A 111,611-nucleotide genomic window follows, 5' to 3' on the forward strand; every position below is an offset into this window, starting at 1 on the left:
TTGGGTGTCCTCGGCCCGACGTACATGGACTACCCCGGTACGATTCAAAAGGTTGCGGCGGTGGCAAACTACATCAGCCTGATTCTCGCCGGCGAAGAAAGGACTTAACTCAACTGTGGCACGCGATTACTACGGCATCTTGGGTGTGGATAAGAACGCCACGGATACGGAGATTAAGAAGGCATACCGGCGTTTGGCACGCAAGTATCACCCGGATGTGAACGACACGGATGAGGCGGCGGAGAAGTTCCGCGAAATCTCCTTGGCGCAGGAAGTACTGCTCGACCCGGATAAACGGCACATCGTGGATCGTGGGGGCGACCCGATGGAGCAGGCTGCCGGCGGTGCCGGCGGCGGTGGATTCGGGTTCGGCGATATCTTCGAGGCTTTCTTCGGTGACAGCGCCGGTGGCGGAGGCCGTGGGCCACGTTCCCGCGTGCAGCCAGGTAGTGACGCGTTGTTGCGCACCACGATCACGTTGGCGGAGGCCTACACCGGCACTCGCCAGGAAGTGACCGTGGATACCGCTGTGCTGTGTGAGCACTGCCATGGCACGGGCTCAGAATCTGAGTCCAAGCCTGTGATGTGTGATGGTTGTGATGGTCACGGCCAGGTGCAGCAGGTGCAGCAGTCTTTCTTGGGCAACATCATGACCACGACGACGTGCCCGAAGTGTTCCGGTTTCGGTGAGATCATCACCGATCCGTGCCAGAAGTGCGGTAGTCAGGGTCGTGTGCGTTCGCGTCGGGACATCACGGTGAATATCCCTGCCGGTATTTCCTCCGGTATGCGCATCCGTATGGCTGGTCAGGGTGAGGTCGGCCACGGTGGTGGCGCAGCGGGTGACCTGTACGTGGAGGTCACCACGGATAACCACCCGGTGTTTGTCCGCGATGGGGACAACCTGCACCTGAAGGTCTCCGTTCCCATGTTCGATGCAGCGCTGGGCACAGACGTGACGGTGGAGAACCTGGCGGGGGAGACCACCACGATTGAGATCCCGGCTGGTACGCAGCCGAATGAGGAGATCGTGCTGGAAGGCGAAGGCATGCCACGCCTGCGCGCGGAAGGAGCTGGCAACATGGTGGCCCACGTCCAGGTTGTTGTGCCGACGGAGCTGACCAAGGACCAGCGTGCAGCCCTCGAGGACCTGCGTGCCGGCCATGACGCTGAGGCCTTCGTGGAGGAAGAACATCCGGAAGGTGGCAGCTTCTTCGGTCGCATGCGCAACCGTTTCCGCCGCTAGAACCATGAGTCTGCCGTATTTCATCACCGAAGATCCCTTATCTGGTCGCCTTAGCGGACCGGAGGGCCGCCACGCCGTCACGGTCAAAAGGATTCAGCCCGGAGAGCACGTCATGCTTATCGACGGCACCGGTACCACCGCCGAAGTCCGCGTCACCGCGGTGGAGGGGAAGGATGGGCTGGTGGGGGAGGTCGTCGATAAGCAAAAAGTGCCTTTACCTACGCCGAGGGTGACGATTGTGCAGGCCATCCCGAAATCTGAGCGTGCGGAGTTGGCCGTGGACCTGGCAACGCAAGGTGGCGCGGATGCGATCGTGCCATGGATTTCGCACCGCACGATCGCGCGATGGCAGGGCCCGAAGGTGGCCAAGAATGTGGAGAAATGGCAGGCCACCGCGCGTGAAGCGGCGAAACAATCGCGCCGGGCGTGGATCCCGCAGGTGCATGATCCGGTGACCACGAACCAGCTGGCGGAGATGCTGCGCGGCAAGGTGGCGTACGTACTGCATGAGGATGCGACCGTGAGCATCAAGGATGTGGATTTGAGTGCGGATGAGATCTTCCTCATCATCGGCCCGGAAGGTGGCATCGGTGAAGACGAACTGGAGCTGCTCGGCGCGCAGGCGATCACGCTGGGTCCGGAGGTTCTGCGCACGGCGAGTGCCGGGCTGGCTGCTCTTTCCGCCGTCGGCGCGCTGACGGGCCGCTGGTAGGGTGAGCCGCATGGCAGAACTGGTCACACGCTCCCATGAGCTCGACCCCGAATACGCCCAAGCTGTGCTGGGCATCAATGACTCGACGCTGCATACGCTCAATCAGCTGCTCGGCGCCGATCTTTTCGCTCGCGGCACCACCGTAACCATGCGTGGTCCGGTTGACGCCGTGGCGTACGCCGCGCGGGTGGTGGATGAGATTCAGGCGATGGCCCGCCGCGGCATCGTGATCACCTCGGATGCGGTGAAGCACGCGGTGGACATCATGGCTACGGACATGCCGGAATCCGCTGCGGAGATTCTCGGACGCGAGATCATCGCGCGCCGCGGTAAGGTCATCCGCCCGAAGACGGCGGGGCAGCGGGAATATGTCGATGCGATTGATGAGAACACGATTGTCTTCGGCATTGGCCCCGCCGGCTCCGGTAAGACTTACCTGGCAGTGGCCAAGGCGGTGCAGGCGCTGCAGGCCAAAGAGGTCAAGCGCATCATTCTCACCCGCCCCGCAGTGGAAGCAGGGGAGAAGCTGGGCTTTCTGCCCGGCACGCTGAATGACAAAATTGACCCCTATTTGCGCCCGCTTTACGACGCATTGCGGGACATGCTCGACCCCGACATGATCCCCAAACTCATGGAGGCCGGCATCATCGAAGTGGCGCCGTTGGCCTACATGCGTGGCCGTACGCTTAACGACGCGTTTGTCATTCTAGATGAGGCGCAGAACACCACCCCTTCGCAGATGAAGATGTTCCTCACCCGCCTTGGTTTTGGTTCCAAGATGGTGGTCACTGGCGATATTTCTCAGGTGGACCTGCCACGCGGTGTGGTCTCTGGCCTGCGAATCGTGCGCAAGATCCTGCGCGACGTCCCCGGGATTCACTTCCAGGAGTTCGGAGCCAATGATGTGGTGCGCCACCAATTGGTCAGCCGTATTGTGGCCGCATATGACAAGTATGACGCCGACCGCGCCGCACGGTGGGATGCGGAGGCGGAACACCAGGCGCATCCGGAGGACACTCCAGCGGACACTAAGGAGCAAGCATGAGCATCGAAGTCCTGAACGAGTCAGGGGAGACGGACGTCAACGAAGAAATGCTCGTTGACGTTGCTTCCTTTGCGTTGCGCGCCATGGACGTTCACCCGGATACAGATCTGACCATCACGTGCGTGGACACACCCACTATGGCGGACCTGCACATGCGGTGGATGGACCTGCCGGGCCCGACGGATGTGATGAGCTTCCCCATGGATGAACTCACCCCTGGTTCCGGCCGCCCGGATGCGCCGGCACCAGGCCCGGCCATGCTGGGCGACATCATCTTGTGCCCGGAGTATGACCGAAAGCAGGCAGACGCTGCCGGCCACCCGCTCGGCCATGAAATGGCGCTGTTGACCGTCCACGGGTGCCTGCACCTGCTGGGTTATGACCATGCCACCCCGGCCGATGAGCGTGAGATGTTCGCACTCCAGAACGAGATCCTGGCGGATTGGTACGACGACTTGGCAGCCCGCGGCGTCACCTACCAGCCCAAACCGGAAGGCAAGCACGCGTTCCCGTCGGCGGCGGATCGGGTGGAGCTTGACGGGATCGTCGAGAAGCGAGGCGAGTAACCACCGTGACTTTGTGGGCAACCTACCTGCTCGTAGCACTCGTCTCCTTGGCGGCGGCGGGCGTGATCAAGATGATCGAGTCCGCGCTCATCCCCATTTCCAAAGCGCGCGTGGAAGCCATGGCCAAAGACGAGGTCAGCGGCGCGCGCGCCTTGCTGCGCGTGGTGGATTCCAAAACCAACCACCTCAGCATGCTGGCGCTCGTGCAAATGGTGCTGGACACCCTCGCGGCAGTCTTCGCGCTGCTCACGGCGCTGGAGCTCATTGAATCCCGCGTGTGGGCGATCACGGCCGCGATTCTGGCTGTGGCGTTGCTGCGTTTTGGCCTCATCGGCATAAATGCGCGCCGGGCCGGCAAGCTGAACCCGTACACGATCTCCCTGCGTGCGGCGCAGATCCTCACCGTCGTGTACACGGTGCTGGGACCGCTGTCCAAGCTGCTCATTCGGGCCAGCAACCTGGTGACCCCTGGTGAAGAGGACCTGGAAAACCCCTACGCCACGGACGTGGAACTACGCGAAGCGGTGGACATCGCGCAAGAGCAGGGCGTGGTGGAAACCACCGAACGCCGCATGATCCAAAACATTTTTGACCTGGCAGACACACAGGCGCGTCAGGTGATGGTGCCCCGCCCGGAAATGGTGTGGATTGAACACGAAAAATCCGCCGGCCAGGCAGCCAATCTGATGATCCGCTCCGGACACTCCCGCGTCCCCGTTATCGGGGAAAGCGTTGATGACGTGCTGGGCATCGCGTACCTCAAAGACGTGGTGGCCAAAACCTACAACCGCACTGACGGCGGCACCGGTGTGCGCATCACGGAACTTATGCGCGAACCGATGTACGTCCCCGACTCCAAGTCGCTGGATGATCTACTGCAGGAAATGCAGCGGGACCAAACCCACATTGCCATCCTGGTGGATGAATACGGTGGCATCGCCGGGCTCATGACCATGGAGGACATCCTCGAAGAGATCGTCGGTGAGATCGCCGATGAGTATGACGCGGACGAGGAAGCCCCGATCGAACCGGTGGACAGTGAGGATTCCGCCCCGGACACCCGCCTTTTCCGCGCCCAGGCACGCTTGCCATTGGATGATCTGGTGGATTACTTCTCCGACGAGCAGGGCTTCACCTTCGAATTCGACGAGGAAATCACGGACAACGTTGAAACCGTCGCGGGCCTACTGTCCTACGGCCTGGGCCGCGTGCCCTTGCCAGGCTCCGATGTGGAAGTAGGCGGCATCCGCTTCACCGCCGAAGGTGGCCGCGATCGCCGCGGACGCATCAAAGTGCGCACCGTACTCATTGAAGTTCCGGAGTCGCTTATCGACGCCCCCACCTCCGACACCCCCGAACCCAGCACCTCCGGATCCTCCCGCACCTACCGCCCCGCCCCCAGCGAGTAACGGGTTGAAGGACACCGTGTGTGTCCGAACGTTTTTCGCGGTCCTTAACTTTTTAGGTTTCGAGGGAACCGGGGTGTTTATGCTGGCAGCCGCCATGTTCTGCAGTCTCCTATGCGCGCGGTAGCGCGCACCCCCTGTGGATAACTTTCAACTATTCACATACCCTGTTCGCGCGTTTTTGGTTTTCGGTTTAGTGTGCGTGGCATGAACACTTTTGCAGCACTAGTCGCGGGTTTAACCAACCCGATCGAGACCCTGGCATCCTTTGATGCCCAGGTCCTCCTCGACGCTGGCTGCAAACCAGCCCTTGTGCGCGAATGGACCAAAGTCCACAAGGTCTACCACGGGCCCACCAAGTTCACCCGCAAACAAGCCAACGCGATCAAGATAGCTCGCTCGACGAAGAAGTCCTTGGATCAGCTTGCCTACATCGAATCATGTCTTGCCGGGATCACAGACCCCGGCAAGACATGGGAGTTACGCCTGGCGTTGCTGTCGGTTCCAGGCAATTATGAGACGTTGCAGCGTCGGGCGAAAGACATCATCCCCGAAGTGGACACGCCTGCCCCGGAGCCAACAATCCGGTTTGGTCGCTCACGTAAACAGTCCCGCCCCATGAACATTATGGGACCAGAACACGACATGGCAGCCATCGAGTACGCACTACGCCAAAAAATCACCAGCGATGGGCCTGCCGGCCCACAGATGTACGAAGCATTCATGACCATCCTGGGTCTTCGCCCCGACACTGTGGGCGAGACTCCAGCTCGGATTGCTCCTGCTGTGCCCCGCCCACTGATCCTCATCCCACTAGAAGAACACATCAAGATCATCAGTGGTGTAGGCGATGACATCATCCTGGGGCTTACCGATGGCACCACCATGACCGGTGCGGAATACTTGGCCCAGAATTTTGGGGACGTTCTAGAAGTAGCGATGTTCCACCCACAACAAGGTGCGGTCAACCTGTATGACACGCAACGGTTTGCTAACCAGAAACAACGCGACCTAGCCAGGGCATTATCACCAATCTGTCCAGTACCGGATTGCCGGCATGCGGCGGATAACTGTCAGGTCCACCACATCAAAGCCTGGTCGAAGGGTGGGTTAACCAACATGGATAACCTGGCGATGTTGTGCCGGTATCACAACCGCACCAACGACGACGACCCAGAACGCAGCTACCACGGCCGGGTGGACAACATCCGGGGCGCACCAATGTGGAGATCACCCCGCGGACACCTCATCCCCAACACCATCCACCCCTACGGCGCGATGACACTGCTCTACGGTAGATAACCCCACCAACACATGCCGAAAGCCAGCAACAGCTGGTCTTTCGGCATGCCCAAATTCGGTTGGTTTGACTATCGCAAATCACGCACTGCAAAAACGCAGGTCGCGAAGCGCTGCGCCGCGCGATAGTCAAACCGGGTAGTCGTGGCGCCCCATCACCACCAAACCCAACGAAGCGGGTTACTAAAACTAGACACACGTTGTGCCGGTTAGCTCCGAGTAGCCGGGGGTGAATGCGTACCGCCTAAGGGGAGGGAGCACAATGGGGCGCATGAAGAACATCCTCTCCATCCAGTCCGCGGTGGCGTATGGCCACGTGGGCAACTCCGCTGCTGTGTTCCCGCTCCAGCGCATCGGCCATGAGGTGTGGCCGGTGTACACCGTGAACTTTTCCAACCACACCGGCTACGGTGCGTGGGAAGGGCCGCTGATTCCCGCGGAACAGGTACGCAAGATCATTCAGGGGATTGAGGACCGCGGTGCGTTGGCACGGGTGGATGCGGTGCTGTCGGGCTACCAGGGTGGAGATGATATTGCGGATGTCATCGTGGATACCGTGGCCCGCGTCAAAGAGCTCAACCCGAATGCGGTGTATGCCTGCGACCCGGTGATGGGCAACGCCAAGTCGGGCTGCTTCGTGTCGGACAATATTCCGCCACTGCTGCGGGACAAGGTGGTGCCGGTGGCGGACATCATCACCCCTAACCAGTTTGAGTTGGGCTATCTCACCGGCAAGGAAGCAACGGATTTGGATTCCACGCTGGAAGCCGTAGAAGCTGCACGCGCGATGGGCCCGGACACGGTGTTGGTAACCTCCGTCACACGCCCGGACCAGCCGGAGGACACGGTGGAAATGCTCGTGGTGGACTCCCACGGGCGTTGGTTGGTGCAAACACCACGCTTGGCCTTCAAGCGCAACGGTTCCGGTGACGTGGCGTGTGCACTGTTCACCGGCCACTACATTGAGGCCATCGGCGGGACCGATGCTGCCACCGCTGCTAAGGATGCACTGGCCAAGACTGCATCGAGTGTGTTCGACCTCATTGAGAATACCCACAACGCGAACGCGCCGGAGCTGCTCCTGGTGGAATCCCAGGAGGCATACGCCCACCCGCGGATGCAGTTTGAGGTCACTGAAATCTAACTCCAGCCCCACGCCAGACGCGCCTGACACCAATATCTGGCGGTTGGGGCCGTAGCATGGGACAGCATGAGCGATACTTCTCGTGAGCCAGATTTTCCTGACTTCCCGGATGACGTGCCCGTGGACGCTTTCGCGGGATCGTCGATAAGCGGGTCTGGCTTTGGCGATGTTCCGGAAGGTTTCCGTTCCGGCTTTGTCAGCTTTGTGGGCCGCCCGAATACGGGTAAGTCGACGCTGACGAATGCGCTGGTGGGGGAGAAGATCGCGATCATGGCGGATCAGCCGGAGACGACGCGCCATCCGATCCGTGGGATTGTGAATAGGGAGGATGTGCAGATTGTGCTCGTCGATACGCCTGGTCTGCACCGCCCGCGCACGCTGCTGGGTGAGCGCCTCAATGAGGTGGTTAAGGACACCTTCGCTGACGTGGACGTGATCGGCTTGACCGTGCCCGCGAATGAGAAGATCGGCCCGGGCGACCGGTGGATTCTGGATGCGGTGCGCACAACCAAGCCGAATGCGCCGATCGTGGGCATTGTGACCAAGCTGGACCGGGCCAGCAAAGATCAGGTGGGTGAGCAGTTGATGCGCTTGCACGAGCTGCTGGTGGAGGCCACCGGGCGAGAAGACGTAGATGTTGTGCCGGTGTCCGCCACGGAGGGCGTGCAGCTGGACGTGCTTGTGGATGTACTGAAGAAGCACCTGCCGGAGGGCCCCCGTTTCTACCCCGAGGATCATGTCACGGACGAGGACACGGAGACACGTATCAGCGAACTCATCCGCGAGGAAGCGCTCAAGGGCCTGCGTGAGGAGTTGCCACACTCCGTTGCGGTACAGGTGGACGAGATCATCAACGAAGGTGACCGTGCCAAGATCTACGCCGTGATCTACTTGGAGCGCCCGGGCCAGAAGACGATCCTGGAGGGCCGCGATGGGCGCCGCCTCAACGGGATTGTTCAGCGCGCACGCAAGCAGATCATCGATCTGCTCGGACGCAATGTCTACCTTGACCTGCGCATCAAGGTGTTGAAGAACTGGCAGTCGGACCCCAAGCACTTGGGTAGGTTGGGCTTCTAAGATCATGGCAACCCGGCCTAGTTTCCGCGATCGTGCCTTCGTCGTGCGCACGTACGACTTCGGTGAGGCTGATCGCGTCGTTGTGCTGCTCACCCGCAATCACGGGCTGGTGCGCGCGGTGGCCAAGGGCGTGCGCAAGGCAAAAAGTCGTTTTGGTTCGCGGGTGCAGATGTTCGTGGAGCTCGACGTGCAGCTGTATCCTGCCCGCAATCAGGGGCGCGGCCTGGCTACCATCACGCAGGCTGACACGGTTGCGTATTACGGTCGCGGGATCATCGATAACTTTGATCGTTACACCGCCGGGTGCGCGATCTTGGAGTCGGCGGAAAGGTTGAGCTATGCGGATGGAACGCTTTTCGACGACATCTCCCACTCCCTCCGCCTCCTCCAAGACGCCACCAATCCCACTTTGGTGCTGGATGCCTTCATTCTGCAGGCCACCGCCCATGCTGGCTGGGGTTTGAGCCTGTTCAACTGTGCCCAATGCGGCCGTCCGGGACCACACCATGCTTTTCACCCACAGATCGGTGGTGCTGCGTGCCTGCACTGCCGCCCACCAGGAACGCGGGAAGTGGAGGAAGCTACCTTGCACATCATGTGGTTGCTGGCCGGTGGGCACTATGCCGCCGCGCAGGAACGTTTGACGGAAACAACCGCAGCGCAAGTGCATCGTTTGACCACGCAGCACCTCCAATATCACCTTGAGTCGGCGGTGAGCTCACTCAAAATCATGGAGCAGGCATAATGAAGCGGTGACTACTACCCCGCAGGATATCCCCAAAGATCTCATCCCACGCCACATCGCGTTGGTGATGGACGGCAATGGACGCTGGGCACAGGAACGCGGCATGCCACGTACTGAGGGCCACCGTGTGGGCAAGTCAGTGCTCATGGACATGGTGGATGCCTGTATTGAACTCGGTGGGGTGGAGTGGCTGTCCGCCTATACCTTTTCCACGGAGAATTGGCGGCGCAGCCCGGAGGAAGTGCGCTTCCTCATGGGCTTTTCCCGCGAAGTGATGCGTGAGGAGCGTGACCAGCTGCACGCCAAAAACGTGCGCATCGTGTGGGTGGGGCGCCGTCCTCGCCTATGGCGTTCGGTGATCAAGGAACTGGAAATCGCCGAGGAGATGACCAAGGACAACACGGGACTCACCTTGGCCATGTGCATTAACTATGGTGGCCGTGCGGAATTGGTGGATGCTACCCGCGCGATCGCGGAGGCTGCCCGCCGTGGTGAGCTGAAGCCAGGGGAGCTGACAGAAGAAACCCTGAGTAAGTGGCTGTACCGCCCCGATATGCCGGATGTGGACTTGTTCCTGCGCCCCTCGGGCGAACAGCGTACGTCTAACTTCTTGTTGTGGCAGTCGGCCTATGCAGAGATGGTGTACAGGGATATACTTTTCCCCGATTTCACAGCGGAAGACCTTTACAGTGCGGTGTATGAGTATGCGCAGAGAGACCGCAGATTCGGAGGCACTAAATGACGGACGCGGACAAGGGCACGGAGCGACAAGCCCCGTCGCGTGAGCAGATCCGCAGATGGCGCCAGTACCTTGCCAATGAGCGTGCGGAGGCAGCCACCTACCGTGAGCTGGCCAAGAAGCGTGAGGGGGATGAGCGCGAGATCCTCGAGAAGATCGCGGAGGCTGAGTCCCGCCATGAGAAGTACTGGCACGACAAACTCGGCCCGGAAGTGGGCATGCCTCTCAAACCAGATCTGCGCACACGCTTCATGTCTTTCATGGCGCGCAATTTCTCACCGGTGTTTGCGCTTGCTTTGATGCAAACCGCGGAACAGGGGTCACCGTATCTGAAGGACACTGACGCATCCGATGAGATCACCGCGGATGAAGCGATGCACGCGGAGGTTGTCCGCGCGCTAGCCACCCAGGGGCGGGAGAAACTCTCCGGCTCTTTCCGCGCCGCAGTCTTCGGTGCGAATGATGGCCTCGTGTCCAACGTTGCGCTGGTCCTCGGCGTCATGGGTTCGGGTGTGTCGTCCAATTACATCCTGCTCACAGGCATCTCGGGGTTGCTCGCAGGTGCGTTATCTATGGCGGCAGGGGAGTACATCAGCGTGAAAAGCCAGGCCGAGCTTCTTGACGCCTCCACTCCCGACCCCGAAGCCCGCGAACTCTTGCCCAAGCTGGATGTGAACGAAAATGAGCTGGCCTTGGTCTACCGCGCACGCGGTATGAGCGCTGAGGAAGCCGAAACACATGCGAATAACGTGTTCTGGGCAATGATGACGGGCCACCAGCACCACCACTATGACGGGCTGGACGTCAGCAAAGAGGATGCTGACGAGGGTGATAGCTCCGGCGCATGGGCAGCAGCAAGCGCGTCCTTCGTGTGCTTCGCTGCCGGCGCATTCATCCCCATCATCCCGTTTATCTTCGGCCTCGACCCACGCCCGGGCGCTATCGCCGCCCTGGTTCTGGTGTCCTTTGCACTGCTGATCACCGGCGGTATTACCGGCTTGTTGTCCGGCAAGAAGCCAGCGGCACGTGCATTCCGTCAGCTCGCCATCGGGCTTGGTGCCGCCGTGGTCACCTACGCGCTCGGTGTGCTCTTCGGCACGATCATCGGCTAGTGAGTCCAAGGACCCACTAGGAGGTCTGAAAGGCCTCCTAGGCCTCCTAGGATTTCTGTTGGCAGGTGGCGCAGGTGCCGAAGATCTCTGCGTCATGGCCTGACAAGGTATAGCCGTGGCTGGCTGCCATATCTTTGGCCCACTGTTCCACGGGCCCGCCTTCGATCTCCTCACTACGGCCGCAAGAGGTGCACACGAGGTGATGGTGGTGCCGGTCGCTCAAACAGTGGCGGTACAGCGTCTCACCAGTATCAGAATTCAGTGCATCCACTGCACCGATTTCCGTCAAGGTTTGTAGGGTGCGGTACACGGTGGTCAAACCCACCCTCTGGCCACGCTGCGTCAGCTCCTGGTGGATGGATTGGGCAGAGGCAAAACGATCAATCTCCTGCAGAACCTCAACAACAGCGGCGCGCTGCCGAGTATTACGCGCACCAATCTTCGGGGCAGCTGCCTGCCTGTGGGAGTGGGCGTTCCGGGACATGAAATCGACCTACTGTGTTCGTGGGGTGCAGGGGAGACGTCGATAAGCTCCCCGCGAATCTGACCGAGAGTTTAGTCTAGCCACCTGCGAACTTGAAAAAGCTACCTCCACGACATGTGTGCGGGGGTTGGCGAAGAAATGCTACAGGCTAGACTTGGGGGCGTTAATTTGCGCAAACCCCGCGAATGAATCTGAAACCAACGAGGAGAGTTGAACTGCCCATGGCCACGAGTGCTATTGATACCGTCGTTAACCTCTGCAAACGCCGCGGACTTGTGTACCCGGCCGGAGAAATTTACGGCGGCACGCGCTCCGCGTGGGACTACGGCCCGCTCGGCGTGGAGCTGAAGGAAAACATCAAGCGCCAATGGTGGAAGACCATGGTGCAGTCCCGCGCTGACGTGGTGGGTGTGGATACCTCCATCATCCTCCCGCCGCAGGTGTGGGTGGCTTCCGGCCACGTTGAGGTGTTCACCGACCCGCTGGTGGAATCCCTGTACACCCACAAGCGCTACCGTGCAGACCACCTGCTGGAGGCCTACGAAGAGAAGCACGGCCACCCGCCGGCAAACGGCCTGGCAGACATCAACGATCCGGAGACCGGTCAGCCGGGCAACTGGACTGAGCCGCGTGAGTTCTCCGGTTTGATGAAGACATACCTGGGCCCTGTCGATGACAAGGAAGGCCTGCACTACATGCGCCCGGAAACGGCGCAGGGCATCTTTGTGAACTTCAAGAATGTGATGACCTCGGCGCGCATGAAGCCACCGTTTGGTATTGCCAACGTGGGTAAGTCTTTCCGCAACGAGATCACGCCGGGCAACTTCATCTTCCGCACTCGCGAGTTTGAGCAGATGGAGATGGAATTCTTTGTCAAGCCTGGTGAGGACGAGCAGTGGCACCAGTACTGGATTGATGCCCGCCACCAGTGGTACCTCGACCTGGGCATCAACCCGGACAACCTGCGCCTCTACGAGCACCCGCAGGAGAAGCTGTCCCACTACTCCAAGCGCACCGTGGACCTGGAGTACGCCTACAACTTCCAGGGCTCCAAGTGGGGCGAGCTTGAAGGTGTGGCTAACCGCACCGACTACGACCTGAAGACGCACTCCGAGAAGTCCGGTGAGGACCTGAGCTTCTTCGACCAGGAAACCGGCGAGCGTTGGATCCCGTACTGCATCGAGCCGGCCGCCGGCCTGGGCCGCGCGATGATGGCCTTCCTCATCGACGCCTACCACGAGGATGAGGCACCGAACGCCAAGGGTGGCGTGGACACCCGCGTAGTGCTCAAGCTGGACCGCCGTCTGGCACCGGTCAAGGTTGCTGTTTTGCCGCTGTCCAAGAAGCCGGAGCTCGCTGGTCCGGCACAGGAGTTGGCACAGACCCTGCGCCAGCACTGGAACGTTGACTACGACACCTCTGGTGCCATCGGCCGCCGTTACCGCCGCCAGGATGAGATTGGTACCCCGTTCTGCGTCACCTATGACTTTGACTCCCTCGAGGATGGTGCCGTCACCGTGCGTGAGCGCGACACGATGGAGCAGGAGCGCGTGCCTCTCACTGAGCTGGAGTCCTACCTGGCTGCACGCCTTATTGGTTGCTAAGAGAGGTCTCGCACAATGCACTACGTGAGCTGGGATCGCACCAACCGGGATGAGCCGAAGCTGCTCGCCGAGAAGGGGCCGGAGGTGCTGGCCTCCTTCACCCATGACTCAGCGCAGGTGGAAGGGGATACGTGGGCGCTCATCACTACCCCCGAATCCGGCGCTGTGGCCAAGGACGGCTCCGGCCGTGAAATTGTGCGCGCCGACGGTTCCCTGAAGCGGGACAAGCAGCTCACCGTGCACGTGGACGGCGCGCAGTACGTCATCGTGGGTGAAACGTCGAAGAATTTCATCATCGATGACGCCGCCGGGCAGAAAGTTGCCCAGTTCACCAGCGATCACAATGGTGTGCGCAAAGCCATCCTCGAATTCGAGGGCGAAACCACTCTGCCGTACACCCATATCGTGGCCCTGGCCTGGGTCTCGCGCCTGATGCTGGAAGCCCGCAAGATGCTCAACAGCGCCGCGTTGATTGGTTTCTTGGTGTTCTTGAGTGTCTTCATCATCCTCGTCTGGATGATCGGCCCCTAATGCTCGCCGCAACATGGCGCGGGCCTCAGCTTATCGACGCCGACGGCGTCTCCCTCGCCACCTTCTCCCTCCCCGATTCCGCCTTGAAGATCGCCGGTGGCCCGCCGATCACCGTTGAACACACCGCCGGCGCCATGCGCTGGGAAGTCACCGGCACCACCGCGGAGGGGGAAACGTGGACTGTGCGCACCCACGGTTTTGGCGTACGCGTCCTCACCGCCCGCTGTGGTTCGCGCTCCTACCGGTTGGAACGCTCGGGTCGGATGTCGAAGAAACGGAAAGTGACCAACGCCGCCGGGGCTGTCATTGCTGAAACGTCCCCGCGGGGATTGCAGGATCTCGCCGTCACGCCAACGGCAGCAGCATCCGCTGTGCCGCTGGCGGACATCGCGTTTATGTCGTGGGCGCTTACGCTCATCGATACGCCTGCACGGCGCACGATGATCTAGTCAGGCTTTAGAAGCTTCCGCCGCGGCCGTAGCCTCCGCCCCCGCCCCCGCCGCCGCCGAAGCCTCCGCCTCCACCGCGACTGCTTCCGCCTCCGCCGCCGAAGCCACCGCCGCCACCACTGAGGATTGAGCCCCACAGGATCGCATTCGCCATGGATTCGAAGGTCTGTGAAGTACGCTCGCGACGGTACTGGTTCACATCATCCTCGGCAGCGCGGATAGCGCGCCGGGCGGTGTCCGCAGCAGTACGAGCGAACTCGATGGCGCCCTTCGTGTCCGAGATGCGGCGATTGCGTGCTTCCGCATCCTGGCGCTGCGCCTCCGCGAGGAGGGTGCGGGCGTGGGAGCCGATGATGCGACCACGGGACTGGATGAGGTCCTGGGCGCTTTGAATCTGCGCGGCCGTGGCCCGCAGCTGCTGGTCAAGGAGCTGCAGCTGGCGCTGCTGGTTGGTGGCGGCACCGCGGGCACGGTCAATCTGTTCATCAATATCCGCATCCAGCTCAGTGAGTTCGGTGTACAGCGCCAGCGGATCGTTCTCGGGGCGGTTGCCCATCGCGTTGAGTTCCTCGTGAGCACGGGTAGAAATCGCATCGAGGGCTGAAACATCAATGCGGGCGCCTTGCTGCGTCTGCTGCTTCAGCTGTTCAATCTCACGGAGTTCATCGCGGATCTCCTGGATCAGCGCGGGTAGGTTCGTGCGGGCAGTGGTGATGTTGGTATCAGCGTGCTCGATGGAGCTCAGGTTGGTGTCGGCGACTTCGACGGCGTGTTGGGCGGACCGGAGGACGTCGATAAGCGCACCCTGCTGACCAGCTGGCTGAGCGGCGATGCCACGGGCTTGCTCGAGCTGCCGCTCCGCCTCATTGATGGAGCCCACAGCGATATCCACGTTGTGAGCGATGGACTCAAGCAGGGTGTCCGCATACCGCTCCTGGAGGCCCTGCAAGGTGCTGCGAGCAGGCTCGATGCGTGCGCGCAGGTCCACGGTGCGCTGGAAAATCGTGTTGATTTCATCGCCGGCTTTCATCAACACACCACGCAGCTCCTGGAATTCTTCAGAGCGATCCTTCAGAGCCTGGTCTGCCGTGCCGCAGGAAGAAATGATGTCAATGAGCATGGCGCGCTTCTCCGGCTCGGTTTCCGGGATCGCGTCATAGAGCCGTTGGTGGATCCCAAACGCACGCTGCAAAGCAGAGGTGGCCTGGTTCATAGCGGCCGTGAACGGGCGCACACGGTCGGCGCCGAATTCTGCAGAGGCCACCGTGAGTTCTTCCTTGCCCAGACGAATTGATTCATCCGTGTGCACGAGTGCATCCCGTGCGAGTTCCTCCAACGTCGGGGTGGGCAGACTACCAAGTGAATCAGTATCGCCCGGGTTGAGCTCGCGGGCAGCGTCAAGCTGCTTCTTCGAGGTCTTCTTGTTCTTGTTGCGGCCGTACAACCAGAAACCGCCACCGGCAGCAGCGGCAGCACCCACACCACCGGCAACAAGGCCAAGGTCAGAACCATCACTGGCCCCGTTCACTGCGGTGATGGCATCCACACCTGCCTGGCCGAAATTGTCCTGAGTGAGCTGGTTGAAGGCGCTGTCATACATCTTGTCAATGTCGCCGGTGGGCCAATCCGAGCCGCCGTAGACGTAGAAATCACGGTGCTCAGGGGAGATAGCGATCACTGCGGTGTTTGGGCCCTTGGCGTCCACCGCTTCCACAGCCCAGCCTTCCGCACCCTCTGGGCCGAAGTTGTCGGAGTACACAACATAGGCGTTGCGGCCCTTGCTCTGCTGCAGTTCCTGGATAGCGTTCTCGATGGCAGTGACCTCGTCGCTGGACAGCACTCCGGCTTCATCGAGGACCTTGTCGCGCAGATCGCTCGGTGACAGCACCGTCGCGGCTGGTGCTTGTGCCTGAACGGAGTCCATGACCGCCAGGGCCAGGGGAGCAGCAGATAAAGCAATCCCGCCAGCCAGAACTGGGGTGGCGAGGGCAATACGGATATAGCGCGAAGTCATGGCCACGAGACTACCAGCGTGAGCCTAGGGCGAGACCTGAAAACCGGCGTGCGTGGACTCGCCACGATGCCTTCGTGCGTTTAGTGCGAAATCCGGTCTAGGCTCGATAGTGCTATGACTTACCAGTATGATTCGGCGGATTTCGCCCGCCGCGCGCCTGAGGGGGAGAAGGGGTCGCAGCTCGCCGGCGTTGATGAGCTCCGCGATGCGTTCGCGCGTGATCGTGCGCGGGTGTTGCACTCAGCTGCTTTACGACGCCTCGCCGACAAAACCCAGGTCGTCGGCCCCCGCGATGGCGATACCCCACGCACCCGTCTGACGCATTCGCTGGAGGTCGCCCAAATTTCACGCAGCATCGGCGCTGGTCTGGGCCTCAATCCCGACCTATGTGAGATGGCGGGACTCACGCACGACATCGGTCACCCGCCGTATGGCCATAACGGGGAGGTTGCGCTCAACGAGCTCGCCGCGGGGTGCGGAGGCTTCGAAGGCAATGCGCAAACACTGCGCATTCTCACCCGCCTTGAGCCGAAAGTGCTTGTACGCGGATCATCCTTCGGCCTCAATCTCACCCGCGCCGCCCTTGACGCGGCCTGTAAGTACCCGCGCACCCGCACGAACGCGGACGGTACAGTCAACCGCAAGTACGGGGCCTACGACGAGGATGCGACGATTCTCGCCTGGCTGCGCGAAGGCCACACCGATGACAAGCCGCCAATGGAAGCGCAGGTCATGGACTGTTCCGATGACATTGCGTACAGCGTTCATGATGTCGAGGACGGCATCGTTTCCGGCCGCGTTGATCTGAAGGTGCTGTGGGATCTCGTGGAACTCGCCGCCCTCGCGGAGAAAGGGGCAGCCGCATTCGGTGGCACCACCGATGAGCTTATCGACGCCGCAGCCCGCCTCCGTGCCCTCCCCATCGTCTCAGCCGCCGCCGACTTCGACTTCTCCCTCACCGGATACGTGACCTTGAAGAAGATGACGTCCGAGCTGGTTGGCCGCTATGTTGGTGCCGTTGTCGCTGCGACGTTGGAAGCCAACGATGGTCCCATCGGCCGCATGCACGGCGACCTTGTCATCCCGCCGGAAGCTGATGCGGAGGTCCGCCTCCTCAAAACCGTGGCCGTCCTCTACGTCATGGACATGCCAGCCCACATCGCACGCCAAGACCGGCAGCGTGACCGGATCCGCCACGTCTACTACTACTTGACTGCCGGCGCGCCGGGCACCCTGGACACCATGTTTGCCGCCTGGTGGAACGAGGCTGAAACTGATGCCGAGCGTCAGCGCGTGATCATCGACCAAATCGCCTCCATGACCGAGTCACGCCTGGAACGCACGGCGAAGAAGATCGCTTCCTTTGAGGGGTACTTCTAGGGCTTGTTCACGAACATGCCCTAGAAGAGAGACATGACCTAGGAGAGGGAGAGGAAAAGCTTCTCCAGCTTCTCCGCGTCCACTGCCTCGGGTCCCTCATCACGGTAACACTGCTTCAAGCCAGTGGCGATGAGGGAATACCCCGCACGGTCAAGCGCCTTCGATGCAGCAGCGAGCTGCGTCACCGCGTCCTCGCATTCCTCGCCGGCCTCGAGCATGCGGATCACCGCATCGATCTGCCCACGCGCACGCTTCAACCGCGTGATGGACGGTTTGATGTCTGCGGGGTCGAGCTTCATGCGCTTGCCTTTCCGTGCTTCCAAGTGAGGTAACCGCCATCTAGGTTAGCCACGCTGTATCCCAGATTCGTGAGCAAGCAGGCCGCATTGTGCCCACGCAAACCAACCTGGCAGTGAACAATGACATCCTCATGGCCAGCGATTTCCGTGTGGCGCTCACGCAACTCATCGAGTGGGATGTTCACCGAACCCGGAATGCCGCCGGAAGCGAATTCGCCAGGGGAGCGCACATCAACTAACAGTGTGCCCGCCGCCATCCGCTCATCCAGCTCGTGCCACTGCACGCTGTGTTCCCCGCGGCGCAGGTTGTCATTAATGAAGCCCGCGAAGTTCACCGGATCCTTGGCTGAGCCGAATTGCGGTGCGTAGGCCAGCTCCAGATCAGCAAGATCCGTTGCGGTCAAGCCGGCGCGCATGGCGGTGGCAATGACGTCGATGCGCTTATCTGCGCCTTCCTCGCCCACGGCCTGGGCGCCGAGAATCGCATCGGTCTTTGCATCCACCACGAGCTTCATATGCAACTGCGACGCACCCGGGTAGTACCCGGCGTGATTCAGCGGGTGCAGGTGGATGACGCGCACCTGCTTGCCGGCGGCGCGTGCGCGACGTTCGTTCCAACCTGTCGACGCAGCCGCCAACCCAAAGACACCCACGATCGCGGTACCCAACACCGGCACCGAAGCGGAATCCCGGCCCGTGATGACATCCGCAACGATGCGCCCGTGACGGTTCGCGGTCTGCGCGAGCGGGACCAATGTTGCATCCCCGGTGTGGAAGTCTTCCTTCGTAGCGGCATCACCGAGTGCGAAGATGTGCGGATCAGAAGTACGCAGCTGGTTATCCACCAGGATGCCGCCGTTTTCCGCCACCTCCAGCCCGGCGTCTCGGGCCAGCTCACTCGCCGGACGAACACCCACAGCGGCGACGACAACCTCGGCCGCGATCTCTTCACCCGAAGACAGAACGACGCCCGCCTCCGTCACCTTCTGCGCCTGCGCATTCGTGCGGACTTCCACACCGTTCGCTTCCATGCGTTCGCGCACAAGCTGCGCCATCTCGAGATCCAGTGGACCCAAGATCTGTGGGCCGGCCTCCACCACGGTGGTGTTCATACCGCGGTGGCGGAGGTTTTCCGCCAGTTCAAGGCCAATGAAACCACCGCCGATGATCGCGGCGGACTTCTTGCCCGCGATCACCTCAACGATGCGGTCCACATCTTCCACAGTGCGCAGCGTTAACGCCCGATCAATGCCTTCAATCGGCGGCACGAACGGAGTCGCGCCGGGGGAGAGCACCAGCTCGTCATATTCAATGACGTCCCCAGCATCGGTGGTCACTGTCTTCGCCTCGCGATCAATGGCCACCGCCCGTGTTTTCGCCCGGACATCAATGTTGAAGCGCTGCTTCAGTGCCTCCGGCGTTTGTAACAGAAGCGCGTCCCGCTCCTTGATCACGCCGCCGGCGTAATAGGGCAGGCCACAGTTGGCAAAGGACACGTACTCGGAGGCTTCCAGCACGATGATGTAGCGGTTCTCATCGTTGCGGCGTAGACGAGTCGCCGTGGACATGCCACCGGCAACGCCACCGATGATCACGGTCGTGGGGGTGTTCATGTTTATCGAGTCTCCTGTGATGAAACGGCGGATGGGTTAGCCAAAGAGTCGGCTGAGAAAGCCCTGCTTCTTCGGGGCGGAAGCATTGCGGGGGCAGGTGCACCACTGGCCCGGCGCCACGCCAGCCTTCACCTCATCGACGTGGTTTCCACAACCAGCCCACGTGGTCTTACCGCAAGATTTGCAGGGAACGGGACGGCACATTGCTTCTCCTTGTTGTTCAATTGGACTCGGATACCCCTCCGGGTATGTTCAAACAATATACCCCTAGGGGTATGTAGCGCAATGGGGAGCTTGGAGCGCTAAGCAAGATTTCGGCGGCGTAGATGTCGTGCGGCCTTCACTTCATGTACGAAAGCGTCAGGGTTCGCCTCTATCTCCTCGGTGGTGAAGTAGAGCTTGCGATATCCGCGGGAGGCCATCCATCGTTCCCGCTTCCGAAGCCTCGCGGCCATTGACTGCAGTTTCGGCTCCGATTCCATCGCGAGCCACAAAGGATCCTTGTCAATTTCAATGATCACGTCATTGCCAACGAGAAGCGTCGCCCGCCCCATCCCCTCAATTTCATGCTGCACCCGCACATCCACTCCAGCCTCAACGAGCAGCGAGTACGCGAGCAAGTATGAAAATGACCCCAGCTCCTCCGTGTGCTGAGGTAAACGAACCGCCAAGGTCTTCCAATGTGGATGAATCGGGCCATCAAAATTCTCGGCGTACGAAGAAATCGTGTCCGCGCTGAGCCCGTGCTCGCGCAACCAGCCCACGGCAAGCCGCGCATTCGTGGCATCCCCCAATCGGCACAGATCAAGATAGGTCCGCAGCGGATGCGTGACACGCACCCCATCAAGCTCCACGATCTCATCCACCCGGAGCTTCACAGACTTGAATCGGGTCTTTTCGGGAAGCCTGCTTTTCGACGGCTGATGCCCCGACGGCAACGCCATCACCACAAACCCGTCATCGGGCCGAAGAAACCACATTCCCCATTGCGCCGCAGCCCATATGCCGATGAGCACAGCTTTCCTTGTGTCCCCCACCGCAGCAGCTCCGCGCACGACGATTTTCTGCTTCGAAGAAAGACTGAGCCACCACTCCGCCTGAAGAGCGCTCGTTCGTGCCACGTAGCGGAGCTGGGGTGAAGGGTGTGCGGGATCCTCTGGTGAAACCTGAATTCGCTCCCGCATGAAGCGTTGGCGTAACTCTCGCGCTGTCTGGATCTCTTCAACGTCCTGACCAGCGAACTCTAACCATTCTTGCGCATCTTTCATGTCCCCGATGTCCCCCTGATTTACGTGATCTCCCCTGAATTCACGGCGATGAATTCAGGTTTCAGCATAGGCTCCCGCGGAGGAAGTATGGGAGGGAGGTGAGGGGGAGCGGGGAGGGGCAAGTGGTTTATTCCACGTCGGCTTCGGGGATTTCGCAGAAGGTTCCGTAGTGGTCCCAGGTGTAGTAGTACACATCCGGGTCTTGTGGGGTGCCGCCGCCGGTGACGAGGCGGCGTTCGCCGCGACCGGTTCGTCCTGGTGTGGGCACGGTGTATTCGCGGTAGTAGTTGGAGTGCTCTTCTGGGAGGATGCTCTCGTAATTGCCAAAGTGTCCGCCGTCGGTGGCGGGGTATGTGAGGGGGGAGTTGGAGTGGATGTCGTCGATAAGCGAAAAAGCTTCTTCAGGCACTTGGCTGGGGCCGCATTCGCTGACTTCGTCGTGGAGGAATGAGTAGCCGATCGCCAGCATGGTCATCAGTGTGATGGCGAGGAGCAGGGGGAATGCCGGCGTTTGCCGGTTGGTACTGTCGCCGTCGTTCGATGCAGAGCGACCCGTGGAGCCAAGAGACATGGCCACCATATTAAAGCCTTGGCCAGCGCGGTACTATAAGCGCCATGGCTAGGGGCAGGATTCCGGATAGTGACATCGAGGCGATCCGTGAGCGTGCCAACATCGCGGACATTGTGGGGGAGTATGTCCAACTGAAACCCGCGGGACACGATTCCTTGAAAGGTCTCTCGCCTTTCAAGGATGAGAAAACACCGTCATTCCATGTGCGTCCTGCACGAGGGTATTACCACTGCTTCTCGACGGGGAAGGGCGGCGATGTCTTTTCCTTCATGATGGAAATGGAGCAGCTCAGCTTCCCGGAAGCGGTTGAGGCTGTGGCTGAGGAGATCGGCTATCACATCAACTACCAGGGCGGATCCACTGGTGCGCGCGATGTGAAGCCTGGGACTCGTGCGCGTTTGCTTGCTGCGAATAAGGCTGCGCATGAGTTCTACCGTGAGCAGCTGGAAAAACCGGAAGCTGAAGTGGGGCGTCGGTTCTTGCTTGATCGCGGTTTTGACCGTGAGACTATCCACCACTTTGAGTGTGGCTACGCACCGGACGGATGGGACACATTGACCAAGCACCTGCTGCGTAAAGGTTTTGGTGCGCAGGAGCTGCAAGAAGCGGGGCTGTCCACGATGGGGAGGCGGGGGCCGATTGATAAGTTCCGGCGTCGTTTGTTGTGGCCGATCAAGGATGTTGCTGGCAACGTTATTGGTTTTGGCGCTCGCAAGCTTTTCGACGATGACCAAATGGGCAAGTACATGAACACCCAGGACACAATGCTGTACCACAAGTCCAAAGTGTTGTTCGGTCTGGATTTGGCCAAGAAGCACATTGCGCAGGGGCACCAGTGCGTTGTGGTCGAAGGCTATACCGACGTTATGGCCATGCATGCCGCCGGTATTAAAACCGCTGTGGCTGCTTGTGGCACCGCTTTTGGCAAGGACCACATGAGCATAATTCGCCGTCTCATGTTGGATGACAATTACTTCCGGGGTGAGCTGATCTACACCTTCGACGGTGATGAGGCTGGCCAAAAGGCGGCGATGCGTGCTTTTGAGGGAGACCAGCAGTTCACGGGACAATCCTTCGTGGCTGTCGCGCCGGAGGGGATGGATCCGTGCGATCTGCGGATGGCTAAGGGTGATTCCGCGGTGCGGGATTTGGTGGCAAGCCGCATTCCCATGTTTGAGTTTGTCATCGAGTCTTTGTTGAAGGATTATTCCCTCGACACGGCTGAGGGCCGTTTGCAGGCGTTGCGTCGCACGGTGCCGGTGGTGGCGCAGATTCGCGACACCCCGTTGCAGACTGAATACGCTCGCCAGCTCGCTGGCTGGGTTGGGTGGCCGGACCCGAATGAAGTGATCCGCCAGGTGCGCGCGGAGGCGAAGAACCCGAAGGCGCCGAAGCGTCGGTCGTGGGAGCCGGCTGCCCCGCAACAGCAGCAGCCCGCGCCGGGGCAGGAAGCATTCGTTCTACCTAATCCGGAAGATCCACGGTTGTGGGCGCAGCGCGAAGCACTCAAGGTGGCGTTGCAGTATCCGGGTGCTGTGGGGAGCTACTTCGACGGGATTAATCCGGACGCGTTCACCCACCCGGCGTATCGTGCGGTGCGCGACGCGATGGGCAAAGCCGGCGGCACTTCCAATGTGGCCACCGAAGCGTCGGGTAGGCAGTGGATTACGCGTGTCTCCGAGGAGATGCTGAACGACGCTGGGCGCAACTTCGTTTCGGAGCTAGCGGTGGAGGATATCCGTGCGGAGGATCCTGTGGCGTATGCGGACTCGGTGCTGTCCCGCCTGCAGGAGGTGCGGGTGGGCAATCAGATTGCTCAACTGAAATCCCAGTTGCAGCGCATGCGCCCGAGTGATGATGAGATGGCGTATAACGCGCTGTTCTCCGATCTCATCGCGCTTGAGCAGGCGCGGCGAGAGCTGAATGAGCGGGCCTTCCGGGGATAAAGAAGCAGGGATGGTTCTAAGATTTAGTCCATGACCATCCTCGTCCTTGATCCTCGTTGGCCTGATCTGATTCCTTTGGCTGTTGCTACTGGCCTTGAAGGTCCAATTGCATACACGGATGAGGTGCCAGATTCGGTTCGGTGGAACTTGGGGGACATTGCGGTCACCGACTCGGTTGAGGGAACCCTGATCACCACTGATGTCTCTGATCCGGCGGTGCAGGAGCGCATTAAGGCGGGGGAGAGGCTCATCGAGGCCTCGTCGCTTGTGGATCCGGTCCAGGAGGCTCAACGCGTTATGCACGTTGCTCGCGCTCGTGGGGAGTGGGAGCAGGCCCAAACACACACGAGCTTGCTTGAGTACCTCGAGCAGGAAACGCAAGAACTCATTGAGGCAGTGAGGGACAACCACAGTGAGGAAGATCTGAAGAAGGAACTGTCCGATCTCCTTCTTCAGGTCTTGTTCCATGCGGAGCTCGCTGCGGAGCGCGGTGCGTTTACGTTCGCGGATGTGGCGGAAGCCTTCGTGAACAAGATGAAAGTTCGTGCGCCTTATCTTTTCGACGGTTCTGTGGGGACGGTTTCCGTCGATAAGCAAGACCGCCTGTGGGAAGAAGGCAAGCGCAAAGAGAAGTCCGCGGAATAGGCAGCTGAAACCGTTGGGCTAGAGGCTGCTGCCGGCGGGGAGGATGGCCGGGAGGACGTCGCGAAGTTCTGGCATACCTGCGTCTGCGGAGAGCTTGGAGGCGAATTCGATGGCCTGACTTTGCGGGGTGGCCGGGTCTGCCTTGACTACACCGCATGCGAGTGCGCGGTCGGCGACGGCGTTGATCGTAGGGGTGGTGAGGAGCTTGGTGGTGGCGTCAGCGCCGAAGGCCGTGTTCAGGTTGTTGACCAGCTGGCTGCGGGTGGTGTCGCCCTTGGCCATATCGGTCGCGCGGAGGACAGAGCCGACGGCGCCACAATCGAGGGTGGCGATGCTGCCGTTGAAAACCTTGAGCAGCTCAAAGGCGTTGTTCTGAGCGTCGGCCTTGGTGGCAGTCAGGGCGCCACCGGCGACGGTAGCGGCGAGAACAGCGGTGATGGCGGCGGTACGGATGCGCATGGGGAAGGGGGTCCTTTCGGGCAGACAAATGAGTTGTTTTACAGACGAACATTGATACTACAGTGACGCAAGTGAAATTTGTTACTTAATTTTGGAATGGGGACCCCCTATCGATCCCGAGCTGATGCAGGTTGGTCAGAATGTCGCGCCGGGACTGTAGAGTGAGCCACCGTGACAGCACCCAGATTTCAGCCACGACGCCGCCGCAGAAGGCGCGCAGGTAATCCTGTGCGCGGTTGCGGTTGTGGCGCGGTGCTTGCTGTGCTCATGGTGATGGTCTTGGTCATCGCACTGACCTTCTGGGTGATCAGCTTGCTCGATATTGATGCCCCGGGATCCCGGCGCCAGCCAGTGCCGACGGATGTGCCGCCGGCAGCAGCGACTTCACCACCGGCCGTGGATATTCATGGCCCCGGTCGCACTGCTGATTTGCTCACGGAGTGGGCGCAACCTATCGCGGAGGCCACCAAGATCGATCCGCAGGCGGTGCGCGCCTACGGCAACGCCGAACTCATCGCGGCTGAAGCTTGGCCGAATTGCAATCTGCGCTGGAACACGCTTGCCGGAATTGGGTGGGTGGAAACTCGCCATGGCACATATTCAGGAAAGCTTTTCGACGGAGCCGAGCTCGACAACACCGGCGTCGTCGTCCCGCCAATCGTCGGTCCTGCCCTTGACGGCACCCAAGGGTTTGCCCGAATCTTGGACACGGACAACGGGCACTATGACAATGACACGGAATTTGATCGTGCCGTTGGCCCGATGCAGTTCATCCCTGAATCCTGGAACCGCTTTGGGCGTGATGCCAACGGCGATGGTTACGCCGACCCGCAGCAGATTGATGATGCTGCCTTAGGGGCGGCAAACCTCCTGTGTAGTGGCGGAAGGGACCTGAGTGCAGCGGAAGATTGGCAATCAGCGATCTTGGGTTACAACCATTCTTATGACTATCTTGCCCGCGTCCGAGATGCCGCCGCGAACTATGCGTTGGGGCAAGCAGCACATAGATAGCTAACAGATAGGCATTAGCGTTACGTAGCTGCCTAATCCTCCGTACAATTAGGGGTGGCCAATCCACCACTGATGTAAAAGGAGACATTCCAAGTGGCTGACATCATGCTGACGTTCGCCCGCGAGATCATGGACTCTCGCGGTAACCCCACGGTTGAGGTCGAGGTCTTCCTCGAAGACGGTTCCCACGGTATCGCTGCGGTTCCGTCCGGTGCCTCCACTGGCGAGCATGAGGCGCACGAGCTGCGCGACGGCGATGACCGCTACGGCGGCAAGGGTGTGCAGAAGGCTGTCACCAACGTTAATGAGACTATTGCGGACGCTATCGCTGGGATCGAAGCCGATGATCAGCGTGTGCTAGACCTGACCATGATTGAGGTTGACGGCACGGACAACAAGAGCAACCTGGGCGCTAACGCCATCTTGGGTGTGTCCATGGCTGCGGCGAAGGCGGCTGCGGATTCCGCTGGTCTCCCGCTGTACCGCTACATCGGTGGCCCGAATGCCCACATCCTCCCAGTGCCTATGATGAACATTCTTAACGGTGGTGCTCACGCTGACTCCGGTGTGGATGTTCAGGAGTTCATGATCGCCCCGATTGGTGCGGAAACCTTCACCGAGGCACTCCGTCAGGGTGCTGAGGTCTACCACGCGCTGAAGTCCGTGATTAAGTCCAAGGGTCTGTCCACCGGTCTGGGCGATGAGGGTGGCTTTGCCCCGTCGGTCGGCTCCACCAAGGAAGCGCTGGACCTCATTGTTGAGGCTATTGAGAAGGCCGGCTACAAGCTGGGCGAAGAGATCGCTCTGGCGCTCGACGTTGCTTCCTCCGAGTTCTTCGAAAACGGCACCTACAACTTCGAAGGCGGTCAGCACACGGCAGAGGAGATGGCTAAGGTCTACGCCGACCTGGTGGAAAACTACCCGATCGTGTCTATCGAGGATCCGTTGGATGAGAACGATTGGGAGGGCTACGTCAAGCTCACCGCTGAGATCGGTGACAAGGTGCAGATTGTTGGTGATGACTTCTTTGTCACCAACCCGGAGCGCCTCGCCCGCGGTATCGAGCAGAACGCAGCGAACGCTCTGCTGGTGAAGGTGAACCAGATTGGTACCCTCACCGAGACCTTTGATGCTGTTGAGCTGGCACACCGCAATGGTTACCGCACCATGATGTCCCACCGTTCCGGTGAGACTGAGGACACCACCATTGCGGATCTGGCAGTGGCCCTGTCCTGTGGCCAGATCAAGACTGGTGCGCCGGCACGTTCTGAGCGTGTGGCTAAGTACAACCGCCTTATCCGCATCGAGGAGGAGCTCGGCCCGGCTGCTGTGTACGCCGGCCGCGACGCGTTCCCGCGTTTTAACTAGGCACGAGTGAAGGATGTGGCATCCCGGCTGACTTTGGCACACCTAAAGTGCCAGGTCGCGGAAATGCGGGGTGCTAGATCCTTCACTCTTCTCATCTATGCGCACGTCGTGCCGGGGTGGAGCCCCTGACGGCGGGTAAAGTACTCAGTCACTATGGCCACATCACGCACACCAGGCACGCGTCGCCCGCGCAGCAGCAAGCCACGCATCAAGGTGCCCACCACCGTCCCCGTGGCCAGCCGTGATGCTGCTGCCCGACGGGCTACCGCAGCACCGAAGCGGAAACGCGTAGAGATGCTCAAGGGCGATATTTTGGGTGTGGCCGTCCTGATTACCGTTGTTCTGATCGTGCTCATCGCAATTGCGGTTCCTTTGCGCAACTACTACTCCGGACGTACTGAGATCGCGCGGCTCGAGGCCTCCATTGAGAACAAGAAAGAACACAAGGCTGACCTGCAGGAGCAGCTGGACCGCTACAACGATCCGGAGTACGCGAAGCAAGAGGCACGCCGTCGCCTGGGGATGATGGAACCCGGTGAAACCGCTTGGCGCATCATTGATCCCCGCATGGATGTAGATCACCTCACCACCGGGCGCATGGACGACATTGATCCGGACACTCCCTGGACCACCATCTTGTGGGACTCCCTGCGCGAAGTGCCAGAAGCGCCGGAAGCACATCAAGAACAAGCACCACAAGAACCACCAGCCGACGCACCCGTTGACCCGCCAGTAGAGGAGCACGCACCGGAGCCTGTGGAACAATAGCGGGCATGGATGCACGTGGGTGTGATTTGGAAAGGGACCTGGGGGTCGTCGAGAAGCAATTAGGGCGTAGGCCACGTGGTGTGATTGAGATTTCCTACCGCACGCCTGACGGGCAGCCTGCTGTGGTGATGACGGAGCCAAAGCTTGAGGATGGCACGCCTTTTCCCACGCTGTACTACCTCACTGATCCGCGTTTGACGGCAGAGGCCTCCCGGCTGGAGGTGGCGCAGGTGATGAAGTGGATGGAAGCCCGCTTGAACGCGGATGCGGAGTTGAAGGCGGATTATGAGGCCGCGCATCGCCACTACTTAGACAAGCGCAATGCGATCCATGATCTGGGCACGGATTTCTCTGGTGGCGGCATGCCTGACCGCGTGAAGTGCCTGCATGTTCTCATCGCGTATGCCTTGGCTGAGGGACCTGAGCGTCTGCGTCTGGGGACGGAGGCCGTGGCGCTGGCAGCAGATCGCGGCAACTTGCGCGGCACGGCGATTCCGGCGGACTGGCCGACTCTCACAGACCTGGGTATTGAGGATGCCTTGGAGCAAGCCGCCGCATACCAGGGGGAGAAATAATGTCCGTCGTTGCTGGCGTTGACTGTGGCACGAACTCGATCCGCCTGCTCATCTGCGAGGTTTCCGCGGATGGCACGTTGCGTGAAATCACGCGTGAGAACACCATCGTCCGCCTGGGCCAGGGTGTGGACGCCACGGGGCGCTTGCATCCTGACGCCATCGCGAGGACACGTGAAGCACTCGCTGGTTACGTGGAGCGGATGGCCGCCGAAGGTGTGAGCGCCGTGCGGATGGTGGCAACATCCGCCACACGTGACGCCAGCAACCGGGACGAATTTTTCTCCATGACCGCGGAACTCCTCGGCCGCATCCAGCCGGGCGCTGTCGCGGAAGTGATCAGCGGGGAAGAGGAAGCAGCTTTGTCCTTCGCTGGTGCGACGGTGGATATTGATCCAGCTCGTGGCCCCTTTTGCGTGATTGATCTGGGTGGTGGGTCGACGGAATTTATCGTCGGCAAGAATGCGCGTGAAATTTCTGGCGCATTCTCTACGCAGATGGGTTGCGTCCGCGTGACGGAGCGCATCATGGTCAGCGATCCCGCCACATCCGAAGAGATGCACAACGCTCGCCTGCTTATCGACGAAAAAATGACCCAAGCAGCCTCCCACGTCCCACTGGGTGAGGCAGCCACTTTGGTCGGGTGTGCGGGAACCTTCACCACGCTGTCCGCGTTGGCTCAGGGCTTGGATGCGTACGACCCTGAGGCGATCCACATGTCTGAGATCAGCTTTGGTCGCATGCGGGACACCACCGCGACGCTGGTGGCCCACACCGCCGCGCAGCGCAAAGAGAACCCGGTCATGCACCCGGGTCGCGCCGACGTCATTGGTGCTGGCGCAGTCATTGTTGAGCAGCTCATGGCCGCTTTTGAAGAACTTTCTGGTGGCCGGATTCAGTCCTTCATCATCAGCGAGAAAGACATCCTCGACGGCATTGTGGCCGGACTGATGAAGCTGAGGGACTAATCCTCGTCCGGTTCGTAGATCTGCGGCTCATTATTGTCGATAGTCTTGCCTCGGCCCTTGCCCTTGCGCAGATCCTTCACCTCACGCATACGCGGATCCGGGTCGAGTGAGTTCGCAATAGCCTTACGCGTCGAACGAAGTGCCTGCTGTGTCACAGGGGAATTGACCACCTTCTGCGTGGTGTTCACGATCTGGTGGTAGCGCTTACGCCCCGCCTTCGTTCCAAAGACATATCCGGCTGCTGCTCCGACGACAAACTGGATCATGGCCACGAGCCTACCGGTTCTCCAACGTCATGCCAGTGGCGGGGGAGGAAAGACAAAACCCAGCGCGGTGAGGCGCTGGGTGACTGTGCTCCCGCAACTGGGCTCGAACCAGTGACCCTTCGATTAACAGTCGAATGCTCTGCCAACTGAGCTATGCGGGATTAACTTTTCGCTTCACAGCTTTGGATGTCGACCTTGTGCTGTGCAACGAAGTGATACTCTAGCGTCTTTCTTCGCAAGGTGACAAATCGCCAGCGTGTGAACAATATTCGGGCCATCATTGGGGGATGAAAGAGCCACGGTTATACTCATTCTTCGCAACGTCTGGCGGGGAGCTACTCTCCGTCTGGCAGCGAAGGGGCTATAGCTCAGTCGGTTAGAGCCGCGGACTCATAATCCGTTGGTCGCGGGTTCGAGCCCCGCTGGCCCCACAAACTTGTATTCGCACGCACGCATTCCCTGACGTGCTGATCACTTGCTGCTTCGGCTGGGGGCTACCCGATGGTAGTGCTGAAGCGGAGTTGGTTTACACTGGAACTATTCGTGCTGAGCGTTCTCGTCGCAGCAAAAGAGAGATGCGCTGTCACAGCTGTGGCGGTGCTTTATGTTGTTTCCCTGGAGTTATAAGTGAAGAAGATTTTCCGCAATACAGTTGCGGGCCTGGCCGCCAGTGCCCTTGTCGCCGGTGTGCTCACCGCACCGCAAGCAGCGGCAGAAGCACCCAAAACAACTGATGTCAATCTCCCGTTGGCGTGCTACGTGTACCCGAAGGGGCGTGCAGCCTGGCTTAAAACAGCTCTTGACATGGGCAATGATTTTGCATTGTCGATGAAGGCGACTGCCCCTGAGACCGTCGAGGTCGGTGACGAATTTGAGTATGTCATTGACCCCGGAACCGTTGTGCTTCCAACCGAGATGAAGGCGCAGGGGCAGACAGTGGAAGCCAAGTACATCTCCCAGGCGAACCTGTGGATCGATCTGCCTGAAAACGTTGAGCTGGTTTCCTTTGAGTACGACAAGACAACCCCGCTGAAGTTCAACGTGCTGCAGGATGGCAACCGCCTCCGTTTCGTCGGTGAGAACCGACGCGACGATTCCCATACCGTTGGACCAGTAGGGTTCACGGGAAAACCCGTCGGCGACAACCCCGCAGAATGGGCGGGTAAGCCAGGCAGTCGCTGGTTCTACGGTGGTGCCCATTTCAATGCTGGAGATGCTAAGAGGGGTAAGTTGCCAAAAGTGACTTTGAAGCTCAAAGCCACCGGCTCTCCTGGTAGCACCGCTCAAGCGACAATCCGGAATGCTGATGCGAAGAACAATCCTCCAGAAGCATTTGTCCAAGGGCTTCTGAACGGCAAGATTGCTGGGAGGACATTTAACGGTTTGGCTCGCTGTGGGTTGTCTGAGGACTACACGGGTCGCGGCGCTAGAAAGGCGCCGGCTACGCCTTTCCCAGCAGTGACAATCGTGGAAAAGCCGGAACCGACCCCAGAGCCGGAGCCAAGTCCGGAACCGTCCGAAGAACCAACCCCGGAACCACCGAGTTCGGAGCCAACTTCTCCTGAATCCGAGACACCGAAGGAATCAGAGCCGACGAAGAGTTCTGAGTCTTCGACGACGGAGAAGAAGCCTTCCGAGGATCCGAAGCCGTCGTCTACGAAGACTGAGCCGACTAAGGAGCCGGAACCGTCGCCGACGAAGTCGTCGACCTCTAAGTCCGAGCCGACCAAGGATCCTGAGACGCCGAAGGAATCCACGACGTCGACTACTTCTACGACAACGACCTCGCAGGCAGAGTCCTCGACGCCTACCAAGGATCCGGAGCCGTCGAAGAGTTCTGAGTCGTCGACGACGGAGACGAAGCCTTCCGAGGATCCGAAGCCGTCGTCTACGAAGACTGAACCGACCAAGGAGCCGGAACCGACGAAGGAGCCAGAACCGTCGAAGGAATCGGAGACGTCGACTACTTCTACGACAACGACCTCGCAGGCAGAGTCCACGACGCCTACCAAGGAATCGGAGCCGTCGAAGAGTTCTGAGTCATCGACGACGGAGACGAAGCCTTCCGAGGATCCGAAGCCGTCGACTACGAAGACTGAGCCGACCAAGGAGCCGGAACCGTCACCGACGAAGCCGTCGACCTCCAAGTCCGAGCCGACTAAGGAGCCGGAGACACCGAAGGAATCCACGACGCCGACTACTTCTACGACAACGACCTCGCAGGCAGAGTCCACGACGCCTACCAAGGAATCGGAGCCGTCCAAGGAAACTGAGACTTCCAAGGATTCGGAAACATCAACGACAGAGGCGCCATCCTCCGAGACCGAGCCGACGAAGGAACCGGAGACATCTACGGAAACCACGACTCCGACAACCAGCCCGACGACGACTACTACGACGACGCCGGCACCGCAGAATGGGTCTTCGGGCTCCAGTGATGGTTCGGCCGATAGTGATTTTTCCTCCAACCCGGTGAGGAAGGGATTCTTCATCGCCTTCTGGGTTGCTTTGGGGCTGCTCGGTTTGACCGCGTTTGGGAACTGGCTAAAGCAGCACTGCGACTTCAAGTGGCCGTTCTAAACCACGGGCCCGTTGATGGCAGCGATGGCGTTTGCCAGCAAGGCCGTGAAGAAAGGCACTGAGTCGGGGTAGATGTACTCGTAGCGGGCGTGCGCGCCAGCGCCGCCGGCGCCGAGGCCACAGACAACGGGGACGCCGATGGCGGAGATGAAGTTCGCGTCGGAACCGCCACCGACGGCGATGCCCTTCAAATCGTCATGGCCCAACCGAGAGGCTTGGGTTTTCAGAACCTGGAACAGCGCCTCCGTCCCGGCGGTGTGCTGCATGGGTGGGCGGTTCCAGCTGCTGTTCACGGAGATGGACACGCGGGGGTCGGTGGGGGTGATGGTGGCTAGGGTGGCGTCGATACGCTCTGTTTCCTCCGGCACCCAGTGGCGGACATCGATCTTCGCGGACGCTGTACCAGCGACAACGTTGGCGCCGGAGCCGCCGGTGATCACGCCGACGTTGACTGTCGTGCCCTTCTCCGCATCGCCGAGTTTCGCGGCTTCGAGGCAGAACTCCATGAGGGCGATGATGGCGCTGGCGCCTTTCTCCGGTTCAAGGCCCGCGTGCGCCTCAATGCCCGTGGCTGTGACGGTGATGTCGCCGATGCCTTTGCGTGCGACCTTCACGTTGTCGCCCACGCTGGCTTCCAGTACGAATGCGGCATCCGCGCCACGCGCAGCGTTCTCGATGATGTGTTGGGAGGCAGGTGAGCCGATCTCCTCATCACCGTTGAAAATATAGGTGACGTCGGGGTGGGGGAGGCCCGCGCGACGAAGCAATGTAAGCGCCCAGATGCCTTGCGTGAGCCCGATTTTCATGTCAAACAACCCTGGTCCGGACAGGCGTTCCCGCGGGTCATCGTGGGGTGGTGGGTTCCACGCGGCGACCGTTCCCGCAGGCCACACCGTGTCATAATGCCCCGCGATCACCACGCGCCCCGGTGCGCTGCCACGATACGTGCGCACCACGATGTCGCCGTACTCACCGCCGCTGAAACGCTCCTGCTCATCAGGGCCACCAAGACGCTTATCGACGACCCCCAGCAACCCCTCCAACCCCTCATCCAACCGTGGCTTGTCAAAGCTGTACGTCTCCATGTTCACCAACGTCATGGCATCCGCGATCATGTCATCGATGACAGCCTCGGCAGCGGAGAGGGGAAGGAGTGGGTTCTGTGCTGGGTTGCTCATAGATCCGATTGTGCCAGCGCTGTCAGGGCTGCCGGGATTGCGTGTCTCGCACCCCGGCTAGGCTGGCGAGCATGCAACTGAACTTGACGGGTCCGGGCTGGGACGATGTGACGGTGTCGGCGGCGTTGTTGTCGGGAGACGGCAGCGTGCTGGCCGAACAAGGGGACCAGGAGCAGGTCTATGAACTGGCCAGTGTGACCAAGCTGTTGGCCGCTTACGCCTTCCTCATGGCAGTCGAAGAGGGAGTGTTTGAGCTGCACACGCCGTGTGGGCCGGAGGGGTCCACGGTCCGACACCTTTTAGCGCATGCCTCCGGGGTGGGCTTCAATGACCGGAAGTCACAGAAGCGGCCGGGGGAGCGACGGATTTACTCCTCGGCAGGTTTTGAGATTCTGGCCGAGGCATTGGAACAGGAAACCGGCATGAGCTTCGCGGACTACGCCCGCGAGGGAGTGTTCGAGCCGCTTGGGATGCACAACACGGAGATCTACGGCTCGGCCGGCCACGGGGGACGTTCCACGGTCGCGGACCTCACTGCGTTTGTGAAGGAACTGCTGTCCCCGCAGTTGCTCGCCCCAGAGACACTGGCGGAGGCTTACACCAACCAGTTCGGGGACCTGCGCGGCATTGTGCCTGGTTACGGCATGCAAAAACCCTGCCCGTGGGGGCTGGGTTTTGAGATCAAGGGCGAGAAATCACCTCACTGGACCGGCGACACCATGCCGCCGGAGACAGTTGGGCACTTCGGGATGAGCGGGACGTATGTGTGGGTGGTGCCGGGCGGGGGGACGTCGATAAGCGCTGCGATGGTGGTGCTCACTGACCGCGAGTTCGGTGACTGGGCAAAACCCCTGTGGCAAGAGACGAACACGCGGATCTACCACTCGCTATGATGACCTCGTGTATTTCGGAGGAATCGACAACGCGGTAGGCCAAGCCATCGCGATCCTAGATCTCATCGGCGTGTTCCTGAACGCATTGATCGGTGGGACAGTTGCGCGCCGATTGCGTTTCGACGCAGTCGGGTTCATGCTCATCGCCATCATCTCCGCCATGGCCGGTGGCATGATGCGCGACGCCCTGATTGGCAATACCCCCGTCGCCGCGCTATCCAGCCCCTGGTACATCAGCATCGCTCTCGTCGGCGCGTTAGTGGCCTTCCTGATGAACCTGCGTGGTTACGTGTGGGAAATCACGCGCTTCCACGCTGACATGGTGATTCTGGGTGTGTGGTGCACCACCGGCACCGTCACCGCACTTGGCATGGGGGTGTCCTGGATTGGCTGCATTCTCATGGGCGTGATCACCGCGACGGGCGGCATGGTCATCCGCGAGGTACTCATCGGGCGTATCCCCCGCATCCTCAACGACCAGCAAATGTACGTCGTGCCCGCAATCGTTGGTTCCGCCACGGCGTTGGTTTTGTACCAAGCTGCAGACCCATCGGTGGCGCTCGCGGTTGCACCGCTGACCGCGTTCATCCTCGGGACCGTTGCGTACTGGGCTAAGTGGTACGTGCCGGCGAGCAATGAAGCCGGCCGCTTTGATATCTGGATGACCAAGCTTGTGAGCGTCATCGAACCTAAAAAGGTGCGTGAGTGGCGCCTTGAAAAGGAAGCCACCATGCACGACGACCCGCTTGCCGATGACGGCGTCATGCCCACTAAAGGCGAAGTCCGCGACCAACTGGATGGGAGTGCAGAACCTACCCCCGAAGAGTTCCTTGCCGCATTGTTCCGCGTCTACGTGGACCGGCATGGGGAGGGCTCGTCCGAGGGGTGGGCGCGGGATTAATGCTCGTCTGGGAGTGTCGAGCCTCAAGTGCCACTTGAGGGATTGGGGGTATAAAGCGCAGGTTGAGGGTTGTCCGTGTGGCTAGTGGGAAGGAACAATTGCCATGAGTCACATGAGGGCGTAGGGGAAGACGAGCCTCGTCTTGACGTATTAGTTGCACATGTTGCGCGCGCTGCGCGCGCACGGTGCGTCACTAGCGAAAGGACTGATCCCCTCCATGACCACCACACTCATCGCCCCCACCTGCGTACGCACCCAGCCACGCCAAAGTCCCGTCCAGCGGGCGGTATTGACCATTCACGGGATGCCACGACATCTCCGCCTCCGCGTTGAAGAGCTCATGGCCGTGCACTTGAGCCCGCCCGCTGCGCTGGGTGATGGGTCTGGGTCTGCTTTTGGGGTGCTAGATCCAGAGGACATCTGGGACACCATCTGGTTCACCCGCTGGCGCAATGACAGTTCTAACCGCACCATTGCGTGCCGCGAAGTGATCGTGGCGCCGGCCCACGAGTTGTCCGAGTTCCGCGCACACTTGGCCGAACTTTCTGGGACTTTCCGGTTCCACGCGAGTGTTTAAGGGGCAGGTTTTAAAGCCGGGTGAAGGATTTTGCCTCCAGTCACCGCGGGCACTCCTAGAAGCCCAGGCCGGTTCTTCTCGGTTCTGGAGGAGTGCGCAAATCCTTCACTCGGCCCCAGCAAGGTACTCAGCCATGTCCCCCAGGGTGTCCCAGGAACTGAACAACTCCTCATCAATCCGCACGCCAAAGTGGTCTTCCGCGCGCACGACGAACTCGATTTGGGTCAGGGAATCCACGTCCAGGCCATCGAGGGTGTCCGCAGGGGAGATTGATTGCGCATCCTCGACAACACCAACCTTGCTCAGTAGTGCGCATAGCTGGGCAAACGCATCACCATCACGGGGGACGGTTTGTTCCTCAGGCTCACTGGCGGGGGCATCAAAACCAAATTTGGCTAGGTCTAGGCGTTGGGAAAGCTCCATGCGGCCATTGTGCCACTAGCGGCTACGATCAACGGCATGTCGGTTGCCCGGAATCTGCGTGCTGTCCTAGAGCTCTGTACCCCTGCTTGGGATCGTGCGCACCGGGCCGAAAGCGGTGCCCCGGGGCTCACCGGTATGCGGGAGGGCACCACGCGCAATGGGCAGATCGCGGTGCACTGGTATGAGTCGGGCCCACAGGACGCGCCCCTGACCATTCTGTATGTGCACGGCTTCAATATCTCATCGCAGTCCTTCTACCTGCAGGAGCGCGCCCTAAAACCGCTGGGAATCCGCCAACTGTTAGTGGATGTGCGGGGGCATGGCCTTACTACTGCCGACAGCCCAGCGGAGCTGAGTGTGGATCGTGCGGCTGATGATGTGATGGCGGTGCTCGCAGACCGCGGCGTCACAGGGCCCGTGATCGTGGTGGGCCACTCCCTGGGCGGTCCGATTTCGTTATCCCTGATCCGCCGCTATGCCGGCGAGCCAGGCGGATTTGATCTGGCTGGCAGTGTGCAGATCTCCTCGGCAGTGGACCCATTCACGGAACGTGGCTTGCCGCTGGCCCTGGGTGGCAAGGCGGGAACGGCTCTGTACCGTGCGGTGCAGGCGATGCCGGGGCTGTCAGAGGCAGTGCGGGTGGGAGTGACATCTGCCTTGGCACCGCTTTTGGCAGTGGGCTTTTATGCCGGGCACGTGCCCTGGGAAATTATCCGCTTCCACGCCGACATGATTCAGGGCACACCGCTGCGCACCTATGAGGGCTTCTTTCCGGACCTGCGCGAACATTCTGAACGGGGAGTGGAGGCAAAGCTCAAGGGAGTTCCCGGCTACATCCTGGTGGGGGAGCTAGACACCGTGGCGCCTCTGGAGCAATCGGAAGCGCTCCATGAAGTGTGGCCGGATGCTGCGCTACAGGTGCTGCCGCAGTCGGGGCACATGCCGCCATTGGATGCGGCGGGGGCGGTGACAGCGGCGGTCATGCGGTTGGTGGCTAAGCTCCAAACCCGCTAGGAGAACACCATGTCCTTACGCAGGTCGGTGCTTTTGCGGCCCCAGGTTCGATACTCGTGGATGTAGTCCTGGGTAAACGCCCACGGGTCCGCCTCGGCCTGGGTGGGCAGGTCCTTGCGTGCGCGGACGAGGTAGCCGGAGTCCATGTTCATCAACGGGACGTCGGCGCTGAGGTGCGCGGGGAAGCGGGGTGTGGCGGTGGTGTAACCGTCGGCGGACATGAGCTTCCACAGGCGGCACATGTAGCGGGACACCAAATCCGCGCGCAAGGTCCAAGACTGGTTGAGGTAGCCCACCGTGAAGGAGAAATTGGGCAGGCCATCCACCATGAGTCCGCGGTAAGCAACGGCGGAGGGGACCGGCTTTTCTTCGCCGTCCACCGAGATGGTGGCGCCGCCAAAGACCTGAATGTCCAGGCCGGTTGCTGTGATGATGATGTCCGCCGGTAGGAAAGACCCATCTTGAAGCTCGATGCCGTCTGCTGTCACGGTGGCGATCTTGCCGGTAACAACCGTGGCGCCGTCCTGCATGGCCTTGAAAAAGTCACCGTCCGGGGACTTGCACACGCGCTGGTCCCACGGGCCATACGGCGGGTTGAAGTGGGCGAGGATGTCCTTGAACGGGATGTACATGCGGTTGAGAAGCATGAAGTAGCCACGAGCCAGGCGCGGGAAACCCTGACATAGCCAGTACTGCATCATGTCGCGCCCGATGTGAAGGGCGCGGGCGGTGGCTAAGGCGCGCGTTTCTGGCATGAGTTTTGTGGTCACGGCGGTGATGTTGTCACGATTGGGTAGCGGCGCCACGTAGGTGGGGGTGCGCTGCAGCATGGTCACGTCCGCACCAGCTTCATGCAGAGCGGGCAGGAGCGTCACAGCGGTGGCGCCGGAGCCGATGATGATGGCTTTCTTCCCTGCCATATCCAGATTCGACGGCCAGTGCTGGGGGTGGATGAGTGTGCCGGTGAAACGCTCCATGCCCGGGATGTCCGCAGTGAAACCCCGGTTGTGCTTGTAGTAGCCGGAGGAAAAGTGCAGGCGCTTGGCCCACACGGTGTGCTCGGTCAGTGGCGCGTCCTCGGGTGCGTTGCCCTCGGGGATGGGCTGGCCATCGTTGCGGGTCAGCATGGTCACTTCCCACAGGCCAGCAGAAGAATCAAAGTTCGCGCTCTTCACCCAGGTGTGCAGGGTCAGGCGATCAAATACACCTTCTTCGCGCGCGACATCCTCAATGTATTGCTGGATCCGCTCGCCTGAACCCAGGCTGCCCTTGTGTGGCCACCGCTTGAATGGAAAGGAGAACGTGGCCATGTCCGAATCGGAGCGGATGCCCGGGTATGTAAAGGTCACCCAGGTACCGCCGACAGCCTTGTTGGAATCAACGATCTGCCAATTCCAATCCGGAAAGTTCTCGTTGACATGGTGCGCCAAGTCGATGCCACTCAGTCCAGCACCGACGATGAACAGGTCCAACGGGTTCTCGCGGGAGGATGTATCCAATCGGCTCATGGGGTAGACGATAACAAGTAATTAGCGCTGCCAAATTAAAACAGGTTAATTGCTTGTTCGTGCCTACTCCATCGCGTTTTCCTCACCCTGATCGGAGTGGGAAGGGGCGGCGGTGGGATCGTCGACAAGCAAATCCTTCGCTGCTTGCGCGGCGATGGAGATGTCCAGCTTGCCTTCATCCGCGAGCGCCGTGAGTGCGGCGACAACCATGGATTCCGCATCGATGTTGAAGTAACGGCGAGCGGCCTCGCGTGTGTCGGAGAAGCCGAAACCATCCGCACCGAGCACCACGTAGCGGCCCGGCACGTAGGGGCGGATCTGCTCCTGGAGGTCCGTGGTGAAGTCGCTGGTAGCAATGTACGGGCCTGATGTCTGCTTCAACTGCGTGGTGGCAAATGCCTCGCCCGGATCCTGGTCCGGGTTGTGGATGCGAGCCTTGTTGCGCGCCGCGCCATCACGCGCGAGCTCCGTCCACGAGGTGACGGAGTACACGGACGCGCCCACGCCGTAGTCCTCCTGCAGAATCTGCTGCGCGCGCAGCGCCCACTGCATACCCACGCCGGAGGCGAGCAGGGAGACGTTGTTCTCCTTCTCCTCACCACGATCGAACAGGTAAATGCCCTTGTGCAGACCCTCCACATCGAGGTTCTCCGGGCGGGCCGGCTGGTGGATCGGCTCGTTGTACACGGTGAGGTAGTACATGACGTTCTCACCGCCGTCCTTGCCGTACATGCGCTCAATGCCTCGATCGATGAGGTAAGGCAGCTCGTACGCAAACGCCGGGTCGTACGGCACGACCGCCGGGTTCGTCGACGCCAGAACAGGGGAGTGCCCATCCATGTGCTGCAGGCCCTCGCCGAACAGCGTCGTGCGACCCGCTGTCGCGCCCACGATGAAGCCACGCCCCATCTGATCACCAGCCGCCCAGAAGTTATCGCCGGTGCGCTGGAAACCGAACATGGAGTAGAAGATGTACATGGGGATCATGGGTTCACCATGCGTCGCATAGCTCGTCGCTGCTGCAATAAAGCTTGCCGACGACCCATCCTCATTAATCCCCTCATGCAGAATCTGCCCGTCCGTAGCTTCGCGGTAGGACAGTTGCAGATCATGGTCCACCGGAACGTAGTTCTGGCCCTTCGGGTTGTAAATCTTCAGCGTGGGGAACCAGGAATCTAGGCCGAACGTGCGCGCCTCATCCGGGATGATGGGCACGACACGCTTACCGATCTCCTTGTCCCGCATCAGCGCCTTAAACGTGCGCACCAGGGCCATCGTGGAGGCTACCTTCTGGGAGCCCGAGTCCTTGAACAAGGCCTTGAAGGTCTTTTCAAAGTCGGGCATCTCCAGCGGAGTGTACGCTTCACGACGCTCCGGCAAATACCCGCCGAGCTCCTTACGCCGCTCGATCATGTACTTGACCTCGTCCGAGTCCGGGCCCGGGTTGTAGTACGGCGGCAGGTACGGGTCCTTCTCCAGCTCCTCATCCGTGATGGGGATTTCCTGCTTATCGCGGAAGAGCTTCAGATCATCGAGCGTGAGGTTCTTCATCTGGTGGGTCGCGTTGCGGCCTTCGAAGTTGTGGCCCAGGCCGTAGCCCTTGATGGTCAGCGCCAGGATGACCGTCGGCTTACCGTTCTTGGTCTCCAATGCCTTCTTGTAAGCAGCGTAGACCTTGCGGTAGTCGTGGCCACCGCGGCGCAGCTTCCAGATCTGCTCATCTGTCATGTCCTCAACCAACTTCGCCGTGCGCGGATCCCGGCCGAAGAAGTGCTCGCGGACATAGGCGCCATCGTTGGCCTTGAACGTCTGGTAGTCACCGTCCTTGGTGGTGTTCATGATGTGGACAAGCGCGTTATCCTCATCCTTCTCCAACAGCTCATCCCACTCGCGGCCCCAGATCACCTTGATCACGTTCCAGCCGGCACCCTTGAAGAAGGACTCCAGCTCCTGGACGATTTGGCCGTTGCCGCGCACGGGGCCGTCGAGACGCTGCAGGTTGCAGTTCACCACAAACGTCAGATTATCCAGCTCATACAGGCTGGCCATCTGGAGCAGGCCACGGGATTCCGGCTCATCCATCTCACCGTCACCGAGGAATGCCCACACATGCTGCTGGTCCGTGTCCTTGATCCCGCGGTCCTGCAGGTACTTGTTAAAGCGCGCCTGGTAAATCGCATTCATCGGGCCCAAGCCCATGGACACCGTGGGGAACTCCCAGAACTCCGGCATATCGTGCGGGTGAGGGTAGGACGGCATGCCCACATCCGGGCGCGACTTCTGCTGGCGGAAGCCATCCATCTGCTCCTCGCTCAGGCGACCTTCCAGGAACGCACGGGCGTAAATACCCGGGGAGGCGTGGCCCTGCACAAAGATCTGGTCACCACCCTGCGGTGCATCTTTGCCGTGGAAGAAGTGGTTGAAACCAACCTCATACAGCGCGGCCGCCGAGGCGTAAGTGGAAATGTGGCCGCCGACCTTAATGCCCGGCCGCTGCGCGCGGTGCACCATGATCGCCGCGTTCCACCGGATCCAGCGACGGTAGCGCTTTTCCATCTCCTCATCGCCCGGGAAGTCCGGCTCCAATGTCGTGGGAATGGTGTTCACAAAATCCGTCGATGTCAACGCCGGTAGTGGTACACGCTGCGCAGAGGCGCGCTCCAACAGGCGAAGCATGAGGTAGCGGGCGCGCTCCGGGGCCGAATCCTCCAACAGACCATCTAGAGAATCAATCCACTCCTGAGTTTCCTCCGGGTCCGGATCGTGCATGTAGGAAGCAACCCCATCGCGGATGAGCGGGATGTTTGAATCCTCCGCGTGTGGGGTTGTGAGGTCGGGGTTGCCCGAATTCGTGTCAGCCATTGGGTACCTCCGTCAAGGTGTGAAAGTCTCGGGCTGCAAGAGCCCTCAGTACACGCTCGAGGATACTACTTTTGCGCTGACCCACCCGAAGTTCAGTATTCCCCGAAGATGCGCGGTATCCTGGCTATATTCATATCCAACACAATGGGAGGCAATTCGACAGTGGGCGCCACTGGTGCTGTGAACTACGTAGACAAGCTGGGAATTTCTACAGATGATGTAGTCCAGGAACTCGGCTGGGATGAGGATTGTGATTCTTCCTTGTCCGAAGCCATCGAGGATCACATCGGGGAACTCCTGCTTGATGAAGACACGGATGAGCTTTGCGACGTTGTCTTGCTCTGGCACCGCGCCGGCGACGATGACCTCGTGGACGTCCTCGTCGATGCCGGCCGTAATCTTGGCGACGGTGGCCGCATCTGGCTCCTCACCCCCGGCGCAAACCAGCCCGGCGAAGTCCACCCAGGCGACATCTCTGAATCCGCCCAACTGGCAGGCCTCCTGCAAACCAAGGCGGACCGCGTCGGTGACTGGCAAGGCTCCTGCCTCCGCAGCGCCGGCGCAAAGCGCTAACTAGCTCTGGGGTGCCAGAGTCCTGACCGGCCCTTTTGTTTCTAGTGTTGGGGGCGTGTTAATCTTCACCCCACGTGTTCATTCGCGTGCGCGCCGTTAGCTCAGCTGGAAGAGCAACTGGTTTACACCCAGTAGGTCGGCGGTTCGAGCCCGTCATGGCGCACCAGCTCACAGCCACTTTCCGCTAGTCGGGGAGTGGCTTCACTCATCCAGTGACTGCATTTTGACTACAAAAAACCAAATCCATCTTCTCCGCCACCGCATCCAAGTCACCATCAAAAAGATCCGAATAGCGGTCCAACGTCATCGCAGCCGACGCATGCCCAAGCTGACGCTGCACCACCTTCACCGACGCGCCAGAAGACACCATCAACCCCGCCGCCACATGCCTAAGCCCATGCGGAGTCAACCGCGCCGGAAAAGAAGAATCCATCTCCTGACACCGCTTCACCGCATGAGCAAAAAACGACGTATGCCCCAACGGACGCAACGGACCCCCATTACCAGCCACCCACAACAAATCATCCTTACCCTTCCCCCGCGTCCGCTCCTCCAACAAGCCAGCAACCCACCCCGTCAACGCCACCGTCCGACGCTCACCAGTCTTCGGCGTACCGAACACAGGACCATCTTTCGTGACGCGCACATTACGCTCCACACGCACACGCCGACGCAAAAAATCAACATCCCCCACACGCAGCGCAGTAGCTTCGCCATACCGCAACCCAGACGTGCCCAACAGCGCCACCAAATCACCCATCTGGCCACACTCCGCCACCAACCCCTCAAGCTGGGCAGGCGTCAAATACACCTTTACCGCTGGCGACTTGGCCGGTAGCTTCACACCTCGCGCCGGGTTCTCACGAATCAACCGGTCCTCCACCGCCAGGTCCAGAATCTGCGCCAGCACCATGTGACAATTCCTTACCGTCGTCGCTGACGCTGGCTTATCAGTGGCCACGCTAGTGCCGCGCTTGTGTTGCTTGATCTCACCCAGCCACACCTGCACTTCTGACCGCCTAATTGACCTGATCTGCCTGTCTCCCCACATAGGTTCCACGTGGATGCGCCACGTGGACTCATTGATCTCCCTCGTGGCCGGTTTCAGGTGCGACCAAGAGCGCTGCCATGTCTTAGCTAATTCGCCTACAGTCACAGCGCCGTGGGTGGGGTCCACCCAATCTTGCTCATTGATACTCACGGCATTCTTATCCGCCCACGCCTGCGCATCCCCCTTACGCACAAACCCCCTTTTCGTGCGCACTTTCCCAGCAGGGTCACGGTACTGTACCCGCCATCGCTTGCCCTTTTTCGTCTCGTACTGCGAAACACTCGCCACTTGTGATACCCTCCACATTGTCTGGTCGCCCACCCCCCGATACCCAGGGTGGCCAGGCGACCCCAGCCCCACACCACCCCCCCAGGTGTGGGGCACACTCATTTCTAGTAGTTCTCTTCGATGTGCTTCTCTAACTGGTCATGGGTGAAATCCTCATACCCGTCCATGTATCCGGGGCGGGATTTGTACCACTCCCACACCCAGCCCTCACACATCACGTCATCACCGAAAAACTCGGTATCACCGGTGCGTGGAATCACATCACCCATGGTGTCTGCACCGGTCATCTGCATCATCGCGGTGAGCGCCTCCTCTTTGTCATCACCAGTGAAGTTCTCTGCACGTAGCTTCATCATCTCCGGCGCGGTAGAGACTCGGACGTAGGCATCGCACTTCACCAAATCCCACCCCTCCTGCTTCGCTTCCTCACTCCTAAAACCATCGACGCCGCTACACCCTGCGAGGACGAGGGGCAGAGCAAACACAATGGTCGCTAATCGGTGTTTCATGCTGGGGTTTTCCTTTCTGTCATGTCCCGCCATGTGGCGAGGATGTGGTGTGTGACCTCTAGCTCGTCAGCGATGGCCGGCATATGCCCGGCGTGCCACCGGTACGCATCCTCAAAAGCCTGCGGACAAATCAACGCTTTTGCCGCCCATCTGTCAGCCCGAAGCTCTTGGCGCTGGTCATAGTGGCCGTTGCCGGTGGGTACGTCTCTGTATGTGGCATGAGCCAGCTCATGAGCCAGCGTGGACCGGTAAGCCCGGATCGACAAGCCACGGCGCGTGGAGATCGTGCGCGTCGCATCCACATAAAAGCCCTTCGGCCCTTGATCGTGGTGGACTAGCTGCACGCCGATCTTCTCCGCATAGGCGTGCAGGTCCACACAGTCAGTGATCCTCAATCCGCGTCACCCTCCTCCTGCTCCCGGAGCTCATCCTCATCCGGGCTGCTATCCGCCACAGCACCATAAGGCACACCTACGACACCCGTAACTGGCTTATTCGAGCGGCGCGATGCGAGCTCATCGACAGGGGTGCGGAATTCATCGTGGTCGCCACGCACCTCGGAGAGACGCCGCAGGATTTCATCAGTGATCTGCTTATCGGTCAGCTGCTGGGCAGCGATGACTGGATCGACCCGCTTACCCCATTTTGCATCGAGGTAGCCGGTGTCTACGAGCGCTCCGACCGGGTTGAGGTCAAAGGCTTCGGCGATCTTAATGACGTTCTCCGGGGTGATGCGCTCTTTTTCCAGCTGGGTAGCCAGGGTGCGCTGGGGGATGCCGGCAGTGATGGCGACGTTCCGGACGCTGTCGTTGATTTTCGCTGTGATCCAAGTGCTGTGATCCATGCATTTGAGGTTAGCGAAAACTCGCTAAGTGGGCAACTTTTCGCTAACTCGACCTGCGGAAATAAAGAAAAGCGTAAATGTCGTTTGCGTAATTACGCTTACGTGTGCTTAAAATAGCTAACGAGAGCGAAACCAAGCAAGGAGGTGACCACATGCAGATCAACCCACTCGCACTCGACCGGGCCAAAGAAATCACAGGAGTCCGCTCCGACGAACAACTAGGGCAGCTCTTCCTTGATCGCAGCGGATCCAGCGTCCGCAACTGGCGCGCAGGACGCACCGCGCCAGACCTTGAAACCCTCGCAAAACTCCAACGGATCACCGCGTGGAGCTTCGACAAAATCCTTATCCCCGAAAACTCCGCCGTCGCATAACCCCACAGATGAAAGGAGGCCGCGAGATGCACCTCGCAGCCAACCCAAACACTAGCACTCACCCGATCGAAGACTTCATCGCCGCCTTGTCCGACATTCATATCGAGGACCGTATCCAGAGGGGGCGCCTGGCGGCAGGGGTAGTGATCCTGGCCCACGAGCTATCTCACCGCTTCGACACGGACCGTGAAGCCCGCGCTGTTTTTGCTCACGTACTGGACCAAATGGAGCCGCGCTGGCGCGCCAAAACTTCCCGCGTTTTTTAGTGCAAAAAGCCTGACTGGCAGTCACCCAGCGTTCGAGACCTGGGCAGGCACTTGGCCCCGCAGCAGTTAGGCGTGGGCGTGATGAATGAGAACTGAAAAAGATTTCCCTACCCATCGGGAGGCATAGATGGGGCGTCTCCCAGCGGGAGTATTTGCTAGTGCGAGCGTGGGCCTTAGATCGCCAAGACCACTAGTGCCGACAGGCTGAAACCACCTGACCGCCGTAGCGGGCCAAGGGTGAGGAAGAACCGCGTAACTGGGGACGAAAAACACACGCCGATAAGGGACACTCCCGTGGTTCAAGTCCACGGATCGGCACTAGGGGGTGTAGCAGTGGCTCGCTCGCTGCGTAAGGAGATACCGCACACAGCAAGCCTCACAACTGTGTGCGCACTGTCTACCTGCACCCCCACCCAAAACAACCCACCACATCCTGAAAGGAACATCATCATGAACATCGAAATCATCGAGCTCATCGCATCAGCATTGAACGTCATCACCTGGATTTTGCTGGCCCTGTCCCTCTAAAAACACGCAAAAGGAGAACACCAAATGAGTGCTGACACCACACTGATCACCGTAGCGATTAATGCTTTCCTGGACGTGATCTGGCCACTACTGCCAACCGTCATCCTGGAGCAGCTCGCCTACGTCTAACACCCACCAAAGAAAGTGCCCCCGCTAGATGCCGCTAGACGGGGGCTTTGCCTACCTAAGAAATAGGAGAACACCATGAGCCTACCAGCAACAAGGTGGATCGGAGTGCCCGAGTTCGCGCTACGCGCCGGGCTTCACCCCGACACCGTGAGGGACCACATCACAACCGGTGAGATCAAAGCGCACCAGCGCATGAAGAACAGCCCCTACCGCATCCCCGAATCGGAGCTGGCCCGCTTCCTCACACCAAATTGCGGGGTGGCCTAATGACCGAGCTCGAATACCTCGCCATTGAGGTGGGCGTACTTGACCCACCACCACCCACCCCACGTGAGTACGCAGCCGCCTTCCTAGTGTGCGCACTCATAATCCTCAACCTCATCCTCGCAGGAGTCACCACATGGCCACTCTAAGCACCATCTGTCTTGCTATCACCACCATCCTCCTAGGGGTGGCGCTGAATAAGCACACAGACCGCATCACCGACCTGGAGCAGGAAGTTACCGGGCTGCGCATCCTCTACGCCGCCGACCACAGCCCCATATTCAAGGAGCTTTTCAACGATGAATAAACCAAGCATCATGCCGCCACACCGGGACAGCTTCACCGCATTGGAGGAAGCACGCCAGGAACACAAGGAGTGGTTCGCCGACACCTACGGAGACCACATCGACGACGTGAAAGCACTCATGGACGCCTTCACTGAGTATGACGATCGCACGGCCGCCATGCTCGTCCAGGCCGTGATCATGCTGACCCCAGAGGAGCAATAGACGATGGCGAAGCAAAAACTTTGGGGCGGTGTCGCCCCTGATGGTGAAGAGATCATTCTCATCCAGCGTGATGGCACGCATGACATGTACGTCATCAATAGCGAGCTGGAGCTGTACACGCTCCCTCTTGAGGAGATCACCCTGACAGGTAGGAAGTACGTCTTTAAGGAGGTAGACGCATGAATAAGCAGGAGAAGTTGGCCCGTGAGTGGGCGGAGAAGAATTACCCGGAGTTTGTGAAGGCAGCGGAGGGGACTTTGGCTGCTGATTTGTTTGAGAAGGCTAAGGCCGCCGCTGAGTACATTCTGGAACACACCGCCCTGGAGACTATGGAAGGTGTGGAGTGGGACGATGAGAAGCACCACTTGGCGGGGGCGACCACTCCGCGTGGTGATGTGGTGATGATGTGGCCTGATGAAGACGCGGGTGACATCGTGACGAGCAGGAGCGCCTGGCGGCGAGATCAGCTCACCCCGAATGGGAAGCGCTACAAGCTGGTCGAGGTCACCGGGCCGGATTACCCCGAGGTTTTGGAATCCTACGCTGATTTTCGTGACGCACCTGTGGGGACGATTGTGGCGAAGGATACTTTCGCCCCGTGGCTAAAGACTTCCGCTGATTCCTGGACAAGCGCATACGGCGAAGCGGTCAATATTGGCATGGCTGCCAGGCCTGGAACTTTCCACGTCCTCCGGTGGGGTGATGAAGCATGACACCGGAGCAAATCCATGAGCTACTAGACAACGCCACGCCTGGCCCGTGGGAAGCTCGGGCCACCTACGCCAACGGCACACCCATGACCAGGCAGCCACCACTCCCATCTACGACCAACTAGTCAAAGAGACACAGTGACCGACGACTTCTACATCTGCGAAATCCTCGTCACCCGCACCTGGCGCGACACCCTCGAAAGCGAATGGCTACCAGCCGAAAACACCGACTGGGGCACACGCGACCAAGCCATCAACACCGCCGCCGAATGGGAAGCCGAAGGATACACCGCACGAATCAAGAAAAGACCCACCTAATGACCCAATGCGCACACCCACACTGCCGCAACCCTGCGACAGAAAAACCACCCAACCCCCGCATGTGCGTGGCACACCGGCACGCCCCCGTGTTCATCCAGCCACCACCACTACGCGACCAAGACACAACCACATAAAGGAGACGACTTCGTGGACACCGCGTTCATGCAGAAAATCCTCCGGAGATTCACCTCCGGCAAGAAACTCCCCGCCACCCAGCTAGAAGAACTTCTGCAGGGTGGCTTCATCATTTCCACCACAGACGACACCGACTACCAGCTCACAGTAGCCGGTGCCCAACTGCTGCAGAAAGGACCACACCAATGAGCAACTGGATGAGCAAAGACCTCACCCTCGACCTACTGGCAATCGGCATCCACTCCCTGAACAAAATTCACCAGCGGATCTCACAGGAACCGGGGGAGTGGCCAAGTGAGACACCACCCGCTACGGAGGTGCTGCCTTCTGCGGAGCCGGAGCTGAAACCAGCACTAGCGCCGGGGTCGGAGGAGCCGGCAGCGCAGGAAGACGACGGCCAGGCGCTACGAGCCGAAGCACAAACCCTGCTCCGCACCATCAACCAAACCCACGGCAAAGACGGCATCACATGGATCACCGGCACCCTCTTCCCACACTTCGGAGTCACCAGCCTCACCGAAGTACCCGCCGACAAACTCCCAGAGCTGATCACCATGGCCAAGACCTACACGGATGAAAGGAGCGCAGCATGACCGAGGTACGCACCTTGTTGAGGGTGTACGACATCGACAGCAAGAAAGACCTCGTCTACGACACCACCACCTACACACCCGTGCTCGAAGCACCCGAAGGAGGCTGGACGTACGAGGATAAGCTCGAGCTCGAGCAGGCCGCGAACGACAAGGAACTACAGTTCGTCCGCACACACAAGGGCGAGGTGTGGCGGATCGCCCTGTACCAGTTCAACAAGAAGTCCATCACCCTCAACGACCCCCGCACACCAGCGCACGGTGGGCGTCAGCGCGTCAAATACGAGGAGATCGACTCGCTCGGCACCTGCCGACATGACGGCGAGGACCACGCTGACGAGGAGCCGGAAGCTGCGTCTGCGGTCGCCCAGGCGCCCGAACACACGGACCGTGCCCATGCTCTGCTCTCCGCATCCAGCGCTCACAGGTGGATCAACTGCACCCCCGCCCCCTACCTCGAAGCGCAGCACCCGGACAGCGACTCCGAAGCAGCAGCAGAAGGCACCACCGCCCACGAACTCGCCGAACACAAGCTGCGTCAAGCCCTCAACGAACCCACTCGACGGCCCGAGTCCGACTGGATTGACGAGGACATGGAAGACCACACCGATACCTACGTCGACCATGTCATGGCTGAACTCCACCGCACGAAGCAGCAGTCGCCCGGAGCGTTCCTCGCCATCGAGCAGCGCCTAGATTTTTCCCACATTGTGCCCGACGGATTCGGCACCTCAGACGCCACCATCGTCGGTGACGGCACCATGACCATTGTTGACTTCAAGTACGGCAAGGGTGTCAAGGTTGATGCGGAGGATAATCCGCAGATGCGCCTGTATGCGCTTGGGGCGCTGGCGCAGTTCGGCATGATCTACGACATCCACACCGTGCGCATGGTGATCTTCCAGCCACGGATCAACAACATCAGCACAGACGAAGTGCCGGTGGAGGAGCTCACCCAGTGGGCAGAAGATGTTGTTCGACCCGCAGCCGCGTTGGCGATTGCGGGGGAGGGGCAGCTGCAGGCAGGCACGTGGTGCCAGTTCTGCCGCCACGCACCACAATGCACCGCACTCGCCAAGCAGATGTTCGCACCAATCCCCACCACAGGGGACGCGTTCACACCGACTGCCCCGGACCCGGACACCTTGACCGATGAGCAGATCACCCAGATCGTGTCCGTGTCCACCGAGCTTAAGAAATGGCTCGGCAAGGTAGAAGCTCACGCCCTGGCGCAGGCCAACAACGGCCACGTCTACCCCGGTTTGAAGCTTGTCGAAGGTCGCTCGGTGCGCAAGTACACCGACACTGACGCTGTCGCCGCTGTGGTCACCTCGGAGACTGCGGAGGACCCGTACAAGCCACGGGAAGTCCTCGGCATCACCGCGATGACGAAGCTGCTCGGCAAGAAGCAGTTCGATGAGCTACTCGGCCGCTACGTCCACAAGCCGGAGGGCAAGCCCACCTTAGTGCCTGTGTCGGATAAACGACCCGCGCTCGAGGTGGCCACCGCCGAGACAGTGTTCGAACCAATAGGGGAGAGCGCATGACCTACTACGTGACCATCCCCCAGAAATACCGGTACGAGCCACACCCCTGTGGCGAGTATCAACCTGACGACCTCATCCTGATCGAGGCCGACAGCGAACCAGAAGCACGCTCACTCGTCAGCCGACACCTACAGCACTTCTGGGCATTCATCTACACCAACGACACCGTACGCATGGAAAACCACCCGAACGGCGTAACCCACATCATCCACCGCGACGGATCCCTCGAGACCGTCCGCACCAACTAGATCCAAGGAGGATCAACACATCATGGCTAAATCCAACCGCGACGTCACCGCAGCAGGCCGACTGTCCTACCCGAACCTGTTCGTCCCACGTGCCGCAAACGACCAAGCAGCACCCAAATACTCCGCGACCCTGCTCATCCCCAAGAGCGACACCGCCACCATCCAGCGCGTCCAGGCCGCCATCGACGCAGCAGTCCAAGACGGAGTCGACCGCCACGTCTTCAAGCAGCCCATCGACCCCTCACGCTCCAAGTACCCGCCGCTGCGCGACGGCGACCTCCCCAACGACTCCGGCGAACCACGCGGCCCAGAATTCGCAGGCCACTGGTTCATCGCAGCTAAAGCAGGCACCCAACGCAAGCCGTTCATCGTCGACCCACAGCTGCAGCCCATCATCGACGAAAACGACATCTACGCCGGCTGCTACGTCAACATGGCCGTCCAGTTCTACGCCTACGAAAACTCCGGCAACAAAGGCATCTCCGCAGCACTCGTCGGCATCCAATTCGCCAAGGACGGCGAACGCCTCGGCGGGCCCGCCCTTGAGGCAGAAGACGTCTTCGGCGTCATCGGCGGAGGCGATGTAGCAGGCGGTCTTGGCTTCTAACCAGCACCTGCTGTTCACCCCAGACGGCATCACCTGTGACAAGTGTGGAGAAGTCAGCCCCAACGACTACCTCCACACCCTCCACCACAGCAGACACCCAGTGGACGGCATGTGCCACACCCAGCGCAACGCGCTCATCCGCATCGCCTACTGGCCAGAAGAACCATGGTTGCCCACCCTGGCACAACACGTCGCCAACGCCCGCAACCACCACTGCACAGAAGCAGACATCCAACACGCCATCACCCAACGACAAAAGAAAGGAGGCCACCAATGGAATTCACCTTCACCAACACAGTCCCACCAAAAGCAGGCCGCAACACCATCGACCACGCCAACGCGGAAGAGCTCGTCAACGCCTGCATCGACAACCCCGGCAAATGGGCACAAGTCCCCATCACCTACCTCTACCCAGAAGTAGAAGGCGCCGAACGAACCAAGCTCCGCAGCCGTGCAAGCAACCTCACCAACCGCATCAATAGCGGAACGCAATCCCCCTTCGACGCCTACGACGCCGAAGCAAAATCACGCGGAACAGACATCTACATCCGCATCAACATCACACAACGACGGCGCCGCCAACTCGACGACTTCTAAAACGAAGTCGCACCCCTTATAAGCCCCCGCAATGTCACTCGCACTGTGGGGGCTTTCCCAAACTTCCCACACAACTTCATAACCAGAAATTGTTCGACCATGATCGGAAGAACCCCATGCACCAAACTGTTTGCACACTATCCCGCGCAGCACGCAACCTGACGCACGATTCGCAGGCGATGCACCGCACCCTCAAGCATGACATCGAGGGAGACTTCCTCTGGGCACTCCCAGACCAGAAAACGCTTGTCATCCAGCACGAAACACCAGTCCACTGGCCCAATGTGCTCCCCGGCGTGATCGCACGCACCCACACAGTAGACGTGCATACACCGATTACCGGCGCGCCTATTCACTGGGCGCTGATCGCCAACCCCACGAAATCCGTCAGCCGCGGCATGGGGAAGCGCGGAAAACGCACCCCACTAGGCCCAGACGAATGGGAGCCGTGGGTACGCCGGAAACTCCAGGACGCAATCAACATCCACGACCTGGACGCGCACCTCATGCCTGTGGCACGCGGCAACCGCCACACGATGACCACCTATCACCGGCGCGTCATGTACACCGGCACAGGCACCGTCACCAACCAGCAGGCCCTCGCACAGCTGATACATGACGGTGTAGGTGCAGGCAAAGCCTACGGCTGTGGCCTACTCATCACACAGGAGGTCACCGTATGACCAGCGCACAAAAACTGACCTGGCACACAGCCGGCTCCCCACCCGTCCCCGGCGCGAAAGGAAAACTCCTCAAAGCCCAACCCGCCGTGTGCGCCGTCACCGGGGAACACGAAGAAGTCACCGCCGACGCGAAGCGCGCACTGGGTGAGAACTTCACCGACCAGTCACTCTGGCAAGCACACAGCGGTCGTGTCGGGGCGCCGGCACTGTGGTGCTGTAGCGGCAAGGGGAAAGAATCACCCCGCATGTGGACGTGGGTGTGCGCCCCCGGTGAAACACTCCCGGACAGTGCTGAGAAAGCACCACTGCATGTGCCTGGCCTGTGCCAGACCAACCGGGGTAATACCCGCCCCGTGATCGACATACTGTGCGCCCCGCCTGCTGGCGAGTGGGTGGTGTGTGTCGCCGTGTCCGGCCAGAAGCACGTCCTACCGTACGCCCGCACCAACCACGGTGGCGGTGAGTGGACGGTGCGGATGGAGGACACCACGATCACCGCCACGTCAGATCAATGGGCACATGTCTTCGGCCACGCCCTGGCGCTACGCCGTCTCGGCGTACCAGCAGAAGACATCGTGTCTGGCACACCCGCCTACATCAAGACCCCCGAAGCGCTCGAAGCGTGGCGACACCACGCCGAAGCACTCGACCCATACCGAACCGCACCCATCACACAGCTGGCCCTGTGGTGCATCACAAAACCAATCATGGAGGACACCAATGACTACCCCAACCCCTGACCAACTCGACCAGGCCACAATCGACCTGATCTTCGCACTGCGTGACTCACTCACCGATGACGGCCCTAACCGTATTGATTTCTGGGGAGGACGCGTCACCACAGCAATCCAGACCGCAGCAGCAGGCAGCGACAACGCGGGCCAGGCAATCACCACAGCAGCCCACAAACTCCAGATCGAGACGCTACGCACAGCCACCGCCAAGACCGCGAAGCAGGCCGCACACGTCATCGACCAGGACTACCCGGCCTGGGCAGCCCACGTGGACAAGAACATCGTCTACATCGTCGCCCTGGCCGCCGTCGAGAACAAGGCCCGCAAAACCACCAAGACCACCAAGACCGAGGAGATTCCGTTCTAATGACCACCATCACCCCCACCCCACAGACCACAATCACCCTGACCGTTGACCTGACAGCACCGTTCCACCACGGGGCCGGCACCTCAGGCAACACCAGCCTGCTACGCACCCAAGATGTAGTGCAGCCAGACGGCACTGTCGCCCGCGTCCCCTTCCTCTCCGCCGCCAGTATCCGACACGCACTCCGCGACGCTCTCGCATGGCACACAGCTCACACCCTCGGCATTCAGCCAGGCACCCTGTCCAAGGGCGCCGTCGATCTGCTCTGGACGGGTGGGGCTGTATCCTCCACCGGGTCACGTACTGACCTTGACATGATGCGTCGTGTCGAAGAGTATTACCCGGCACTGGCCATGCTTGGCTACGCCGCCAAGAGCGACATCATCACAGGTACGCTGCGAGCGTCCGACATGATCCTGGTCTGCCAAGAGAATGATTGGCGACTCCCCAAAAACCTGCGTGGGGCGCGCCGTGCTGCTGCGTACCGCACCGAGGAATTCGGCACCCGCCACGACCAAGCCACCAGCCCAGCAGGGCGCTACCTCACCATCGTGGACGAGGTGGACACCGCACAGATGATCTGGGACACCCAGACCCTGGCGGCAGGCTCCACCCTCCACGGCACCGTATCGCTCACTCCGGCAGCGACCAGCATGCACCGCATCGCACTCGGCGCAGCACTCGAATTGTGGGCACCTGGCGGGCAGGTCGCTATCGGCGCGAAGACAGCCCAAGGCTACGGAACTGGCACCCTGCGTGACCACACTCCACGCGCAGACCAGCTACAAGAGTGGACTACCCACCTCACCGACCACAAGCAGGACATTCTGGACCTGCTCACAGAGCTGGGGGAATAGAGTGCACGCCACCATCATCGCCCACCTTGACACCCCAATCATTGGTGAGGTCGGCCCACTCGACGGCCCACTGGCATGGGCAGCATGGCAGCAAGCCGAAGCCGACGGAGACGAACTCCCCCCAATCAGTGATGACTACTGCCACGACTTCGACCTAGGCCTACACACCTGGACACGCGGCGACTACTGGGGCTGGTGCATATCCCGCCCACACACCGACCCCGCACACCACACCAGCGTGGAGATACGCCGCCGCCCACCCACCGGCCCAATGGCGATCTACACACAGGCCAAAGAGCACCACCACGGACTCGGCCCACTCAAAGCCCGCAACGTCACCCTGGCAGCCACCTGGCACACCACCATCACCTGGCACGCCCACATCGACAATAAACAGCGTGTCGAGCAGCTACTGGCACACATCACCCACCTAGGAGCACGCCACCGCAACGGCCACGGCCACATCACCCGATGGGAGATCACACCAGGCCCCACCAACGGCTGGCAAGACCGCCCATTACCTGACCCACACGGACAACCAATGCGAGTACGCGCCCCCTACTGGCACCCCACAGAGAGGACACCATGCAGCTAGAACTCGGAAAAGGCTACGACTGCAACGGCATCAAACCGTGGACAGTCCTCCGCAAAGACTCCAAAGACTGGCAACGCCAACGAAAACAACTCATCGAGCAGCACGCCCTGGACGACCGTGGTGGTAGGCCAGATGCAGCAATCTACACAGGCGCGAAAACCAAATCGCACCAGCGCATCAGTGGCGGCGCATCCGTCTTTGACCCTGCCCTCGCACAGTGTCTCACCGCCTGGTACACCCCACCCGGCGGGACCATCATTGACCCCTTCGCTGGCGGACCCACCCGTGGAGTGATCGCGCACAGTCTAGGACGGAACTACATGGGAATTGACCTCATGCAATCCCAGGTGGAGTACAACCGCACCAACCACAAGGGGCCACAGTGGCGGCACGGCGACGCGCTCACCGTGCTGCGCTCCTTGCCAGACGCGAGCTTCGACGCGGCACTGACATGCCCACCATATTGGGACTTGGAGCGCTACTCTGATGACCCACGTGACCTGTCCACAATGGGTAAGGCTGAGTTCCTGGACACCCACGCCAAGATCATTACTGAGACAGCCCGCGTCCTTAAAGAGGACAGCTTTGCTGTGTGGATCATCGGCGATAAACGCGATAAGCACGGCCACCTCGCAGGCCTGCCGTGGCACACCATCGAAGCCTTCCACGACGCGGGGATGCCACTGGTCAATGACCACATTCTGGTCACACCAGTCGGATCAAAATTCTGGACACTCGGACGCACATTCCGCGCCACACGCACCGCCACACGCCTACACCAATACGTCCTCGTATTCATCAAGGGCGACAGGCGTGAAGCCACCACAAAGATCACAGGAGGGGAGCAATGCTGATACCAAGTGAGCGTCATACCCCGCAAGACACAGCAGCCTGGGAGCGACTAGAGCGGTACGACCACCTACTACACCCAGCAGCAGAAGAAAAAGCCGGCCACGCAATCAAGGTGATACGGGAATTCGCCGACGCGGGCGACTGCTACCTATCCACCTCATGGGGCAAGGACTCAACCGTCCTCGTAGACCTCGCAGCCCGCGCAGACAGGAAAATCCCCATCGTCTCCCTTGTCATCGACGGGTACGAGCTACCAGGCACCAGCGAAGTCCGCGACATGATGCTCACCCGCTACACCCACCTGGACTACCACGAGCTGACCTTGCCACCACAGCCCAACCGCTGGTGGGACACCACCACCATCAAGCGCACCAAATACGATGCTGACATCGGGTGGCGACTCATCGAAAAGCGATTCGGCCCACGCCGTATCACAGGTATACGGGCAGAAGAATCACGCATACGGTCACTCGTACAGCACCGCTTCGGAGACGCCACTACCAACACAGCGCGCCCCATCGGCACCTGGACCGCCACCGACATCTTCGCCTACCTCGCAGGACACCAACTCCCCATCCACCCCGCCTACGCCATGAGCCACGGCGGCACCCTCGACCGCCGCTGGCTCCGCGTCCACGCACTCGGAGGAGTCACCGGTGCAGACAAAGGCCGCGCCGACTGGGAACAACACTACTTCGGGGATGTAATCACATCATCCAGACTCCGAGACCATGTGATGCCGATCCTGCCAGCAAACCGACACGACGCACTCCCCGCATCCACCATCGCAGCACAGACAGACACGCACATCTCAGTGGTGCAGCACCACCTCGAGCAATGGCAGAAAGACGGCCTAGTCGCAGGGAAAGTCTACGCAGGCAGACAACGCTGGCACCGCACCATGGAATGGCCACCACAATCAAAATGGTCACCCCCAGAAACACCAACAACAGAAGAAACGCTCTTCCCTCCCTAAAAACTAAACACTCATAAGAAGCAAAGGAGCACCCCACATGAAAAACCGAGAACTCAAAATCAGCACCGCTCCAAGCAAAACCTCCGCACGGTGGACCAACAAACTCACCACCCTCCAAGACATGACAGCAATGGCATACGACCCCATCACTGTCGACTGCACAAAAGACACATACTTCTCCCTCCCCAAAGGAGAAAAAGACAAGCACAAAGACGTCGGCGGATTCGTCGGCGGACACCTACGTGAAGGCAGGCGCCGCAAAGGCCACGTCCTTGCCCGCTCCCTGGTAACCCTCGACTTAGACAACCTCCCGGCTGACGTCGACCTGGCCGCCGCCCTCGCTGACACCCTCCCATATGCATGGCTCGCCCACACCACACTCAGCCACACCACCGACAACCAGCGCTGGCGCATCTGGGTGTGGCTGACCCGCGACGTCACCGCCGACGAATACGGCGCCGTCGCCCGCCGCATCGCCCAAGACATCAACCCCGGCCTCGACTGGTTCGACCCCTCCACCTTTGAGCCGGAGCGACTGATGTACTGGCCGGCCACACTTACCGACGGCGACTACCACGTCGAAGTATCCAGCAAGAAGGACATCCTCAACCCCGATGATTTCCTCGCCCGCTTCGACGTATGGCAGGACGTCACCACTTGGCCCGGCATCACCCCAGACCAAGCCAAAGCGTATTTGGACCGCGGGAAGCTCGACGACCCACGCGACAAGCCCGGCATGCTCGGCGCCTTCAACAAGGCGTACCCCATCACCCGCGCGATCGAAACGTTCCTGCCCGAGGTGTACAAGCCCGGCACCACCAAAGACCGCTACACCTACACCGGCGGCACATCCTCCAACGGCCTCATCGTCTACAACGGCGGCCACTACGCCTACAGCCAGCACGCCACCGACCCCGCAGCCGACGGACACTCACACTCCGCCTTCGACCTCGTACGCATCCACAAATTCGGCAACCTCGATGCAGACACATCTGCCACCACACCAGCAAACAAGAAACCCTCGTATGTGGCGATGATGGACTTCGTCAACAACGACCCAGGCGCCAAGGCTGAGAACGCCAAGGCCACCGCCGCAAGGATCGACGAAGTATTCCACCCCATCACCAACGGGGACAACGAAACCTCCGATGCATCACCGAACCCGGCAGACGAAACAGGGGAGAATCAGACCACAGACAAGGACTGGCTCCTCGACCTCGAAACCAAAAAAGAAGGAGGCTTCAAAGACACCATCGGCAACTTCGAACTCATCCTGAAAAACGACCCCCGCTTCAACCACATCGCCTGGAACAGCCACGCCTCACAACTCGAAGTCCAAGACCCCCAGAAACTCCCCTGGAAACAAGTCAAACCAGGCTGGACAGACAACGACGAAGCCAGGCTCAAAACCGAAATCGCCCGCACCTACGGAGGCCTCTACGCACCCACCAAAATGAACGACGCACTCCTCTCCACCGCCTCCGCCCGCGCCTTCCACCCCGTCCGCGACTACTACAACAACCTCCTCCCATGGGACGGCACCGAACGACTCGACACCCTCCTCATCGACACCCTCGGAGCAGAAGACACCCCCTACACCCGCGCAGTCACACGAAAAACCCTCGTCGCCGCACACCGCCGCACCTTCCAACCCGGCTGCAAATTCGACCACGTCCTCACCCTCGTCGGGCCCCAAGGCGTCGGAAAATCCACCATCTTCGCCCGCCTCGCCGGCCAATGGTTCTCCGACTCGCTGACCATCACCGACATGAAGGACAAAACCGGCGCCGAAAAACTCCTCGGAAACCTCATCGTCGAACTCTCCGAGCTCGCCGGCATGCGCAAAGCAGAAGCCGAACCAGTCAAAGGCTTCATCTCGCGCACCGAGGACAAGTTCCGTCCCGCCTACGGCCGCACCGTCCAGACCTACCTACGCCAATGCATCATCGTCGGCAGCACGAATGCAGACGAGGGGTTCCTGCGCGACACCACAGGCAACCGACGATGGTGGCCCGTCCACGTCACCGGTCACGGCTGGCTCGGACGCCCGCACGACCTCGACGACTACTACATCGACCAAGTCTGGGCAGAAGCTCGCCAACGCGACCAGGAAGGAGAACAACTCTACCTCACCGGAGAACTCCTCGAAACCGCCGAACACATCCAAGCCGAAGCCGTCGAAGCAGACGACCGCGTCGGCATCGTCCAGGAATACCTCGACAAGGTACTCCCCGGAAACTGGGACGCCATCCCACTCATGGCACGCCGTATCTACCTCAGCGACGGCACCATCTCCGAAGCCTTCGTCGAAAACGCCATGTGGGACAACGCCAGCAAACGCACCAGCGTCTCCAAAATCGAGATCTGGTCCGAATGCTTCGGACGCGACCCGGACGCCATGCGCAAAATCGACTCCCACGAAATAACCGCCATCATGCAGCAGATCGACGGGTGGGAAGACACAGGACGCCGTGAACGCCTACCGCTCTACGGGCGCCAACGCATATTCCGCAAAATCGAATTTCGTTCGGATGTTCTGGCAGGCTAAGCCGGGACAATGGGGTGGGACAAAACCCGCAACACTTTGTCCCACCCCTCCGCCAGACCGGGACAAACGGGACAAACCAAAACTTTGTCCCGCACTTTGTCCCATGCACTTTTTGTAGCGCAAGCAGCAAAAACACCAATACTGGGACAAACGGGACAAAGTTTTAACTAAAAGACTTTACAGAAAACAGGGGAGCGTTATGTGCAAAAGGGTACACACCATGCCTAAATCAGACACCTAACTAGAAAACACCCCGACTTTGTCCACCCAACACAAAAAGGAACCACAACAATGCTCGAACGAACAATCGAACAAACACTGGTACGCCAAACCAAAAAAGCAGGAGGAATAGCCCCAAAACTCACCAGCCCAGGAACCGCCGGCATGCCAGACAGGCTCCTCATCCTCCCCGGCGGACACATCTGCTTCGTCGAACTCAAACGGCCAGGACAAAAACCACGCCCCATCCAACAACGACAAATGGAACGCCTCACCAACCTCGGCTGCATGGTCCGCACCATCGACCACCCCAACCAAATCCAAGGACTCCTCAATGAAATTCGTTCCGCATGACTACCAGCGCTACACCACCCAGTTCATCATCGACCACCCAGAGTGCGCTGTCCTGCTAGGTCTCGGCATGGGTAAAACAATCTCCACCCTCACCGCCATCGACGAACTCATCAACAACCGCTTCGAAAACAACAAAGCACTCGTCATCGCACCCGTCCGCGTCGCCCGCGACACATGGCCCGCAGAGATTGAAAAATGGGACCACCTCACAAACCTCACCATCAGCCCCATCATCGGCACCGCACAACAACGCACCGCAGCCACAAGCCGCCAGGCCGACATCTACACCATCGGACGCGAAAACATCCCCTGGCTCATCAAACACCACGGCAAACACTGGCCCTACGACATGGTCATCATCGACGAACTCTCATCCTTCAAAAACCCCCAAGCCAAACGCTTCAAAGCACTCAAAAAAGTCCGCCCCCATATCAACCGAATCATCGGACTCACCGGCACACCAGCCCCCAACAGCCTGCTAGACCTATGGGCACCATTCCGGCTCATCGACAACGGACAACGCCTCGGCCAATACATCACCCACTACCGAGACCAATACTTCCTACCCGACAAGCGCAACGGCCAAGTCATCTACTCCTGGAAACTCCGCCCAGGCGCAGACCAAGCAATCTACGACAACATCGCCGACATCACCGTGTCCATGCGCACCACCGACTACCTCAAACTGCCTGATGTCACACACCAGCACATCACCGTCAACCTCACCCCGAAAGAGAAGAAAATGATCGACACCCTCAAACGTGATCTTGTCGTCGATATTGGAGACGAGACCATCGACGCCGCCAACGCCGCCACACTATCTATGAAGCTGCAGCAGCTCGCGGGGGGAGCGATCTACAGCGAAGAAGGCGACGTTATTGAAGTCCATCCCCAGAAGATCCAAGCGCTCACCGAGCTTGTAGACCAGGCCGACGGCAACACACTACTGGTCTGCTACTGGTTCAAACACGAGCGTGACCGGATACTGTCCGCAATCCCCAACGCACGCATCCTGGACACTGAACAGGACTTCAAAGACTGGAACGCCGGTAAAGTGCAAGTTGGGTTGATCCACCCAGCCTCTGCCGGCCACGGGCTAAACCTCCAATCCGGCGGGCACATCATGGTGTGGTTCACCACCCCGTGGTCACTAGAGCTTTACGAGCAGGCGAATGCAAGGCTTCACCGGCAGGGGCAGACAGAGCCGGTGAGCATCATCCACATCGACACCGCAGACAGTATCGACCAAGACGTACACGCAGCATTAGAGCGGAAGGACACGACACAGTCCGCACTCATCGCAGCGGTCGCGGCCGAGCTAGAAAAAGCGGAGGGGAAGGCAGCATGACCGACAAGAAACTCCACGACACCGGAGAACCACTACCGGCGGGCCGTCTATCCATCAACTTTAAACACGCGGCATGGATTGACGAAGCAGAAGCCTTCTATGAACCGGAAACCAGATTTCGCCGCTCTATAGAAGAATTTGTGCAGGCCATGCAGGAGCTGAAGCCGGAACTGGAAAACGTCACTGTCAGACTCGAAGCGGAACTCATCGAGTCAACTATCGAGACCATGCGCCGCCGTTGGGCACGACGAATCTAAGGAGCAGCACCGTGGAACATACCCATAGGTCAACAATCGAAAGCATCGAAACCCGCATCGTCTCCCGGACGTGGGGAGACCCACTTGAAACCCGCGAATATGAAACCACCATCACCTTCGACGGGCTACTACCACTCGACCCACGTAAACCAGTCTGGATCACACAGGAGCAACCATGACCGTCACCGAATGGGAACTACGTCAACAAGCCCGCCAACTCGCCGACGCATACGCCACCCTCCAAGAACTCAAGTGGACCCCACCTCGGCCACCCAATGTGAAAGTCATGCGCTCCCAAGACGGCCCGCGGTCACCCATCCCAGATAACGACTGGGTATTAAATCTCGAATACGAACTCACACGTGACACGCCAGATGAGAGTATCCCCGGTGGGCTCCGCACCATCGCCTGCGATGCATTGTCCTACACCACCGCTAAACCGCACACCAAAGACGGCAACGGTTACTTAGACGATCCGCGCCCCGGAATCCTCTGTGCGCACATTGCTTTCCAGGCGCAGGTCATCGCCGAAGACTTCCCAGCCGCCGAAGACCTCATGGAGATCATGGGTGAGCAAGATGCCTACATTCGCCGATGTATCAACAAACGCTTCGGAGGGCCGGCACAAATCCAGCACGAGATGGCCAACGTGAGACCAACCGGCTACGGCACAGCAGCCGACATCGCGCCCCTAGTCTCCGCCGCCATCGGACGCACCATCACGCGAAAGCAGATTACTTGGTGGGGAAGGAGCGGACGTATCACACAACATCTCAAAGACGATGGCACCAGCGTCTATGAGCTGGCTGAAGCGATTGACGCTGCCAAGAGCTACCGAGACGGACGACGGCGCACAGCGCTTGACTAAATATCCGCACTGTAATTACAATGCTTGATGGAAGACCTATCCAATTTGGATGGGTCTTTTTTCATGCCCAGACACACGGGGAAGCCGGGCATGACACAAGGCTGTAGCAGAAAAGAGGTCGCCCCCATCGACGCATAGATGGGCGACCCAAAACGCTGGGTGCAACTCCCGCGACAGCCACAAAGAGAGGAGGCACACTTGGCCTGGAGTAACAAAGGACATGTGTCAGCCACGACCAGGCGCCGCATCCTCAGCAGAGACAACTACACCTGCCAAAACTGCGGACACAAAGACATCACAAGCGCAAGCCTAGAAATCGACCACAAAAACAACACACGGAACGCCACCTACAACACGGACGCGAACCTGCAGGCGCTGTGTTGTGGCTGTCACCACCGTAAGACGCTACGTGAGACTCGCGAGGGGCACCGGCGACGCGTTGCCAGGGGTAGGTATCCGATGGAGCGCCACCCTGGCCTGATCTGACACCCCGTGCATAATATGCAGCCCCCTAGGGGGGCTACCCCTCCCCTAGGGGGCCACGAAAGCCCCGAGGGTAAAGGCGCTAAGGCTGTGTACGGGTCTGAGGGATGGGGTTTATTCGCTGTATGTATAGTTTTCATTTTGTTTTTGAGGGGTGATTTTCATGGCTGGTCGTGGTCCTGCTCCGAAGGATCCTGCGCGTCGTGCTCGGCGCAATAAGGGGCCGGAGATGCAGATTATTTTGTCTGAGCCGACGCCGCAGCCGAAGTTGCCGGAGCGTATGCCGAATGGTGATCCGTGGCCGGCGCGTACTCGTGCTTGGTGGCGTATGTGGGGGAAGGATCCGTTGGCTGCTGAGTTCCGTGCGACTGATTGGGCGGAGTTGATGGATACTGCTGTGCTTCATGGGTTGTATTGGTCTGGTGAAGTGAAGCATGCGGGGGAGCTTCGTCTTCGTACTGCGAAGTTTGGTGCGACTGCTGAGGATCGTGCGCGTTTGCGGATTCAGTATGCGGCGGCTGATGAGGCGGATGATAAGCGTGATCGTCGGCGTGCTGGGCAAGTGAGGGAGGAGACGAAGAAGCGGTACGGGAGTTTGCGCGCTGTGGACTAGGGAGGTGTTGGCATGCCGTGGAAGCCTAGTTTTCCTGGGGAGTATCCGACACTTGGTTGGGCGATGTTGGATTGGTACACGGAGATGTTGGCGCAGCCTGACTGTCCTGATTATCGTCCGTTGGTGCTGACGAATGAGCAGGCGCAGTTTGTGTTGAAGCTTTATCGGCTGGATCCGGTGACTGGTAGGCGTGTGTATCGGCGTGCTGTGTTTTCTCGTGCGAAGAAGTATGGGAAGTCGCCGATGATGGGGGCGCTTGGTGTGGGGGAGGCGCTTGGCCCGGTCGTGTTTGATGGGTGGGACGCGGACGGTAAGCCTGTGGGGAAGCCGTGGTCGGATGTTCGTACTCCGTGGGTGCAGTTTGCTGCTGTGAATGAGGATCAGACGCGGAATGCTTTTGATCCTGTGCTTGAGATGATTCGGCAGGGTCCGGTCATGGATTATTACGCGGTTGATCCGATGGAGACTTTTGTGGCGTTGCCGAAGGGTCGGATTGAGTACATTACGGCTGCGGGGACGTCGAAGGAGGGGCAGCGTCCTGTGTTCGCTGCTCTTGATCAGACCGAGTCCTGGGGGAAGAGCAACGGTGGTGTGAATTTGGCGGCGGTGATTCGTCGTAATTTGGCGGGTACGGGTGGGGTGTCGATTGAGACGCCGAATGCGTACCGTCCTGGTTCTGGGTCTGTTGCGGAGGCGTCGTTTGCTTATGCTGAGGCGATTGCTGAGGGGCGGACTCGTGATGATGGTCTTTTGATGGATCATCAGGAGGCGCCGGCTGATACGGATATGTCGGATGATGATTCGCTGCGGTCTGGGCTTCTGGTGGCTTATGGTGATTCGGCTCGTGAGAATGGGGGGTGGGTCGATATTGAGCGGATCATGCGAGATATTCGTGATCCTGCGACTGATCCGCAGGATGCGCGTCAGTATTTTTTGAATCAGGTGACGCATGCGTCTGATTCTTGGGTGTCGAAGCCGGACATTATGGCGGTTGTGGATGCGGAGAAGCAGGTGCTGCCGGGGGAGACGATTGTGCTTGGTTTCGACGGGTCTAGGGGTCGTGTGCGGGGTAAGGCGGATGCGACGGCGTTGGTGGGGATGCGTTTGTCGGATAAGCATTTGTTCACTGTGAAGGTGTGGGAGCGGCGCGACACGGATCCGCAGGATTGGTCTCCTAACCCGGCCGAGGTGGATGCCGTGGTGCGGGAGACGTTTGAGGAGTTCAACGTTGTTGGGTTTTATGCGGATCCGTCGGGGTGGAATTTGCAGGTTGCTCAGTGGGAGGCGGATTTTGCTCGCCAGTTGCGGGTGAAGGCGTCGCGTGATGAGCCGATTGCTGCGTGGCCGCGTGGTAAGGATTCCCGCGTGGTGGAGTATGTGGAGCGTCTTCGCCAGGCGCTGGTTTTGGGGGAGATTACATGGGATGGGTCGAGTGCGTTGATGCGTCACATGTTGAATGCGCGCAGGCGGTCTACCCGTACTGGTTATTTGTTGTACAAGCAGTTTCCGGATTCTCCGGACAAGATTGATGCCGCTTATGCGGCGGTGATGGCTTATAAGGCGTGTTTGGATGCGGTTGCGAAGGGTGCGTCGGTGAAGCCGAAGAGGAAGCGTAGGAAGGCGGTGTTGCTATGACGATCGCTGTGGTGACAGGTGATGGGCTGACTAGTGATGAGCTTGAGCTCATTAATCGTATGCAGTCTGAGCTGGTTAAGTTCCGTCGGAAGAATGAGGAGAAGTGGCGTTATTACGACGGTGAAGTGAATCTCAAGAATATGGAGATTGCTGTGCCGTCGACAATGATCAGTGTTGAAGCATCGATCGGGTGGGGTGGGGTGATTGTTGATGCCCTGGACGAGCGTATCGACTGGCTGGGGTGGTCTGCTGAGGGTGATCAGGCAGACGGGTTGCAGCGTGTGGCTCGTGAGAACCTTTTGTCGACGGAGTTCAACAAGGTGAAGCTTGATTCGCTGGTCACTGGTGTGGGGTTTCTTGAGGTGACTGCCGGTGGTGATGGTGAGCCGGATGTGATCATTAATGCGGTGTCATCGTCTGACGCGACTTACATTTGGGATGATAGGGCTAATCGTGTGGCTGCTGGCCTGGTGGTGAAGTCGGGGCCGGAGGGGGAGGAGTTTCTGACCTTGTATATGTTGGACCGCACTGTGAATGTGGTGCGGTCTGATGGGGTAGCTACTGTTACTCGTCATTGGCATCGGCGTGGTCGGTGTGGTCTGGTCGCGTTTCCGAATAAGTCGCGTGCTGGAAGGGTGCGCGGCCAGTCGGAGTTGACGAAGCCTGTGCGGTATGCGATTGATCATGCCCAGCGCACCATCTTGGAGATGGAGTACAACCGCGAGATTTACACGACGCCGCAGAAGTGGTTTGCGAATATTCTGCCGGAGGATTTGGGTTTTGACTCTGAGTCTGAGGTGGAGATGTCGGAGTATGACCGCATCAAGAAGGGGTTTGATGTGGCGATGACTCGTGCGGTGATTCTGCCGGTGCAGGAGGGGGAGGGGGGACAGAATGGTCCGAATCCCACTACTGGTCAGTATCAGTCGGCGCCGCCGACGCCGTACATTGATGAGTTGAAGATGATTACGCAGCTTTTGGCGTCGTATTCGGGGATTCCGTCGTCGTGGTTTGGTTTTCATACGGATAATCCTCCTTCGGCTGAGGGGCAGCGTGCGCTTGAGTCTCGGAATGTGAAGATGTCGGAGCGCAGGTGTACGGCCTATTCGGGGCCGATGGATTCGGATGTGGCGTTTATCGTGCAGTCGATTCTTGCTGCCCGTTATAAGGGTGAGGTTGTGGAGCCTTCGGCTGAGTGGCTGGCGGGGGTTGTGTCGCGGTGGCGTGATCCGGCTACTCCGACGGTGGCAGCTGCGACGGATGCTGTTGTGAAGCAGATTGGTTCGGGGATGTTGCCGTCTGATTCTGAGGTGGCGTTGGAGCGTGCTGGGTATTCGGATTCTGATATTCGACGTATTCAGCAGGAGCGTCGTAAGGGGTTGGTGACGCAGTTGATTGAGCTGCGTCAGGGGCAGACAAGCCAGGAGGCGGACGCTTTGGTGCCTGGGCTTGCGTCTGATTCGGAGGGGGTAGATCCATTGCAGGAGGCGCAGGTGCTTAAGGCGCGTGCTGACGCGATGGGCATTCTGATTCGTTCTGGTGTCAAGAGTAACGTTGCCGCGCAGCTTGCGGGTGTCGACGGCGCGGAGTTTATTCCTGGTATGCCGGTGACGATTCGTCAGCAGGAGCAGTAGTTAGGAGGTGTCACTGTGACTGTTTCTGAGGTTGAGCTTCGGCAGCATAGGGATCTTCTGCGGGAGCTTCTGCGGATGGCTAACGGTGATCTTCTGGCGCTGTTGAATATTGCGCAGTCGAGTGACCCTGCTGTGCTTGTTGATCTTCTGCTGTCTGGTGTGCCGGAGATCGTCGATGTGTACCGGGCGGCGGCGGTTGATGTGGGGGCCGTGTTTTATGCGGAGACGCAAGGATTGCAGATGAGTCGTAGTGTTGCTGCTACTGCGTCTTCTACGAATGTTGAGCAGTTGGAGCGGTCGCTACGGTGGGCTGTGTTCGGTGCTGAGCTTGATGGTGTTGTGGGACGTGTAGCGGGGATTCTGCAGAAGCATGTAGTTGATGGCTCTCGTGCTGCTGGGGCGTTGATGGCGTCGGAGGTGGGGCAGCAGTGGGTGCGTGCCGCGCATCCTGGGGCGTGCCAGTTTTGCCGGCTTCTGGCTACCCGTGGGCTTGACGGTAAGGGTGGGTACTCGTCGAAAGAGACTGCGTCTTTGGCTGGTATGTCGGTGCATGGTGTGCGGAAGCCTAAGAAGGGTCATAGGAACGCCCCGAAGGGTTCTAAGTTTCACGAGAATTGCATGTGTGTTCCGGTGTTGGCTGGGTCGTATACTCCGCCGGATTATGTGCTCGAGTGGGAGCAGGATTACTTCAAGGCATACGAGGCTGTTGGTGGCGCGTCTGATCAGTATGCGATTCTGGCGAAGATGCGTGAGATCAGCGGCCACAACCATTAGCCAGGCTGGCAGACACCCAGGTTCGAGTCCTGGGCTGGCACTAACCCCTACACGGAAGGTGTGGGGGTTTTCTCATGCCCGAAACGGGCGACATAACCCACACCTGAAACAGGGAGAGATCAACAATGTTCAAGAAGACCCGATTCTGGCTGCGCGCCATCGAAGGCGCAGAGCACGGAGGATCAGCAGGCACGTCTGAGAAACCCGCAAAGGGGCCGGACACACCAGAAGGCACCTCCGACGGTGGCGTCCAAGGCGACACCAATGATGCTGGCGAAGACCACGAGAAGACAGACTGGAAAACCCTCTACGAGGAGTCACAGCAGGAAGTCGACAAGTGGAAGGCACATTCCCGCAAGTGGGAAGAGCGCGCTAAAGCCAAGAGCGACTCCGGTAGCGAAAGCGATGACATCCGCGAGCGACTAGCCCAGGTCGAGCAAGCTCTGAAAGAGTCCAAGGCTGAGACTGAGCGGGCAGAAGCGGCGCGAGTGAAGCTCGAGATCGGCGCTGAATACGGGCTTTCGAAGGACGACATTGATCTGCTGCGTGGCACTGAGGACGAAATGCGCGCACTTGCGCAGCGCCTTGGTGATCTTGGTGCGCAGCACGGACCCGAAAACCCCTATCAGGGACGCGGTAGCCAAGGCAACTCGAAGAAGAAGGTAGAGGATTGGTACGCGGAGCTGAAGGGGAAAACCAATTAACTGACACTGCATAGGAGGAAAAGATGCAGCTTGCACCTAAGTTCCAGGTGCGCGGTGAGGTGACCAGCCAGAAGTGGCTCGGCTCCGCACACGCCACCGACAATGCTCGCACCGTCACAATTGATGGTTCGAAGCTCAATGAATTCACTAAGCGTGGCTTTGTGCCCGCTGGTACCCCGCTGGCAGCAGCTGACGGTGGGAAGTTCGCTCCGGCGAAGGCGAGCGATGAACTCGCTGGTTTCCTACTCGTCGACCAGCCGCTGAACTCCGGTTCCGATGTGGTCGCGCCGCTGCTTGACCACGGCCGTATCCGTGTGAAGTTCCTGCCCGAGGGTGCGCCGGACGTTACTGCGATGCCGGCTAACCCGCACTTCATCTTTGTAAAGGAGGCCTAAGAACAATGATTCTTTGGACTGATGTTGCTGAACCGCAGGAGCTGACTGAGCTGGCTCGTCGTGCTGCGCAGGATCGTGAGCAGCGCAACGAATTTAACCTCGGTGCGTTCCTGCCGAACGAGCATTCCCTGAGCCACACCGTCACCTTCGAGGTAGGCGATAATGGCTATGTTGAGGCTGCGGAGTACCGCGCCTACGACGCTGAGACCCCGATCGGTGGCCGTGGTGAGGGGGGCCGTCGTGTCACGTTTGAGCTTCCGCCGCTGGGGCAGAAGCGTCGCGTGTCGGAGTATGAGCAGCTGCGCCACCTCGGTGATGGTGGTGAGGCGGCGATGCGTAACGCTCTTGGCCGTGCTGCGGTGCAGCGTGGTGAGGCTGTCGCTGACCGTATTGAGCTTGAGCGTGGCCGTGTGCTGGTATCCGGCAAGGCCGCAATCAATGAGAATGGTTTCATCGTCGAGTCTGAATTCGGCCGTGATCAGGAGATGACCGTCACTGCTGGTACGAAGTGGGGCGAAGCAAGTGCCGACCCGGTGCAGGACATCCTGGACTGGCAGGAAGCATACGTGGATAAGAACGGTGAGGCTCCGGCTTACATCGTGGCTTCCACGAAGGCGATTTCTGCTCTGTCGAAGTTCAGCGGGTTCCTCCCGAAGGATTCCGTGCGACGTCGTGCTTCCTTCGATGAGATCAACGCGCTGCTTGACGCTGAGGGGCTTCCGACGCTGGTGAAGTACGATCGCCGAGTTCGCGTTAACGCGAAGAGCGAGCGTGTGATCCCGGAGGAGACCTTGCTGTTCCTGCCGGGCGATGACGCTGGTCTGGGTAAGACCTTCTGGGGCACCACGCTTGAGTCTCTGGACCAGGACTACAGCCTGCAGGCTGAGGAGCGTCCTGGCATTGTTGCCGGAGCGTTTAAGACGAATGATCCGATCGCTGCGTGGGTGAAGGCGTCCGCGATTGGTATGCCGGTGCTGGCTAACGCGAACCTCGCTATGGCCGCTACCGTCCTCTAAGGGGTGGTGAGACGTGGCGAAAATTAAGGATGATTTCTACGGCGTCATCTACGCACGTACTAAAGCCGGAGAGCTCGTGAAGCTCCGTGCAGGCGACATGGTGCCTTCTGGTGTGGAGGTGCGTAGTGATCTGCACGCACCTACTGCACCGAAGGGAGGCACTCGTGGAAAACCCGCAGGAAAGAACACCCGTAGCGACGCCAAGTGACGTCGAAAAGCGCCTAGGCCGGGAACTTGATGACGACGAAGCCCTCGTGGTTGATGGTCTTCTTGAGGAAGCCGAAATCCTGATTGAGGGGTACCTCGGCGTTATCCCGGTTCCGGTTCCGCGTCGTGTCGTGGTTGTTGCTTCTCGTATGGTGGCGAGGGTTTTGCAGCAGCCTGACGCGGAGGCGTTTTATGCCGAGTCGGTGCAGCATTCGGCTGGGCCGTTTGCGGAGACGAGACGGTACTCGACTGGTGCATCTGGTGGGTCTCCGTGGTTGACGGCTGCGGATAAGCAGGCGCTGCGTCGTGCTCGTCGCGGTGGTGGCGGTATCTACACGATTGGGATTGGGTGATGCTTTATGGCTTTTACTGCTTTGCCGTTCAAGGTGGTGCGTATCCGCCGTGAATACGAGTACATCCAGCCCGACGCGGAGGATCAGTACGACGAGCTGGGAAACCTCATCGAGGTCGATGAGCTTGGTAACGAGCATGTCATCGAGGTCCGTGATGTGGTTGATGTCGCTGGGTGGGCTGTGCCCCGCTCATCGGAGCCGAAGCTCGCTGGGCATGACCGCCGCACCGTGGAAGTGGAACTACTAGCCCCAGTTGGGTTGTTCCGCCCGCAGGACGCGGTGCAGCTCCCGGAGCGCGACGACGTTCTCGAAGTTATCGGCGAGCCGGAGAACTATGAGCACAACCCGTTCGGGTGGGCACCTGGCTTGGAAGTCGTGAACCTAGGGGGTGTGCAATGACATGGTGCATTGTGGAAACCCCCGATGGGACAGACCGAGTCAGGGCGCAGTCGATGGCGTTCGACGGCGGCTCCCTCATCCTGTTTTCTGACCCGCACCAGCAGTCGCCGAAAGCGGCCTACGGGCCATACGGGTGGCTTCATTGGAGGTGGGACGATGGCACAGAAAGCTAGGTTCCAGCCGAATTATGGCGGCTATAGGGAGCTGTTGTCTTCTGGCCCGATGGCGTCTCTCGTCGCCAAGCATGCGGAGGCTGTGGCCGCTGCGTGTGGTGACGGTTTCGTCGCGTCACAGCGCATGGGTAGGACTAGGCAGCGTGCCATTGTGTACGCCGATACATGGTCCGCCAAGCACCGTGATCACCGTGACAACGTGATGGTGAGGGTGCTCGGATGAAAGGTGTATCTGCTACCGCGATCGCAGTGAAAGCACTGCGAGACGCCACAGGGATGCGCGTATCCAGCCAGATGCCGCAACCAGATAAACGCCCGGATGAATTCATCATCGTTTCTCGTATTGGTGGCGGGTCTGATGATTGGGCAACGAAGAACCCGCGCTTCCTTGTTGAGTGCTATGCGCTGACTGAGGCTGACGCGGAGCGGGTAGCTGATGGTGCGTGGGAAGCGTGGCTGCAGTTGCGAACCCCACCCGTCCACTATTCCTCCGTCGATAACAACATTGCCCGCTACGACAACCCTGATCTGAAACATCATAGGTTTCAGTTCACTGCTGGCCTGCAGCTTCGGCGCTGACAGGTCTTCTTTCTTTTCAGGCCCGGTCCAACGATTCTGAAAAGGAGATTGCAATGGCAGTCAACATTAATAATGCTTTTGTCGGCACCCCGCCGATTGATGGTGGCGTGTACTTCAACGCGCCGATTGACACTCCGCTGCCGACGAAGGCTGACGAAGACCTCAACGATGCGTTCGTTGATCACGGCGCTGTCGGCCCGGACGGCTTCAATGTCCAGCCGACTCGCTCGTCTGAGACGGAGAAGATGTTCGGTGGTGGCGACTGGGTGGATATTCAGTCTGACTACTCCGAGGAAATCACTATCACCCTGCTTGAGGATGACAACGTGAATGTCATCAACTCGATCTTCGGTGAAGACAATGTTGTGGTGACCCCTGGTAAGGAGGGGACGGCGAAGACGATTTACCACACCAAGAAGCGTCTGCCTATCAAGTCCCACGTTCTTAAGGCTGTCGATGGTGACAAGCTCAAGACCTATGTGGTGCCGCGTGGCCGTATTGCTTCTGCGGAGAAGACTGCGGATGTTCACTCTGCGTCTACGAAGTACAACCTGACGATTAAGTCGTTCCCGCACACCATTAAGGACGACAACGGTGAGCGTGAGGTGTACGTCATCGAGCTGCGTGACGATGGTCGTCCGGCTGATGCGTCTGCTGGTACCTCCGGTGATTCTGTAGTCAGCACCGGCTAGATGATGCCAGCGCCCTGGGCGGAGCAGCAGGGGATAAAAATTACTGCTCCCATTTCTCACCCGGCGACTCATGGGGTTTCATCCCCCTTGGACCGGGCCTACCCATGATTTCGCCTGGGTGGGTCCCTAGCTTGGCCCGGTCCACCCACAACCAACGATTTTTGAAAGGCTTGGTCCAAAATGGCTTTTGAGATTGAGATGTTCGAACCTATCGAGTTCGACATTCCGGCAGGTAAAGACAAGAAGGTAACGGTTTCCGTGCCACCGTTCGACTGCTTCGACCCGAAGGACGTTGAAGCGATGAACAAGAAGTTGCGTGAGTACGAGCAGCCGGAGGTTGCCGACACCGTTGAGGATGTCAACAATCCGCTGCAGAACGGGGCTGCCTTGGTGCGTTTTCTGTTGAAGTTCTTCAACCCTGGTAAGGAGAAGCACACTGCGATTGACAAGCTGGTGCCACGCCAGCTCAACGAGATCGACAAGGTGTGGACGGAGAATTCGAACCTGCCTGACGTTGATGGTGCGCCGCTTGCCACGTTGGAGGCAGTGGGGGAATCCGAGCCGTCCACGAGCGAGTCTTCGCAGACCGAGAAGTAGCTGACGCTATACGCATGGACCTGCTTGAGCGGGGACGTCTGCTTAGTGAGTTGGGTAGGTCCATGCGGTGGACGGACTTAATTGCGTTTCTCCGATACGCGCCACCAACGTCGAATTATCGGCGGGTGATTGATCCGGATGGTGCGCGCCGGGAGGAGTACCAGATTGCGTTGATGGAGCCGACTAGCCGGATTCTTGGTGAGCTTTTTGACCAGGTGCAGTGGCTTCGGCAAGGCGTCCCGGATGAGCACGGGATCATCTTCCGGCTTCTGGCGCGGGCTTATGACGTGGATCCGGATGAGCTGGCGCGTGAGATCGGACGGGGTCGTGAGGGGGATGTGGGGGAGGTAGCTCCGCAGCAGAAGAAGCGAAAGACCGCTGCGGAGATTAGGGCGCAGATCAAAGCGGCGTCGCAGAAAAAATAGAAGAAAGGGTGTTGTTCTATGGCAGAGCTCGGCGTCGGGTATATCAGCGTGATTCCGGAGACGAGCAAGATTGCGCCGGAGATCTCGAAGGCATTGAACGGCACCCAGTCCGTTGCGGATAAGCAGGGCCAGGGCATCGGCTCAAAGCTTGCTTCCGGCATGGGCAAGACCCTCAAGGTGGGTGCGGCGTCTGCAGGTATCGCTACCGGTGGTGCGATTGCTGCTTCGCTGACTAAGGGCATGGGCCGGTTGACGGCGATTGAGTCTGCTGAGGCGAAGCTGCGCGGTCTGGGTAACTCTGCGGGTGATGTGTCCCGCATCATGGAGAACGCCAACGCTGCTGTCACTGGCACCGCTTATGGTTTGGATGCTGCAGCGACCACTGCCGCGATGGCTGTGGCGTCTGGTATTAAGCCGGGCAAGGAGCTTGAGCAGGTACTCAAGACCACGGCTGACACTGCCGCCATTGCTGGTGCGTCCATGGATGAGATGGGCGCGATCTTCGGGTCTGTTGCTGCGCGTGGCAAGCTGCAGGGCGATGACCTGATGCAGCTGCAGTCCCGTGGCATCCCGGTGTTGGAGATGCTGTCGAAGCAGGTTGGTAAAACCACCGAAGATGTGTCCAAGATGGTGTCTTCTGGCACGGTTGATTTCGCGCTGTTTGAGCGTGCGCTCCGGGACGGGGTCGGCGGGTCGGCGCTTGAGGCCGGCAACACTTTCAAGGGTGCGCTTGAGAATATGGGCGCGGCTGCTGGCCGTGTTGGTGCTACCGCACTCACCCCGTTCTTCGGGCTTATGCGTACCGGGTTTGACGGGGCGAAAACTGGGCTTGATGGGCTGAATAAGGCTTTGAAGCCGTTGGCGCAGGACCTCACTGGCTATATCGACTCCAAGGTTGTCCCTGCGATGAAGAGCTTCGGTTCTTCTATTGGGGATGCCCTGTCTTCTCCGCAGGTTAAGAACGCTGCCGCGCTGGTGAAGGTCGTTTTCAACGATATTCTTAATGCTGCGCGTGCACTGGCCCCGGTGATTGCAAATGTGGGCTCTACTTTGGGTAAGGCTGCGTCGCAACTTGGTGGCGCGGTATGGAACACGTTCGCTTCCGCACTGTCTGCCGCGGCGTCTGCTGCGTCCGCGCTCGCTGGCCCGTTGGAGGCTGTGACAGGCGCGTTGAGCGAGCACTCTGGCCTTGTGACGGCTGCTGTTGTCGCGTGGGGCGGGTTCAAGATTGTGCCCGGCATCGTCGACAAAATCACATCATCGTTGACAGGGGTTGGTGGCACCGCTAAGGGGCTGCATGAGGTGGGGCGTGGCGTGGGTGATATGCAGAAGTATCTGCAGGCCACGGGTAAGGAATCGTCGCGGTTTACGTCGGCGATGATGGTGATGGGGTCGAGCTCTAATTCTGTGTTGCAGAAGATGGGGCAGGCTGCTGTCAATGCGTCGCAGCCGTATATGCAGCTTGCTGTCTCGCAGCGTGAGCTGGGTACTGCTTCTGGTACTGCGTCTGCTGCTGTGAAGCAGATGGCTGGTGTGGTGGCTGGTACTGGTGCTGCTGCTTTCACGGGGATGAAGTCTGCTGTGGGTGGGGTGGTGGACGCTCTTGGTGGGCCGTGGGGTGTGGCGATGCTGGCGGCGTCTGCCGGTATTGCTGTGGTGAGTGATGCGAATAATCGTGCGAAGTCTGCGTCTGAGCAGTATTCCAAGGCGATGGCTGGGGCTGCGGAGGCGAACCGTGATTTGTCTTCTGCGGTGGCTGGTACGACTGGTGCGCTGAATGACCAGGCGCAGGAGATGGCTACGAAGGTAGCGGAGTCGTCGCTGGCTGGGTTGTCGGCGTTCCAGACTCAGGTGGATGGCTTCATGTATAAGGTTCCGCCACCTGATATGAGTGGCTTTACGCAGCGGGTCCAGGAAGCTGGCGATGAGGCTTTCCGCAATATGTCGGACGATCGCAAGTACGATGCAATGGTCCAGAAAGTTGCTAAGGCTAGTAAGGATATGTCTAAGTATCTTGAAGATACTGGGCGGTCCATGCAAGACCTCGGCGCAATCGTCGCTGCTGGCGGGCCAGAATTTGACGCGCTTGTCGAGCACATGCGTGGGCTCGGTGATGGCGGTCAGGTCGTTGCTGAGGAGCTGATGCGCTCCCGCAATGAGCTTGAAGCGACCATTGAGGCGGCGCAGCGGGTTGACCCCGCTATGGCTGCCGCTGCCGAGGGGATCGACACTCTTGCTGATTCGGCTTCCTCTGGTGACGATAAGCTCAAGGCTTTGCATCAGACTTTGCAGGCGATGGGGCTCGCGCCGAAGGATGCCGAGCAGGCAATGATGGACGCTGCAGCAGCGGTCGACGAGATCGTAGAAGCTGCAGCGAGCGCCAACCGCCCGGTCGAGCAGCTGGGGGAAGCGCTGTTCGGCATGGATGGGAAGCTGAACCCGGCTAATGCGTCTGCGCGTGACCTGGCATCCACCCTGAACAGCATGCGGGACGATCTTGCGAATGTTGCTGTTAATGGTGGCGATGTTCAGGCAGCGTTTGACGGTATGGCTCCGGCTGTGTCCGCACTGGCGCAGGAGTTTGGTCTCACCGAGGGACAGGTGCGCCAGCTCATGGAAGCCTATGGTGTGCTGCCTGATGAGATCTCCACGCTGGTGAACCTTGAGGGGGCGACCGAAGCGACACAGGATGTTGCGGAGGTGTGGGCTGCCCTTGAGAAGATGAAGAATGAGGGCTCCACCCAGGTTGAGATTGGGGCTGTCGGTGACGGGGCGAAAGCTGTCCTTGATGAGCTGAAGATTCAGTGGGATGAGACTGTCGGTCCTGACGGGCAGAAAAACATTGTCATCACCGCGACTGATGACGCCGCAGTTGAGTCTGTGCAGCGTGTCACCCAGATGATGACGGAACTCGGGGATAAGGAAGTTGATCCGAAGGTTCTGCTTGATACGACGCAGGTGCAGGTCAACGCTGACCAAGCGAAGAGCATTATTGATGCTCTTGCCATTGAGAATCCTTCTCCGACTGCACGGCTGATCATTGATGATTTGCAGAATAATCAGCAGGTTGCGCTTGGTGATTTGCATTTTCTTGCGGAGCAGTCTGCTACGCCGAAAGCGACGCTGGATAAGGTTCTGCTTGATAACGGGGTGCGTGATTCGCGTTCGCAGCTGGATGATCTCGGTAAGAAGACTGCGAAGCCGAAGATCGACGCAGATAATTCTGGGGCGCGCCGTGGCATTCAGGCGGTTAGGGACTGGCTTAATAATATCCCCTTGGTGCGGACTATCCGCTTGGTCACGAGCCGTGAAAATAATGCTGCTGATGGTCTAATTAGCTACGGTGCGCAGCGGTTTATGGCCGCTGGTGGTGTGGGCAAGCTGTCTCAGCAGGATGCCCAGATCGCCGCCGGTGGGCGGTGGATCACGTGGGCTGAGGACGAGACACAGGGGGAGTCGTTTATTCCGCATGCTCCGGCGAAGCGGAAGCGCTCAACCCAGATTTTGGCGGAAACAGCCAGTATTTTCGGCCTTGGGCTGGTGGATCGTGGCGGAAATGAAATCCGACGTGATGGAACGTCTGTAGCTCCGAAGTCGCATACTTTCATGGCTGATGGTGGTGTGACGCCTGGCCAGCTGCTGCGTTACTTCCAGGGTGAGCGTGTCAACGGGCAGCAGGCACGCCGGTCGCTGCAGGGCGCACCGTATACGTTCGGTGGCTATAACTGGGGTGACTGCTCCTCCACGCAGGGGCAGGGTGCCCTGTTCGCTGTTGGCCGCCAGGCCGACAATGGGCGTTTCATGTCAACGGCTAATGAGGCTTCGCAGCTGGCTTCGATCGGGTTTAAGACTGGTCTGGGGTCTGGTGCTCGGTATGCGATCGGTTGGCTTAACGGCGGCCCTGGCGGCGGTCACACTTCCGGCACTATCCATTTCGCTGATGGCAAGTCCGTGAACGTTGAGATGGGTGGTGGTGCGGGTGGTCAGGGCAAGATTGGTGGTGCTGCTGCGGGTGCTGCTCACTCGCAGTACACGCATCGGGCGTATCTGCCTCTATCTGGTGCTCTAAGTGCCGAGATGCGGGACGAGCTCGGCTCTGACGTGAAGTCAACCAGTGTCGATGGTGTCACCTTAAAGTCCGGCACGACGGTGTCGTGGGGTAAGGCCCAGGAACTGTTTGATCAGGCGAAGAAGTACCTGTCCGGCGGCTCCCTGTGGCCTAATGCTGCCCGCCTCTTTGATAGTGGTGGCGTGTGGAAGTCCGGCCAGATCGGCGTGAACCTGTCTGGTGCGGACGAGTATGTGTTCACGAACGCCGCGATGAAGGACTTTCGTGGCGCTACGGGCGAGATTCGTAGTGCTGCTACTGACCTGCGTGCTGCTGTGAGTGGTGCCGCTGCCGATGGTGTGGGCCAGGCGCAGCGCGCCGTCCTCAATCTCGGACGTGGCTTCGGCGGGGACTTCCTTGGAGCTGCTGAGATTGTGCAGGACGCGGAGAAGGGGCTGTACGAGACCCGTAAGAACATTTCGACGCAGGCCGAGAACATTGGGGCTGCTGAGAAGGAACTTACGGAAGCTCGTGGGGCTCTGGCTGATGCGGAGAAGAACGCCGGTGTCGGCTCCGAGGAGCATAAGAATGCTCTTGAGCGTGTCGACAAGGCCGAGGAGAAGGTACGTCAGGCGCGTGAATCTCACGTTGACGCGCTGATCAACCTTGAGGCTGCGGAGCGCACAGTTGTTGCTGCGCGCTTCCAAGCAGCGTCTGATCTGGCCGTCGCTGTCGGCGATGGTATCGGGCATGCCTTCCAGGCGATCTCTGGCCTGTTCGAGGAATTTGCCCGTCTGGCTGATGTTGTCGATGACATGCGGCAGTCTGTGTCGAAGCTGCAGATGCAGCAGCAGACTGATGTGCTGAATCGGATCAAGGCGCTGTCTGATCTGCAGGTAAAGACGCTTGATCTTGATCGTGTGCGTGCTCGTGGCGTGATCAGCGTGGCTCAGGCGGAGTATGAGCTTGAGCAGGCGCGTCAGAAGGCGACTCTGATCGGCTTGACGTCGATTGAGGCGATGGAAGGTGCGATGGACCGGTTCTACCGGACCGGTATCTTCTCGCTGGAGAGTATGACCTCGGAGCAGGTGGAGAACAGCAAGGAGGTCCAGGAGGCGCTGTGGAATGTGCAGATTGCGCATAAGCAGAACGCCTTGGACATGCTCAACGCTGCCCGTGAGCAGGAGATCGCACAGTACAGGGTGGCGGAAGCCACGTTGGCGCAGGTCAAATCTGCTCGCCTGTTGGAGATCCAGACAGAGCACCTGACGAAGATGACTGCTGAGCTTAACGGCATGACTCGTGGCCAGGCCACCGGTGCGGCTAAGGGCTTCGGTGGTATCGGCAAGGTCTCCAGTGGTGTCGGCAAGATGATTGGTGGTGGCCTTGCGGCTGCTGCCGCTTTTGCCACGATGGGCCCACTGGGTCTGCTCTTGGCAGCACCGCTGATTGCTAGTGGTATCGCTGATACAGCTAAGGGCAGTATCGACATCCGCAATAACAAGAAGGAAATCGACCAGGCTTGGAAGAGCATGGACCACGGTCAGCGCGCCGGGATCGTGCTCGGTGCTGGCCTGGGTGCTGCTGGCGGCATCGTCGGTGGTGCTGTTGGTGGTGCTGAGGGTGCGACTGCTGGCGCGAAGGTCAGTGAGCATCTCGTTGACGCGACGATTGGTGCGTACCAATACGACATTGCGTCGAAGATTGAGGTGGCGAAGCGTCGCGCTGATGACGACGTGGAGCGCCTTGAGCGTGAGATGCGTCTGCGTGAGCACAAGCTGAACATGGAGTCACTGGACGCAGAGATTCGTCATATTCGGGATAAGGACCGGGCTGAGGCTGATCTTGAGTGGGCGAAGATGATGCGTGAGTCTGTCATCGCTCCGACGGAGAAGCTGGCGGACGCTTTCAAGGAAGCTGCCGCTGTTGAGGCGGAGCGTGCGAGCAGGAACCACTTCGAGCAGATGGGGTCACTGTCGCAGCAGAACGCGTCACTGTCGCAGATCGCGGTGACTAGTGGCCAGCAGATGGACGTCACCAAGCAGATGTTGCAGGTGCTGTCGCAGATGTTGGTGGCGCAGCAGGGGGCGAAGTCTGGTGTGTCTGGTGTCGGCTATTTGGCGCGAGTCTAAGAAAGGATTGAGCAATGCCTGATAGGTATGCGGTGAAAATGCTGGACTGGCGTGGCCACGAGTGGGACTTCACTGGTGATTGGGCTGCCGGGATTATTTCCGGCGGTATTGATGGGCTGGTGGGGTCTTTTGTGGATACGGCGGCGCAGCCGTTGGGTTTTCCGGGGCAGGTTGTGCTGTCGCAGCATGCGGAGCCGATGGCTGGGTCTTTGACGTTCCATTGCCGTGAGGACGGTCGCCGGCAGGCTGCGCAGGTGCAGGCTGATTTGCGTGCCGCGTTCTCTGGTGTGGCGGGCCGACGGAATGAGCTGGTTGTGTCGTCTCCGGTGGGGGATGCGCACGCTTTTGTGCGTCTTAATGGTGTGGTGCCGCCGCCTGTGGAGGATCCTTCGTGGGGGGAAGTTGTGCTGAATATGCAGGTTCCTGTCATTTGTGATGAGGGGGTGTGGTGGGTGCCTGCTCCGGCTGTCGAGGGGGATGTGGTGGTGTCGAATTTTGGTGATGTGCCTGTGTGGGTGCGGATCCGGTGGTCTGGTGGTGGGGGGCGTGTGGTGTTGCCGTCCGGGGCGTCGTTCACGCTGCCACCAGCGGGGGAGGAGCGTGTGCTGTATTTGTCTCGTCAGGAGTCACTGGTGGTGCGCAAACCGGATGGTGGGATTGATTTCGATTTGTGGGCTGCGGTGCGGGTGAATATGAGGGGGGTGTCGCCTGAGCGTGTGCCTGTTGATTCGGAACGTCGGTTCAGGCTGCCTGCTGGTGCGCAGCTTGAGTATGAGGTTGGGGTGATGGATCCGTGGCAGTGATTGATTGGGCATCGCATAAGGCGAGCCGTGAGGCTGTTGCTGCGGAGGAGGAGATGTGGGTGGGGCTTGCCGATGAGCACGGTGTGCCGTTCGATTTGGTGTTTCCTCCGCTGTTGTCGATGGTGGCTCCGGAGACGCGGAATTCTCCGGTGTCGTTGCGGATCACTGCGGTGGTGAAGTCTCCTTCGGGGGAGGTGCATCCGTTGGTGGATGAGCTTTTTGCGGAGGGGTTCTCTGCGGTGGGTGTGGATCGTGAGGGCCGGTTGAATGTTGTGCTGGATTCGACGCGGTATGTGTATGTGCTGCGTGACCGGCTGCGCGCTTACCGTGTGACGCATTGTGTGCTGTCTGGTGGTTTTGAAGCTCCGGAACAGATTGAGATCCATGGTGCGGACATGCTGTCGGAGTTGAATCGGCATGTGGCGTGGACTGCTCCTGCTACGGAGTTGGGGCGGTTTACGACGTTTACTCGTGATTGGGCTGGGCCGGAGAATGTGGGGGTTCTGTTTAAGGAACCGCGTGACCTGCAGGACATTAAATTAGTCACGGTCGCTGATGGTGTGACGTTATCCGGGCCTGCTGAGTCCACGCTGCGTGAGATGATCAAGGTTTCTTTGGAGACGGGGTGGGCGCGTACTGGTGTGCGGTCGGTGGTGGATGATCCGCCGATTGTGGTCGCGCCGGGTGGGTCGGGGGTGGAGTCTCCGGAGATTTTGATTCGTGCGACTGATGACAAGCTTTTGGATACGGTGGCGCCGGTGGCTGCTGCTGCTGGTGTGCGGATTAGTGCTGTGATGTGGCTTCCTGGTGATGACCCGGTGGAGGGGCTGGCGTTGGGGGAGTCGCCGAAGATTGTGGTTCGTGTGGAGCAGACTGCGGAGGTGTCGTAGATGGCTGTCCTTGATGATGTGGTTTTGGTCGCTGATGGGGGGGATGTGACTGTCGGGCGCCAGACGGCAACGTTTGTGTATGGCGAGTTCAATGTGGTGTTGCCTCATGGGCGGGAGAAGGTGGAGACGGATGATCGTCTGCAGGATGGGTATGTGTACCGGCCGAAGGGGGGTATTAAGGGGCCGTTTGATGTGGGTTTTGTGCGCGCTGATGCCACGGTGGATTTGGAGGCGGACACATCTGATCTTGAGGTGGTGGTAGACGCTGCCCAGAAGCAGGCCGAGGGGGACGTGTTCTTTGAGAGGGACATCACGACGGCTGGCCTTGGCCAGTTTGTGTTGGATCGTGATTTCCGTGTGGGGGATGTGGTCACGGTTGAGCTGTGGGGAAAGCGGCTTCGGTTGCCGGTGACGGCGGGGGATTATGTGGCGTCGGTGTCGGAGGGGCCGGCGGCTGCTCGTGTGCATGTTGGTGGGCAGTTGATTTCTGATGCGGAGGCTGTGGCTCGTCAGAATGATGATTTGCGTCGGCAGATTGCGCGGGAGAAGGCGGAGCGTGTGCGGCAGGTGTCGTCGGAGTCGTCGGCCAGGCGTACCGCTGTGGATGCGGAGCGTTCGGCGCGTGCTACGGAGATTGCCACGGAGCGGTCGGAACGTGCTGAAGCAATTGGCGCGGAGCGTCGGGCTCGTGTTAGTGGTGATAAGAGTCTGTCTGATCGTATTGATGCGTTGCCTACGTCTGAGTTGCTGAATGCGGAGATCACTGGGCTTAATGAGCGGATTGGTGGGTTGAATTCTGATTTGACGTTGTTGCGTCAGACGGAGATTAATGAGTTGCAGCGGGTGATTAATGATAAGCAGACGGGTATTAACGCGCTGAATGATCGGTTCCAGCGGGAGCAGAAGAAGACAAACAAGCTGAATGATGACTTCCGGGCGGAGCAGGAGCGGATTAATAAGTTTCAGGGGGAGCTGTCGAAGACGAATAAGGCGGCTTCTGATGCGAATGCGGAGGCGCTTCATGCGCAGGATTTAGTGGTGCGTGGTATGCCCCGTATGCTGCATGTGGATAATGGTAAGCCGAGTATTTGGGATTCGTCTGAGGGATCTGTGAATAATGCGTCCGCGTTCGGGGAGTTGTTTTTTTCGAGGAATATTGATGGTGGGCGCGCCAATTTCAGGGCCAGTGGGGGGTGGACTGGTGTGGTGTGGCTGATGGGTGTAACTGTGAATGGCAGTACAGACATCAAGGTGGAGACGATTACGAGTTCGAATCGTTTTTTACAATTGATTCCTAATGGTCTTGGTAATCGGTATAAGGCTTCGACTGCGTGGATTTTCCCTGATGTAGCCGTGTAGCCCCCTAGCCCCTTTTTCCTTTTAACCCCTCTGGCGGGGTTATTTTTTATGCCTATTTTTGGAGGTCAATTGTGACTGTTGTTTCTGGTTCTTTGTCGCTTGTGACGTCGCATCCGGCGGCGGTGTCGCAGGTGTGGGTGCGTGCCCGCGATACCCGCACTAATGGTGGCGATGTGGTGGTGGCGGACAATGCGCACATCGAGGTCAAGAATGGCGCGGTGCGTATGGAGCTTTTGCCGGGACCTGCGGTGATGGTGCTCACGCATCATGGGCGCACCACACGCACAATCCCACTCATGGTGACAGGCGACACCCAAACCCTCGCTAATGCTGTGGAGCTTGGCCAGGCCACGGATGGTAAGAACACAGCCGAGTTGCAGGGTCTTTTGGATCGTATTGCTGCGGAGGTGGCGGGGGCTACTGATGGGAGTGTGGGGGAGGCTAAGCGGGCCGAGGAGAGCGCGAAGAAATCGGCTGTAGATGCTGGGCGGTCTGCCGGTGAAGCGAAAGCATCGGCGGAGTCGGTGGCGGGCGCTGTGGATGCTGTGTCCGAGCATGCCGGGTCTGCGAAGGCGAGTGCGTCTGCTGCGAAAACGTCTGAGGATAACGCGAAGAAGTCCGCAGACGCTGCCAAGGCGAGTGCACAGGATGCAGCCAAGTCAGCTGGGGCCGCGAAAACGTCGGAGGAGAACGCGCAGTCCCACGCCTCGGACGCTGCGAAACACGAAGTCGCCGCCAAAGGACACGCGGATGATGCTGCTGCGTCTGCCACTCGTGCGGGGGAGATCGCGGAGTCTACCTCGTGGGATGGTGACCGGCTGACCGTCAACGGGAAAACGTCACCTTCCCTGCGTGGCCCGAAGGGTGACCCCGGTGCGGACGGCACGATGACGTTTGATGATTTGACTCCGGCGCAGCGTGCGAAGCTGACCCCGGAGGTTAAGGATGGGGTGTGGTGGGTCGGTGGTGTGTCTACCGGAGTGAAGGCGCAGGGGGAACCTGGCCCTGCTGGCACCGTGCCCGGATTCACCATCAGTGATAATGGGGCCATCAATATCGGGCACACGCCAGGGCAGAATGGTGACGATTCTGTCGCTATTGGTGAAGGGGCACGGGCTGAGCAGTACGGCGTGTCTGTGGGGTATGCGGCTTCCGGTTCCGGCGAGAATTCTGTGTCCGTGGGGTACGGGGTAATCAATGATGGTGATGAGTCTGTGGCGGTGGGGCCGGAGTCTGAGGTCACTAGTGAGCATGGCACGGCCATTGGCCGTAAATCCGCTGTGTCTGGTGGGTCTGCTGTGGCTGTGGGCGACGAAGCAGACGCCGAGGGGGAGTATTCTGTGGCGATTGGTCGTGCGTCGCATGTGACCGGTGCTGGTAGTGCTGCTATTGGGCCTATGCATACTGTGCATGCTGATGGGGAGACTCATGTGGGGCTGAATAGTGCGGCGGCAGCTTCGCTTTCGGTGCGTGATCCGAAAGTTGTTTTACATGGTAGGGCGGAGTCCACGGAGCCCGCGTCGCGCCCGGAGCACCTGATCAATAAAGGGTACGTGGATGCGGTGAAGGCGGATGTTGAGACGAAAGCAACGGTGAAAATGGTGTCGGCCCCACCAAGCGTTTTTGAGCCGAATGTGCTGTACGTCATCCCGGAGAACGGAGGGGGCGCGTAATGAGTCTGCATTTCGGCGGGAGTAAAACCAGGGAGATGTACTACGGGGGCCGGAAAATTAGGGAAGCGTGGTATCAGGGTAGACGTGTGTACCAGTCTAATGCGCTACCGGTGGAGGTCCCACCTCGGGGGAGTGACTGGTACGAATTGCGGACGTGGTTCCGGAGGAAGCTAGAAGAGTACGGGGAAAACTACTGGACGGTGGCCACATTGCCGTTCAAGTTGGACACCAGTCAGGTCACCAACATGGAAAGCATGTTCTATGGGTGTTCGTCGTTGACGTCGGTGCCGGAGATGGACACCTCCCAGGTCACCAACATGGAAAGCATGTTCTATGGGTGTTCGTCGCTCACGCAGGTGCCGGAGATGGACACCAGTCAGGTCACCAACATGAGAGCCATGTTCGACGGGTGTTCGTCACTAACGGACGGAAATGTCAAGCTCATTCGCAAAGACGGCACGAAGCCGTCGTCCAGAACCTATATGATCGCCGGATCTGGTCTCACCCGTGAGCCTTTCTTCATGCCTGACGGTACCCCTATCGACTAACCGCCCCCTTTTTTCAAGCACCCTGCTTTTGGGTGCTTTCACTATTTTTTGGAGGAAAAATGCAGCAGCTACAAGCACAGATCATGGCCCTACCAGCCGACGAGTGGCAGGAGCTTTTGGGCTGGATGGTATCCACAGAAAAACACCGGCGTAACGCACTGCCAGCGGTGGAGCGTGGCCAAGCAGACCTCGTGGCGGAGCTACAGGAAGCCGGAAAACTGGACAAGCCGGACGCGGTGGACGCAGCCCAGGCCACGGAGAAGCCGGACAGTATCCCGGCGTGGGTGAACCCGCTCACGGACCATGCCCGCATGTATCACGCGGGTGCGGTGGTCACCCACAACAACAAGGTGTGGGAGTCCACCCACCCCGGACTGAATCACTGGGAACCCCGGCGCGCACGGCGTAGACAGTCGTATCTGGTTGGACATTACGTACCGTGTCCACCCACCCGCAGAACCCGACGAGCCCACCGCCGGTGGGGTGATCCCGTTCGGGCCGGGATTACCCGTTAAAACCGGGGACATCGTGGAATACAACGGCACCCAATACAAAGTGCTGTCCGACCACACTACGCAAGAGTACTGGCCACCAAATGAGGCCCACAGCCTCTTCCAAAAACTCTAACCCCGAACCCCCCTTGACCGCGCTAGGTGAGGGGGTTCACTCATACCTAGGTAAGGAGGAAAAAGTATGGTCACAATGCCAGTTCCCAAGGGTTTTTTCGTCACGTCGCCATTCGGGCCGCGTGCCGGGGGCTACCACTGGGGCACAGATTTTGGGCGCGGTGGTGGCTCCGGTGGTCACCCTATCTACGCCGTCAAGGACGGCACCGTCACCCGCTCCGGCCCCGCATCCGGCTTCGGTAGGTGGATCACCATTGATCACCCCGCCAGCAACGGTGGTGGTGAGACCGTCTACGGCCACATCATTCCCGAGGTCAGTGTGGGGCAGCGCGTCGCGGAGGGGCAGCGTATTGGGCGTATTGACCCCAACCGCGCCACCAACGGTGGCGTCGCCCCACACCTGCATATGGAGTGGCACCGCTTTTCGTGGTCACGTCCTGGTCCGAACCGGCTTGACCCGATGGTCATGCTGCGGGGCGCGAAATGGGTAGGAGACGCTACCCCGGCCACGCAGGCAGCGTCTACCCCCGCAGTGAAGCCCGCAGGGGACACAATTTTCGGTATCGACATTTCAGGGTGGCAGAAAAACTTCCCCCTGGCCAAAGCGAAAGCGGACGGGATGCAATTCGTCATCATCCGCCTATGCGACGGCACCTACCAAGACCCGCTTTTCAAATCGCACCTCGCAGACGCGGAGCGCAACGGCTTACTCGTAAGTACCTACTGGTACCTCCGCGCCCCCTCGGAGGGGTCCACCATCTCCCAGCAGGTTGACGTGATCGACCGGCAAATGGGCGGACGCCGCGACCTCGGCGTGTGGATCGACGTGGAATCCGTGGGCAGCACAGGCCGGAAGTTGCTCACCAAGGATGACGTGTGGGCAGCGAAGCGGGAGCTAGAGCGCCGTGGCTACCACGTGCCCGGCATCTACTCCGGCGCGTGGTACTGGGAGAAAATGCCCGGCGGTGAGCCGTCCATGGATGGGCTGGGCTACCTGTGGGTATCCAACTACGGCCGCAACCGTAAGGGCCGGGCGCAGGATACCTACAAGGCAGACGGCGGGGACCAGCACCGAGGCTGGTCCTACCCACTGGGGGACCGCAGGCCCGACATTTTGCAATTCGGATCGGAGGGCATTGTCGGTGGACATCACCCCATCGACGTCAATGCTTTCAAGGGCAGCCTCGCTGACCTGGAAGCTATTTTCACTGGAAAACAATCACAGAAAGGTGCGCTCATGGCACTCACAAGCGACCAGCAGGACCAGCTATTCAGCATGGTCCGCGACATCCACCACGAAATGACGCACAAATTCCAGACCCGCGTACGCAACCGCGACGGGGAGCTGGAGCCGTACCGCGACACACTCGTGGGATACGTCCTCGAGACGGACCGAAAAGTCGAGGACATGCATAAAAACATGTTGCCCGCCGTCTGGAAAAAGATCACTAACGCATTCAGCAAGGAGAAGTAAAATGACTCACCGTAATATTGCCCCTAAGCCCCGCGCCGTCATCGGAACCCCCTGGTTCATCCGCAAGGTGATCTACGTGGTCACCGCGATTGTGGGCCTTGTCGCCGTCGCCCTGGGATTCGTGCAGCCGGGTCAGGTGGACCAGTGGCTCACCCAAGCAGGGTCCCTCGCCGCCGTGATTGGTGGCCTGATGGCCGCTATGAATACTGGCTGGGAGTCGGACGAGAAGCCCGTCGGTGTGCCCGTGCCAGCGCCTAAGCCCGCCCCGGCGGAGGTGTATGACGGATTTACGGCGTACCCGGACGAGGTGCATGATGCCCGCTAGCCCGACCTTGCGCGTGTGCGTGGGTCGGGTGATGCGGAGGCTGCCCCGCATTTTGGCGGTGGTGTGGGGCATATGGTGTGTCGCCACGGCTGTGGCGTATGTTCACCACGTCCCGCAGCAGCTTGAGGCTGTGGACAGTGCCGTGACGGCCCCGGTGTGGGCTGTGTGGGCGACCTCGGCCACCCTGCTTATCGTGGGGTCGCTGGCTCCCGGCGCGTCACCACCACAGGTACAAAACGTCTCGCGGTGGGCGCGGATTATCGGGATGGCTGTCGCGTGCGCCATGCTGATCCTGTGGTCCGCCGCTTTTTTCATCGACGAACCACGAGGATGGGTGTCCGCTAAAAATTACGCGCTATTGGCGGTGATGGCGATGGTGTCAAGCTGGATCATTGCCCGTGACAGCGCCAAGAGGCAGGAGGTGACCGCCACGTGAGCACTGAGGTCATCGTCGCCATTGTCTCAGGTGCGGGCGCGCTGATCGTGGCGCTGATCAGCTCACTAGGGCGACGTGACGAAACATCCGCCACCGCGTCCGCCTCATTAATCTCGGGCCAGTCTGACCGGATTGACAAGCTGGAAAACCGCCTCGACAGTGTGGAAGAAGACCTACGTGCCACACGGCAGGAGCTACAGGCTATCCAGTCCCACGCGGGCGACCTACGCGACGCACTACGTCGTGCTTTGGCGTGGATCGCGGAGGTGATGGAGCACCTAGCTAACCCGCAGATGATCGCTGCCCCGCCCGCGCCCGATATTGAGGCGTGGCAAGCACTTATTGACTCCCCACCAAAAGCCCGCAACCCGCCCAGCTAGACTAGGCGTAGCACAGCCCGTCCTCTACCACCGGTACGGCGGGCTTTTCTCATAGACCCCCACTCTGGAATACACACCAGGGTGGGGGTCTTTTTTCGTGCCTAAAACCGGTTTCCCGAACCTGGACCACGCCCGCGCCTGTACCTACTGATCCGAGCTTGAGCTGTCACTGGCTTCACTCCGGATGAGGTTGCGAGCGACCGGACAGACACCGTGGGGTCTTCTAGTATCCCTATCGCAACTTCTGCCCACTCTGCCACGCTCCCAGTCGCGTCTAGCTGTGCTTTCTCGCCGTCGGTGAGTGCCCGTCCGGACCGGCCACGTAAATACTGCTCACGGCTCTTTCTAGCTCCCGCGCTACGTCCTCGGCTTACCGGCACACTGGCCTGTGTCGCCCTGGCGGGGTCGCGGTGCTTTTCTAGGCCTGCTAGGTGTGTCTCGCGGTGGCGCTCCCATGAGTCCCGCATCCGTGACCGCACCGACTCAGCTATAAGCGGGCGTGATACTGGCAGGCCGTGTCTGGCGCGGTAGTCGGCCACCGTGTCCCCGTGTCCAGCGGCGATGTGCGTGGCGAGGTGCCGGTAGCGCTTCCCACAGGTGTGGCACAGTAGCCCGTCACCGGTCTCGTCGATGATGCCGTACTGGCCGTACCCGTCGCGCTCACCGACCTGCATTATTGTGCCTTGATCTGCTCAATGCGCTGACGGCTAAGGCCAGTGGTGCTGGCAACGTCTTTGATGCGGGCACCCGCGCCAAGTGCTTCCCGAATCGCGGTGTTGCGCTGCTGCTCCATTGATTCCAGCGCGTCCTGCGCTGCGCGGACAGCGGGCATAAGCTCCTCTAGTGCTGCGAGCTTGTCTTGTCCTAGGTCACCGGCGCGCTGCGCCTGGGCGACAGACTCAATCAGAAAATCCGCGTCATCATCGCTAATGTCATCGCGGTCGATGGTGCGTGACTCTAGCGCTTCAATCTGGGTGATGTAGGTCTCCAAGGCGGATTCTGCTGCGTGGTCGGTGATATTGCAACGTCCGGCGGTGCGGATAGCCAAGGTGGTGAGGTCAGTCATTTGTGGTGTCCTTTCTGTGGTGTGGGCTAGTAGGTGCCTTTAAGCGCGGAGATGTAGGTGGAAGCGTCCTTGCGGGTCATCTTGGCGATCTCCGCATACTCGGTAGGGGCCGGGGAAAACCAGGAGACATTCTGCCCGTCGGTCTGTGCGAGCAGCGACATGATGTAGTCCACCTGGCGCTCGGTGGCCAGCGGTTCGGTGGTGCCCGCCTTGAGCTGGCGGAGCTTCTGCTCTGCCCATGCGTCGAAAGAGCGCTGATCGGCGCGGTTCCAGGTGATAGCTTCCCAGCTTCCGTCTTTGTAGGTGTCGATGTCGATTTCGCGGCGGGCTGCTGAGATTTCGTCAAGGCTCATGCCTGCGTTGATTAGGGCGGTGACTTCTGCGGTGTGGTCGTATTGTGCCATTTTGGTGTTCCTTTCGGTGCTTTCCTTTGCTTACATCTTTATTGTATGCCACAGCACTAGCGTATGCAAGTTGCCTTGCGTGCAATGTGTGAGTGGGGGTGAAAAACGGGGGTGGCACATGCCGCTCCCCGTGACTACTTTGTGACTGCATTTTGACTACAAACGGCACCAAACGAGACCAAACGAGACCAAACCGTCACACCATGCAAAACCACAAAAACAGCAGGCCAACACGCAAAAACGCAGCACACAACGCGTGACGAAAAACCACACACAACTGGTTTACACCCAGTAGGTCGGCGGTTCGAGCCCGTCATGGCGCACCAGCTCACAGCCACTTTCCGCTCAATGGGGAGTGGCTTTCGGTTTTCCCGGGGCCTTGCCCGGGTGCCTCCCTATCTGCCCGTGGCCGGTGTGCTGTGTAAAAGGTTACATCGCGAAAAATCAGCCCAAGCAAAACACCTGGTAGCGGATTTCTGTCAGGGGATAGTTACTGATGCAATGTAAAATTTTACACAGCCCCTACACGGTGAGGCGCGTGTTCAGGGGTTAGAAGCCCTTGGGGCCCTTCTCCGCCCACGGGTTCTTGCGGGACTGGCCGTAGCGCGCCCGGGCAGGGGCAGAGGCAGGGGCAGCGCCCGGAGCGGGAGCAGCCTCATGTGGTTCCTCAGCGGGGGCAGTGGACTCCGCGGATGTACTGGTCAGAGCTTCCATCTCTCGCTGTTCGTCGCGGTAGCGGCGGCGTTCCCGGATCTCGGAGTAGAGGAAGTAGGCGAGGCCGGCGGGGGCCATGATGCCGAAGGCGATCCACTGCAGGCCGTAGGAGAGGTGGTTGCCGCGGTCGAGCATGGGCAGCGGGATGGGGTTGAGGACGCCGGGTTGGTCGGAAAGAAGCTGCGCGTAGGGGCTGACTAGTTCTTCGGAAGTGGCCTCGGCGACTTGGGGGGTGTGGATGGTTTGGACCATGGTGTAGCCCTGATCCTCAAGCGGGGTGCTCTCTGTGGCGGGGTCGGAGGTGCGCAGCATTGCCGAGAGGGTGGTGGTGCCGGTAGGTGCGGGGTCGAAAGCGGGGACGCGGGTGCCGCCCTCAGCTGCGGGGACCCAACCACGGTTGACCAGGATGGTTTCACCGGAGTCCAAAGTGAAGGGCACGAGCGACTGGAAGGCAGGGGTACCGTCCACCGGGCGCAGGCGCAGGAGGATTTCGCTGTCCGGGTTGTAGTGCCCGGTCATGGTCACGCGCGTCCATTCCTTCTCGGGGGTGTATCCCTCCGCCAGGATGGTGGTCACGTCGACGGGGTCTGCCTCGAACGCGGCTTCAATCCGCTGGTTGCGCTCTTTGATGTCGTGGTCTTTATTCAGCTGCCACGGGGACAACCAGGTGATGGCAAACCACGAGAATGCGATGGCCAAAATGGCGGCGATGACCCAGCCGGGGTTTACAAAAGACTTCCACAGGGGGCGAGAGGTCTGGCTGTTCGAGGCGGTCACGGCGCTTACTCTACCCGTTCGCGGACCCAGTCCAGAATGCCGTCGGCAGCCGCTTCGATCTGCTGGCGGGTGACGGTGAAGCCTTCGGGGCCGCCGTAGTAGGGGTCTTCTACACCAGCACCTGATGGGGCGTCGGGGTCGAAGGAACGCAGGAGACGGATCTTCTCTTCGGGCACGCCCCGGGCCACGAGTTCAGAGACATGGCGGGTGTCCAATGCCACGATCAGGTCAGCGTTCATCCGCGAGCCATCAAACTGTGCGGCGCGGTGGGTGGAACCGTCATAACCAGCAGCAGCAAGCTCGGCCAGGGCCCGGCTATCAGCGGGGTTGCCCACGTGCCAGCCGCCGATGCCGGAGGAGGTGAGGTGGACGTGAGGGTCCAGGGAGGCGTCGATAAGCTTTTGGCGAATGATGACTTCCGCCATGGGCGAGCGGCAAATATTGCCTGTGCACACGAAATCGATGTGGATCATGGGGCCTCCTTGCATGGAACGTGTCTGTGACACCCAGCATGACAGCGGGGCGGGGTGCGGGCAACGTGTCCCCTAGACTTGGGTGCATGACTGAGAGGACTGTCGGCGATATTGTTGCCGCATTGGAGCAGGCGTACCCGCCGAATCTCGCCGAATCGTGGGACGCAGTGGGGCTGATCTGCGGAGATCCTGCGGATAAGGTGTCCAAGGTGGCCTTCGCGCTTGATTGCACGCAGGCGGTTGCGGATCGCGCGGTGGAGTTGGGCGCGGACCTTTTGGTGGTGCATCATCCGCTGTTGCTGCGTGGGGTGACCTCGGTGGCGGCGAATACGCCGAAGGGCAAGGTCATTCACACGCTGGTGCGTGGCGGTTGCGCTCTGTTCGCGGCGCATACGAATGCGGATTCGGCGCGTCCCGGGGTTTCGGACAAGCTCGCTGAGCTGGTGGGTATCACGCCGGGCCGCCCGATCAAGGTTGTGGAGCCGAATTTGACGGATCTGTGGGGCGTGCACGTTCCCGCCGCGCATGCGCAGAGCTTGCTGGATGAGCTTTTTAGCGCCGGCGCTGGCACCATCGGCAACTACTCCCACTGCAGCTTCGCGTGGGAGGGGAGTGGCAGCTTCACTCCGGAAGACGGGGCAGATCCCACGGATGGTTCGGTGGGGGAACACTACTCGGCTGCGGAGACGCGCGTGCAGTTCGTGGCGCCGACGAAGCTGCGCGCGCGACTTGTCAGCGTGCTGCGTGAGGCGCACCCGTATGAGGAGCCGGCCTTTGACGTGGTTACGCTGGAATACACCGGGGACATCAACACGGCCACGGGATTGGGTCGCGTGGGTGAGCTGCCGGAGGCCATGACCTTGCGTGAGTTCACCCAGCAGGTAGCTAATGCCCTGCCGGTGACAGAGTGGGGTGTGCGTGCTGCGGGTGATCCGGAGCAGATGGTGAAGAAGGTCGCGGTGTCCTCCGGATCGGGGGACAGTTTCTTGGCGGATGTGGCTCGGCTTGGGGTGGACGTGTACGTCACGTCGGATCTGCGCCACCACCCGGTGGATGAGCACCTGCGTGCCGGTGGTCCCGCCGTCATTGATACGGCGCACTGGGCCAGTGAGTTCCCGTGGACCACGCAGGCCAGCGAGGTTGTGGCCGCGGCCTACCCGAATGTACAAACAGAGGTTATCTCCCTGCGCACGGATCCATGGACGATCTCAGCGCACGCTGATAAGCCTGCCAACAACGAGACAAATTAAGTAGGAGTTTGACCCCCATGCAGTTGGACATCGATAAGCAGCGCACCCTGCTCGCTCTCGCTGTGGCGGAGCGCAGTGCGGCGAACCCGGCCCCGTCGACTCCGGAGGAGCAGGAGCTGGCGGAGTTGTTGAAGAAGCGCCCGGGCCTGGTGAATGCGTCCGCGGCCGCGCAGCTTGCTGTGGATGATCTGGAGGCGGAGATCCTGCGCATCCAGGAGGATGAGCGCAAGCTGAAGAAGCGCGAGCTGGATGACAAGCGGCAGTTGATGGCGGAGACGGATCCAGAGCGTCGCAAGGATTTGGAGCATGACCGTTACGCGGCGAAGTCCCGCATCGCGGATCTGCTGTACGAACTCAAGGAGGCGCACGGCGAGGTCAAGGCCCTGCGCAATAACCGCGATGTGCACGGCGCGAAGCTGGATGAGCTGGACCGCAAGATTGAGGCCGCCCAGCGCGCAGTGGATGCGTTGCCGGAGAAGGAACCAGTGGATACGGATGAGCTCCGTGCGCAGCTGCCGGCATCCATTCTGGGCGTGTATGCCACGGTGGGTGCTGCGCATTTTAACGGCCGTACGTGTGGTTCCTGCTTCATTCAGCTGCCGCCAGCTGAGCGCAATGAGATCCTGGCTACCCCAGCTGACGAGCTTCCTACCTGCCCCAATTGCGGCACGTTGCTCGTGCGTGACAGCGAGTAACACATGAAAATTACGATCTATACCGACGGTGGTTCCCGCGGGAATCCGGGGGTCGCGGGTTCGGGCAGTGTGCTTTTCGACGCTACCGGGGCAACCCTCGCCGAAATCGCCTACGTCGTTGGCCAAGATGCTTCCAACAACGTGGCCGAGTACCACGGTCTGCTGCGCGGCCTTGAAGCAGCACGGGATTTCGGGGCGACGGAGGTGGAGGTCTTCATGGACTCCAAGCTCGTCGTGGAGCAGATGTCTGGCCGGTGGAAGATCAAACACCCCGACATGAAGAAGTTGGCGCTGGAAGCTCGTGACCTGGCGCAGGGTTTCCAGAGTGTGTCCTACAACTGGGTGCCGCGGGAGAAGAACAAGAAGGCCGATGAGCTGTCGAACGTGGCCATGGATGCCGCCGCGAAGGGAGCCAAGCCGGGCATCATCGATGCGGGCCCGACACCTGAGAAAAAGAGCCACGTCGTGGCCAGCCCCGCCCACTGGCATGGCACCGATGCACCGCGTACGCGCTTTGTGCTGCTGCGACATGGCCAGACAGAGCATTCCGCCGAGAAGCGCTACAGCGGTTCTTCCGACCCCCAGTTGACGGAGCTGGGCCGGAAGCAGGCGCGCCGGGCTGCGGAGGCTGTGGCCAAGCTAGGCCAGATCGACCGCATCATTGCATCACCGGCCAAGCGCACCCAGGAAACAGCGAGTGCGTGCGCGGAGGTACTCGGTGTTCCTGCCGAGGATATTGTCACCGTGGATGGTTTCCGGGAAGTGGACTTCGGTGATTTTGAGGGGCTCAGCCGCGACGAGGCGCAGGAGCAGTACCCGGACGAGTTCGCTGACTGGCAGGCGAGTACCACCCAAGCCCCGCCCAACGGTGAATCCATCAGCGCGTTGCACCGCCGCATCACCCGCGCTCGGCTGAAACTCCAAGAGGAGTACGAGGGCGAAACGGTGCTGGTGGTCACCCACATGAGCCCCATCAAATCCGTCATTCGGCAGGCGCTGGAATCCGGCCCGAACACGTTCCGCCACGTGTTCTTGGACCTCGCCTCCATTTCCATCATTGAGTTCTACGGGGAAATGGGCGTGGTGCGCTGCGTCAATGACGTCGCCCACTTCCGCTCATAGGCCTGCGCGGAGTACAGTTACTGCCTGCGAGTGAGTCGGCCGGGTGATCGCGGCGTCCCGTACCGCCACGCATGTGGGTAGGCGGGGGTCGAGGAAAGTCCGGACTCCACAGGGCACGGTGGTTGTTAACGGCAACCCGGGGCAACCCGCGGGAAAGTGCAACAGAGAGTAGACCGCCCGGGCAACCGGGTAAGGGTGAAAGGGTGCGGTAAGAGCGCACCGGCGGCGGTGGTGACACAGCCGGCCAGGTAAACCCCACCGGGAGCAAGGCAAGAGCCGCTGTCTTTTGGGCAGCGGTTGTCGGATGTTAAGGCGGCCCGCTAAGTCCGAAGGTAGCTGCTTGAGGCGCCCAGCAATGGTCGCCCTAGATGGATGATCACCACCTCCACGTGGTTCACGTGGAGGGACAGAATCCGGCTCATAGGCCGACTCACTCGCCCAGTTTCTGCCAAAATGGGCGGCTATGAAACTTTACGCAGCACCGCTTGATTTCCGTCCGATCGCCCACGAGTTCAAGGTGCCCACGGATTTCACGCCCGAATTGCACGAGGCAGCTGCGCAAGCCACGGACAGGTATGCAGATGTGCGTATCGACGCCCGCTGGATCCCCCTCGTCACCATCGACCCCGTCGGCTCCAAAGACCTTGACCAGGCGGTGGCCATTGAGCGCCGGGGTGAGGGCTTCCGCGTGTACTACGCCATTGCGGACGTAGCCGCGTTCATTGAACCAGGTGGTGTTTTGGACCGGGAGTCGCTCGTGCGTGGCCAGACCATCTACCTGCCGGATGAGCCGGCGCGGCTGCATCCGGAGGAGTTGAGTGAGGGGTCGGCGTCGCTTCTGGCGGACGTCGATAGGCCAGCTGTGCTGTGGACTTTCGACCTGGACTCGGCGGGCGAGATCGAAACCGTGGACCTGACCCGCGCGATGGTGCATTCGGTGGCGCGGCTGGATTATGACGGGGTACAGGCGGACCTGGATGCAGGTCAGCTGCATCCCTCGATCGAGTTGTTGCCGGAGGTAGGGGAGTTGCGGGCGGCGTCCTCGTTACGCAGAAAAGCAATCAATCTGCGCCTGCCGTCCGTGCGTGTGCGAGAAGGCGATGGGGATGAATATCAGCTCATCATCGAGCCGCGCCACAAGGTGATGGACTATAACTCGGAGATCTCCCTGCTCACTGGCATGGCGGCAGGGCAGATGATGCAGTCGGCAGGGACCGGCTTTCTACGCACATTGCGGCCTGCCGAGCCGAGCGCTGAACAGTTATTCCGCGCGGAAGCATGGGCATTGGGCTACGCGCTCGCGCATGACACGGACATTGGATCGTTCTTGCATACCGTCGATGCAGACACCCCACGTGGCATGGCCATCATGCGTGAAGCGCAGAAGCTTCTGCGCGGTGCGGGCTACGTTGACGTAGCGGAGAAGGAGCCAGAGATTCACGCTGGTATTGGTGGCTACTACTCGCACGTGACCGCGCCGTTGCGTCGCCTGGTGGACCGCTATGCCACGGAAGTGTGCCTGGCGTTGAGCGCCGGAACCGAGGTGCCGCAATGGGTGAGCGAGGATGCGCCGACGGTACTGAAAACCATGATGCGCACGAACCAGCTGGCTAATACCGTGGATCGAGCCTGCCTTAACCTCACGGAGGCCACCGTGCTTCAACCATGGGTCGGACACAACTTCCAGGCTGTGATCATGCAGACGAACGAAGAGGCAGGCACAGCCCGCGTATTCATCCTGGACCCGCCGGTGCTCGCCGAATGTGCCGGCCAACCGGAAGAGGCGACGGAGACAATGCTCTCCTTGGTTCACGCAAACCCGCAGGAACGCGACGTGCTATTCGCCTGGCCGGCGGACTAACTCTCCACCTGTGCTGGCGTGCCCTGGGTGACCTCCATGACGGCGAGGCCATCAGCAGCAAGATCTGCCATCATGTTGTCCGCGTTCTTGGCCGGAATATAAGCGATCACTGCCTGGGACATTCCGGCCGCTGCCGGGCGAGCCGCACGCGCCCCACGGAGGGTGAGCAGCTCCACCAGCTGCCCTGGTACGGGCAGCTCAGGAGTCTGCGCCGGTGTGTTGATGATGGTGAAGAATTCATCCCCGTGCATCGAGCGCAACGCCTTTGCAGCGAGAGTGGCCTGGTTCGTTTCCGTCTCACTGAACACCACCCATGCGCGGGAAGTGTCCAGTGTGGGGGCGGAATCAGCCCCGTGTACCTGGCGGCGGGCATCCACCCACTCCACCACGCGTTCTGCTGCTTCCGGCAACTGGCGCAGGGAGCTGACACCAAAGTTGGCGCAGGCGTCATCGATGAACTTCCGGCCCTTGATTACTGCATCAGTCTTATCGACACAGACCTCACCAAAGCTCGCTGCCACCGCGAAGACACGCACGCCCTCCCGCGCCGGGTGTGGTGCTTGGGTCAACGAACCATCCGCATAATCGACGACGGAGACCGTCTCCCCAGCCCCACGCAAAGCTGTCGAGTGACGGGCACGCAACACCGGAACGTCAGAGAACGTTTTCGCTGACTGTGATGCAATTTCGGCGAGGCGGGTGCGTAGGGGCGCGGTATCAATATCCCCATCATCAGCCAGCAGAGCCAAGCACAATGCGGCGTCAGCTGCGTGCAGAGCACCCAAGCCGGAACCCAATGGGATGTCGGAGACAACCGTGATGTCCAAACCCGCGGTATCGCGGGAGAGCATCTGCCGCCCAATCAAGGTGTGCACCAGACCACCCAAACGAACAGCCAAGCCACGTGGCGGCTCCTCCTGCGTTGTGGGTGCTTCCTCAGCGGAAAAAGAAGTAAAACCAGAGTCACTCAACTGCGCCAGTTGCGCGCCATCAACCTGGTCAGCGATCTCCTGGCCCGCGAAATCCGCATGTACCGCGATGATGTTGTCCGTCCGAGGGCTCACCGCAACAGCAGCCCGCACACCCGCCAGACCCACAACGGTGACCCCGCCGAAGTGATCTGCGTTTTCCCCAATCACCACGAACGTGCCCGGCGCACTCGCCACATGGCGTGGGGTAAGCCCTGTCACGCTGTGGTGCAGTTGCTCCACGCGGGTGGCGGCGGGGGTCTGCGGTGCGGTCCACACGGACATGGATGACGTCCTTCTGCTCGGCGTACAAATTACAGCCACAACAGTACCAACGCTCCATGTAGCCTTTGAGGTGTAGTACGTGGGGCACGCCCCCGTGACAAGAAAGGAGCCAACAATGGCAGACGAGAAATTCTATTTCGACCCCACAACCCACGAAGTCACCCAGGGCAAAGAGACCTCCTGGGATAACCGCATGGGCCCCTACGACACCCGCGAAGAAGCCGAACGCGCTCTGGAAAAAGTAGCCGAGCGCAACAAGCAGGCCGAAGCCCAAGACGAAGCAGACGACGACTGGGGTCAGCCTGCCTCGTGGGAAAAGTAACCAGTTACTTTTCCCACGAGGCAGAAGGACAAGGGGATTAATCGTCCTTCGGGCCAAGTTTCTTGAAGGCCTTCTGCACCTTGGCTAGGGCCTTCGGGTACTTCTTCAGCGCCTTGTCACCGCGCTCAACCTCGTGCTGGTAGAGCATGCCGTAGGTGAACGTGTCCTCACCATGACGGCGTGCACGGGCAGTGAACTTCTCCAGCCGCTGCCGGGTAGCCACCGAATCCTGATACTCACCGAGGACATCCTGGGCCTTGGCGCAGGCCTTGACGAGTTTCTTCGTGTTCAACTCAGAGGCTTCCGCCGCGACAGCGCAGTACCGCAGCTTCTTCACTGCCTTGCGTACATCATGGAGGGACTCCGCGCGGTCCTGCCAGGTAGGAGCTTCCTCGGCAGGCTGCTCGACCTGTTCCAGACGAGTGATCACGCGTGAGTAGGCGGTAGAGAGGTGCTGGAAAAGGATGTCCGCAGGTGCCACTGAGGGGCTCTCAGTGCCTTCTGTGTTTTCAGCATCATCAGCAATGCCCGGGACGAGTGGTGGGGTGGCAACGAGGGCATCCAAGTCGTCGAGAAGCTGCAGATAGCGCGACGAATTGAGAGCTTTCACAATGCGTTTGTGGGCGCGCTCATACTTGCGACGCATGGTGTCGCGGATGCGTGTGACAGCGACGTCCTCAAGCAGGCCGGACGCATCAGCGTCGAGCTGCTCAATCAGGCGTTCCTCGATGACCTCCGCATCGCGGGCGCTACCCAACAGGTCAGCGAGCAGTTTCAGTTCGGCTTCAAGGGGACGGACCTGTTCGGCGTCGAGAATGCCTTCGAAGGTGACCAAGAGACTGCGCAACTCGCGAGTGGCCACGCGCATTTGGTGGACAGAATCCGGCTCATCAGCACGAACCTTCGGGTCCGTGTCCACCAACTTGTTGCGCTGCGTGCGCAGGGCATCCACGACAACGCGGACAGGGGAATCTGGAGCGAACTGCTCAAGAGCAGAAGAATCCAGGTGAGGCGGAAGGGGTGCATCGTTGACGGAATCGCCCAGGGCGGTGGAGAGCTTAGACGGGGACTCAGAAACGCGTGCACCTTGGCTCAACAGCAAGGATGTCGCCTCGTGGAGAACGGCTGCGCCATCCAGCCTTTCGTTGACGGCGGGACTTAATTCCACTTCCCACTCACGCCAAGACGTCTCTTGGCCGCCGGGTAGAAGGGACTGTGCAGTGACTCGGTCATCACAAAATTCGGCGATGACCTGCCCGTCGGCGCCTAGAAGCAAGGTCTCCGTACGAGTGTTGTCCACACGCGCGATCGGGGCGAGAGCCTCATCCCGCACGATCGCGCGTACCGCGCTCAGCAGCTCTTGTGGCGGGGTAGTGGCATCACCTAGTGGTGCGTGAAGCTCCGTACGGCCAATATCCCCGGGCAGCTTGATGTGCCAGCCGTCATCATTGCCACCAGTTCGGCGGCGCAGCGTGATCTTCGCGCGAGTCAGGCGTAGATCCGCAGTGTCGTAGTAGATCGCCGACAGATCCTGCTCAACCGGCTCGCCCAAAGACTCAACCGCAGTCAGCTGCGTGAGATCGGGCACGGAAGCGGTGTCATCGACGGCAAACTTGGACTCAACCTCAAGGAAGGTTTCGGAGCTCATGGGAATGTGCATCCTTTATACGCTGGCGGTGAATAGGGGACACGATCTCGCCGGGCACCGCGGAACCTCACGATGCGGGGCTCACCACACAGTTTACTCCGCGCACAGGGCTGGGCTAGGCGTACTCAAAAGCACCCGTGTGGCACCCCCAGGTGTGCTTCGTGGGTGCGGTGTTGATGAGTCGGTTTGACTATCGCGCCACGCAACGCTCGGCGACCTGCGGTTTTGTCCCGTGCGATTCGGAATAGTCAAACCAACTCTTTTTGGGCAGGGGGCGTGTGTCCGCCTCTGGCACGACGCTGTCGCGGCATTAGGCACAGAAGGCGGCGTTCACCCCACAGGACACATCAGAGGGGCTGCAGCGGTGAACATGCACACTTCTGACCAAGCTGGAACTACATTGGAAAGGCATGAACAGCCAACAAGAAAACGTCCTGCGCGAGGTTGAGGAGCGGGACATTCGTTTCATCCGTCTGTGGTTTACCGATTTGTTTGGGTCGTTGAAGACGGTGATGATGTCGCCGGCCGAATTGGAAACGGCGTTTGATGAAGGTGTTGGCTTTGATGGCTCGTCCATTGAGGGGTTTTCCCGGGTTTCCGAGTCGGATACGCTGCTGCTGCCGGACCCTTCGACGTTCCAGCCGTTGCCGTTTGATGCGGAGGATGGGCTGCAGACGGCGCGGATGTTCTGCGATATTTCCATGCCGGATGGCAAGCCGTTGTATGCGGATCCGCGTCAGGTGTTGCGCCGTCAACTCAACAAGGCAGCAGAAGCCGGTTTTGAGTGCGTGGCCAGCCCGGAGATTGAGTTTTTTGCGCTGACGGGTGGGGAGGATCCCCGGCCGGTGGATGATGGCGGTTATTTTGATCAGGCGAAGCAGAATGCGGCGCCGAGGTTCCGCAGACAAGCAATTTCAGCGCTTGAGTACATGGGCATTGCTACAGAGTTCTCCCACCATGAGGGCTCGCCGGGGCAGCAGGAGATTGATCTGCGGCACACGGATGCGCTGACGATGGCGGATAACATCATTGCGTTCCGTTATGTGGTGAAGACGGTGGCGGAGGCGAACGGTATTCTTGCCACCTTCATGCCTAAGCCTTTCCGTGAGCACAATGGTTCGGCGATGCACACGCACTTCTCTCTCTTCGAGGGTGAGGAGAATGCGTTCCATGATCCGGATGATGAATATTCGCTGTCCACGACGGCGCGCCAGTTCATCGCGGGTGTGATCGCGCATGCGAATGAGATCTCCGCGGTGACTAATCAGTGGGTGAACTCGTACAAGCGCCTCCAGTTCGGGTCGGAGGCGCCGACCGCAGCAACGTGGGGCGTGTCCAACCGTTCCGCGATGGTGCGGGTGCCCACGTATCGCCTGCACAAGAGTGCTTCTCGACGCATTGAGGTCCGCACCATCGACTCCGCCGCGAACCCGTACCTGGCTTTCGCTGCGATCTTTGCGGCCGGACTGGACGGCATTGAGAAGGGCCTTGAACTGGGTGAGCCCGCGGTGGATGACGTGTTCGCGCTCACCCGACGGGAGCGGCGTGCGATGGGCTATAAGGATTTGCCGGGCTCCCTCGATGAGGCTCTGCGCGCATTGGAAAAGTCCGAGTTCATGGCGGAGGTACTGGGCGAGCAGGTCTTTGAATTCTTCCTGCGTTCCAAGTGGGATGAGTGGCATGCCTACGAGGATCAGATCACTCCGTGGGAACTGGCTAACAACCTCAACCTCTAAGACAGGATGAATATGGCGCGCACGAAGTCTCCTTCACCAGCTCAATTGGCCTTGACCGGAAAAACCGCAGCAGAGGATTTGGAGCGGCTGGGCTGGAGTGACAATGACGTGCTGTACACCCTCGGCGGATCCGGCAACCCGGATATCACGCTGAACACGGCTTTTCGCCTGGCGGAGGCGTTGGACGACAAGTACGAGGAGCTGCGCCAAGCGCTTATCAGTGATGAGGTGCTGCGCGTCCGCCTCTTTGCCTTGTTGGGCGGGTCGACGGCCTTGGGGGACCACCTGGTGGCGCACCCGGAGGAATGGAAGCTGCTGGCGGAGCCGCTGCCGACCAGGGGTGAGATCTTCCAGATCATGTTGGGCGCGGTTGATGCACAGCCGGAACCGGGGGATCCCACTGCCAACGCAGATTTGGACCAGCCCGGCACCTACCGCGCAGCCATCACGGGCACAGACGCAAAGAAGATTCTGAAGAGCACGTATCGCACGCTGGTCATGCGTGTAGCAGCGGCGGATCTCGCTGGAACGTACTCCGCCTTCAAAGGCTACGGCGCCGACCAGCCGGTCTTAAGCTACAGCGAGGTCACGGAACTGCTCACCACCATTGCGGATGCGGCGCTGACCGCAGCGCTGGCTGTGGCGGTGCGTTCGGTGTGCGGGGATGACCCGATGAATGGGAAGCTGGCCGTCATCGCGATGGGTAAGTGCGGTGCGCGGGAGCTGAACTACATCTCCGATGTGGATGTCATTTTCGTTGCGGAGCCGGCGGATGCGCAGGCGACGAAGGTGGCTAGCGAGTTTACGTCGATAGGCACTGCTGCCTTCTTTGACGTGGACCCGAACCTGCGGCCGGAAGGCAAGTCTGGCGCGCTGGTGCGCACGCTGGAATCCCATGAGACTTATTACAAGCGCTGGGCGGAAACGTGGGAGTTCCAGGCGCTGCTGAAAGCCCGCCCGATGACGGGTGACATGGAGTTGGGGCAGGCCTACCGGGAAAAACTGAAGCCGATGGTGTGGGAGTCCTCCCAGCGAGACTCCTTCGTGGAGGACGTGCAGGCGATGCGTCGCCGTGTGCTGTCGAATGTGCCGGAAGATATGCGTTCGCGTGAGCTCAAGCTCGGTCAGGGTGGCCTGCGCGATGTGGAATTCGCCGTGCAGCTTTTGCAGCTGGTGCATGGGCGTATCGACGCTGCCTTGCGCACTAAAAACACCATCGAATCCATCCAGGCTCTCTCGGATGGAGGCTACATTGGCCGTGAAGATGCCGTGCACCTCATCGAGGCGTATGAGTTTTTGCGGCTGCTGGAACACCGCCTTCAGCTGCACCGCTTCCGCCGCACGCACACGCTGCCGGAAGACGATGATGCACCAAGCCGCCGTTGGTTGGCACTGACCTCTGGTTTTATCTCCTCACCGACCCTGTCCGCGGTGGATGAGATGGATGCGCGGCTGAAAGCTGAGCGCAAGAAGATTTCGGACCTGCACTCGCGGTTGTTCTACCGCCCGCTGTTGAATTCGATTGCGGGGATGAGTGTGGGGGAGGCGTCGCTAAGCAAAGATGCGGCGATTGAACAGCTCAAGGCGCTGGGGTACACGCACCCCACGCGTGCCTACCAGCACCTGTCCGCGCTGGTGAAGGGTACTTCGCGCAAGGCGAAGCTGCAGGCGATTCTGCTGCCCACACTGCTGGTGTGGCTAGGGGAGACCGCGGACCCGGATGCCGGTTTGCTCAACTACCGCAAGCTGTCTGATGCCGCGCAGGATCGCTCGTGGTTCTTGCGCATGCTTCGGGACGAAGGAGTGGTCGGCGAACGCCTCATGCACATCCTGGGCACATCCCCCTATGCGGCGAACCTGATCATTTCCGCGCCCGATGTAGTCAAGCAGCTCGGTGATGGTGCAACACAGCCGAAGCTGCTCGATCCGGAGCCGGACCGGGTGTACAAGGCATTGATCGCGGCAGCGAAACGTCATGCCGACCCGGATAAGGCAGTCAGCGTTGCGCGCTCCCTGCGTCGCGCGGAGCTTGCCCGCATTGCTTCCGCGGACCTGCTGGGCATGATGGATGTGCGCGAGGTGTGCGACCAGCTGTCCTGGGTGTGGAACGCCGTGCTCGAGGCAGGCCTGCGAGCAGAAGTTCATGCGGACCTGCTGGAACGCGGGGTGGAAGAACCTTTGGCCCGCATCGCTGTCATCGGTATGGGGCGCCTCGGTGGTGCGGAGCTGGGCTATGGCTCAGACGCAGATGTGATGATCGTGGCTGAGCCCAGCGAGGGCGTGGATGAAGTGGAAGCGCTGGCCTGGGCTGCCAAGATCATTGATCAATTGCGGAAGCGCCTATCCAAGCCGTCCGGTGATCCGCCACTGGAGGTTGATCTGGGGCTGCGGCCGGAAGGTCGTTCTGGTGCGGTGGTGCGCACGATTGCGTCCTACAAGCGCTACTACCAAGAGTGGGGTGAGGTGTGGGAGCGCCAAGCGCTGCTGCGCGCCACCTACATCGCTGGTGACACGCAGGTGGGGGAGGAATTCCTGCACAGCATCGACCCATTCCGTTACCCCGATGGGGGTGCGAGTGAATCGGATATTCGTGAGATTCGCCGTATGAAGGCTCGCGTGGACAATGAGCGCCTGCCACGCAATGCGGACCGTGCAACCCACACGAAGTTGGGGCGTGGCGCGCTGACAGATATTGAGTGGACGGTGCAGCTGCTCACCATGATGCACGCCCACACCTACCCGCAGCTCCACAACACTTCGACGCTGGAGGTACTGGACTTCCTCGTCACGGATGCCGCTGCTGACATCATTGCCCCCGCACAGGCCTGCACGCTGACGGACGCCTGGTTGCTGGCCACAGCAGCACGCAACGCATTGGTCTTGGTCACCGGCAAGCGCATCGATCAGTTGCCTGGCCCGGGTGCTCAACTCAACCAGGTAGCCGGTGCAGCCGGATATGACCCACATGATGCGCAAGCGTTCCTCGACCACTATCTGAAGGTGACCCGCCGGGCTCACCGCATCGTGGAAGAAGTGTTCTGGGGTGAAGAGCCGTCTTTTGAGTACGACTAACTTCGGCTGAGATTGGCGAGCTCCGGGGACGGTGTGCCCAAAGGTGTGATCCAGGCACGCTAGACTCCTAGGGGTGGATTACATCTCAACGCGTGATACGACGAAGACCCCGCAGAAGTTCACCGACATTCTGCTGTCCGGACTAGCCCCCGACGGCGGACTGTATGTGCCGGTTGCGTACCCGCGCATTACAGAGGAGAAACTGGCCGAGTGGCGCGAAGTCCTCGCCGACGGCGGCTACCCGGCCCTGGCCGCTGAGGTAGTCAAGCTCTTTGTTAGCGATATCCCGCCGGCGAAGGTTGAGGAGCTCACCGCCGCTGCTTACCGCACCCCGGTGTTTAGCACCGAAGAGATCGTCCCCGTCACCGCGCTCGAAGACGGCATCTACCTTGCGCACCTGTCCGAAGGCCCCACGGCTGCGTTCAAGGACATGGCCATGCAGTTGCTCGGCGAGCTCTTCGAGTTTGAGCTGGCGCGCCGGGAGGAAACCCTCAACATTTTGGGTGCTACCTCCGGCGATACTGGCTCGTCTGCGGAGTACGCTATGCGTGGCCGCGACAACATCAACGTGTTCATGCTCACCCCAGCTGGCCGCATGACCCCGTTCCAGCAGGCTCAAATGTTTGGCCTGGATGAGCCGAACATCTTCAACATCGCGCTCGATGGCGTTTTCGACGACTGCCAGGACGTAGTCAAGGAAGTCAACGCCGATGCGGCCTTCAAGTCCAAGCACCACATCGGTGCCGTGAACTCCATCAACTGGGCACGTTTGTTGGCGCAGACGATTTACTACATTTCCTCCTACATCAAGCTCACATCGCCGCCAGCTCCGGGGCAGGAGCCGCAGCAGGTGTCCTTCTGCGTGCCCACCGGCAACTTCGGCGACATTTGCGCTGGCCATATTGCGAAGCAGATGGGTCTGCCCATTGACAAGCTCATCGTGGCCACGAATGAGAATGACGTGCTCCATGAGTTCTTCAGCTCCGGGCAGTACCGTCCGCGTTCCTCCGCGGAAACACATGCAACGTCCTCGCCGTCGATGGATATTTCCCGCGCATCCAACTTTGAGCGCTTCATCTTTGATGTGCTGGACCGCGACGCAGCAAAGACCAAGGATCTCTTCGGTATGCAGGTCAAGGCCGGAGGCTTTGAGCTTAACGACGACGTGATGGCTGAGATTCGCAACACGTACGGCTTCCTATCCGGCCGTTCCACGCACGCCGATCGCATTGCGACGATCCGTGAGACCCACACCAACCAGTCCACCCTCATCGACCCGCACACCGCTGACGGTGTCTTCGTTGCCCGTGGCCTCAAGGATCAGGTGGACACCCCGATCGTGGTTTTGGAGACTGCGCTGCCGGTGAAGTTCTCCGAAACGATCGTCGAAGCAACTGGCCAGGAGCCGGACGTGCCGGAGCGTTTCGCTGGCATCATGGATGCGGACCGCCACGTGGTAGATATGCCCAATGACGCTGAAGCTGTCAAGGAGTACATTGCCAGCATCGACGGCAACGGTGGTACGGGTAACTAAGGAGCGACCATGGCACAGGAACAATTTGCTGGCCCCGAGCACTACGTAGAGTTCGACCCAGAGAAATTCATCCGCGACCTGAAGATCCAGAACGATCTGAAGGACGAGGATGAAGCAACCACGGATTCTTCTGAGTCCTAAGATCCTCCTTCATGCACTCACAGTTCCCGCCCGAGCAGTACCCGCTGCCCGATGATGAGTATCAACCCAGAAGGGGAGATGGTTCCACATTCTGGGCGGCCATGGTGGTCATTGTCAGCTTTGTTGTGGCTGCAGTGGTCTACCTGGGTGTGACCACATCGCAGTATCCGACGCTGACGGTGGAAGAGCGCCAAGAGCGCGAAGGAGTACAAACGCCGGGGGCACCCCCAGCTGATCCAGCTGGGGGAACAGTGATTCAGGTGCCTACCTTCGCACTGTGGGCGCCAGGCACCAAGATCCAGTCCACGGACCACTACCCACAAGCCGGGGAATCATTCACTGCGCAGTCGTGCACCGTCGCATTCAGCTTCAGTTCTGCGGACGGCCGGAATTTTGCTGTGACCGCGGGACACTGTGGCCGTGAAGGAGATCTGGTGTGGCCCACCACCGCCGAGACAGCAGCTGATTACGCAGTCGAGGCCGGCCGTTTTATTTATTCGGGTCTGTACAGCGAAGGCAATGATGGTGTTGACGTAGGCATCATTGAGATCACGGATCCCAACCGCTACATGGATCTGGTGGGCGCCCCGATCCCCACTGCCATCTATGGCGGTGCACTGTCGCGTGAGGATCCCATTTGTAAAACCGGTGGAACCACGGGATATACCTGCGGTGTGTTTGAAGATAGTGGCCGCGTGCAGCTCATCCGCACCGAAGCAGAAGGGGAGCGCGAAACCTACGGGGATATTGGTCACCTGTGTGCCTCACCCGGTGATTCGGGTGGTCCCGTGTTCCATGAGATCAATGGCCGCGCCACCATCATCGGTGTCGTCTCCGGCACTGAAGCGGAGCGAGCTGAAGAATCATGCGAGCTGCCTGATTCCCACATGAGGCTCATGTCTTATGCCAACTATGAGCAGGTTATGGCTGTGATCAATCGCGTTGTCCCCGATGCCCAATTCGAGGAACAAACCTGGTAACTACATCGCTGCCCTCGTGACGACGTAGACTCGGCCCCATGCCTATCCCAGAGTTCATCGTGGAAACCCGGAAGAAAATTGGAACGGATCTGATGTGGATCCCGGCTGTATCCGCCATTGTGCTGCGAGACTCAACCGATGACTCCCCGTGGGCTGTGCCCGAGGTGCTCCTTGTCCAACGCGCGGATAACGGTGCGTGGACCCCCGTCACAGGTATCTGCGATCCGGGGGAGGAGCCCCACGATGCTGCTGTGCGTGAGGTGCGCGAGGAAACCGGCTTGGACGTTACACCGGCTGCTTTGCTGGGCGCGGGCGCAATTGGGCCGATCGTTCACGCGAACGGTGACAATGCTTCCTACATGTCCGTGGCCATCCGCTTGGAGGCCACCGACCCGTCCGCGGTGCCTTTCGTGGCTGATGATGAATCGAGTGACGTTGGCTGGTTCTCCATCGCCCACATGCCGGTGACTGACCCGAAGTGGCGTCTTGTCATCGCTGATGCGATTGCACAACGTAAACACCCTGCTAATTTCACGCCGCGCATGGGGTTTGCCAAGCGCTCATGACCGTCCGCTTCGGCATCGACGTCAGCGAGCACCAAGACGGCATCAGCCTTGTGCGCGCCGCCGCTGAGGGCATCGAGTTCGCTATCGTGCGCACAACGGATGGCACCTATCGTGACCGCACGTATCGTTCGCATATCGACGACGCCTTGGCCGCCCCCATCTCCACCGAGGCTTACCACTATCTGCGCAATCCGAGTGAGGGCACATCCATCGCCGAGCAAGTCGCGGCAGCCGTGGATGTGATGGGTGGCGCGGGCAGCCCATGGGCGCGCGCAATCTGGTTGGACTGTGAAACACCAGCGGGTTTAAACCTTGATCACATCCGTGAAGCACGCGATCGTTTTCACGCAGCCGGTATTGACGTGGCGGGCGTGTACACCTATCCCCGGTACTGGCGGTGGCGGATGTTTGGCGCGGACACCCGCGAATTTGGTGCCTTGTGGGTGGCCAGTTACGGCCACAACAAAGCAGGGACCCCCGCGGATATTTTTCCGGGGCTGGAGGAGTGGCCTGTAGACGTCGGCAAGCAAAAACCCGCCATGTGGCAGTTTGGTTCACAAGCCACGGTGGCGGGTTACGCGGTGGATATTAACGCTCGGTTGATCTAACGCCCACTAGTACGCGTTCGGCCATCCCGGCTGCTGCGGTTGAACTGGCTGAGGCATGAAAGCATTCTGCGGCTTCTTGTTTGCAATCAGCACGTAAATGCTGAATCCCACAGCAACCAAGCAGAGGACGGTCCAGAGCCAGAAACCAGCGCTGAAGGAGATCGTCGCCATATCGGCGACCACAGGGTCAGCAACGGCAGAGAACCGGGATGCCGCCCCAAGAAGGAGCGCAAGGAACTGGACTGCGCCAGCAACAAGACCAAAAACAGCAGCGATCTTGACCTTGTTCAGAACGCCCATCACCACAGCGCCAACCAACAATGCGAGCACGCTCAACGTGATGAGCATGAAAACGATCTTCATAGTCTCGTAGTCACTACCAAGCTCAGAAGTGATTTCCTCATCGAAGGCCTCCGCGAACGAACCAACGCCATCGCCCTGCATGTTGAGTGTGCCCCACCAGTTGAACGTAGTCGTCACTGAGCCAAAACTGTCGAAGATATCGGAATCCTCACCGAGGAATTCATCAAGGAAAGGTACTTCTGCAGTCATGGCCTGAGCAAAACTTGAACCCGTGATCTTCACAGCGACGTAGGGCAGGAAGCTACTGATCAACGTCAGAATGAACAGTCCCACGTACACCCACGTCGGCCATGCCGGAAGCGCAAACTGCTTCTGCTGTGGCTGTCCCATCGGCGGATAGTACTGCTGTTGATACTGTTGTTGGGGTGGCTGCTGTTGATACTGCTGCTGGTGCGGTGGAACCGGAGCGCCCCAGTTATGTGCAGACGGTTGGGGTGCACCGTAATTCGGTTCAGGGGAGTTCGGGTACGTCATAATCGCCTTTCGCTGTGTATTCTCGCGGGGTGTAAAGCTCGGGAATACCGTAGCACCGGAAGGCTTGGAATATGCGCGGAGGGCAGAGGTGAAACCGCCCGAAGCGGGGTGCCTCTTACGTCGACAGGTCGACGTCGTCCCAATCCGCGTGCGGGTGGAACAGCCACGCTAGTGCGCGGTGCCATTCCAGAAGCGTGCTGGCGGTTGGCTCGTCGATAGTTGCTGGGCGCTCGGGATTCAGCTGCTCGTCGACGGCGATCCAGCGCATCGAATGGACGAATTCGTACGTGTCGCACAACTCCGGCAAGCCGATGAGCGCCGTTGCCTGCTCGTGAATGGCGGTCTCGCCGGTGTCCGCGACCCACGGGGCCAGCGAACTCGTATCACCTCGGACTTCCCCTTCAGGAAGTTCCACGATGCCCAGAGCGTGCGCGAGCATCTGTGCTGCTATGACTTGCCATGACAGCTGAGCTGCCAAGTAGCGTGCTTCATCGCCAGCGGGGGAGGCGGTGTGCGGTGTCACACCGGAGTCGAGGAGCTCGATGAAGCGGTGTTCTGTCGGCGTCAGTGTTTCAAATGCGCCGGGCAGCACTCCACGAACCGCCTCCAGTGGTGGCTCCGAGCCGCTGGAGAAAAACCCGGCTACCTCGGAGACGGCAATCAGGGAGATGAATCGCTGCGCAACCTCCCGGGGATCAGGCACTACGGCTTCATATTCGCTGCGCACCGGCGGGTAGTGCGCGGGCAGCGATACCCCAGTGTCCTGCGTGATTGTCGCGCGCACTCGCGACGCCCGCTCCCGTGCTGCCGGGTGGTATGGGACGGTGCCACCAGCGATGATGTCCTCGCCCTGCCCGTTGACCACGGTGCCGTCGGGAAGCAGGAACACCGAGTTGGTCTGCTCAGCCCACTCCTCGAGGCCACGCAGGTCTTCGCGCTCAAAGACGTACTGCCGTTGTGTTTCCCCGATATGACGGATCAGCCCGAACATGCTCGGGGTCATCTCCTGTCCACCACGGTCCCATACGTACCCCGTGAAGCCGTCAACGTGCCCAGCCAGTTCCGGATCGTCCACACCACGCTGGTGGGAGTAGTCCCCCGGGACCTCATCACGAACGGTTGAATATGCGTTGATGTACATGCTCGGTGATTTTAAGTGAGGTGAAGCAATCCTGCTTTCCTTCGCGGACGAGTTGACGTAACCCCGAAGCGGGATGCCTAATGGTCAAATGGCATCAACGTCCCAACACTCCAACCCGAAAGGTCCCGGCGCGGCAGCGTTGCTGTCGGCCCCGTTGCTGTTCCTCGCCGTTATTGCGGTGGCGATCAACCTGCGCGCGGGTATTTCATCGGTGGGGCCAGTGCTGGAGGAAACCCTCGCCGCCTTCGGGGCAGGGGCGTCCCAGGCCGGACTGATCACGGCGATGCCAGGGTTCCTGTTCGCATTGATGGGCCTGGGTGCCGTACCCGTGGCTATGCGCTTGGGGCTGACGCGGACTATCGCGCTGGGCACCGTACTCACATTCGTCGGGTTGGCGGTGCGCCCTTGGGTGGGAGCAATGGCGGTGTTCATCGCGCTCACCGGCTTCGTCGTCGCTGGTATCGCGGTAGCTAACGTGCTGCTCCCAGCGTGGATCAAGCAGCATGGTGGGCGACACATGGTGGCATTGATGACGGCCTATGGTGCCCTGCTTGGCTTGTCCGGAGCCGTTGGCCCGTTGAGCGCGTTGGTGTTCACCGGCGACGGTGCCTGGCAGTGGGCGTTGGCCGTGTGGGCTGTTCCGGCGGTGGTGCAGGTTGTGGTGTGGCTGGTGGTCGTCGGCAAGCTTGGCAACGATGCTCCACGCAGCGATGCAGCTACCGCCGACGATGACGCGACCCTCAACGTGCCCATGTGGCGCTCGCCGACGGCGCTGTTCCTGTTGGTCTTCTTCGGCTTGCAGTCGATGAACGCGTACGTGCAAATGGGCTGGCTGCCACAGATCTACCGCGACAGTGGCTTATCCGCGACAACCGGCACGATCGCGCTGGCTTTGGTCGGTGGCCTCAACGTGATCGGCGGGCTGGTGATGCCCATGCTCATCGCACGCGCCCGTACACTCACCCCGTTCGTGATCATCTTCGCCACGGCCACCGCAGCCGGATACTTGGGGCTGTTATTGAGCAGCGATAAGCTCCCTCTTGTGTGGGCTTTCCTGTTGGGTATCGGCGGGTTCTGTTTCCCCACGGCCATCGCCCTGATCCCGGCGCGCAGCCGGTCACACGTGGTCACGGCGAAACTGTCCGGCTTCGTGCAGCCGTACGGGTACCTCCTGGCGGGTACGGGCCCAGTCGTGGTCGGAGCAGCCTACGGCGCGACGGGGCAGTGGCGGGAGATCCTCATCGCGCTCGTTGCCAGCGCCGTGCTCATGGGCGCGATCGGGGTACGTGCGGCCGCGCCGGTGAGCATCGATGATGAGCTGGCTGCTGCTAGGTGAGGGGGTGTTTGTGGAACCGCGTGGTCAGCCGCTGTGACGTTGGTTCACAACCCGTTCCCACCGGATACCGCCCGGTTTTCCCGCGCCGTGTTAGTTCGGCGAGGTCACGGGCGAACTGACCGCCAGCAACTTCTTCCACGTGCCGGAGTCCCGAATGTCCTTCTCGTAGGCGATGACGTAGCCCACTTTCAACTTGCACATGTCGGGGTCCGTGGACATGAGGTTGATTGCTTCTTCGGCGGCGTCGCGTTTGCGCTGCACCTCCTCGTCGGTTCGTCCCCGCTCGTCCTTGCCCTCGACAATCCAGGTCCGCCCGTCGGTGTCACGGACGATGAAGTCCGGGTGGTAGGTGGAGTTGGCACCGTAGGCAATGCTGGCGCCGTCCTCGCGGTAGAGCCTGGTCCACCACTTGACGTCGGGGGAGACGTCGAGGTCGCAGGCCAGTTTGGCCTCGCCCGATTCAGAGTCGAACGCGGCGGCGTTGTACAGGTTGTTCTCCCAGCCGGTATAGAACTGATACCGCACGTATTTCCCACCGGCTTCGGGCCGCGGCTCAATGGTCTTACCCGCCGCGAGTGTGTAGGAACGACGGTGCTCACGCGGCAGCACCAGCGGGCACAGTTTGACCACGGGCTGCAACGCCTTTGCGAACTTGGTGACTTCGCGGTCAATGAGTTCGCCGAGCACCGACGCAGCCACGGCCAGTGCGTC

At 60.1% G+C, this 111,611-nt stretch carries 127 protein-coding genes, 3 tRNA genes and 1 other RNA gene (2 of these 131 cut by a window edge); 102 read left to right on the forward strand and 29 right to left on the reverse strand.

What is annotated here, in order from left to right; translation table 11 throughout:
• The 12 genes from hrcA to QP968_RS00335 all read left to right on the forward strand — a co-directional run.
• Nucleotides 1–108: the 3' portion of a heat-inducible transcriptional repressor HrcA gene (gene hrcA / locus QP968_RS00280; RefSeq protein ID WP_284854333.1), read on the forward strand. The gene continues 918 nt to the left of window position 1, outside the view; only the last 108 of its 1,026 coding nucleotides appear in the window; the start codon falls outside the window, past its left edge; the stop codon is at nt 106–108.
• 7 nt (nt 109–115) lie between these two features.
• Nucleotides 116–1,246: a molecular chaperone DnaJ gene (gene dnaJ, locus QP968_RS00285; protein ID WP_284854334.1), complete on the forward strand. Its 1,131-nt coding sequence runs from the start codon at nt 116–118 to the stop codon at nt 1,244–1,246.
• A 4-nt stretch (nt 1,247–1,250) separates the two neighbouring features.
• Entirely contained in the window at nt 1,251–1,958 is a 708-nt protein-coding gene (locus QP968_RS00290; RefSeq protein WP_284854335.1) for a 16S rRNA (uracil(1498)-N(3))-methyltransferase, read from the forward strand.
• A 10-nt stretch (nt 1,959–1,968) separates the two neighbouring features.
• Complete coding sequence (locus QP968_RS00295; protein WP_284854336.1) at nt 1,969–3,003, forward strand: PhoH family protein; 1,035 nt, start codon at nt 1,969–1,971, stop codon at nt 3,001–3,003.
• Nucleotides 3,000–3,569, forward strand: a complete 570-nt coding sequence (gene ybeY, locus QP968_RS00300) for an rRNA maturation RNase YbeY (protein WP_284854337.1) — start codon at nt 3,000–3,002, stop codon at nt 3,567–3,569. The genes QP968_RS00295 and ybeY overlap by 4 nt, the downstream gene beginning before the upstream one ends.
• A 5-nt stretch (nt 3,570–3,574) precedes the next feature.
• Nucleotides 3,575–4,978, forward strand: coding sequence for a hemolysin family protein (locus QP968_RS00305; RefSeq protein WP_284854338.1), 1,404 nt, complete (start codon nt 3,575–3,577; stop codon nt 4,976–4,978).
• A 204-nt stretch (nt 4,979–5,182) separates the two neighbouring features.
• Nucleotides 5,183–6,277, forward strand: a complete 1,095-nt coding sequence (locus tag QP968_RS00310; RefSeq protein ID WP_284854339.1) for an HNH endonuclease signature motif containing protein — start codon at nt 5,183–5,185, stop codon at nt 6,275–6,277.
• A gap of 259 nt (nt 6,278–6,536) precedes the next feature.
• Nucleotides 6,537–7,418 (forward strand): pyridoxal kinase PdxY, encoded by an 882-nt coding sequence (pdxY, locus tag QP968_RS00315; protein ID WP_502870896.1) that lies wholly within the window; start codon nt 6,537–6,539, stop codon nt 7,416–7,418.
• Between the two features lie 66 nt (nt 7,419–7,484).
• Nucleotides 7,485–8,495 (forward strand): GTPase Era, encoded by a 1,011-nt coding sequence (era, locus tag QP968_RS00320; protein ID WP_284854341.1) that lies wholly within the window; start codon nt 7,485–7,487, stop codon nt 8,493–8,495.
• A gap of 4 nt (nt 8,496–8,499) precedes the next feature.
• Entirely contained in the window at nt 8,500–9,240 is a 741-nt protein-coding gene (gene recO, locus QP968_RS00325; protein WP_284854342.1) for a DNA repair protein RecO, read from the forward strand.
• Nucleotides 9,241–9,247: 7 nt separating this feature from the next.
• Nucleotides 9,248–9,982 carry an isoprenyl transferase gene (locus QP968_RS00330; RefSeq protein WP_284854343.1) on the forward strand — a complete coding sequence of 245 codons (735 nt, stop codon included), beginning with the start codon at nt 9,248–9,250 and terminating at the stop codon, nt 9,980–9,982.
• The gene (locus QP968_RS00335; protein WP_284854344.1) at nt 9,979–11,091 is read left to right on the forward strand and encodes a VIT1/CCC1 transporter family protein; all 1,113 of its coding nucleotides are present in this window, start codon (nt 9,979–9,981) and stop codon (nt 11,089–11,091) included. The genes QP968_RS00330 and QP968_RS00335 overlap by 4 nt, the downstream gene beginning before the upstream one ends.
• Nucleotides 11,092–11,137: 46 nt before the next feature.
• Here QP968_RS00335 and QP968_RS00340 read toward each other — a convergent pair whose 3' ends face one another.
• A complete protein-coding gene (locus QP968_RS00340) occupies nt 11,138–11,575 on the reverse strand; it encodes a Fur family transcriptional regulator (protein ID WP_284854345.1) in 438 nt (145 codons plus the stop codon).
• 221 nt (nt 11,576–11,796) lie between these two features.
• Here QP968_RS00340 and QP968_RS00345 point away from each other — a divergent pair, with 221 nt between their 5' ends.
• Genes QP968_RS00345 through QP968_RS00355 form a run of 3 tightly spaced genes read left to right on the forward strand, consistent with a single transcriptional unit; the run spans nt 11,797 to nt 14,159 of the window.
• Nucleotides 11,797–13,179 (forward strand): glycine--tRNA ligase, encoded by a 1,383-nt coding sequence (locus tag QP968_RS00345; protein ID WP_284854346.1) that lies wholly within the window; start codon nt 11,797–11,799, stop codon nt 13,177–13,179.
• 15 nt (nt 13,180–13,194) lie between these two features.
• A complete protein-coding gene (locus QP968_RS00350) occupies nt 13,195–13,710 on the forward strand; it encodes a hypothetical protein (RefSeq protein ID WP_284854347.1) in 516 nt (171 codons plus the stop codon).
• Nucleotides 13,710–14,159, forward strand: coding sequence for a hypothetical protein (locus QP968_RS00355; RefSeq protein WP_284854348.1), 450 nt, complete (start codon nt 13,710–13,712; stop codon nt 14,157–14,159). The genes QP968_RS00350 and QP968_RS00355 overlap by 1 nt, the downstream gene beginning before the upstream one ends.
• 7 nt (nt 14,160–14,166) lie before the next feature.
• Here the strand turns inward: QP968_RS00355 and QP968_RS00360 are convergent, their stop codons facing one another.
• Nucleotides 14,167–16,173 carry a TPM domain-containing protein gene (locus QP968_RS00360; protein ID WP_284854349.1) on the reverse strand — a complete coding sequence of 669 codons (2,007 nt, stop codon included), beginning with the start codon at nt 16,171–16,173 and terminating at the stop codon, nt 14,167–14,169.
• A 114-nt stretch (nt 16,174–16,287) separates the two neighbouring features.
• On the opposite strand from QP968_RS00360, the gene QP968_RS00365 reads away from it, so the two are divergent.
• A complete protein-coding gene (locus tag QP968_RS00365) occupies nt 16,288–17,553 on the forward strand; it encodes a deoxyguanosinetriphosphate triphosphohydrolase (RefSeq protein WP_284854351.1) in 1,266 nt (421 codons plus the stop codon).
• Between the two features lie 38 nt (nt 17,554–17,591).
• Here QP968_RS00365 and QP968_RS00370 read toward each other — a convergent pair whose 3' ends face one another.
• The 5 genes from QP968_RS00370 to QP968_RS00390 form a co-directional block, all read right to left on the reverse strand.
• On the reverse strand, nt 17,592–17,852 hold the full coding sequence (locus QP968_RS00370; RefSeq protein WP_284854352.1) for a metal-sensitive transcriptional regulator: 261 nt from the start codon (nt 17,850–17,852) through the stop codon (nt 17,592–17,594).
• Entirely contained in the window at nt 17,849–19,465 is a 1,617-nt protein-coding gene (locus QP968_RS00375) for an FAD-dependent oxidoreductase (RefSeq protein WP_284854353.1), read from the reverse strand. Before QP968_RS00375 ends, QP968_RS00370 begins: the two co-directional genes overlap by 4 nt.
• 36 nt (nt 19,466–19,501) lie before the next feature.
• A complete protein-coding gene (locus tag QP968_RS00380; RefSeq protein ID WP_284854354.1) occupies nt 19,502–19,669 on the reverse strand; it encodes a DUF8730 family Cys-rich protein in 168 nt (55 codons plus the stop codon).
• Nucleotides 19,670–19,767: 98 nt separating this feature from the next.
• Nucleotides 19,768–20,733: a hypothetical protein gene (locus QP968_RS00385; RefSeq protein WP_284854355.1), complete on the reverse strand. Its 966-nt coding sequence runs from the start codon at nt 20,731–20,733 to the stop codon at nt 19,768–19,770.
• Between the two features lie 127 nt (nt 20,734–20,860).
• On the reverse strand, nt 20,861–21,304 hold the full coding sequence (locus QP968_RS00390; RefSeq protein ID WP_284854356.1) for a guanyl-specific ribonuclease: 444 nt from the start codon (nt 21,302–21,304) through the stop codon (nt 20,861–20,863).
• Between the two features lie 44 nt (nt 21,305–21,348).
• On the opposite strand from QP968_RS00390, the gene dnaG reads away from it, so the two are divergent.
• Both dnaG and QP968_RS00400 read left to right on the forward strand, forming a co-directional pair.
• Nucleotides 21,349–23,250, forward strand: coding sequence for a DNA primase (dnaG, locus tag QP968_RS00395; protein WP_284854357.1), 1,902 nt, complete (start codon nt 21,349–21,351; stop codon nt 23,248–23,250).
• Between the two features lie 30 nt (nt 23,251–23,280).
• On the forward strand, nt 23,281–23,895 hold the full coding sequence (locus tag QP968_RS00400) for a MazG nucleotide pyrophosphohydrolase domain-containing protein (protein WP_284854358.1): 615 nt from the start codon (nt 23,281–23,283) through the stop codon (nt 23,893–23,895).
• Between the two features lie 18 nt (nt 23,896–23,913).
• On the opposite strand, the gene QP968_RS00405 is transcribed toward QP968_RS00400, so the two are convergent.
• Nucleotides 23,914–24,354 (reverse strand): hypothetical protein, encoded by a 441-nt coding sequence (locus QP968_RS00405; protein WP_284854359.1) that lies wholly within the window; start codon nt 24,352–24,354, stop codon nt 23,914–23,916.
• Nucleotides 24,355–24,621: 267 nt separating this feature from the next.
• Here QP968_RS00405 and QP968_RS00410 point away from each other — a divergent pair, with 267 nt between their 5' ends.
• The 5 genes from QP968_RS00410 (at nt 24,622) to QP968_RS00430 (ending at nt 29,041) form a co-directional block, all read left to right on the forward strand.
• Nucleotides 24,622–25,365 carry a lytic transglycosylase domain-containing protein gene (locus QP968_RS00410; RefSeq protein WP_284854823.1) on the forward strand — a complete coding sequence of 248 codons (744 nt, stop codon included), beginning with the start codon at nt 24,622–24,624 and terminating at the stop codon, nt 25,363–25,365.
• Nucleotides 25,366–25,458: 93 nt separating this feature from the next.
• On the forward strand, nt 25,459–26,733 hold the full coding sequence (gene eno / locus QP968_RS00415) for a phosphopyruvate hydratase (protein WP_284854360.1): 1,275 nt from the start codon (nt 25,459–25,461) through the stop codon (nt 26,731–26,733).
• A 153-nt stretch (nt 26,734–26,886) separates the two neighbouring features.
• Nucleotides 26,887–27,501, forward strand: coding sequence for an FtsB family cell division protein (locus QP968_RS00420; protein ID WP_284854361.1), 615 nt, complete (start codon nt 26,887–26,889; stop codon nt 27,499–27,501).
• A gap of 5 nt (nt 27,502–27,506) precedes the next feature.
• Entirely contained in the window at nt 27,507–28,076 is a 570-nt protein-coding gene (locus QP968_RS00425; RefSeq protein WP_284854362.1) for a DUF501 domain-containing protein, read from the forward strand.
• Nucleotides 28,076–29,041 carry a Ppx/GppA phosphatase family protein gene (locus QP968_RS00430; RefSeq protein ID WP_284854363.1) on the forward strand — a complete coding sequence of 322 codons (966 nt, stop codon included), beginning with the start codon at nt 28,076–28,078 and terminating at the stop codon, nt 29,039–29,041. The genes QP968_RS00425 and QP968_RS00430 overlap by 1 nt, the downstream gene beginning before the upstream one ends.
• Here the strand turns inward: QP968_RS00430 and QP968_RS00435 are convergent.
• The gene (locus QP968_RS00435; protein WP_284854364.1) at nt 29,038–29,307 is read right to left on the reverse strand and encodes a hypothetical protein; all 270 of its coding nucleotides are present in this window, start codon (nt 29,305–29,307) and stop codon (nt 29,038–29,040) included. The genes QP968_RS00430 and QP968_RS00435 overlap by 4 nt on opposite strands.
• 88 nt (nt 29,308–29,395) lie before the next feature.
• Nucleotides 29,396–29,468, reverse strand: a tRNA-Asn gene (locus QP968_RS00440).
• 196 nt (nt 29,469–29,664) lie between these two features.
• Here QP968_RS00440 and QP968_RS00445 point away from each other — a divergent pair.
• Nucleotides 29,665–29,738: transfer RNA gene (locus tag QP968_RS00445), tRNA-Ile, on the forward strand.
• Between the two features lie 196 nt (nt 29,739–29,934).
• Entirely contained in the window at nt 29,935–31,887 is a 1,953-nt protein-coding gene (locus tag QP968_RS00450; RefSeq protein ID WP_284854365.1) for a hypothetical protein, read from the forward strand.
• On the opposite strand, the gene QP968_RS00455 is transcribed toward QP968_RS00450, so the two are convergent.
• Complete coding sequence (locus tag QP968_RS00455; protein ID WP_284854366.1) at nt 31,884–33,065, reverse strand: M20/M25/M40 family metallo-hydrolase; 1,182 nt, start codon at nt 33,063–33,065, stop codon at nt 31,884–31,886. The two genes, QP968_RS00450 and QP968_RS00455, sit on opposite strands and share 4 nt — an antisense overlap.
• A 71-nt stretch (nt 33,066–33,136) precedes the next feature.
• Here QP968_RS00455 and QP968_RS00460 point away from each other — a divergent pair, with 71 nt between their 5' ends.
• The 3 genes from QP968_RS00460 to QP968_RS00470 all read left to right on the forward strand — a co-directional run bounded on the left by QP968_RS00460 (nt 33,137) and on the right by QP968_RS00470 (nt 35,436).
• On the forward strand, nt 33,137–33,958 hold the full coding sequence (locus tag QP968_RS00460) for a serine hydrolase domain-containing protein (RefSeq protein ID WP_284854367.1): 822 nt from the start codon (nt 33,137–33,139) through the stop codon (nt 33,956–33,958).
• Between the two features lie 7 nt (nt 33,959–33,965).
• Complete coding sequence (locus tag QP968_RS00465; RefSeq protein ID WP_284854368.1) at nt 33,966–34,859, forward strand: trimeric intracellular cation channel family protein; 894 nt, start codon at nt 33,966–33,968, stop codon at nt 34,857–34,859.
• A gap of 217 nt (nt 34,860–35,076) precedes the next feature.
• Entirely contained in the window at nt 35,077–35,436 is a 360-nt protein-coding gene (locus tag QP968_RS00470; protein WP_284854369.1) for a hypothetical protein, read from the forward strand.
• A 105-nt stretch (nt 35,437–35,541) separates the two neighbouring features.
• Here the strand turns inward: QP968_RS00470 and QP968_RS00475 are convergent, their stop codons facing one another.
• Complete coding sequence (locus QP968_RS00475; protein WP_284854370.1) at nt 35,542–35,859, reverse strand: acyl carrier protein; 318 nt, start codon at nt 35,857–35,859, stop codon at nt 35,542–35,544.
• Nucleotides 35,860–35,895: 36 nt separating this feature from the next.
• Here QP968_RS00475 and QP968_RS00480 point away from each other — a divergent pair, with 36 nt between their 5' ends.
• Nucleotides 35,896–36,873: an alpha/beta fold hydrolase gene (locus tag QP968_RS00480; protein WP_284854371.1), complete on the forward strand. Its 978-nt coding sequence runs from the start codon at nt 35,896–35,898 to the stop codon at nt 36,871–36,873.
• On the opposite strand, the gene QP968_RS00485 is transcribed toward QP968_RS00480, so the two are convergent.
• The gene (locus tag QP968_RS00485; RefSeq protein ID WP_284854372.1) at nt 36,870–38,381 is read right to left on the reverse strand and encodes a flavin-containing monooxygenase; all 1,512 of its coding nucleotides are present in this window, start codon (nt 38,379–38,381) and stop codon (nt 36,870–36,872) included. The two genes, QP968_RS00480 and QP968_RS00485, sit on opposite strands and share 4 nt — an antisense overlap.
• A 63-nt stretch (nt 38,382–38,444) precedes the next feature.
• Nucleotides 38,445–41,243 (reverse strand): pyruvate dehydrogenase (acetyl-transferring), homodimeric type, encoded by a 2,799-nt coding sequence (gene aceE / locus QP968_RS00490; protein ID WP_284854373.1) that lies wholly within the window; start codon nt 41,241–41,243, stop codon nt 38,445–38,447.
• A gap of 144 nt (nt 41,244–41,387) precedes the next feature.
• On the opposite strand from aceE, the gene QP968_RS00495 reads away from it, so the two are divergent.
• Together QP968_RS00495 and QP968_RS00500 are read left to right on the forward strand one after the other, a co-directional pair.
• Complete coding sequence (locus QP968_RS00495) at nt 41,388–41,816, forward strand: DUF3052 domain-containing protein (protein ID WP_284854374.1); 429 nt, start codon at nt 41,388–41,390, stop codon at nt 41,814–41,816.
• A 90-nt stretch (nt 41,817–41,906) separates the two neighbouring features.
• Nucleotides 41,907–41,982, forward strand: a tRNA-Val gene (locus QP968_RS00500).
• Nucleotides 41,983–42,021: 39 nt separating this feature from the next.
• On the opposite strand, the gene QP968_RS00505 is transcribed toward QP968_RS00500, so the two are convergent.
• From QP968_RS00505 to QP968_RS00520, 4 genes are all read right to left on the reverse strand, one after another.
• Complete coding sequence (locus QP968_RS00505; RefSeq protein WP_284854375.1) at nt 42,022–43,059, reverse strand: tyrosine-type recombinase/integrase; 1,038 nt, start codon at nt 43,057–43,059, stop codon at nt 42,022–42,024.
• Between the two features lie 200 nt (nt 43,060–43,259).
• Nucleotides 43,260–43,664 (reverse strand): hypothetical protein, encoded by a 405-nt coding sequence (locus QP968_RS00510; RefSeq protein WP_284854376.1) that lies wholly within the window; start codon nt 43,662–43,664, stop codon nt 43,260–43,262.
• Nucleotides 43,661–44,059, reverse strand: a complete 399-nt coding sequence (locus QP968_RS00515) for an ImmA/IrrE family metallo-endopeptidase (protein WP_284854378.1) — start codon at nt 44,057–44,059, stop codon at nt 43,661–43,663. The genes QP968_RS00510 and QP968_RS00515 overlap by 4 nt, the downstream gene beginning before the upstream one ends.
• Complete coding sequence (locus tag QP968_RS00520; RefSeq protein WP_284854379.1) at nt 44,056–44,508, reverse strand: hypothetical protein; 453 nt, start codon at nt 44,506–44,508, stop codon at nt 44,056–44,058. Before QP968_RS00520 ends, QP968_RS00515 begins: the two co-directional genes overlap by 4 nt.
• A gap of 152 nt (nt 44,509–44,660) precedes the next feature.
• Here QP968_RS00520 and QP968_RS00525 point away from each other — a divergent pair, with 152 nt between their 5' ends.
• The 16 genes from QP968_RS00525 (at nt 44,661) to QP968_RS00600 (ending at nt 50,736) form a co-directional block, all read left to right on the forward strand.
• Entirely contained in the window at nt 44,661–44,882 is a 222-nt protein-coding gene (locus tag QP968_RS00525) for a hypothetical protein (protein ID WP_284854380.1), read from the forward strand.
• A gap of 8 nt (nt 44,883–44,890) precedes the next feature.
• On the forward strand, nt 44,891–45,148 hold the full coding sequence (locus QP968_RS00530) for a hypothetical protein (RefSeq protein WP_284854381.1): 258 nt from the start codon (nt 44,891–44,893) through the stop codon (nt 45,146–45,148).
• Nucleotides 45,149–45,532: 384 nt separating this feature from the next.
• Nucleotides 45,533–45,676, forward strand: a complete 144-nt coding sequence (locus tag QP968_RS00535) for a hypothetical protein (protein ID WP_284854382.1) — start codon at nt 45,533–45,535, stop codon at nt 45,674–45,676.
• A gap of 204 nt (nt 45,677–45,880) precedes the next feature.
• Nucleotides 45,881–46,072 (forward strand): helix-turn-helix domain-containing protein, encoded by a 192-nt coding sequence (locus tag QP968_RS00540; RefSeq protein ID WP_284854383.1) that lies wholly within the window; start codon nt 45,881–45,883, stop codon nt 46,070–46,072.
• Nucleotides 46,072–46,218, forward strand: a complete 147-nt coding sequence (locus tag QP968_RS00545; protein WP_284854384.1) for a hypothetical protein — start codon at nt 46,072–46,074, stop codon at nt 46,216–46,218. Before QP968_RS00540 ends, QP968_RS00545 begins: the two co-directional genes overlap by 1 nt.
• Entirely contained in the window at nt 46,206–46,376 is a 171-nt protein-coding gene (locus tag QP968_RS00550; protein WP_284854385.1) for a hypothetical protein, read from the forward strand. Before QP968_RS00545 ends, QP968_RS00550 begins: the two co-directional genes overlap by 13 nt.
• On the forward strand, nt 46,369–46,578 hold the full coding sequence (locus QP968_RS00555; protein WP_284854386.1) for a hypothetical protein: 210 nt from the start codon (nt 46,369–46,371) through the stop codon (nt 46,576–46,578). The genes QP968_RS00550 and QP968_RS00555 overlap by 8 nt, the downstream gene beginning before the upstream one ends.
• Before the next feature lie 3 nt (nt 46,579–46,581).
• Nucleotides 46,582–46,761, forward strand: a complete 180-nt coding sequence (locus QP968_RS00560) for a hypothetical protein (RefSeq protein ID WP_284854387.1) — start codon at nt 46,582–46,584, stop codon at nt 46,759–46,761.
• Complete coding sequence (locus tag QP968_RS00565; protein WP_284854388.1) at nt 46,758–47,291, forward strand: hypothetical protein; 534 nt, start codon at nt 46,758–46,760, stop codon at nt 47,289–47,291. The genes QP968_RS00560 and QP968_RS00565 overlap by 4 nt, the downstream gene beginning before the upstream one ends.
• A complete protein-coding gene (locus QP968_RS00570; RefSeq protein ID WP_284854389.1) occupies nt 47,288–47,413 on the forward strand; it encodes a hypothetical protein in 126 nt (41 codons plus the stop codon). The genes QP968_RS00565 and QP968_RS00570 overlap by 4 nt, the downstream gene beginning before the upstream one ends.
• 13 nt (nt 47,414–47,426) lie before the next feature.
• Nucleotides 47,427–47,606: a hypothetical protein gene (locus QP968_RS00575; RefSeq protein WP_284854390.1), complete on the forward strand. Its 180-nt coding sequence runs from the start codon at nt 47,427–47,429 to the stop codon at nt 47,604–47,606.
• Nucleotides 47,607–47,756: 150 nt separating this feature from the next.
• On the forward strand, nt 47,757–47,933 hold the full coding sequence (locus QP968_RS00580; protein WP_284854391.1) for a hypothetical protein: 177 nt from the start codon (nt 47,757–47,759) through the stop codon (nt 47,931–47,933).
• The gene (locus QP968_RS00585; RefSeq protein ID WP_284854392.1) at nt 47,930–48,337 is read left to right on the forward strand and encodes a hypothetical protein; all 408 of its coding nucleotides are present in this window, start codon (nt 47,930–47,932) and stop codon (nt 48,335–48,337) included. The genes QP968_RS00580 and QP968_RS00585 overlap by 4 nt, the downstream gene beginning before the upstream one ends.
• Entirely contained in the window at nt 48,334–49,881 is a 1,548-nt protein-coding gene (locus tag QP968_RS00590; protein WP_284854393.1) for a DUF2800 domain-containing protein, read from the forward strand. The genes QP968_RS00585 and QP968_RS00590 overlap by 4 nt, the downstream gene beginning before the upstream one ends.
• The gene (locus QP968_RS00595; protein ID WP_284854394.1) at nt 49,878–50,129 is read left to right on the forward strand and encodes a hypothetical protein; all 252 of its coding nucleotides are present in this window, start codon (nt 49,878–49,880) and stop codon (nt 50,127–50,129) included. The genes QP968_RS00590 and QP968_RS00595 overlap by 4 nt, the downstream gene beginning before the upstream one ends.
• A 22-nt stretch (nt 50,130–50,151) precedes the next feature.
• Nucleotides 50,152–50,736 carry a DUF2815 family protein gene (locus QP968_RS00600; protein ID WP_284854395.1) on the forward strand — a complete coding sequence of 195 codons (585 nt, stop codon included), beginning with the start codon at nt 50,152–50,154 and terminating at the stop codon, nt 50,734–50,736.
• Here QP968_RS00600 and QP968_RS00605 read toward each other — a convergent pair.
• The gene (locus tag QP968_RS00605) at nt 50,696–51,007 is read right to left on the reverse strand and encodes a hypothetical protein (RefSeq protein WP_284854396.1); all 312 of its coding nucleotides are present in this window, start codon (nt 51,005–51,007) and stop codon (nt 50,696–50,698) included. The genes QP968_RS00600 and QP968_RS00605 overlap by 41 nt on opposite strands.
• A gap of 2 nt (nt 51,008–51,009) precedes the next feature.
• Here QP968_RS00605 and QP968_RS00610 point away from each other — a divergent pair, with 2 nt between their 5' ends.
• The 41 genes from QP968_RS00610 (at nt 51,010) to QP968_RS00805 (ending at nt 87,364) form a co-directional block, all read left to right on the forward strand.
• The gene (locus QP968_RS00610) at nt 51,010–51,333 is read left to right on the forward strand and encodes a hypothetical protein (RefSeq protein WP_284854397.1); all 324 of its coding nucleotides are present in this window, start codon (nt 51,010–51,012) and stop codon (nt 51,331–51,333) included.
• A 116-nt stretch (nt 51,334–51,449) separates the two neighbouring features.
• Nucleotides 51,450–52,016: a type I-E CRISPR-associated protein Cas6/Cse3/CasE gene (locus tag QP968_RS00615; RefSeq protein WP_284854398.1), complete on the forward strand. Its 567-nt coding sequence runs from the start codon at nt 51,450–51,452 to the stop codon at nt 52,014–52,016.
• On the forward strand, nt 52,013–52,756 hold the full coding sequence (locus tag QP968_RS00620; protein WP_284854399.1) for a hypothetical protein: 744 nt from the start codon (nt 52,013–52,015) through the stop codon (nt 52,754–52,756). The genes QP968_RS00615 and QP968_RS00620 overlap by 4 nt, the downstream gene beginning before the upstream one ends.
• Nucleotides 52,737–53,117, forward strand: a complete 381-nt coding sequence (locus QP968_RS00625; RefSeq protein WP_284854400.1) for a hypothetical protein — start codon at nt 52,737–52,739, stop codon at nt 53,115–53,117. The genes QP968_RS00620 and QP968_RS00625 overlap by 20 nt, the downstream gene beginning before the upstream one ends.
• The gene (locus QP968_RS00630; protein WP_284854401.1) at nt 53,117–53,974 is read left to right on the forward strand and encodes a hypothetical protein; all 858 of its coding nucleotides are present in this window, start codon (nt 53,117–53,119) and stop codon (nt 53,972–53,974) included. The genes QP968_RS00625 and QP968_RS00630 overlap by 1 nt, the downstream gene beginning before the upstream one ends.
• A gap of 1 nt (nt 53,975) precedes the next feature.
• Nucleotides 53,976–54,569 (forward strand): Csf3-related protein, encoded by a 594-nt coding sequence (locus QP968_RS00635; RefSeq protein ID WP_284854402.1) that lies wholly within the window; start codon nt 53,976–53,978, stop codon nt 54,567–54,569.
• On the forward strand, nt 54,560–55,423 hold the full coding sequence (locus QP968_RS00640; RefSeq protein ID WP_284854403.1) for a DNA methyltransferase: 864 nt from the start codon (nt 54,560–54,562) through the stop codon (nt 55,421–55,423). Before QP968_RS00635 ends, QP968_RS00640 begins: the two co-directional genes overlap by 10 nt.
• The gene (locus QP968_RS00645; protein ID WP_284854404.1) at nt 55,417–56,397 is read left to right on the forward strand and encodes a phosphoadenosine phosphosulfate reductase domain-containing protein; all 981 of its coding nucleotides are present in this window, start codon (nt 55,417–55,419) and stop codon (nt 56,395–56,397) included. The genes QP968_RS00640 and QP968_RS00645 overlap by 7 nt, the downstream gene beginning before the upstream one ends.
• Before the next feature lie 37 nt (nt 56,398–56,434).
• The gene (locus QP968_RS00650) at nt 56,435–58,945 is read left to right on the forward strand and encodes a virulence-associated E family protein (protein WP_284854406.1); all 2,511 of its coding nucleotides are present in this window, start codon (nt 56,435–56,437) and stop codon (nt 58,943–58,945) included.
• A 384-nt stretch (nt 58,946–59,329) separates the two neighbouring features.
• On the forward strand, nt 59,330–59,518 hold the full coding sequence (locus tag QP968_RS00655; RefSeq protein WP_284854407.1) for a PDDEXK family nuclease: 189 nt from the start codon (nt 59,330–59,332) through the stop codon (nt 59,516–59,518).
• Nucleotides 59,499–60,866 (forward strand): DEAD/DEAH box helicase, encoded by a 1,368-nt coding sequence (locus tag QP968_RS00660; protein WP_284854408.1) that lies wholly within the window; start codon nt 59,499–59,501, stop codon nt 60,864–60,866. Before QP968_RS00655 ends, QP968_RS00660 begins: the two co-directional genes overlap by 20 nt.
• The gene (locus tag QP968_RS00665; RefSeq protein ID WP_284854409.1) at nt 60,863–61,123 is read left to right on the forward strand and encodes a hypothetical protein; all 261 of its coding nucleotides are present in this window, start codon (nt 60,863–60,865) and stop codon (nt 61,121–61,123) included. Before QP968_RS00660 ends, QP968_RS00665 begins: the two co-directional genes overlap by 4 nt.
• Nucleotides 61,124–61,298: 175 nt before the next feature.
• Nucleotides 61,299–61,991 (forward strand): hypothetical protein, encoded by a 693-nt coding sequence (locus QP968_RS00670; RefSeq protein WP_284854411.1) that lies wholly within the window; start codon nt 61,299–61,301, stop codon nt 61,989–61,991.
• Nucleotides 61,992–62,129: 138 nt separating this feature from the next.
• A complete protein-coding gene (locus tag QP968_RS00675; protein WP_284854412.1) occupies nt 62,130–62,477 on the forward strand; it encodes an HNH endonuclease in 348 nt (115 codons plus the stop codon).
• A gap of 160 nt (nt 62,478–62,637) precedes the next feature.
• Entirely contained in the window at nt 62,638–63,087 is a 450-nt protein-coding gene (locus QP968_RS00680) for a phage terminase small subunit (protein ID WP_284854413.1), read from the forward strand.
• A 12-nt stretch (nt 63,088–63,099) separates the two neighbouring features.
• Entirely contained in the window at nt 63,100–64,722 is a 1,623-nt protein-coding gene (locus tag QP968_RS00685) for a terminase large subunit domain-containing protein (protein WP_284854414.1), read from the forward strand.
• Nucleotides 64,719–66,356 (forward strand): phage portal protein, encoded by a 1,638-nt coding sequence (locus QP968_RS00690; protein ID WP_284854415.1) that lies wholly within the window; start codon nt 64,719–64,721, stop codon nt 66,354–66,356. Before QP968_RS00685 ends, QP968_RS00690 begins: the two co-directional genes overlap by 4 nt.
• A gap of 15 nt (nt 66,357–66,371) precedes the next feature.
• On the forward strand, nt 66,372–67,130 hold the full coding sequence (locus QP968_RS00695) for a VG15 protein (RefSeq protein WP_284854416.1): 759 nt from the start codon (nt 66,372–66,374) through the stop codon (nt 67,128–67,130).
• A gap of 125 nt (nt 67,131–67,255) precedes the next feature.
• Entirely contained in the window at nt 67,256–67,834 is a 579-nt protein-coding gene (locus QP968_RS00700; RefSeq protein WP_284854417.1) for a hypothetical protein, read from the forward strand.
• A 23-nt stretch (nt 67,835–67,857) separates the two neighbouring features.
• On the forward strand, nt 67,858–68,229 hold the full coding sequence (locus QP968_RS00705) for a hypothetical protein (RefSeq protein ID WP_284854419.1): 372 nt from the start codon (nt 67,858–67,860) through the stop codon (nt 68,227–68,229).
• A 5-nt stretch (nt 68,230–68,234) separates the two neighbouring features.
• Entirely contained in the window at nt 68,235–69,245 is a 1,011-nt protein-coding gene (locus QP968_RS00710) for a major capsid protein (RefSeq protein ID WP_284854420.1), read from the forward strand.
• Nucleotides 69,246–69,258: 13 nt separating this feature from the next.
• On the forward strand, nt 69,259–69,453 hold the full coding sequence (locus QP968_RS00715) for a hypothetical protein (protein ID WP_284854421.1): 195 nt from the start codon (nt 69,259–69,261) through the stop codon (nt 69,451–69,453).
• Nucleotides 69,410–69,805 carry a hypothetical protein gene (locus tag QP968_RS00720; RefSeq protein ID WP_284854422.1) on the forward strand — a complete coding sequence of 132 codons (396 nt, stop codon included), beginning with the start codon at nt 69,410–69,412 and terminating at the stop codon, nt 69,803–69,805. Before QP968_RS00715 ends, QP968_RS00720 begins: the two co-directional genes overlap by 44 nt.
• A 6-nt stretch (nt 69,806–69,811) precedes the next feature.
• Nucleotides 69,812–70,204 (forward strand): hypothetical protein, encoded by a 393-nt coding sequence (locus QP968_RS00725; RefSeq protein ID WP_284854423.1) that lies wholly within the window; start codon nt 69,812–69,814, stop codon nt 70,202–70,204.
• 156 nt (nt 70,205–70,360) lie between these two features.
• On the forward strand, nt 70,361–70,600 hold the full coding sequence (locus QP968_RS00730; protein ID WP_284854424.1) for a hypothetical protein: 240 nt from the start codon (nt 70,361–70,363) through the stop codon (nt 70,598–70,600).
• On the forward strand, nt 70,597–70,956 hold the full coding sequence (locus tag QP968_RS00735) for a hypothetical protein (RefSeq protein WP_284854425.1): 360 nt from the start codon (nt 70,597–70,599) through the stop codon (nt 70,954–70,956). The genes QP968_RS00730 and QP968_RS00735 overlap by 4 nt, the downstream gene beginning before the upstream one ends.
• 53 nt (nt 70,957–71,009) lie before the next feature.
• Complete coding sequence (locus QP968_RS00740; RefSeq protein ID WP_284854426.1) at nt 71,010–71,648, forward strand: hypothetical protein; 639 nt, start codon at nt 71,010–71,012, stop codon at nt 71,646–71,648.
• 180 nt (nt 71,649–71,828) lie between these two features.
• Nucleotides 71,829–72,245, forward strand: coding sequence for a hypothetical protein (locus QP968_RS00745; protein ID WP_284854427.1), 417 nt, complete (start codon nt 71,829–71,831; stop codon nt 72,243–72,245).
• 14 nt (nt 72,246–72,259) lie between these two features.
• Nucleotides 72,260–72,670 (forward strand): hypothetical protein, encoded by a 411-nt coding sequence (locus QP968_RS00750; RefSeq protein ID WP_284854428.1) that lies wholly within the window; start codon nt 72,260–72,262, stop codon nt 72,668–72,670.
• 18 nt (nt 72,671–72,688) lie between these two features.
• Nucleotides 72,689–78,850, forward strand: coding sequence for a tape measure protein (locus tag QP968_RS00755; protein WP_284854429.1), 6,162 nt, complete (start codon nt 72,689–72,691; stop codon nt 78,848–78,850).
• Nucleotides 78,851–78,864: 14 nt separating this feature from the next.
• Nucleotides 78,865–79,653, forward strand: coding sequence for a hypothetical protein (locus QP968_RS00760; protein WP_284854430.1), 789 nt, complete (start codon nt 78,865–78,867; stop codon nt 79,651–79,653).
• Entirely contained in the window at nt 79,644–80,543 is a 900-nt protein-coding gene (locus QP968_RS00765; RefSeq protein WP_284854431.1) for a hypothetical protein, read from the forward strand. Before QP968_RS00760 ends, QP968_RS00765 begins: the two co-directional genes overlap by 10 nt.
• Nucleotides 80,544–81,902, forward strand: coding sequence for a hypothetical protein (locus tag QP968_RS00770; RefSeq protein ID WP_284854432.1), 1,359 nt, complete (start codon nt 80,544–80,546; stop codon nt 81,900–81,902).
• A 71-nt stretch (nt 81,903–81,973) separates the two neighbouring features.
• Nucleotides 81,974–83,575, forward strand: coding sequence for a hypothetical protein (locus QP968_RS00775; protein ID WP_284854433.1), 1,602 nt, complete (start codon nt 81,974–81,976; stop codon nt 83,573–83,575).
• Between the two features lie 86 nt (nt 83,576–83,661).
• Complete coding sequence (locus QP968_RS00780) at nt 83,662–84,123, forward strand: BspA family leucine-rich repeat surface protein (RefSeq protein WP_284854434.1); 462 nt, start codon at nt 83,662–83,664, stop codon at nt 84,121–84,123.
• A 59-nt stretch (nt 84,124–84,182) separates the two neighbouring features.
• Complete coding sequence (locus QP968_RS00785) at nt 84,183–84,638, forward strand: hypothetical protein (protein WP_284854435.1); 456 nt, start codon at nt 84,183–84,185, stop codon at nt 84,636–84,638.
• Nucleotides 84,607–84,750 (forward strand): carbohydrate-binding protein, encoded by a 144-nt coding sequence (locus tag QP968_RS11270; protein ID WP_350309325.1) that lies wholly within the window; start codon nt 84,607–84,609, stop codon nt 84,748–84,750. Before QP968_RS00785 ends, QP968_RS11270 begins: the two co-directional genes overlap by 32 nt.
• Nucleotides 84,751–84,816: 66 nt before the next feature.
• Nucleotides 84,817–86,223 carry a GH25 family lysozyme gene (locus tag QP968_RS00790; RefSeq protein ID WP_284854436.1) on the forward strand — a complete coding sequence of 469 codons (1,407 nt, stop codon included), beginning with the start codon at nt 84,817–84,819 and terminating at the stop codon, nt 86,221–86,223.
• Between the two features lies 1 nt (nt 86,224).
• A complete protein-coding gene (locus QP968_RS00795; protein WP_284854437.1) occupies nt 86,225–86,548 on the forward strand; it encodes a hypothetical protein in 324 nt (107 codons plus the stop codon).
• A gap of 31 nt (nt 86,549–86,579) precedes the next feature.
• On the forward strand, nt 86,580–86,984 hold the full coding sequence (locus QP968_RS00800; RefSeq protein ID WP_284854438.1) for a hypothetical protein: 405 nt from the start codon (nt 86,580–86,582) through the stop codon (nt 86,982–86,984).
• Nucleotides 86,981–87,364 (forward strand): hypothetical protein, encoded by a 384-nt coding sequence (locus tag QP968_RS00805; RefSeq protein WP_284854439.1) that lies wholly within the window; start codon nt 86,981–86,983, stop codon nt 87,362–87,364. The genes QP968_RS00800 and QP968_RS00805 overlap by 4 nt, the downstream gene beginning before the upstream one ends.
• Before the next feature lie 101 nt (nt 87,365–87,465).
• Here the strand turns inward: QP968_RS00805 and QP968_RS11275 are convergent, their stop codons facing one another.
• The 5 genes from QP968_RS11275 to QP968_RS00825 all read right to left on the reverse strand — a co-directional run bounded on the left by QP968_RS11275 (nt 87,466) and on the right by QP968_RS00825 (nt 90,798).
• Entirely contained in the window at nt 87,466–88,038 is a 573-nt protein-coding gene (locus tag QP968_RS11275; protein ID WP_350309326.1) for a MucR family transcriptional regulator, read from the reverse strand.
• Nucleotides 88,038–88,430: a hypothetical protein gene (locus tag QP968_RS00810; protein ID WP_284854440.1), complete on the reverse strand. Its 393-nt coding sequence runs from the start codon at nt 88,428–88,430 to the stop codon at nt 88,038–88,040. The genes QP968_RS11275 and QP968_RS00810 overlap by 1 nt, the downstream gene beginning before the upstream one ends.
• A 26-nt stretch (nt 88,431–88,456) precedes the next feature.
• Nucleotides 88,457–88,834 carry a hypothetical protein gene (locus QP968_RS00815; RefSeq protein ID WP_284854441.1) on the reverse strand — a complete coding sequence of 126 codons (378 nt, stop codon included), beginning with the start codon at nt 88,832–88,834 and terminating at the stop codon, nt 88,457–88,459.
• A 549-nt stretch (nt 88,835–89,383) separates the two neighbouring features.
• The gene (locus tag QP968_RS00820; protein WP_284854442.1) at nt 89,384–90,325 is read right to left on the reverse strand and encodes an SURF1 family cytochrome oxidase biogenesis protein; all 942 of its coding nucleotides are present in this window, start codon (nt 90,323–90,325) and stop codon (nt 89,384–89,386) included.
• Nucleotides 90,326–90,330: 5 nt separating this feature from the next.
• Entirely contained in the window at nt 90,331–90,798 is a 468-nt protein-coding gene (locus QP968_RS00825; protein ID WP_284854443.1) for a low molecular weight protein-tyrosine-phosphatase, read from the reverse strand.
• Nucleotides 90,799–90,884: 86 nt separating this feature from the next.
• On the opposite strand from QP968_RS00825, the gene QP968_RS00830 reads away from it, so the two are divergent.
• The 5 genes from QP968_RS00830 to QP968_RS00850 all read left to right on the forward strand — a co-directional run bounded on the left by QP968_RS00830 (nt 90,885) and on the right by QP968_RS00850 (nt 95,726).
• The gene (locus tag QP968_RS00830) at nt 90,885–92,048 is read left to right on the forward strand and encodes a Nif3-like dinuclear metal center hexameric protein (protein ID WP_284854444.1); all 1,164 of its coding nucleotides are present in this window, start codon (nt 90,885–90,887) and stop codon (nt 92,046–92,048) included.
• Nucleotides 92,049–92,065: 17 nt separating this feature from the next.
• Nucleotides 92,066–92,743, forward strand: coding sequence for a zinc ribbon domain-containing protein (locus QP968_RS00835; protein ID WP_284854445.1), 678 nt, complete (start codon nt 92,066–92,068; stop codon nt 92,741–92,743).
• A gap of 3 nt (nt 92,744–92,746) precedes the next feature.
• Nucleotides 92,747–93,865: a bifunctional RNase H/acid phosphatase gene (locus QP968_RS00840; RefSeq protein WP_284854446.1), complete on the forward strand. Its 1,119-nt coding sequence runs from the start codon at nt 92,747–92,749 to the stop codon at nt 93,863–93,865.
• A 31-nt stretch (nt 93,866–93,896) separates the two neighbouring features.
• Nucleotides 93,897–94,302, forward strand: an RNA gene (gene rnpB / locus QP968_RS00845) — RNase P RNA component class A.
• Nucleotides 94,303–94,328: 26 nt separating this feature from the next.
• Nucleotides 94,329–95,726, forward strand: coding sequence for an RNB domain-containing ribonuclease (locus QP968_RS00850; RefSeq protein WP_284854447.1), 1,398 nt, complete (start codon nt 94,329–94,331; stop codon nt 95,724–95,726).
• Here QP968_RS00850 and QP968_RS00855 read toward each other — a convergent pair.
• The gene (locus QP968_RS00855) at nt 95,723–96,979 is read right to left on the reverse strand and encodes a galactokinase (RefSeq protein ID WP_284854448.1); all 1,257 of its coding nucleotides are present in this window, start codon (nt 96,977–96,979) and stop codon (nt 95,723–95,725) included. The two genes, QP968_RS00850 and QP968_RS00855, sit on opposite strands and share 4 nt — an antisense overlap.
• 115 nt (nt 96,980–97,094) lie before the next feature.
• Between QP968_RS00855 and QP968_RS00860 the strand changes: the two genes are divergently transcribed.
• Nucleotides 97,095–97,301: an SPOR domain-containing protein gene (locus tag QP968_RS00860; RefSeq protein ID WP_284854449.1), complete on the forward strand. Its 207-nt coding sequence runs from the start codon at nt 97,095–97,097 to the stop codon at nt 97,299–97,301.
• A 37-nt stretch (nt 97,302–97,338) separates the two neighbouring features.
• Here QP968_RS00860 and QP968_RS00865 read toward each other — a convergent pair whose 3' ends face one another.
• The gene (locus QP968_RS00865; protein ID WP_284854450.1) at nt 97,339–98,949 is read right to left on the reverse strand and encodes a CYTH and CHAD domain-containing protein; all 1,611 of its coding nucleotides are present in this window, start codon (nt 98,947–98,949) and stop codon (nt 97,339–97,341) included.
• A 410-nt stretch (nt 98,950–99,359) separates the two neighbouring features.
• Here QP968_RS00865 and QP968_RS00870 point away from each other — a divergent pair, with 410 nt between their 5' ends.
• The 7 genes from QP968_RS00870 to QP968_RS00900 all read left to right on the forward strand — a co-directional run bounded on the left by QP968_RS00870 (nt 99,360) and on the right by QP968_RS00900 (nt 107,586).
• Entirely contained in the window at nt 99,360–100,685 is a 1,326-nt protein-coding gene (locus QP968_RS00870) for a glutamine synthetase family protein (protein WP_284854451.1), read from the forward strand.
• Nucleotides 100,686–100,697: 12 nt separating this feature from the next.
• On the forward strand, nt 100,698–103,757 hold the full coding sequence (locus QP968_RS00875) for a bifunctional [glutamine synthetase] adenylyltransferase/[glutamine synthetase]-adenylyl-L-tyrosine phosphorylase (protein ID WP_284854452.1): 3,060 nt from the start codon (nt 100,698–100,700) through the stop codon (nt 103,755–103,757).
• Nucleotides 103,758–103,830: 73 nt separating this feature from the next.
• A complete protein-coding gene (gene thrC, locus QP968_RS00880) occupies nt 103,831–105,291 on the forward strand; it encodes a threonine synthase (protein WP_284854453.1) in 1,461 nt (486 codons plus the stop codon).
• A 9-nt stretch (nt 105,292–105,300) separates the two neighbouring features.
• Nucleotides 105,301–105,432 carry a hypothetical protein gene (locus tag QP968_RS00885; RefSeq protein WP_269544977.1) on the forward strand — a complete coding sequence of 44 codons (132 nt, stop codon included), beginning with the start codon at nt 105,301–105,303 and terminating at the stop codon, nt 105,430–105,432.
• 11 nt (nt 105,433–105,443) lie between these two features.
• Nucleotides 105,444–106,412: a trypsin-like serine protease gene (locus tag QP968_RS00890; RefSeq protein WP_284854454.1), complete on the forward strand. Its 969-nt coding sequence runs from the start codon at nt 105,444–105,446 to the stop codon at nt 106,410–106,412.
• Nucleotides 106,413–106,450: 38 nt separating this feature from the next.
• On the forward strand, nt 106,451–106,978 hold the full coding sequence (locus QP968_RS00895) for an NUDIX hydrolase (RefSeq protein ID WP_284854455.1): 528 nt from the start codon (nt 106,451–106,453) through the stop codon (nt 106,976–106,978).
• Nucleotides 106,975–107,586 (forward strand): GH25 family lysozyme, encoded by a 612-nt coding sequence (locus tag QP968_RS00900; RefSeq protein ID WP_284854456.1) that lies wholly within the window; start codon nt 106,975–106,977, stop codon nt 107,584–107,586. Before QP968_RS00895 ends, QP968_RS00900 begins: the two co-directional genes overlap by 4 nt.
• Nucleotides 107,587–107,592: 6 nt before the next feature.
• On the opposite strand, the gene QP968_RS00905 is transcribed toward QP968_RS00900, so the two are convergent.
• Complete coding sequence (locus QP968_RS00905; protein WP_284854457.1) at nt 107,593–108,423, reverse strand: hypothetical protein; 831 nt, start codon at nt 108,421–108,423, stop codon at nt 107,593–107,595.
• A gap of 115 nt (nt 108,424–108,538) precedes the next feature.
• Nucleotides 108,539–109,564 carry a DUF4272 domain-containing protein gene (locus tag QP968_RS00910; protein WP_284854458.1) on the reverse strand — a complete coding sequence of 342 codons (1,026 nt, stop codon included), beginning with the start codon at nt 109,562–109,564 and terminating at the stop codon, nt 108,539–108,541.
• Between the two features lie 88 nt (nt 109,565–109,652).
• On the opposite strand from QP968_RS00910, the gene QP968_RS00915 reads away from it, so the two are divergent.
• The gene (locus tag QP968_RS00915) at nt 109,653–110,900 is read left to right on the forward strand and encodes an MFS transporter (RefSeq protein WP_284854460.1); all 1,248 of its coding nucleotides are present in this window, start codon (nt 109,653–109,655) and stop codon (nt 110,898–110,900) included.
• Between the two features lie 90 nt (nt 110,901–110,990).
• Here QP968_RS00915 and QP968_RS00920 read toward each other — a convergent pair whose 3' ends face one another.
• On the reverse strand, nt 110,991–111,611 hold the 3' end of the coding sequence (locus QP968_RS00920; protein ID WP_284854462.1) for a DEAD/DEAH box helicase. The gene runs 1,932 nt beyond the window's last position; only the last 621 of its 2,553 coding nucleotides appear in the window; the start codon falls outside the window, past its right edge; its stop codon occupies nt 110,991–110,993.

It is taken from the genome of Corynebacterium sp. MSK041 (assembly GCF_030232265.1).
Lineage (GTDB): Bacteria > Actinomycetota > Actinomycetes > Mycobacteriales > Mycobacteriaceae > Corynebacterium.

Bases quoted from the DNA above. Each gene is read 5' to 3' on its own strand.
- QP968_RS00435 (WP_284854364.1), bottom strand. From the start codon at position 29,307: ATGATCCAGTTTGTCGTCGGAGCAGCAGCCGGATATGTCTTTGGAACG.
- QP968_RS00525 (WP_284854380.1), top strand. From the start codon at position 44,661: ATGCAGATCAACCCACTCGCACTCGACCGGGCCAAAGAAATCACAGGA.
- QP968_RS00645 (WP_284854404.1), top strand. From the start codon at position 55,417: ATGCTGATACCAAGTGAGCGTCATACCCCGCAAGACACAGCAGCCTGG.
- QP968_RS00665 (WP_284854409.1), top strand. From the start codon at position 60,863: ATGACCGACAAGAAACTCCACGACACCGGAGAACCACTACCGGCGGGC.
- QP968_RS00875 (WP_284854452.1), top strand. From the start codon at position 100,698: ATGGCGCGCACGAAGTCTCCTTCACCAGCTCAATTGGCCTTGACCGGA.
- QP968_RS00335 (WP_284854344.1), top strand. From the start codon at position 9,979: ATGACGGACGCGGACAAGGGCACGGAGCGACAAGCCCCGTCGCGTGAG.
- QP968_RS00640 (WP_284854403.1), top strand. From the start codon at position 54,560: ATGCAGCTAGAACTCGGAAAAGGCTACGACTGCAACGGCATCAAACCG.
- QP968_RS00390 (WP_284854356.1), bottom strand. From the start codon at position 21,304: ATGTCTCTTGGCTCCACGGGTCGCTCTGCATCGAACGACGGCGACAGT.
- QP968_RS00800 (WP_284854438.1), top strand. From the start codon at position 86,580: ATGCGGAGGCTGCCCCGCATTTTGGCGGTGGTGTGGGGCATATGGTGT.
- QP968_RS00835 (WP_284854445.1), top strand. From the start codon at position 92,066: ATGCAGTTGGACATCGATAAGCAGCGCACCCTGCTCGCTCTCGCTGTG.
- QP968_RS00425 (WP_284854362.1), top strand. From the start codon at position 27,507: ATGGATGCACGTGGGTGTGATTTGGAAAGGGACCTGGGGGTCGTCGAG.
- QP968_RS00350 (WP_284854347.1), top strand. From the start codon at position 13,195: ATGCACTACGTGAGCTGGGATCGCACCAACCGGGATGAGCCGAAGCTG.
- QP968_RS00620 (WP_284854399.1), top strand. From the start codon at position 52,013: ATGACCAGCGCACAAAAACTGACCTGGCACACAGCCGGCTCCCCACCC.
- QP968_RS00560 (WP_284854387.1), top strand. From the start codon at position 46,582: ATGGCGAAGCAAAAACTTTGGGGCGGTGTCGCCCCTGATGGTGAAGAG.
- QP968_RS00375 (WP_284854353.1), bottom strand. From the start codon at position 19,465: ATGAACACCCCCACGACCGTGATCATCGGTGGCGTTGCCGGTGGCATG.
- QP968_RS00870 (WP_284854451.1), top strand. From the start codon at position 99,360: ATGAACAGCCAACAAGAAAACGTCCTGCGCGAGGTTGAGGAGCGGGAC.
- recO (WP_284854342.1), top strand. From the start codon at position 8,500: ATGGCAACCCGGCCTAGTTTCCGCGATCGTGCCTTCGTCGTGCGCACG.
- QP968_RS00685 (WP_284854414.1), top strand. From the start codon at position 63,100: ATGCCGTGGAAGCCTAGTTTTCCTGGGGAGTATCCGACACTTGGTTGG.
- QP968_RS00700 (WP_284854417.1), top strand. From the start codon at position 67,256: ATGTTCAAGAAGACCCGATTCTGGCTGCGCGCCATCGAAGGCGCAGAG.
- QP968_RS00790 (WP_284854436.1), top strand. From the start codon at position 84,817: ATGGTCACAATGCCAGTTCCCAAGGGTTTTTTCGTCACGTCGCCATTC.
- QP968_RS00495 (WP_284854374.1), top strand. From the start codon at position 41,388: ATGGGAGGCAATTCGACAGTGGGCGCCACTGGTGCTGTGAACTACGTA.
- QP968_RS00475 (WP_284854370.1), bottom strand. From the start codon at position 35,859: ATGGAGCTTTCCCAACGCCTAGACCTAGCCAAATTTGGTTTTGATGCC.
- QP968_RS00855 (WP_284854448.1), bottom strand. From the start codon at position 96,979: ATGTCCGTGTGGACCGCACCGCAGACCCCCGCCGCCACCCGCGTGGAG.
- QP968_RS00585 (WP_284854392.1), top strand. From the start codon at position 47,930: ATGAGCAACTGGATGAGCAAAGACCTCACCCTCGACCTACTGGCAATC.
- aceE (WP_284854373.1), bottom strand. From the start codon at position 41,243: ATGGCTGACACGAATTCGGGCAACCCCGACCTCACAACCCCACACGCG.
- QP968_RS00290 (WP_284854335.1), top strand. From the start codon at position 1,251: ATGAGTCTGCCGTATTTCATCACCGAAGATCCCTTATCTGGTCGCCTT.
- QP968_RS00570 (WP_284854389.1), top strand. From the start codon at position 47,288: ATGACACCGGAGCAAATCCATGAGCTACTAGACAACGCCACGCCTGGC.
- QP968_RS00895 (WP_284854455.1), top strand. From the start codon at position 106,451: ATGCCTATCCCAGAGTTCATCGTGGAAACCCGGAAGAAAATTGGAACG.
- QP968_RS00340 (WP_284854345.1), bottom strand. From the start codon at position 11,575: ATGTCCCGGAACGCCCACTCCCACAGGCAGGCAGCTGCCCCGAAGATT.
- QP968_RS00365 (WP_284854351.1), top strand. From the start codon at position 16,288: ATGACTTACCAGTATGATTCGGCGGATTTCGCCCGCCGCGCGCCTGAG.
- QP968_RS00670 (WP_284854411.1), top strand. From the start codon at position 61,299: ATGACCGTCACCGAATGGGAACTACGTCAACAAGCCCGCCAACTCGCC.
- QP968_RS00680 (WP_284854413.1), top strand. From the start codon at position 62,638: ATGGCTGGTCGTGGTCCTGCTCCGAAGGATCCTGCGCGTCGTGCTCGG.
- ybeY (WP_284854337.1), top strand. From the start codon at position 3,000: ATGAGCATCGAAGTCCTGAACGAGTCAGGGGAGACGGACGTCAACGAA.
- QP968_RS00740 (WP_284854426.1), top strand. From the start codon at position 71,010: ATGGCAGTCAACATTAATAATGCTTTTGTCGGCACCCCGCCGATTGAT.
- QP968_RS00430 (WP_284854363.1), top strand. From the start codon at position 28,076: ATGTCCGTCGTTGCTGGCGTTGACTGTGGCACGAACTCGATCCGCCTG.
- QP968_RS00590 (WP_284854393.1), top strand. From the start codon at position 48,334: ATGACCGAGGTACGCACCTTGTTGAGGGTGTACGACATCGACAGCAAG.
- QP968_RS00795 (WP_284854437.1), top strand. From the start codon at position 86,225: ATGACTCACCGTAATATTGCCCCTAAGCCCCGCGCCGTCATCGGAACC.
- QP968_RS00710 (WP_284854420.1), top strand. From the start codon at position 68,235: ATGATTCTTTGGACTGATGTTGCTGAACCGCAGGAGCTGACTGAGCTG.
- QP968_RS00470 (WP_284854369.1), top strand. From the start codon at position 35,077: ATGACCACCACACTCATCGCCCCCACCTGCGTACGCACCCAGCCACGC.
- QP968_RS00905 (WP_284854457.1), bottom strand. From the start codon at position 108,423: ATGACGTACCCGAACTCCCCTGAACCGAATTACGGTGCACCCCAACCG.
- dnaG (WP_284854357.1), top strand. From the start codon at position 21,349: ATGGCTAGGGGCAGGATTCCGGATAGTGACATCGAGGCGATCCGTGAG.
- QP968_RS00910 (WP_284854458.1), bottom strand. From the start codon at position 109,564: ATGTACATCAACGCATATTCAACCGTTCGTGATGAGGTCCCGGGGGAC.
- QP968_RS00615 (WP_284854398.1), top strand. From the start codon at position 51,450: ATGCACCAAACTGTTTGCACACTATCCCGCGCAGCACGCAACCTGACG.
- QP968_RS00480 (WP_284854371.1), top strand. From the start codon at position 35,896: ATGTCGGTTGCCCGGAATCTGCGTGCTGTCCTAGAGCTCTGTACCCCT.
- QP968_RS00705 (WP_284854419.1), top strand. From the start codon at position 67,858: ATGCAGCTTGCACCTAAGTTCCAGGTGCGCGGTGAGGTGACCAGCCAG.
- QP968_RS00660 (WP_284854408.1), top strand. From the start codon at position 59,499: ATGAAATTCGTTCCGCATGACTACCAGCGCTACACCACCCAGTTCATC.
- QP968_RS00540 (WP_284854383.1), top strand. From the start codon at position 45,881: ATGAGCCTACCAGCAACAAGGTGGATCGGAGTGCCCGAGTTCGCGCTA.
- QP968_RS00730 (WP_284854424.1), top strand. From the start codon at position 70,361: ATGGCACAGAAAGCTAGGTTCCAGCCGAATTATGGCGGCTATAGGGAG.
- QP968_RS00810 (WP_284854440.1), bottom strand. From the start codon at position 88,430: ATGACTGACCTCACCACCTTGGCTATCCGCACCGCCGGACGTTGCAAT.
- QP968_RS00520 (WP_284854379.1), bottom strand. From the start codon at position 44,508: ATGGATCACAGCACTTGGATCACAGCGAAAATCAACGACAGCGTCCGG.
- QP968_RS00510 (WP_284854376.1), bottom strand. From the start codon at position 43,664: ATGAAACACCGATTAGCGACCATTGTGTTTGCTCTGCCCCTCGTCCTC.
- QP968_RS00900 (WP_284854456.1), top strand. From the start codon at position 106,975: ATGACCGTCCGCTTCGGCATCGACGTCAGCGAGCACCAAGACGGCATC.
- QP968_RS00360 (WP_284854349.1), bottom strand. From the start codon at position 16,173: ATGACTTCGCGCTATATCCGTATTGCCCTCGCCACCCCAGTTCTGGCT.
- QP968_RS00735 (WP_284854425.1), top strand. From the start codon at position 70,597: ATGAAAGGTGTATCTGCTACCGCGATCGCAGTGAAAGCACTGCGAGAC.
- QP968_RS00850 (WP_284854447.1), top strand. From the start codon at position 94,329: ATGAAACTTTACGCAGCACCGCTTGATTTCCGTCCGATCGCCCACGAG.
- QP968_RS00355 (WP_284854348.1), top strand. From the start codon at position 13,710: ATGCTCGCCGCAACATGGCGCGGGCCTCAGCTTATCGACGCCGACGGC.
- QP968_RS00630 (WP_284854401.1), top strand. From the start codon at position 53,117: ATGACCACCATCACCCCCACCCCACAGACCACAATCACCCTGACCGTT.
- QP968_RS00915 (WP_284854460.1), top strand. From the start codon at position 109,653: ATGGCATCAACGTCCCAACACTCCAACCCGAAAGGTCCCGGCGCGGCA.
- QP968_RS00295 (WP_284854336.1), top strand. From the start codon at position 1,969: ATGGCAGAACTGGTCACACGCTCCCATGAGCTCGACCCCGAATACGCC.
- QP968_RS00310 (WP_284854339.1), top strand. From the start codon at position 5,183: ATGAACACTTTTGCAGCACTAGTCGCGGGTTTAACCAACCCGATCGAG.
- QP968_RS00890 (WP_284854454.1), top strand. From the start codon at position 105,444: ATGCACTCACAGTTCCCGCCCGAGCAGTACCCGCTGCCCGATGATGAG.
- QP968_RS00600 (WP_284854395.1), top strand. From the start codon at position 50,152: ATGGCTAAATCCAACCGCGACGTCACCGCAGCAGGCCGACTGTCCTAC.
- QP968_RS00385 (WP_284854355.1), bottom strand. From the start codon at position 20,733: ATGAAAGATGCGCAAGAATGGTTAGAGTTCGCTGGTCAGGACGTTGAA.
- era (WP_284854341.1), top strand. From the start codon at position 7,485: ATGAGCGATACTTCTCGTGAGCCAGATTTTCCTGACTTCCCGGATGAC.
- QP968_RS00455 (WP_284854366.1), bottom strand. From the start codon at position 33,065: ATGAGCAACCCAGCACAGAACCCACTCCTTCCCCTCTCCGCTGCCGAG.
- QP968_RS00370 (WP_284854352.1), bottom strand. From the start codon at position 17,852: ATGAAGCTCGACCCCGCAGACATCAAACCGTCCATCACGCGGTTGAAG.
- QP968_RS00595 (WP_284854394.1), top strand. From the start codon at position 49,878: ATGACCTACTACGTGACCATCCCCCAGAAATACCGGTACGAGCCACAC.
- QP968_RS00865 (WP_284854450.1), bottom strand. From the start codon at position 98,949: ATGAGCTCCGAAACCTTCCTTGAGGTTGAGTCCAAGTTTGCCGTCGAT.
- QP968_RS00725 (WP_284854423.1), top strand. From the start codon at position 69,812: ATGGCTTTTACTGCTTTGCCGTTCAAGGTGGTGCGTATCCGCCGTGAA.
- QP968_RS00785 (WP_284854435.1), top strand. From the start codon at position 84,183: ATGCAGCAGCTACAAGCACAGATCATGGCCCTACCAGCCGACGAGTGG.
- QP968_RS00405 (WP_284854359.1), bottom strand. From the start codon at position 24,354: ATGCGCATCCGTACCGCCGCCATCACCGCTGTTCTCGCCGCTACCGTC.
- QP968_RS00410 (WP_284854823.1), top strand. From the start codon at position 24,622: ATGGTGATGGTCTTGGTCATCGCACTGACCTTCTGGGTGATCAGCTTG.
- QP968_RS00610 (WP_284854397.1), top strand. From the start codon at position 51,010: ATGGAATTCACCTTCACCAACACAGTCCCACCAAAAGCAGGCCGCAAC.
- QP968_RS00460 (WP_284854367.1), top strand. From the start codon at position 33,137: ATGCAACTGAACTTGACGGGTCCGGGCTGGGACGATGTGACGGTGTCG.
- QP968_RS00760 (WP_284854430.1), top strand. From the start codon at position 78,865: ATGCCTGATAGGTATGCGGTGAAAATGCTGGACTGGCGTGGCCACGAG.
- QP968_RS00420 (WP_284854361.1), top strand. From the start codon at position 26,887: ATGGCCACATCACGCACACCAGGCACGCGTCGCCCGCGCAGCAGCAAG.
- QP968_RS00655 (WP_284854407.1), top strand. From the start codon at position 59,330: ATGCCAGACAGGCTCCTCATCCTCCCCGGCGGACACATCTGCTTCGTC.
- QP968_RS00400 (WP_284854358.1), top strand. From the start codon at position 23,281: ATGACCATCCTCGTCCTTGATCCTCGTTGGCCTGATCTGATTCCTTTG.
- QP968_RS00885 (WP_269544977.1), top strand. From the start codon at position 105,301: ATGGCACAGGAACAATTTGCTGGCCCCGAGCACTACGTAGAGTTCGAC.
- QP968_RS11275 (WP_350309326.1), bottom strand. From the start codon at position 88,038: ATGCAGGTCGGTGAGCGCGACGGGTACGGCCAGTACGGCATCATCGAC.
- QP968_RS00840 (WP_284854446.1), top strand. From the start codon at position 92,747: ATGAAAATTACGATCTATACCGACGGTGGTTCCCGCGGGAATCCGGGG.
- QP968_RS00550 (WP_284854385.1), top strand. From the start codon at position 46,206: ATGGCCACTCTAAGCACCATCTGTCTTGCTATCACCACCATCCTCCTA.
- QP968_RS00750 (WP_284854428.1), top strand. From the start codon at position 72,260: ATGGACCTGCTTGAGCGGGGACGTCTGCTTAGTGAGTTGGGTAGGTCC.
- QP968_RS00860 (WP_284854449.1), top strand. From the start codon at position 97,095: ATGGCAGACGAGAAATTCTATTTCGACCCCACAACCCACGAAGTCACC.
- pdxY (WP_502870896.1), top strand. From the start codon at position 6,537: ATGGGGCGCATGAAGAACATCCTCTCCATCCAGTCCGCGGTGGCGTAT.
- QP968_RS00755 (WP_284854429.1), top strand. From the start codon at position 72,689: ATGGCAGAGCTCGGCGTCGGGTATATCAGCGTGATTCCGGAGACGAGC.
- QP968_RS00565 (WP_284854388.1), top strand. From the start codon at position 46,758: ATGAATAAGCAGGAGAAGTTGGCCCGTGAGTGGGCGGAGAAGAATTAC.
- QP968_RS00675 (WP_284854412.1), top strand. From the start codon at position 62,130: ATGGGCGACCCAAAACGCTGGGTGCAACTCCCGCGACAGCCACAAAGA.
- QP968_RS00825 (WP_284854443.1), bottom strand. From the start codon at position 90,798: ATGATCCACATCGATTTCGTGTGCACAGGCAATATTTGCCGCTCGCCC.
- QP968_RS00530 (WP_284854381.1), top strand. From the start codon at position 44,891: ATGAAAGGAGGCCGCGAGATGCACCTCGCAGCCAACCCAAACACTAGC.
- QP968_RS00690 (WP_284854415.1), top strand. From the start codon at position 64,719: ATGACGATCGCTGTGGTGACAGGTGATGGGCTGACTAGTGATGAGCTT.
- QP968_RS00815 (WP_284854441.1), bottom strand. From the start codon at position 88,834: ATGGCACAATACGACCACACCGCAGAAGTCACCGCCCTAATCAACGCA.
- QP968_RS00770 (WP_284854432.1), top strand. From the start codon at position 80,544: ATGGCTGTCCTTGATGATGTGGTTTTGGTCGCTGATGGGGGGGATGTG.
- QP968_RS00555 (WP_284854386.1), top strand. From the start codon at position 46,369: ATGAATAAACCAAGCATCATGCCGCCACACCGGGACAGCTTCACCGCA.
- QP968_RS00650 (WP_284854406.1), top strand. From the start codon at position 56,435: ATGAAAAACCGAGAACTCAAAATCAGCACCGCTCCAAGCAAAACCTCC.
- QP968_RS00380 (WP_284854354.1), bottom strand. From the start codon at position 19,669: ATGTGCCGTCCCGTTCCCTGCAAATCTTGCGGTAAGACCACGTGGGCT.
- QP968_RS00345 (WP_284854346.1), top strand. From the start codon at position 11,797: ATGGCCACGAGTGCTATTGATACCGTCGTTAACCTCTGCAAACGCCGC.
- QP968_RS00545 (WP_284854384.1), top strand. From the start codon at position 46,072: ATGACCGAGCTCGAATACCTCGCCATTGAGGTGGGCGTACTTGACCCA.
- QP968_RS00830 (WP_284854444.1), top strand. From the start codon at position 90,885: ATGACTGAGAGGACTGTCGGCGATATTGTTGCCGCATTGGAGCAGGCG.
- QP968_RS00745 (WP_284854427.1), top strand. From the start codon at position 71,829: ATGGCTTTTGAGATTGAGATGTTCGAACCTATCGAGTTCGACATTCCG.
- QP968_RS00625 (WP_284854400.1), top strand. From the start codon at position 52,737: ATGACTACCCCAACCCCTGACCAACTCGACCAGGCCACAATCGACCTG.
- QP968_RS00485 (WP_284854372.1), bottom strand. From the start codon at position 38,381: ATGAGCCGATTGGATACATCCTCCCGCGAGAACCCGTTGGACCTGTTC.